Source organism: Halomonas sp. MS1 (assembly GCF_024182575.1).
Classification (GTDB): Bacteria; Pseudomonadota; Gammaproteobacteria; order Pseudomonadales; family Halomonadaceae; genus Vreelandella.
The window spans coordinates 3909395-4024737 of the sequence record NZ_CP098926.1 but is presented as its reverse complement, the minus strand read 5'-3'; the positions used below and the strand labels follow the sequence as shown (position 1 = coordinate 4024737).

Annotated in this window: 94 protein-coding genes, 1 tRNA gene, 1 other RNA gene and 1 pseudogene (2 of these 97 running past the window's edge); 66 read left to right on the top strand and 31 right to left on the bottom strand. The window is 50.9% G+C overall.

All coding sequences use genetic code 11. The features are described from left to right. Nucleotides 1-8, bottom strand: partial view of an AmpG family muropeptide MFS transporter gene (locus NF683_RS18625; protein ID WP_253920691.1) — the 5' end (the start) only. 1363 nt of this gene lie to the left of the window's left edge; only the first 8 of its 1371 coding nucleotides appear in the window; the start codon lies at nucleotides 6-8; its stop codon lies off the left edge, out of view. Nucleotides 9-126: 118 nt separating this feature from the next. On the opposite strand from NF683_RS18625, the gene NF683_RS18620 reads away from it, so the two are divergent. From NF683_RS18620 to NF683_RS18600, 6 genes are all read left to right on the top strand, one after another. Further along, nucleotides 127-645 (top strand): FKBP-type peptidyl-prolyl cis-trans isomerase, encoded by a 519-nt coding sequence (locus tag NF683_RS18620; protein ID WP_193059629.1) that lies wholly within the window; start codon nucleotides 127-129, stop codon nucleotides 643-645. Between the two features lie 242 nt (nucleotides 646-887). Beyond that, complete coding sequence (gene ccoM, locus NF683_RS21330; RefSeq protein WP_267900570.1) at nucleotides 888-1013, top strand: cytochrome c oxidase subunit CcoM; 126 nt, start codon at nucleotides 888-890, stop codon at nucleotides 1011-1013. A 182-nt stretch (nucleotides 1014-1195) separates the two neighbouring features. Further along, entirely contained in the window at nucleotides 1196-1708 is a 513-nt protein-coding gene (locus NF683_RS18615; protein ID WP_253920690.1) for a hypothetical protein, read from the top strand. Nucleotides 1709-1806: 98 nt separating this feature from the next. After that, nucleotides 1807-2862: a GGDEF domain-containing protein gene (locus tag NF683_RS18610; RefSeq protein WP_253920689.1), complete on the top strand. Its 1056-nt coding sequence runs from the start codon at nucleotides 1807-1809 to the stop codon at nucleotides 2860-2862. A gap of 277 nt (nucleotides 2863-3139) precedes the next feature. Next, nucleotides 3140-3307, top strand: coding sequence for a hypothetical protein (locus NF683_RS18605; protein ID WP_253920688.1), 168 nt, complete (start codon nucleotides 3140-3142; stop codon nucleotides 3305-3307). Nucleotides 3308-3357: 50 nt separating this feature from the next. Beyond that, entirely contained in the window at nucleotides 3358-4581 is a 1224-nt protein-coding gene (locus tag NF683_RS18600; RefSeq protein ID WP_253920687.1) for a PqqD family peptide modification chaperone, read from the top strand. Nucleotides 4582-4674: 93 nt separating this feature from the next. Here the strand turns inward: NF683_RS18600 and NF683_RS18595 are convergent, their stop codons facing one another. Then, nucleotides 4675-6405, bottom strand: coding sequence for a proline--tRNA ligase (locus NF683_RS18595; RefSeq protein ID WP_253920686.1), 1731 nt, complete (start codon nucleotides 6403-6405; stop codon nucleotides 4675-4677). Nucleotides 6406-6648: 243 nt separating this feature from the next. Between NF683_RS18595 and NF683_RS18590 the strand changes: the two genes are divergently transcribed. Next, entirely contained in the window at nucleotides 6649-7083 is a 435-nt protein-coding gene (locus tag NF683_RS18590; protein WP_089038545.1) for a hypothetical protein, read from the top strand. Nucleotides 7084-7169: 86 nt separating this feature from the next. Here the strand turns inward: NF683_RS18590 and NF683_RS18585 are convergent, their stop codons facing one another. Then, entirely contained in the window at nucleotides 7170-8381 is a 1212-nt protein-coding gene (locus NF683_RS18585; protein WP_253920685.1) for a benzoate/H(+) symporter BenE family transporter, read from the bottom strand. 151 nt (nucleotides 8382-8532) lie between these two features. Here NF683_RS18585 and NF683_RS18580 point away from each other — a divergent pair, with 151 nt between their 5' ends. Next, on the top strand, nucleotides 8533-9120 hold the full coding sequence (locus NF683_RS18580) for a helix-turn-helix domain-containing protein (RefSeq protein ID WP_089040878.1): 588 nt from the start codon (nucleotides 8533-8535) through the stop codon (nucleotides 9118-9120). Here NF683_RS18580 and nfo read toward each other — a convergent pair. Further along, nucleotides 9090-9950: a deoxyribonuclease IV gene (gene nfo, locus NF683_RS18575; protein ID WP_089038543.1), complete on the bottom strand. Its 861-nt coding sequence runs from the start codon at nucleotides 9948-9950 to the stop codon at nucleotides 9090-9092. The two genes, NF683_RS18580 and nfo, sit on opposite strands and share 31 nt — an antisense overlap. A 36-nt stretch (nucleotides 9951-9986) precedes the next feature. Beyond that, complete coding sequence (locus tag NF683_RS18570; protein ID WP_089038542.1) at nucleotides 9987-10754, bottom strand: glycerophosphodiester phosphodiesterase family protein; 768 nt, start codon at nucleotides 10752-10754, stop codon at nucleotides 9987-9989. Between the two features lie 180 nt (nucleotides 10755-10934). Here NF683_RS18570 and NF683_RS18565 point away from each other — a divergent pair, with 180 nt between their 5' ends. The 4 genes from NF683_RS18565 (at nucleotide 10935) to glpK (ending at nucleotide 16537) form a co-directional block, all read left to right on the top strand. Beyond that, the gene (locus tag NF683_RS18565; protein WP_089038541.1) at nucleotides 10935-11912 is read left to right on the top strand and encodes an NADPH:quinone reductase; all 978 of its coding nucleotides are present in this window, start codon (nucleotides 10935-10937) and stop codon (nucleotides 11910-11912) included. A gap of 241 nt (nucleotides 11913-12153) precedes the next feature. Then, a complete protein-coding gene (locus NF683_RS18560) occupies nucleotides 12154-14004 on the top strand; it encodes an SLC13 family permease (RefSeq protein ID WP_089038540.1) in 1851 nt (616 codons plus the stop codon). A gap of 125 nt (nucleotides 14005-14129) precedes the next feature. Beyond that, on the top strand, nucleotides 14130-14888 hold the full coding sequence (locus NF683_RS18555) for a DeoR/GlpR family transcriptional regulator (protein WP_038484959.1): 759 nt from the start codon (nucleotides 14130-14132) through the stop codon (nucleotides 14886-14888). Between the two features lie 164 nt (nucleotides 14889-15052). Beyond that, on the top strand, nucleotides 15053-16537 hold the full coding sequence (glpK, locus tag NF683_RS18550) for a glycerol kinase GlpK (RefSeq protein ID WP_089038539.1): 1485 nt from the start codon (nucleotides 15053-15055) through the stop codon (nucleotides 16535-16537). Nucleotides 16538-16612: 75 nt separating this feature from the next. On the opposite strand, the gene NF683_RS18545 is transcribed toward glpK, so the two are convergent. From NF683_RS18545 to betI, 11 genes are all read right to left on the bottom strand, one after another. Further along, on the bottom strand, nucleotides 16613-18271 hold the full coding sequence (locus NF683_RS18545; protein ID WP_089038538.1) for a glycerol-3-phosphate dehydrogenase/oxidase: 1659 nt from the start codon (nucleotides 18269-18271) through the stop codon (nucleotides 16613-16615). 169 nt (nucleotides 18272-18440) lie between these two features. Continuing rightward, complete coding sequence (locus tag NF683_RS18540) at nucleotides 18441-20180, bottom strand: ABC transporter substrate-binding protein (RefSeq protein WP_089038537.1); 1740 nt, start codon at nucleotides 20178-20180, stop codon at nucleotides 18441-18443. A gap of 94 nt (nucleotides 20181-20274) precedes the next feature. Further along, nucleotides 20275-20547, bottom strand: a complete 273-nt coding sequence (locus NF683_RS18535) for a DUF2160 domain-containing protein (RefSeq protein WP_038484947.1) — start codon at nucleotides 20545-20547, stop codon at nucleotides 20275-20277. A 15-nt stretch (nucleotides 20548-20562) separates the two neighbouring features. Next, nucleotides 20563-21459, bottom strand: a complete 897-nt coding sequence (locus NF683_RS18530) for a carbohydrate ABC transporter permease (RefSeq protein ID WP_038484944.1) — start codon at nucleotides 21457-21459, stop codon at nucleotides 20563-20565. 1 nt (nucleotide 21460) lies between these two features. Beyond that, nucleotides 21461-22348, bottom strand: a complete 888-nt coding sequence (locus NF683_RS18525; protein ID WP_089038536.1) for a carbohydrate ABC transporter permease — start codon at nucleotides 22346-22348, stop codon at nucleotides 21461-21463. Beyond that, nucleotides 22345-23442: an ABC transporter ATP-binding protein gene (locus NF683_RS18520; protein ID WP_089038535.1), complete on the bottom strand. Its 1098-nt coding sequence runs from the start codon at nucleotides 23440-23442 to the stop codon at nucleotides 22345-22347. Before NF683_RS18520 ends, NF683_RS18525 begins: the two co-directional genes overlap by 4 nt. Continuing rightward, nucleotides 23435-24532, bottom strand: coding sequence for an ABC transporter ATP-binding protein (locus NF683_RS18515; protein ID WP_089038534.1), 1098 nt, complete (start codon nucleotides 24530-24532; stop codon nucleotides 23435-23437). Before NF683_RS18515 ends, NF683_RS18520 begins: the two co-directional genes overlap by 8 nt. Before the next feature lie 444 nt (nucleotides 24533-24976). Continuing rightward, entirely contained in the window at nucleotides 24977-27463 is a 2487-nt protein-coding gene (locus tag NF683_RS18510) for an acyl-CoA dehydrogenase (RefSeq protein ID WP_089038533.1), read from the bottom strand. Nucleotides 27464-27661: 198 nt separating this feature from the next. Next, nucleotides 27662-29338 carry a choline dehydrogenase gene (betA, locus tag NF683_RS18505; RefSeq protein WP_089038532.1) on the bottom strand — a complete coding sequence of 559 codons (1677 nt, stop codon included), beginning with the start codon at nucleotides 29336-29338 and terminating at the stop codon, nucleotides 27662-27664. Nucleotides 29339-29437: 99 nt separating this feature from the next. Further along, the gene (betB, locus tag NF683_RS18500; RefSeq protein ID WP_253920684.1) at nucleotides 29438-30907 is read right to left on the bottom strand and encodes a betaine-aldehyde dehydrogenase; all 1470 of its coding nucleotides are present in this window, start codon (nucleotides 30905-30907) and stop codon (nucleotides 29438-29440) included. A gap of 10 nt (nucleotides 30908-30917) precedes the next feature. Continuing rightward, the gene (betI, locus tag NF683_RS18495) at nucleotides 30918-31541 is read right to left on the bottom strand and encodes a transcriptional regulator BetI (protein WP_193059614.1); all 624 of its coding nucleotides are present in this window, start codon (nucleotides 31539-31541) and stop codon (nucleotides 30918-30920) included. A gap of 191 nt (nucleotides 31542-31732) precedes the next feature. Here betI and NF683_RS18490 point away from each other — a divergent pair, with 191 nt between their 5' ends. From NF683_RS18490 to NF683_RS18420, 15 genes are all read left to right on the top strand, one after another. After that, nucleotides 31733-32665: a choline ABC transporter substrate-binding protein gene (locus NF683_RS18490; RefSeq protein ID WP_253920683.1), complete on the top strand. Its 933-nt coding sequence runs from the start codon at nucleotides 31733-31735 to the stop codon at nucleotides 32663-32665. Nucleotides 32666-32768: 103 nt separating this feature from the next. After that, nucleotides 32769-32845, top strand: a tRNA-Met gene (locus NF683_RS18485). A 55-nt stretch (nucleotides 32846-32900) separates the two neighbouring features. Continuing rightward, an RNA gene (gene ffs / locus NF683_RS18480) (signal recognition particle sRNA small type) lies at nucleotides 32901-32997 on the top strand. 121 nt (nucleotides 32998-33118) lie between these two features. Further along, a complete protein-coding gene (locus tag NF683_RS18475; protein WP_253920682.1) occupies nucleotides 33119-33742 on the top strand; it encodes a TnsA endonuclease N-terminal domain-containing protein in 624 nt (207 codons plus the stop codon). Between the two features lie 8 nt (nucleotides 33743-33750). Next, nucleotides 33751-35649, top strand: a complete 1899-nt coding sequence (locus NF683_RS18470) for an integrase catalytic domain-containing protein (protein ID WP_253920681.1) — start codon at nucleotides 33751-33753, stop codon at nucleotides 35647-35649. After that, nucleotides 35646-36665: a TniB family NTP-binding protein gene (locus NF683_RS18465; RefSeq protein ID WP_253920680.1), complete on the top strand. Its 1020-nt coding sequence runs from the start codon at nucleotides 35646-35648 to the stop codon at nucleotides 36663-36665. The genes NF683_RS18470 and NF683_RS18465 overlap by 4 nt, the downstream gene beginning before the upstream one ends. Nucleotides 36666-36811: 146 nt before the next feature. Beyond that, the gene (locus NF683_RS18460) at nucleotides 36812-37129 is read left to right on the top strand and encodes a helix-turn-helix domain-containing protein (RefSeq protein WP_009095642.1); all 318 of its coding nucleotides are present in this window, start codon (nucleotides 36812-36814) and stop codon (nucleotides 37127-37129) included. 57 nt (nucleotides 37130-37186) lie between these two features. Next, the gene (locus NF683_RS18455) at nucleotides 37187-37786 is read left to right on the top strand and encodes a DUF1819 family protein (protein ID WP_253920679.1); all 600 of its coding nucleotides are present in this window, start codon (nucleotides 37187-37189) and stop codon (nucleotides 37784-37786) included. 299 nt (nucleotides 37787-38085) lie between these two features. Further along, entirely contained in the window at nucleotides 38086-38376 is a 291-nt protein-coding gene (locus NF683_RS18450; RefSeq protein ID WP_253920678.1) for a hypothetical protein, read from the top strand. A 20-nt stretch (nucleotides 38377-38396) separates the two neighbouring features. Beyond that, nucleotides 38397-38621, top strand: a complete 225-nt coding sequence (locus NF683_RS18445) for a hypothetical protein (protein ID WP_253920677.1) — start codon at nucleotides 38397-38399, stop codon at nucleotides 38619-38621. Nucleotides 38622-38683: 62 nt separating this feature from the next. After that, a complete protein-coding gene (locus NF683_RS18440; protein ID WP_253920676.1) occupies nucleotides 38684-38866 on the top strand; it encodes a hypothetical protein in 183 nt (60 codons plus the stop codon). Between the two features lie 58 nt (nucleotides 38867-38924). Continuing rightward, nucleotides 38925-39248: a hypothetical protein gene (locus tag NF683_RS18435; RefSeq protein ID WP_253920675.1), complete on the top strand. Its 324-nt coding sequence runs from the start codon at nucleotides 38925-38927 to the stop codon at nucleotides 39246-39248. Between the two features lie 363 nt (nucleotides 39249-39611). Continuing rightward, nucleotides 39612-42179 carry a complexin/synaphin family protein gene (locus NF683_RS18430; protein ID WP_253920674.1) on the top strand — a complete coding sequence of 856 codons (2568 nt, stop codon included), beginning with the start codon at nucleotides 39612-39614 and terminating at the stop codon, nucleotides 42177-42179. Next, the gene (locus NF683_RS18425) at nucleotides 42124-43596 is read left to right on the top strand and encodes a hypothetical protein (RefSeq protein WP_253920673.1); all 1473 of its coding nucleotides are present in this window, start codon (nucleotides 42124-42126) and stop codon (nucleotides 43594-43596) included. Before NF683_RS18430 ends, NF683_RS18425 begins: the two co-directional genes overlap by 56 nt. A 176-nt stretch (nucleotides 43597-43772) precedes the next feature. Continuing rightward, entirely contained in the window at nucleotides 43773-44126 is a 354-nt protein-coding gene (locus NF683_RS18420) for a hypothetical protein (protein WP_253920672.1), read from the top strand. Nucleotides 44127-44406: 280 nt separating this feature from the next. Here the strand turns inward: NF683_RS18420 and NF683_RS18415 are convergent, their stop codons facing one another. Continuing rightward, the gene (locus tag NF683_RS18415) at nucleotides 44407-46770 is read right to left on the bottom strand and encodes a KAP family P-loop NTPase fold protein (protein ID WP_253920671.1); all 2364 of its coding nucleotides are present in this window, start codon (nucleotides 46768-46770) and stop codon (nucleotides 44407-44409) included. A 316-nt stretch (nucleotides 46771-47086) separates the two neighbouring features. Here NF683_RS18415 and NF683_RS18410 point away from each other — a divergent pair, with 316 nt between their 5' ends. From NF683_RS18410 to NF683_RS18395, 4 genes and pseudogenes are all read left to right on the top strand, one after another. After that, the gene (locus tag NF683_RS18410; protein ID WP_253920670.1) at nucleotides 47087-48121 is read left to right on the top strand and encodes a DUF3800 domain-containing protein; all 1035 of its coding nucleotides are present in this window, start codon (nucleotides 47087-47089) and stop codon (nucleotides 48119-48121) included. Between the two features lie 126 nt (nucleotides 48122-48247). Then, nucleotides 48248-50872 carry an AAA family ATPase gene (locus tag NF683_RS18405; protein WP_253920669.1) on the top strand — a complete coding sequence of 875 codons (2625 nt, stop codon included), beginning with the start codon at nucleotides 48248-48250 and terminating at the stop codon, nucleotides 50870-50872. A gap of 351 nt (nucleotides 50873-51223) precedes the next feature. Then, a pseudogene (locus tag NF683_RS18400) lies at nucleotides 51224-52678 on the top strand (IS1182 family transposase). Nucleotides 52679-53025: 347 nt separating this feature from the next. Further along, nucleotides 53026-53553, top strand: coding sequence for a hypothetical protein (locus NF683_RS18395; protein WP_253920668.1), 528 nt, complete (start codon nucleotides 53026-53028; stop codon nucleotides 53551-53553). A 469-nt stretch (nucleotides 53554-54022) separates the two neighbouring features. On the opposite strand, the gene NF683_RS18390 is transcribed toward NF683_RS18395, so the two are convergent. Then, nucleotides 54023-55084: an IS110 family RNA-guided transposase gene (locus NF683_RS18390; RefSeq protein WP_253920667.1), complete on the bottom strand. Its 1062-nt coding sequence runs from the start codon at nucleotides 55082-55084 to the stop codon at nucleotides 54023-54025. A gap of 274 nt (nucleotides 55085-55358) precedes the next feature. On the opposite strand from NF683_RS18390, the gene NF683_RS18385 reads away from it, so the two are divergent. Beyond that, on the top strand, nucleotides 55359-57461 hold the full coding sequence (locus NF683_RS18385; protein ID WP_253920666.1) for a DUF262 and DUF1524 domain-containing protein: 2103 nt from the start codon (nucleotides 55359-55361) through the stop codon (nucleotides 57459-57461). 515 nt (nucleotides 57462-57976) lie between these two features. Here NF683_RS18385 and NF683_RS18380 read toward each other — a convergent pair. Both NF683_RS18380 and NF683_RS21390 read right to left on the bottom strand, forming a co-directional pair. After that, nucleotides 57977-60145 carry an SEC-C metal-binding domain-containing protein gene (locus NF683_RS18380; RefSeq protein ID WP_253920665.1) on the bottom strand — a complete coding sequence of 723 codons (2169 nt, stop codon included), beginning with the start codon at nucleotides 60143-60145 and terminating at the stop codon, nucleotides 57977-57979. A 141-nt stretch (nucleotides 60146-60286) separates the two neighbouring features. Further along, the gene (locus tag NF683_RS21390) at nucleotides 60287-60592 is read right to left on the bottom strand and encodes an integrase (RefSeq protein WP_342760365.1); all 306 of its coding nucleotides are present in this window, start codon (nucleotides 60590-60592) and stop codon (nucleotides 60287-60289) included. A gap of 279 nt (nucleotides 60593-60871) precedes the next feature. On the opposite strand from NF683_RS21390, the gene NF683_RS18375 reads away from it, so the two are divergent. Genes NF683_RS18375 through cas6f form a run of 4 tightly spaced genes read left to right on the top strand, consistent with a single transcriptional unit; the run spans nucleotide 60872 to nucleotide 65834 of the window. Beyond that, a complete protein-coding gene (locus tag NF683_RS18375; protein ID WP_253920664.1) occupies nucleotides 60872-62110 on the top strand; it encodes a TniQ family protein in 1239 nt (412 codons plus the stop codon). A 4-nt stretch (nucleotides 62111-62114) separates the two neighbouring features. Further along, nucleotides 62115-64169: a type I-F CRISPR-associated protein Csy2 gene (locus NF683_RS18370; protein WP_253920663.1), complete on the top strand. Its 2055-nt coding sequence runs from the start codon at nucleotides 62115-62117 to the stop codon at nucleotides 64167-64169. 13 nt (nucleotides 64170-64182) lie between these two features. Further along, a complete protein-coding gene (gene csy3 / locus NF683_RS18365; RefSeq protein WP_253920662.1) occupies nucleotides 64183-65229 on the top strand; it encodes a type I-F CRISPR-associated protein Csy3 in 1047 nt (348 codons plus the stop codon). Continuing rightward, a complete protein-coding gene (gene cas6f / locus NF683_RS18360) occupies nucleotides 65226-65834 on the top strand; it encodes a type I-F CRISPR-associated endoribonuclease Cas6/Csy4 (RefSeq protein ID WP_253920661.1) in 609 nt (202 codons plus the stop codon). The genes csy3 and cas6f overlap by 4 nt, the downstream gene beginning before the upstream one ends. Before the next feature lie 384 nt (nucleotides 65835-66218). On the opposite strand, the gene NF683_RS18355 is transcribed toward cas6f, so the two are convergent. Together NF683_RS18355 and NF683_RS18350 are read right to left on the bottom strand one after the other, a co-directional pair. Further along, nucleotides 66219-66689 carry an antitoxin Xre/MbcA/ParS toxin-binding domain-containing protein gene (locus NF683_RS18355; protein ID WP_253920660.1) on the bottom strand — a complete coding sequence of 157 codons (471 nt, stop codon included), beginning with the start codon at nucleotides 66687-66689 and terminating at the stop codon, nucleotides 66219-66221. A gap of 815 nt (nucleotides 66690-67504) precedes the next feature. Next, nucleotides 67505-69679 (bottom strand): TonB-dependent receptor, encoded by a 2175-nt coding sequence (locus NF683_RS18350; RefSeq protein ID WP_089038529.1) that lies wholly within the window; start codon nucleotides 69677-69679, stop codon nucleotides 67505-67507. A 254-nt stretch (nucleotides 69680-69933) separates the two neighbouring features. On the opposite strand from NF683_RS18350, the gene NF683_RS18345 reads away from it, so the two are divergent. Both NF683_RS18345 and NF683_RS18340 read left to right on the top strand, forming a co-directional pair. Next, nucleotides 69934-70788, top strand: a complete 855-nt coding sequence (locus tag NF683_RS18345; protein WP_089038528.1) for an iron-siderophore ABC transporter substrate-binding protein — start codon at nucleotides 69934-69936, stop codon at nucleotides 70786-70788. A 478-nt stretch (nucleotides 70789-71266) separates the two neighbouring features. Continuing rightward, nucleotides 71267-71698, top strand: coding sequence for a DUF488 domain-containing protein (locus NF683_RS18340; RefSeq protein WP_089038527.1), 432 nt, complete (start codon nucleotides 71267-71269; stop codon nucleotides 71696-71698). A gap of 83 nt (nucleotides 71699-71781) precedes the next feature. Here the strand turns inward: NF683_RS18340 and NF683_RS18335 are convergent, their stop codons facing one another. From NF683_RS18335 to NF683_RS18310, 6 genes are all read right to left on the bottom strand, one after another. Continuing rightward, nucleotides 71782-72348 carry a YIP1 family protein gene (locus tag NF683_RS18335; protein ID WP_232471486.1) on the bottom strand — a complete coding sequence of 189 codons (567 nt, stop codon included), beginning with the start codon at nucleotides 72346-72348 and terminating at the stop codon, nucleotides 71782-71784. A 208-nt stretch (nucleotides 72349-72556) separates the two neighbouring features. Then, nucleotides 72557-74050: an MFS transporter gene (locus NF683_RS18330; protein ID WP_275050923.1), complete on the bottom strand. Its 1494-nt coding sequence runs from the start codon at nucleotides 74048-74050 to the stop codon at nucleotides 72557-72559. Between the two features lie 57 nt (nucleotides 74051-74107). Continuing rightward, nucleotides 74108-74566, bottom strand: a complete 459-nt coding sequence (locus tag NF683_RS18325; protein WP_231657030.1) for a universal stress protein — start codon at nucleotides 74564-74566, stop codon at nucleotides 74108-74110. Nucleotides 74567-74658: 92 nt separating this feature from the next. Further along, the gene (locus NF683_RS18320; RefSeq protein WP_253920658.1) at nucleotides 74659-76251 is read right to left on the bottom strand and encodes an MFS transporter; all 1593 of its coding nucleotides are present in this window, start codon (nucleotides 76249-76251) and stop codon (nucleotides 74659-74661) included. A 238-nt stretch (nucleotides 76252-76489) separates the two neighbouring features. Then, a complete protein-coding gene (gene narL / locus NF683_RS18315; protein ID WP_253920657.1) occupies nucleotides 76490-77158 on the bottom strand; it encodes a two-component system response regulator NarL in 669 nt (222 codons plus the stop codon). Further along, nucleotides 77158-79056, bottom strand: a complete 1899-nt coding sequence (locus NF683_RS18310; RefSeq protein WP_253920656.1) for a type IV pili methyl-accepting chemotaxis transducer N-terminal domain-containing protein — start codon at nucleotides 79054-79056, stop codon at nucleotides 77158-77160. The genes narL and NF683_RS18310 overlap by 1 nt, the downstream gene beginning before the upstream one ends. A gap of 177 nt (nucleotides 79057-79233) precedes the next feature. Between NF683_RS18310 and NF683_RS18305 the strand changes: the two genes are divergently transcribed. The 3 genes from NF683_RS18305 to NF683_RS18295 all read left to right on the top strand — a co-directional run bounded on the left by NF683_RS18305 (nucleotide 79234) and on the right by NF683_RS18295 (nucleotide 80694). After that, nucleotides 79234-79803: a hypothetical protein gene (locus tag NF683_RS18305; protein ID WP_253920655.1), complete on the top strand. Its 570-nt coding sequence runs from the start codon at nucleotides 79234-79236 to the stop codon at nucleotides 79801-79803. A 70-nt stretch (nucleotides 79804-79873) separates the two neighbouring features. Next, nucleotides 79874-80296, top strand: a complete 423-nt coding sequence (locus NF683_RS18300) for a ribonucleotide reductase subunit alpha (protein ID WP_253920654.1) — start codon at nucleotides 79874-79876, stop codon at nucleotides 80294-80296. An 11-nt stretch (nucleotides 80297-80307) separates the two neighbouring features. After that, nucleotides 80308-80694, top strand: coding sequence for a SirB2 family protein (locus tag NF683_RS18295; RefSeq protein ID WP_253920653.1), 387 nt, complete (start codon nucleotides 80308-80310; stop codon nucleotides 80692-80694). On the opposite strand, the gene NF683_RS18290 is transcribed toward NF683_RS18295, so the two are convergent. After that, nucleotides 80695-81045 carry a DUF488 domain-containing protein gene (locus tag NF683_RS18290; RefSeq protein ID WP_089038519.1) on the bottom strand — a complete coding sequence of 117 codons (351 nt, stop codon included), beginning with the start codon at nucleotides 81043-81045 and terminating at the stop codon, nucleotides 80695-80697. It lies immediately after the preceding gene. 116 nt (nucleotides 81046-81161) lie between these two features. After that, nucleotides 81162-82334 (bottom strand): NO-inducible flavohemoprotein, encoded by a 1173-nt coding sequence (hmpA, locus tag NF683_RS18285; protein ID WP_253920652.1) that lies wholly within the window; start codon nucleotides 82332-82334, stop codon nucleotides 81162-81164. 158 nt (nucleotides 82335-82492) lie between these two features. Here hmpA and NF683_RS18280 point away from each other — a divergent pair, with 158 nt between their 5' ends. After that, nucleotides 82493-83704: an NnrS family protein gene (locus tag NF683_RS18280; RefSeq protein WP_089038517.1), complete on the top strand. Its 1212-nt coding sequence runs from the start codon at nucleotides 82493-82495 to the stop codon at nucleotides 83702-83704. Nucleotides 83705-83710: 6 nt separating this feature from the next. Here NF683_RS18280 and NF683_RS18275 read toward each other — a convergent pair whose 3' ends face one another. Beyond that, nucleotides 83711-84157 (bottom strand): Rrf2 family transcriptional regulator, encoded by a 447-nt coding sequence (locus tag NF683_RS18275; RefSeq protein WP_089038516.1) that lies wholly within the window; start codon nucleotides 84155-84157, stop codon nucleotides 83711-83713. A 311-nt stretch (nucleotides 84158-84468) separates the two neighbouring features. On the opposite strand from NF683_RS18275, the gene NF683_RS18270 reads away from it, so the two are divergent. From NF683_RS18270 to NF683_RS18155, 24 genes are all read left to right on the top strand, one after another. Then, nucleotides 84469-88251, top strand: a complete 3783-nt coding sequence (locus NF683_RS18270; RefSeq protein ID WP_253920651.1) for a nitrate reductase subunit alpha — start codon at nucleotides 84469-84471, stop codon at nucleotides 88249-88251. Beyond that, the gene (narH, locus tag NF683_RS18265) at nucleotides 88248-89810 is read left to right on the top strand and encodes a nitrate reductase subunit beta (protein WP_253920650.1); all 1563 of its coding nucleotides are present in this window, start codon (nucleotides 88248-88250) and stop codon (nucleotides 89808-89810) included. The genes NF683_RS18270 and narH overlap by 4 nt, the downstream gene beginning before the upstream one ends. Next, nucleotides 89803-90615, top strand: a complete 813-nt coding sequence (narJ, locus tag NF683_RS18260; RefSeq protein ID WP_253920649.1) for a nitrate reductase molybdenum cofactor assembly chaperone — start codon at nucleotides 89803-89805, stop codon at nucleotides 90613-90615. The genes narH and narJ overlap by 8 nt, the downstream gene beginning before the upstream one ends. A gap of 13 nt (nucleotides 90616-90628) precedes the next feature. After that, entirely contained in the window at nucleotides 90629-91321 is a 693-nt protein-coding gene (gene narI, locus NF683_RS18255) for a respiratory nitrate reductase subunit gamma (RefSeq protein WP_253920648.1), read from the top strand. A 41-nt stretch (nucleotides 91322-91362) separates the two neighbouring features. Beyond that, complete coding sequence (locus NF683_RS18250; protein WP_253920647.1) at nucleotides 91363-92184, top strand: peptidylprolyl isomerase; 822 nt, start codon at nucleotides 91363-91365, stop codon at nucleotides 92182-92184. A gap of 35 nt (nucleotides 92185-92219) precedes the next feature. Then, nucleotides 92220-92798, top strand: a complete 579-nt coding sequence (gene moaB / locus NF683_RS18245; RefSeq protein ID WP_089038511.1) for a molybdenum cofactor biosynthesis protein B — start codon at nucleotides 92220-92222, stop codon at nucleotides 92796-92798. Further along, nucleotides 92795-94057 (top strand): molybdopterin molybdotransferase MoeA, encoded by a 1263-nt coding sequence (locus NF683_RS18240; RefSeq protein ID WP_253920646.1) that lies wholly within the window; start codon nucleotides 92795-92797, stop codon nucleotides 94055-94057. The genes moaB and NF683_RS18240 overlap by 4 nt, the downstream gene beginning before the upstream one ends. Nucleotides 94058-94109: 52 nt before the next feature. Next, complete coding sequence (locus NF683_RS18235) at nucleotides 94110-94514, top strand: putative zinc-binding protein (RefSeq protein WP_193085196.1); 405 nt, start codon at nucleotides 94110-94112, stop codon at nucleotides 94512-94514. Beyond that, nucleotides 94511-95500 carry a GTP 3',8-cyclase MoaA gene (gene moaA / locus NF683_RS18230; RefSeq protein WP_253920645.1) on the top strand — a complete coding sequence of 330 codons (990 nt, stop codon included), beginning with the start codon at nucleotides 94511-94513 and terminating at the stop codon, nucleotides 95498-95500. The genes NF683_RS18235 and moaA overlap by 4 nt, the downstream gene beginning before the upstream one ends. Before the next feature lie 397 nt (nucleotides 95501-95897). Beyond that, nucleotides 95898-96794 carry a 1,4-dihydroxy-2-naphthoate octaprenyltransferase gene (gene menA, locus NF683_RS18225; RefSeq protein WP_253920644.1) on the top strand — a complete coding sequence of 299 codons (897 nt, stop codon included), beginning with the start codon at nucleotides 95898-95900 and terminating at the stop codon, nucleotides 96792-96794. A 479-nt stretch (nucleotides 96795-97273) separates the two neighbouring features. Next, nucleotides 97274-98506 carry an O-antigen ligase family protein gene (locus NF683_RS18220; protein ID WP_253920643.1) on the top strand — a complete coding sequence of 411 codons (1233 nt, stop codon included), beginning with the start codon at nucleotides 97274-97276 and terminating at the stop codon, nucleotides 98504-98506. Between the two features lie 150 nt (nucleotides 98507-98656). Continuing rightward, entirely contained in the window at nucleotides 98657-99109 is a 453-nt protein-coding gene (locus tag NF683_RS18215) for a low molecular weight protein-tyrosine-phosphatase (RefSeq protein WP_253920642.1), read from the top strand. Between the two features lie 644 nt (nucleotides 99110-99753). Beyond that, entirely contained in the window at nucleotides 99754-100905 is a 1152-nt protein-coding gene (locus NF683_RS18210) for a polysaccharide export protein (protein WP_253920641.1), read from the top strand. A 42-nt stretch (nucleotides 100906-100947) separates the two neighbouring features. Next, complete coding sequence (locus NF683_RS18205) at nucleotides 100948-103206, top strand: polysaccharide biosynthesis tyrosine autokinase (protein WP_253920640.1); 2259 nt, start codon at nucleotides 100948-100950, stop codon at nucleotides 103204-103206. A 6-nt stretch (nucleotides 103207-103212) separates the two neighbouring features. Then, entirely contained in the window at nucleotides 103213-105030 is a 1818-nt protein-coding gene (locus NF683_RS18200) for an ABC transporter ATP-binding protein (protein WP_253920639.1), read from the top strand. Between the two features lie 38 nt (nucleotides 105031-105068). Continuing rightward, nucleotides 105069-106208 (top strand): hypothetical protein, encoded by a 1140-nt coding sequence (locus NF683_RS18195; protein ID WP_193085202.1) that lies wholly within the window; start codon nucleotides 105069-105071, stop codon nucleotides 106206-106208. 73 nt (nucleotides 106209-106281) lie between these two features. Beyond that, nucleotides 106282-108291, top strand: coding sequence for a polysaccharide biosynthesis protein (locus NF683_RS18190; RefSeq protein WP_253920638.1), 2010 nt, complete (start codon nucleotides 106282-106284; stop codon nucleotides 108289-108291). Nucleotide 108292: 1 nt separating this feature from the next. Beyond that, nucleotides 108293-109141 carry a ParB N-terminal domain-containing protein gene (locus NF683_RS18185; RefSeq protein ID WP_253920637.1) on the top strand — a complete coding sequence of 283 codons (849 nt, stop codon included), beginning with the start codon at nucleotides 108293-108295 and terminating at the stop codon, nucleotides 109139-109141. Nucleotides 109142-109331: 190 nt separating this feature from the next. After that, a complete protein-coding gene (locus NF683_RS18180) occupies nucleotides 109332-110525 on the top strand; it encodes a hypothetical protein (protein WP_253920636.1) in 1194 nt (397 codons plus the stop codon). A 53-nt stretch (nucleotides 110526-110578) separates the two neighbouring features. After that, nucleotides 110579-111661, top strand: coding sequence for an NAD-dependent epimerase (locus NF683_RS18175; protein ID WP_193085381.1), 1083 nt, complete (start codon nucleotides 110579-110581; stop codon nucleotides 111659-111661). A gap of 51 nt (nucleotides 111662-111712) precedes the next feature. After that, entirely contained in the window at nucleotides 111713-113095 is a 1383-nt protein-coding gene (locus tag NF683_RS18170) for a UDP-glucose dehydrogenase family protein (RefSeq protein WP_253920635.1), read from the top strand. Between the two features lie 81 nt (nucleotides 113096-113176). Further along, entirely contained in the window at nucleotides 113177-113800 is a 624-nt protein-coding gene (locus NF683_RS18165) for a sugar transferase (RefSeq protein ID WP_089038495.1), read from the top strand. Next, the gene (locus NF683_RS18160; protein WP_253920634.1) at nucleotides 113793-114869 is read left to right on the top strand and encodes an ATP-grasp domain-containing protein; all 1077 of its coding nucleotides are present in this window, start codon (nucleotides 113793-113795) and stop codon (nucleotides 114867-114869) included. The genes NF683_RS18165 and NF683_RS18160 overlap by 8 nt, the downstream gene beginning before the upstream one ends. Beyond that, nucleotides 114862-115343, top strand: the beginning of a protein-coding gene (locus NF683_RS18155; protein WP_253920633.1) for a DegT/DnrJ/EryC1/StrS family aminotransferase. 724 nt of this gene lie beyond the right edge of the window; only the first 482 of its 1206 coding nucleotides appear in the window; the start codon lies at nucleotides 114862-114864; its stop codon lies beyond the right edge, outside the window. The genes NF683_RS18160 and NF683_RS18155 overlap by 8 nt, the downstream gene beginning before the upstream one ends.

The following is a 115343-nucleotide window of genomic DNA, read 5'->3' as shown; positions in this document are numbered from 1 at the left end:
GTGGGCATGTTGGTTAACACTCCAGGAAAGAAAACGTCTGCATCGAGGCCCGCTAAAAACCGCTCAGTGGTAGACTAGGCCTGATATCCATGACAAAGCCGATAGCTTACCGGAGAGGAGTTTTCAATGTCGATTACAGCCCATCAAGTAGTCACTTTACACTACGTGTTAAGCGATGTGCTTAGCGATGGCAGTACCCGCGTGCTAGATGACTCCAACGCACGTGATAAGCCCTTAGAGTACCTCCATGGACACGATAATATTTTGCCCGGTTTAGAGAGTGCTCTGGAAGATAAAGCCGCTGGAGATGAGCTGCGTGTCACGCTTGCGCCTGCTGATGCCTACGGCATCCGTAATGAAGACTTGGTGCAACAGGTGAGTCGTGGGTCGTTTGGCAGCGCAGCGCTTGAACCCGGTAGCCGTTTCCAAACAGAAGGTGAAGCAGGCCCGCAAATTGTCACGGTGGTTAGTGTTGATGGGGACATGGTGACGGTCGATACAAATCATCCGCTGGCAGGCCATACGCTTCGCTATCAAGTCAACGTGCTGGAGGTGCGTGATGCAACCCGTGCAGAGCTGGCGAAAGGCCACCCTCTACCGCCGGGAACCGAACACAGCAAAGTAGAAGATCGAAAAGTGCTTTAGCAGCAAGTTTTAGGGGCTTTAAGTTTTACAGACTTTAAGTTTCATAGGCCTTAAATCTTCGGCGTGCTCAAAATTGACAGTGTATTTTAAAGCTGCAGCGTATTTTGAGTGTTAAAAACTGACCCATATCAAATTCCTGATGGGCCGCAAATAACCCCGCTGAAAAGCTTGACCCAGGTCAGCTTCCTGCCGCGATTAACGCACTAGGATGGTGTCATACATCACGGCAGGAGGGGATCACCATGTATTGGGATGATGCTGTTATTTTCGGTCTAGTTACTGTCGCGTTAATGATTGCTTTTATGATTGGTTGGGTAGGCTTTATTGTGCGCGACCACCTCCGTAAGGATGAACGTAAAAAGCATTAACGCCGTTGTGGTGACCGTCGTCAGGGGAGGGAGCTTGCTTTTAACAGCGAGCTTCCTGTTGCCGGCCCAGTTGGGTCGGCTTTTTTATTAATTAAAACTATGTTTTCGAGTATTCGCATTAATCGTCTGGTAAAGTACCTAGTTGTACAATAAGGCATTGTACCGCAAGGAAGCCATTTGCCATGAATGCTGCTAGTTCAATCGTTGCCATACGCTGTTGCGCTCATCATTATCCCAAAGCTAGTGTTGCCTGTATTCTTCTATTACTTAGCTGGCTATCAGTGCCGGTCTATGCTCAAGCATTAAGCGTCATTAATGGTGAAAAAAACACTGCACTCTCTCTTAATGAATTGCGTCAACAATCTACGATTACCTCGCCAGTGTTTGATCCTTTTCAAGGCCGAGAAGTAGAGATGCATGGACTTGAATTCCGTCGCTTCCTCATTAATCAGTTTGGCGAAGTTCCTCCCGCATTGCACTTTACGACATGGGATGATTACGAAGTGACGTTAGGTGGCTGGGATGATCCTAAGTGGTTAATGGTCACGGCAGAGAGTGGTGAGCCACTGACATTGCGTTCGCGGGGGCCATTGCGGCTGGTTGATCTGGCTTATAATGATCAGCGTGATATCAAGAGCCTGCGTGAATTCAACGACTGGATATGGATGATTCGAAGTATTGAGGCCCGCTGGTGATCATTGAGCCGCCGCCTTCTCCACCTGCTGTGCCACTGCCAGTACCCGCTCCTTTCGCTAGGAAGCGCCGCTATGTAACGTGGTTATCATTGAGCCTCATGAGTTTTATGGCATTGATGGTGGTGATTGTTTATGAGTCGCGCTGGGTATATCCCGAAATACAGGCTTACTTCAGCCAAACAGGTAATTTGACAGGGCAGCAATTGGCTACCAGGTCTCGGGCATATTTACAGCTCGCCCAACAACATTTGTTAGGCGAACAGCCCTTTGACGATGAACAGCGACAAACGGTTAGGCTTAATCTCGATCTTGCCTACGGGCTAATTGATGTCGAGGTATATCGTCAAAGGTACAGCTGTACCCAGCCGAGTTTACAAACCCTCAATTTACTAACAGAGCGCCTTACAGAAACTACCGTGACACCGTTTGATGCCGCAGCTGAACTGTTGGGCCCCATTGATTGTTTAACGAGCATTGAGATGAACCAGCTCGACCTGCGTGGTATGGCAATTAATGAGTTTTCCGAAAGCACCCGGCGATATAATCAGATTCTCACCTATTCGAGCATGGTGATTTTTGCACTAGGGCTGCTGTTTTGGGTAATGCATGAGCGTCAGTTACGGCGTACAGAGCGTGCGACTAAGCAAACCATAGCCTGGATGCAGCACGCGATGCGTGATCCGCTGACGGGGATAGGTAACCGCAGTGCGCTGCATCAGGATGTCGCTACCAAAGAAGGGGCTGCGCTTGCTTTGATCTTGGTCGATATCGACTTCTTTAAGCAGTACAACGATTCACTGGGGCATCCAGAGGGTGATCAACTGTTACGGCGCCTAGCCAGTCTGTTGAAATATGTACTGGGAGCAGAGGCAAAACTGTACCGATTAGGGGGTGATGAGTTTGCCGCAGTATTGCCTTGTGATGATGACGCGTTATTGATTGGTTACTGTGATCAATTAACGTCTGTTTTAGAGCAGGCTGATTTCAAACACCCCGCGCATCCGCACAATGAAAGGGTCACCTTGAGTATTGGGGCAGTGTGCTTTACCGCAGGGGATGCCACCTTTCCAAGTGCCTATAAAGCTGCTGATAAGGCGCTTTACCGAGTAAAGAGCGCAGGCCGTAATGGTTGGCAAATTACTGCAGCTGCATAATGTTTCCACAAAACGCTGAGTGTAGTTAAAAAAAGTAAATAATGGGAAAGTGACGCTCAGCCGGTGGTTTGCTGTGTGCTTCGAGGCTAGGATTGTTTTTAAAACAGTGTTTCATAACCTTTCTAGCGATTAATCCGGAGTGCTGATATGAGCAATGAAGCCGATTCCCTGCTGAATAAACGGCGTTCACGACGTCAAGTGCTAGCAAGTTTAGGCCTTGGTGTCGCTGCACTTTACGTGGCCCCTACGCTGTCCTCCATGGGGCAAGCTGAAGCGCGTGAACATTCCCGTTCACGTTACTCGCGGTCCAGCTATTCGAGGCCCCGTTATTCAAGACATGGCCATTCAAGACCCCATTATTCTAAACCCAGGCATTCACGTCCCCATTATTCACGTCCTTACTACGCTCGGCCACAACGCTCTCGTTGGGATGGAGACGCTGTGATTGAGATTCGCATAAGCCGCTTATTGCCTCGCTGGTAAGGGAGAGGTGCCGTGTCTACCACCTCGATAGCTGTCGATTATGCGCTGGAAAATGTTGGCCCTTGCATACGCTTGATTGATGCAGAGCAGCTACTGCCAGTGATTCATCAAGCCATGCCAGGCTGGCGGCTAATGCCCTGTGAGGCTCAACAGCACGCACCCTCTATTTGTGTTTGGCGTCATCCTAATGGTTACTGGCAGGAAGCGCCGGCCCTGCCGGGAGGCATGTTATTAGATACACCGGCAGGAACCGCATGCAGCGTGATTGCTGATTTAGCGGGGGCTTATCTTCGACATCATCCTGAGCATATTGGGCTTCACTGTGGGGCGGTAGAGGTTAATCAACAGCTAGTAATATTTCCGGATAGTCATCGGGCGGGCAAAAGCACGCTTACGGCGGCGTTCGCCGCGGCAGGTTATCGGGTGTTTGGCGATGATGTGCTGGCACTCAATAGTTGTGGTGAAGGGATAGCGCTGGGCGTTGCACCTAGACTGCGCTTGCCGTTGCCAGAGACCCTTGCGCCGGAGTTTCATCAGTTTGTTGCCACCCACCTAGGGCCTCATGATGATCGCTATGGCTATCTGGCGTTAAATGAGCAGCAGTTGGCATCGCATGGGATGCGTTGTCCGCTAGGCGCCGTACTGCTTATTGAGCGCGATGAATCGCTCAGTGAGCCAAAGCTGGTTCGTCTGCAGCCGGGAGATGGGTTATGGCAGTTGTTGCAGCAGAATTTCGCTGAGCATGAGTCGGATCAAACCTTGATTGAGCGTTTTTTGCCACTCTTAAAAGATTTACCGTGTTTTTTAATGCGTTACCGAGATGCTTACGAAGCGGCAACGTGGCTAGCAACTGAGATAAATAGCGATGGGTTTCTTGACGGTGCTGTGGCGACGAGTACGTGTCGTCGTCAAACTGAGTCGGAGGCGTTCAAACAGCGCCAGGTGCTGGCAGCAAACGACACGCGCAGGTGGCAAATCAGCCCGGTGGCTCACGAGTTTCCACTGGGTGAAGAGCTGTTCGTCATTGCTAAAGAGGGCGGCGAAATCCATCGTTTGAATGTGACGAGTAGAGCTGTGTGGGCACTGCTGCAGCATGAGGCTCTATGCCAAGATGAAATTATTGATACCTTGATGGCTTTTTTTGTTGGCGCTAGCAGGCAAAGTATCAAGCGAGATATCTGCCAGTTATTGGGCCAATTAGTCAGCTTGGGATTAGTGCAGCCTGTCGCCGATTAGCGCTGGCACTGGCGAGGCAACCTAACTGATGATGCCTGCCAGTGTCTCTTTTATTGGCCACGATGCAGTTCTAGTCGTGGCCGTTATAAACGGTTATGCGCTGATCAGTCCTGCTTTTTCGCGTAGAAAATCAACAATTGTGTCAGCCGGAACCATGGTCGCTTCGCTGTCTCGGCGGCCTTTGTATTCCAGTTCGCCGTTATCCAAACCACGATCACCAATCACTAAACGGTGAGGCACACCCATAAGCTCCAGGTCTGCAAACTTGACGCCGGGACGCGTGTCGCGGTCATCAAGCAACACGTCTAAGCCAGCCGCTGTTAGCGCTTGATAGAGACGTTCGGACTCTTCGCGCACACGTTGTGATTTGTGGGCATTCATCGGCACCAGCGCTACTTGGAACGGAGCAATAGCGTTTGGCCAGATAATGCCTGAATCATCGTGGTTTTGCTCAATGGCGGCAGCGACCACGCGGGTAACACCGATGCCATAGCAGCCCATCCACGGATGGCTGGTTTTGCCGTTGTCGCCCAGCACCGTCGCGTTCATTGCTTCGGAGTACTTTTGTCCAAGCTGGAAGACGTGGCCTACTTCAATACCACGTTTGATAGACAGCGTGCCTTTGCCGTCCGGCGAAGGGTCACCTTCGACAACGTTACGTAGATCGGCAACTTGGGGCAGCGCCACGTCACGCTCCCAGTTAATGCCGAAGTAGTGCTTGCCATCGATGTTTGCGCCCGCACCAAAGTCACTCATAAGCGCCACGCTGTGATCAATAATGATCGGCATGTTTAGGCCAACTGGGCCAAGTGAGCCTGGGCCAGCGCCAACCACGGCGCGGATTTCTTCTTCGTTCGCCATGGTGAGCGGAGTGGCTACCTGGGGCAGGTTTTCAGCTTTGACTTCATTAAGCTCATGATCACCACGGATTAGCAGGGCAATCAAACCACCTTCAGCGGCATGCACCATCAGTGTCTTGATGGTTTTCTCAATCGGCAGGCCATGCTGCTCTACCAGGGCGGCAATTGTCTTAGCGTTGGGCGTATCGACCAGATGCATCTCTTCGCTGGGGGCTGCACGCTCGGCGTTGCTGCCTAGCGGCGCGGGCAGAGCCTCAGCTTTTTCCATATTAGCGGCGTAATCGGAGGCGTTGGAGAACACGATATCATCTTCGCCGGATTCTGCTAGCACGTGGAATTCGTGAGAACCCGTGCCGCCAATCGAGCCGTTATCAGCAATCACAGGGCGGAAATCGAGACCCAGGCGGGTGAAGATGCGTGTATAGGCATCATACATCGTCTGGTAAGTCTCTTTGAGGGAGGCTTCGTCCAGGTGGAAGGAGTAAGCATCCTTCATAATGAATTCCCGAGAACGCATCACCCCAAAGCGCGGGCGAATCTCGTCACGGAACTTAGTTTGGATTTGGTAAAAATTAACCGGCAGTTGCTTGTAGCTGGCAATCTCTTTGCGCACCAAATCAGTAATGACTTCCTCATGGGTCGGGCCTACGCAGTAGTCACGCTCGTGGCGATCTTTCAGGCGTAGTAGCTCCGGGCCGTACTGCTCCCAACGGCCAGACTCTTGCCATAGGTCAGCAGGTTGCACGGCGGGCATTAATACTTCCTGAGCGCCGGCACGGTTCATCTCTTCGCGGACAATGGCTTCAACCTTACGCAGCGTGCGTAGGCCAAGCGGCAGCCACGTATAGAGGCCAGAGGTAAGACGACGGATCATACCGGCGCGCAGCATTAACTGGTGGCTGATGACTTCAGCGTCGGCCGGGGTTTCTTTTAATGTCGCAATCAATAATTGGCTGGCGCGCATGGGCGTGAGCATTCCTTGTTGGTAGGGGTGATGCTTAATCGTTTAGTAATGTAGCGCTTAAACTAGCGCTGAATGCGGCATTGTACGGCTAAGCGAGTAAGGCGGCAAAACCCTACGTTAACAGCTTGGCGTGTGCTGGTAAGCAAATGTGTTAAACTTGCCCGGTTTTGTGGCTCGATAGCAGTGGGCAAACAAGCGCATCTTCTCCAGCTATCGGTACGTTAGGACTTTGAGGGAACCTTCATGCAGCAAGCAGTACGCCGTTGGTTAACGGGGGCCATTGTTGGTGTCTCCATTGTAACGTTAAGTGGTTGTGGAACGCTTTTTCATCCTGAGCGTAAAGGGCAAATGAGCGGTAATGTTGACCCAGTGGTGGCGATCGCTAACGGTGTCGGCTTACTGTTTTTTATTGTGCCGGGCGTTATCGCTTATGCCGTGGATTTCTCTAATGGCACTATCTACTTACCAAGTGCGAGCAGTGCGTCGGTAGATATTCACCACTTAGACGACGCTATGGACGTAGCTTCGCTGGAAAAGCTGCTGTCAGATAAAGCGGGACAGCCGGTTAGCTTGGAAAACGAATTGTTGATGATGGAAGAAGTGGCCAGCCTGGATGAAGCGTTAGCCATGGTGCGGATGTCGGGCGTACTGGATGAAGAACGCCTCGCGACGATGTAATGCGTAATGGCCTCATATGTAGAGTCAGATAGCGCTGAACAGAAATAATAAAATGCCCCCAGTAGTGAACGCTCTGGGGGCATTTTTTATCGTATACTTGGAGCCTTTGTCAGCTTTAGTACCACCAAGCCCGCCACAAGCCCCCAGAATGCACCGCCGATACCTAACAACGTGATGCCAGAGCCGGTTAGTAAAAAGGTAACAATGGCGGCATCTCGTTGCCCGCTATTTTCAAATGCATTCGCTAACCCACCGCTTAATGTGCCAAGTAACGCTATACCAGCCAGCGACATAACTAGGACACCGGGAAGCGCATTGAAGATACCGGTAACTGTGCCGCCAAAGATGCCCATCGCGATATAGAACACGCCCGCTGCAACGCCTGCGGTATAGCGTTTAAGAGGATTCGTATGGGCATCAGGCCCTATGCATACCGCGGCGCTAATGGCCGCCATGTTGAATGCATAGCCACCAAAAGGGGCAAGTAACAGCGTTGCAGCCCCTGTCCAACTAATGAGCGGCGAACTGTTTGGCTGATAGCCTGCTGCCCGTAGCACGGCTACGCCAGGTAAATTTTGAGTCGCCATGGTAATGACAAACAGGGGGATGCCAATGCTGATCAGCGTTGTCAACGAAAAGGCAGGCGCAGTGAAAACCGGTACGGTAGGTGCTAGCGGAATGCTGTGTACGTTAAGTTGACCCTGCCAAAGGGCAATAGCAATGCCGATTAACAGCACGCCAGGCACTGCGAGCGTTGGCCATAGGCGCCGACCTGCTACCCAAGCGGCCAACATGGCCAGTGGTAGCAGCCATTGGCTTTCCATAACGTTAAACAACTCTAGGCCAAAGCGCAGCAGAATACCTGCCAGTAGAGCCGAGGCGATTGCGCTGGGAATGTAGCGCATCAAGCGCTCGAATAAACCTGTTACGCCGCAGAGCGTAATGAGCAGCGCGGAGAAGAGGAAGGCACCGATCGCTTCATCAAGTGGAATGCCAGGAAGATTCGTCGCCAAAAACGCCGCGCCTGGCGTTGACCACGCAGTCAATAAAGGCATCCGGTAGCGCAGCGATAGTCCTATCGAGGTAATGCCCATGCCAATGCCCAATGCCCACAGCCAAGAGCTGATTTGCGCAGTGCTGGCGCCCGCCGCGGCTGCCGCCTGGAAAATGATGGCCGCTGAGCTTGTATAACCAATAGTGACCGCAACGAAACCTGCAGTGACGGCCGAGAGGCTAATGTCTCGCCAGAAAGGAGTTCTATGGCTTCCAGCGGGCTGTAGAGTTGGTGGCGCCTCCATAGTGTTACCTCGTTTACGTTGGGTGGCGTGCGCTATAGCGCACAATGCTGCCAGACTATCACTGTGCGTTATAGCGCACAATATTGGCATCGCCGGTGTTCATCGCTGACCGGATAGGTAAACTACGACACTAAATTCTATGGAGAGCCGCATAGTGAGTGATCCTCATACCATTGCCGAGCACATTGCGGGAACCGTTAAAAAGCTACGTAAAGAGCGTGGTTGGAGCCTGGATCGCGCGGCGGGTGAAACGGGTGTGAGTAAAGCCATGTTGGGACAGATAGAGCGTGGTGAGTCTAGCCCTACCATCTCAACGCTTTGGAAGATCGCGAGTGGTTTTCGGGTGTCGTTTTCAACCCTGTTTGATGGTGACAAGCCTGCGTTAGGCGAACTACACAGAGATGGCTGGGAGTCCGTTTGGGGCGATGATAGCGCCGGGATGCAAGCGCGGCTGCTTTTCCCTTACGACCCGCTGCTGGGTTTTGAAATGTTTATGATTGAGCTAGCACCAGGGGCGATCAGTGAGTCGTCTCCCCACGCCAGCGGTGTGGTAGAACACATCGTCGTTGTCGAGGGCGAGATGGAGCTACGCATTGACGAGCGTTGGCAAACGCTACGAGTGGGCGAGGGGCTGCGCTTTTTTGCTGACCGACCCCACGCCATGCGTAACAGCGCTACAACGCGGCTACGTTTTCACGATGTGATTCACTATTTGCCAGGCGCTGCTTCAGGCACTTGAGCACGTAACCAGTTGAGTTCGTCAGCCCAAATGCCGGGTTCGACGGTTTCCAGAATCATCGGTATGTCATGAATGCGTTCGTCTTGCATGATCGTTGTGAACGCGTCCAGGCCGATATTGCCTTTCCCCAGGCTGTGGTGGCGGTCTACACGGCTGGCGAAGGCACTCTTGGCATCGTTTAAATGCATACCGCGTAAATACTCAAAGCCGACCACCTTGCCTAGCTCATCCAACGTTGCTTGGGTGGCCTCGGCGGTACGTAGGTCATACCCAGCGGCGAAGGCATGGCAGGTATCAATACAAACGCCAACACGGGTTTTATCATCGACGTGGGCAATGATTTCCGCTAAATGCTCGAAGCGCCAGCCAAGGTTGGTGCCTTGCCCGGCGGTGTTTTCAATCACTGCCGTAACACCTTGTGAGGCTAGCAATGCTTCGTTGATGGAGTCTGCAATGCGTTTCAGGCAGTCGGCTTCGCTGATTTTGTTCAGGTGACTGCCAGGGTGGAAGTTCAATAACGTGAGACCTAGTTGCTCACAGCGCTGCATTTCGTCTAAAAACGCAGCGCGTGATTTTTCAAGCCCAGCGGTTTCCGGATGGCCTAGGTTAATCAGGTAGCTGTCGTGGGGTAAAATTTGTTCTGGGCCAAACCCGTGGGTTTGGCAGGCTTGTTTAAACGCCGCAATGGCCTCGTCGGTCAGCGGTTTACCTTTCCACTGCCGCTGGTTTTTGGTGAACAGAGCAAAGCCATTTGCGCCAATTTCTACCGCACGGAACACTGCTTGATCCGCGCCACCTGCGGCGCTTACGTGGGCACCAAGATAGTGCATAGTCTTCCTTAGGTAGAGTAGTGAGTATTGACGAATTTAACCGTGTCGACGTCGATTATTCAAATAGCGTTGAAATGCTTCAGGCTCATCAGTAATCGCGCTGGCTACTCCCCAGCCCCAGCGGCTTTCAAAAGCGCTGGGGTCGTTGGCGGTATAGCATAAAATTTCATAGCCATCTCGGCGCATGGCAGCAGCCTGTGTGTGTTTTAAGCGTGGCCAATGAGGGTGAATGCTAAAGGCGTCGATGGCTTGACACTGGTCACGCCAAGTTGGAGGTGTGCTGCCAAACAGTACGCCCAGCGCGAGGGCTTCTTTGGGTGCAAAGTGGCGGCATCGAGCTAACGCTCGGGCATCAAACGAGGACACAATCAGCCGTTCGGCGGGCAGTGTTGCTAATACGATTGGTAATACGGTATCCACCAAGGCGATGGGGTCACGGCCTTTGTTTACCTTGATCTCTAAATTCACCCCCATATTGAGTTCGTTCAATAGCGCCAGCATGGCCTCTAGACTGGCCATCTTTTCACCTGCAAACTCATCGCCAAACCAACTGCCGACGTCAAGCTGTTGCGCACGCTGCCACGTCAGGTTAGCGAGGTTGCCACGGCTATCGGAGCAGCGGCTAATATCGCCATCATGCCAGATGACAGGGGTACCATCGCCCAATAGTTGAACGTCTAATTCCACCCAAGTAATGCCCGCTTGATGAGCGGCACGCACTGCCGTTAGGGTGTTTTCAGGTGCGGCGGCTGAGTATCCGCGATGGGCTATAAGCGTAGGCAAACAGATTGCTGGGTGCGTCATAGTCTGTCCGTTTTAGAGTAATCGATAAGCATTGTTATCAACATTTTTCAGATAGTCTAGCATGGGTGCATGACAGCAATATGTCCTGTATGGCTGGCTAATCGCTTGATTTGAGGCGCACAACGCGGTTGGATAGCCTGCTAATGTGTGTCCAGTAATTAACAATGGGAGTTTGCCCAGATGTCTAAACGTATTCAGTTTTCAAAAACGGGCGATTCAGATGTATTGGAGTGGGTCGACACAGCGCCTAAGGCACCCGGCAGCGGTGAAGTGCGTATTGCTAATAAAGCGGTGGGCCTGAATTTTATTGATATCTACTTTCGTACCGGGCTCTATCCTGCGCCATCTATGCCTTCTGGATTAGGCACCGAAGGTGCAGGGATTGTCGACGCTGTGGGTGAAGGTGTTACCCATCTAAAAGAGGGTGACCGGGTAGCGTATGCACAAGGGCCATTGGGTGCCTATGCAGAGATGCATACCTTGCCAGCGGCCAAGGTGATTAAGCTGCCGGACTTTATTGATTTTGAAACCGCTGCGGCCAGTATGCTGAAAGGGTTAACCGTGCAGTATCTGCTGCGGCAAACTTATGAGCTAAAGGGCGGTGAGACCATTCTTTTTCATGCCGCTGCTGGAGGCGTTGGCTCGATTGCCTGCCAGTGGGCCAAGGCGCTTGGTGTTAAGCTGATTGGGACGGTTAGCTCAAAAGAGAAAGCAGACTTGGCGATGGCCAACGGTGCATGGGCAACGATCAACTACAGCGAAGAGAATGTGGTAGAGCGGGTGCGTGAGCTAACCAATGGCGAAATGTGCGATGTGGTTTATGACTCCGTAGGAAAAGATACCTGGGAAATGTCGTTAGACTGTCTAAAGCCTCGTTCGCTAATGGTCAGCTTTGGTAATGCGTCTGGTCCCGTAGACGGGGTGAATATAGGTATTCTGAACCAAAAAGGCGCGCTCTTTGTAACCCGCCCAAGTTTGAACGGCTATGCTGACACCCGTGAACGCTTTGAAATGATGTGCGATGACTTTTTTGGCATGATCAAAAGCGGCAAACTTCGTATTGACGTAGCAAATCGCTACCCGCTTCAGGACGCAGGAAAGGCTCAAGATGCCCTGCAAAGCCGTCAAACAACTGGCTCGACCGTGCTACTTCCTTAACTCACCTGACTAAACGACCACGCTTTACAGCCACTTTTTGCAACATGGAGTGAGCTGCGTGGCTTAGTCGTTCTTTAATCACTTTTTATGAATGCCTGGCCACGCCAGGCATTTTATTGCTCCAACGTTCTTTTGTTGCTCTGCGCTGCTAGGGCTATACGGCCGTATAGTCATCATCTACTGTGTTGCTAGTGAGTTGGCGCCTCAGCCGAGCGTACCCACACAAGGAGAGGGACACCGCATGACAATGGAAAGCATTGGGCTTGCGCCTAGCACGTTGGTTTTTATCATTTTGGGATTAACGCTTGCCGCTTTTATGTGGGGGCGATTTCGCTATGATCTCGTTGCGCTTGCGGCGTTGCTCGGCTCGGTAATGCTTGGGCTTGTGCCCACCGATGAAGCTTTTAAAGGCTTTGGGCATCCGGCGGTGATTACGGTGGCCGCGGTATTGGTCATTAGCCGAGGGTTTGAGCGCTCGGGTGTTGTCGATATTATCGCCAATCAAGTGCTCAAAGTAGGTGAACGGCTTCTACTGCAGTTGCTGGTATTAGTGGGTACGGTCGTGGTGCTTTCTGGGGTGATGAATAACGTAGGGGCACTGGCGTTACTGTTGCCCGTTGCCATGCGGCTTGCTCGAGAGCACAACACATCCCCGTCGCTGTTATTAATGCCGTTGGCGTTTGGTTCATTGCTGGGAGGCTTAACCACGCTGATTGGCACGCCACCTAACATTATTATTGCCACATACCGGGGTAATATCACCGGTGAAAACTTCGGCATGTTCAGCTTTACCCCGGTGGGGGTTGCTGTTGCGTTAGTCGGCCTGGCGTTTATTGTGCTTGTGGGCTGGCGCTTAACGCCTAAGCGCAGTGGGCAGGCTTCAACCGAAGAAATGTTTGATACTGCTAATTATTTGGTTGAGCTAAAGGTTTCAGAAGAGTCAAAGGCTAATGGTCTGACACTCCAGCAACTACATGATGAGCTAGAGGAGGCTATTCCGGTTCTTGCTGTGGTACGAGAAGATAATCGCCGCGCCGGGTACTCATTTCACGGGGTGCTTCGGGAAGGGGATATTTTGCTGCTGGAAGCAGGGCCTGATGAACTTAAGCTGCTGGAAGACAAAGTAGGGCTGAGCGCGATTGCGGAATCCGAAAAAGATGAGAAAGACAGTGATGAGACTGATAGTGAAAATGCAGATTCACAGCCCTCGGATGAGCGCCAGCCTGTCAATACGGAAGGTCTGCAGCTGATTGAAGCGGTGGTGCGTAACGATTCGATGATGGTCAATCGGAGCGTACGCCAGCTGCGGTTAAACCAGCAGTTCGGGCTGCATTTAGTGGCGGTGGCCCGCGATGGAGGGCGTTTAAAGCAGCGTCTTCGGGACATTCGTTTTCAAACCGGTGATGTACTGCTGTTACAAGGAAGTGAAAACGAAATCGCCGATAGCTTAGCGACCCTTGGGTGTTTGCCGCTGGCTAACCGTGAGCTTCACTTAGGGCAACCGCGAAAGTTGGCGCTGTCGATCGGTATTTTTGCCCTCGCCATTATGGCGATGCTGTTTGATTTGCTTCCTGCGGCTGTTGCTATGAGTAGCGCGGCGTTGATATCACTGCTGATAGGAGTGCTGCCGCTGAGAGAAGGTTATCAAGCCATTGATGGGCCCGTTATTGTTCTCCTGGCGGCCATGCTGCCGGTTGGTGAGGCGCTTGAAACGAGCGGTGGCGCTGAAATTATTGCTGATGCGCTACTACGATTTGGCGTTGAGTGGCCCATCACTGTTTCATTAGCAGGGCTATTTATTCTCTCGATGTTACTTTCCAACGTGGTCAATAACGCCGCAGCCGCGTTGTTGATGGCGCCTATTGCCGCCAGTCTTGCGAGTGGTTTTGATGCATCACTCGATCCCTTTCTAATGGTGGTCGCTGTCAGCGCCTCATGCGCCTTTCTAACCCCGATAGGCCACCAGTCCAATACGCTAGTGTTAGGCCCGGGTGGTTACCAGTTCGGTGATTATTGGAAGCTAGGCCTTCCACTTTCGTTAGTGGTGATGGTGGTCGCTATTCCTGCCATTTTATGGGTCTGGCCGCTCTAATCGAGCAGGTACTTGGCGAAAAATGAGAGCTTAATGTTCGTATTATTAAATTTCGAAAATTTGCTACTCTATAGCTCATAGAGAACAGCTCTTAAACACTAATAAATAACGAATAGGCCGAGCTTATGAACCAACAGTTTCGCCAAGATGCTATCGTCGAGCTAGTACGCCAGCATGGCTATATGAGCATTGAGCAACTGACCGATCACTTTGCAGTGACGCCACAAACCATTCGGCGTGATTTAAATACGCTAGCAAACGAAGGGCGGGTTCGTCGTGTGCATGGCGGTGTAGGAATAGAGTCGAGCACTGTTAACACCGCCTACAGCACGCGTAAAACGCTACATTTAGAAGAGAAAGAGCGGATTGCTCACTGCCTGGCGCAGCAAATTCCTCATCACTCCTCACTGTTTATTAATATCGGTACCAGTAACGAGGTGATCGCCCAGGCGCTGCTTGAACACCAGGGTTTAGAAATCATTACCAATAATCTGAACGTGGCCGCCATTCTTCAGCACAAAGAGGACTTCACGGTGATTATTGCTGGCGGGCAAGTTCGCTCTCGCGATGGCGGTATTATCGGCGAAGCCACTATCGATTTTATCAATCAATTTAAAGTGGATTACGGGATCATCGGGATCAGCGGTATTGATGAGGATGGCTCGCTTCTTGAATTTGATTACCAGGAAGTACGCGTTGCTCAAGCGATTATTGCCAATTCGCGACGCATTTATCTCGCCGCAGATTACTCAAAATTTCATCGTAATCCGGTGGTGCGCCAAGGGAATATTTCCCAGCTCGATGCTCTGTTCACTGATCGGAAGCCTCCTGAGTCGATTCTGCAGCTGTTATCGCAGCACGGTGTTGCGTTGCATATCGCTTAAGCATGATGCGTAAGCTAAGGCGGAGCACGGCCCTCGACGCGTTTAAGAGTGAAGGAGAGTAGTTTCATACTTGAGCATTTGGGGCGGCTAGAGTAGCCTTGGATGATAATAAAGCGAAACAAAACACACAAAACCGAAAGAACCTACAACAAAGTGAACGTGATATGTCCTCCTTTATTCTCGCCATCGATCAAGGTACGACCAGCTCGCGCGCCATTTTATTTGACCGCCAAGGCCAAATAGAGGCGGTTGCCCAACAGGAATTTCCTCAGCACTTCCCTCAAGATGGGTGGATAGAGCATGATCCCGAAAATATATGGGAGACTGTCCTCGCCACCTGTCGTGAGGTATTAGAAAAGGCGAATATTTCGCCAGAGCAGATTGATGGAATTGGCATTACTAACCAACGTGAAACCACGGTGGTGTGGGATAGAGAGACGGGTAAGCCGCTCTATAATGCGATTGTCTGGCAGGATCGGCGTACCTCTGAACTTTGTCAAACACTCCGTGACCAAGGGCATACAGAGGCAGTACAAGCGAAAACAGGCCTCTTAATAGATCCCTATTTCTCTGCCACCAAGCTCGCCTGGATACTCGATAATGTAGCAGGAGCCCGCGAGCGTGCGCAGCGCGGTGAGCTACTCTTTGGCACTATCGATACCTTTTTGATTTGGCGATTAACGAATGGCAAGCAACACGTCACTGATGCCACCAACGCATCGCGAACAGCCATTTTTAATATCCATAATCAAACATGGGACGATGAGCTGTTAGCGTTGTTTGACGTTCCTGCCAACATGCTGCCCGAGGTAAAAGATTCCAGCGATGATTTTGGCACCACTGACGCAGATTGGTTAGGGGCGGCTATCCCTATTGCGGGTGTAGCAGGGGATCAGCAGGCTGCGCTAGTAGGTCAAGCGTGCTTTCAGCCAGGAATGGGTAAAAGCACCTATGGCACCGGGTGTTTTATGATCGTTAACACCGGGGATACACCCTCGGTATCACGAAATCGTCTGCTAACCACCATTGGTTACCGAATTAATGGCAAGCCGACCTATGCGATGGAGGGCAGTATTTTCGTTGCTGGGGCGACTGTGCAGTGGCTACGCGATGGGTTGAACCTGTTTGCGGATGCGTCAGAGACAGAAGCGCTTGCTAAAGAAACCCGCAGCGGACATAGCGTTTACTTGGTGCCGGCCTTTACTGGCTTGGGTGCGCCCCATTGGGACCCTAAAGCGCGAGGGGCAATTTTTGGCCTCACTCGGGATACCGGTATTGCCGAAATCGTTGCGGCGGGGCTCCAGGCGGTGTGTTACCAGACCCGTGATCTTCAGCACTGTATGAACGACGATATGGAAGCCACGCCTGGTAACCTACGTGTCGATGGTGGCATGGTGAAAAACAGCTGGGTGATGCAGTTTTTAGCCGATATGCTCGATGTCCAGGTGGATAGACCGACTATTCTTGAAACGACAGCGCTTGGAGCTGCTTATTTGGCAGGCTTGCGTTTGGGTTGGTATGACACGCTTGAAGAAATTGAGCAACTCTGGCGTTGCGAAAAGAGCTTTACACCTAAAATGCCAGAATCGACTCGGGAGGCGTTGTACCAGGGTTGGCTAGATGCCGTGAATCGCGTGCGTTGTAATTAACAACCGTTATTGGCTACTTCAATAGGCAAAAGCCGCTATCGATGATAGCGGCTTTTTAATGTTGTTGATGGTTAATCAGTGAGTGTTCTGTGGCTCTGCTTGTGCAACGAAAGGCTGTGAGGTGTCACGATTTTCAGCAAAGTAGGTAGCAAAGCGTTCTTCCGCTTGGTCTCCGAAGAGGACACGACAAGCTTCTTTCAGCCCCTTAGAGTGGCGCAGCTGTTCATGGTGAACAACCAGTGACACTTTGGCTCTTCGGCGCAGGAAGTCCTCCAACTGCGTAATCATTTCGTGGTCTCGGGCATGCTCTAGTTCGCAGCGAATATATTCGGTACCTTCAATGAGAATATCGGCTTCCGCAGGATCCTGACGGATTTTCTCTAGCATTTGCATGGCCTGTTCTGCATAACGCCGCCACAGCCGGGAAGAGAGCGGCTCGGTCGACGTTGGTGCAGTCATCGCATCTAGATTCATCCGTTTAGCTTGGTCCATAAACTGCTGTTTGACAGGCTCTGGTGGCTCACCGTACCAGCGATAGTTGATATCGCTGAGATTGACACCTAGGCGGACCACTTCTTCTGCGATTTCATCACCTACATTCAAGCAGTCGGTTAATTTACCCCCAAAAATACTAATGTGGGCGCTATCCGCATTGGTATCGATGACATGTTTACGCGACAGCTGGAGAAAATCGCGATCGCCGTCACCCTGGTCTGCTTTGATAGCCAGGGGCCGAACACCGCAGCGTGTTGAAATAATATCGTCTTGGGTAAGCGGCTTTTCTAACGTTAGGCGCTTATTGATATTTTCCAATACAAACTCAATATCTTCAGCGGTGACATCCACCTCTGGATGTTCCATATGCGTATCAGTCGTGCCGATGCAGGTGCGATTCCCCATGGGAATGACAAAAAACAGTCGTCCATCGTCGGCAAAAAACGCCAGTACCCGTTTCGTTTCCGTCAATTGCGGAACGATCAGATGAATGCCTTTTGAGTAAAGATGTTGATGGGTGGTTTTCTCGCCGGTAAGTGCGTTGTGCTGGTCTACCCAGGGGCCAGCCGCATTAATTAATACTTTGGAACGGATATTGAATGTGCTGCCATCCATGACATTGCGCGCTTTCGTTACCCAGTGCTGGCCTTCACGTTCAGCACCAAGCGACTCAACATAATTGGCTGCAATTGCCCCATAGTTAAGCGAATGGCGAACAAAGTTAAATACAAATCGGGCATCATTATCGTGTAAGTAGGCATCTGAGTATTCAAACCCACCGACTGAGCCTTCGATATCAATAATGGGTTCTTCTTGCTTAATGTTCTTGGGAGACAATAAGCGGGGCAGCTTAGTAAACCCGTTTCCCATTAGCCAGTAGAGCCAGGTGCCTGCCCACAAATACCAGGGTGAATGGCGGAAACCTTTACTGATGGTAGTCAGAAAGCGAATTTCCTGAACGGTAGAAGGGTAACTTTTAATCAAGTGATTACGGCTTTTGCACAGTTTGCGTACTAATGCGAAATCCTTGCTTTCCATATACTTAATGCCTCCCCAAACTAAGTTGGAGGAGTGCATACTGGTGCTTCCCGCAAAATCACCGCGGTCTATTAAGGCGACTTTAGCGCCTTTGCCTGCAAGCGCGGCTGCCGTTGCTGCGCCGTTAATGCCGCCACCGATGATTAGTGCGTCAAAGTCGTCAGTGTGCAATTTCTCGATATTCCGGTTACGCAGTTTCATAGCGGTTCCAATTAACAAAGAAAAAGCCCCGTGTTTAGGTAGCGGTTTCAACATGACAACAAAGCAATAAGCCTATGTAGACCAGCGAGCCCTGCTGTTATTTGCTCGCCGCTGATGAAACCTAGTTTTTGAGCCTTAATAGGGCGGGCCGAAGCCCGCCCCAACTGGATTAGCGGGTACCCGCTTCCATCCAGGCTTCCATCATTTCATCGTAAGGAACGGTCGTTCCTTGCGGCATTTCATCATCAAGCTTTTGCTTAGGAGAGCCTTCTTGATCCAGCCAGTATTGCGGGTCGCGCTCTTCGTTAAGCGCAGGGGCGTAGCTATCGAAGACGTTCGCGCGAGCTAAGCGGTACATGGTGTTATCCATATCTGCCGCCAGCTTATCCAAGCCCTCTTGAGGGGTAACTTCGCCACTCATTACCGGTGCTAGGTTTTGCCACCATAGCGGAGCCATACGCGGATAATCAGGTACGTTGGTGCCCGTAGGCGTCCAGTTGGATTCGTTGGGGCTGCGGTAGAACTCAACCAAACCACCAAGCTTAGGTGCCATTTCGGTCATCTGTTCAGAGAAAATGTCAGATTCACGAATCGGCGTTAGACCAGCTATCAGTTTTTCAAGAGAGGTCGTTTTGGCTACCGTGAACTGGGCAAATAGCCAAGCAGCGGTTCGACGGTCTTCGGGTGTGGAGTCAAAGAACGTCCATGCACCTACATCCTGATAACCCACTTTCATGCCTTCTTCCCAGTAAGGGCCGGTAGGGGAAGGTGCCATGCGCCAAAGTGGGTTGCCTTCATCGTCGGTCACAGCCACGGCAGGATCGGTCATGTCTGCTGTGAAGGCGGTGTACCAGAAAATTTGCTGAGCAATATGACCTTGAGCAGGCACAGGACCCGCTTCACCAAAGGTCATGCCCTGTGCTTCAGGCGGTGCGAAGTCACGTAGCCAATCAACGGCTTTTTGCATGGCAAAGACAGACGCTGGCGAGTTGGTCGCACCGCCACGACTAACGCTGGCACCTACCGGCTGACTATCTTCGTTAACGCGAATGCCCCAGTCATCGACTGGATTACCTGATGGTACGCCCGGGCTACCCATACCGGCCATTGAGAGCCAGGAGTCGTGGAAGCGCCAGCCAAGCGACGGGTCACGACGGCCGTAGTCCATGTGGCCATAGACGGTAGTGCCGTCGATTTCACCAACATGTTTGGTAAAGAACTCGGCAATATCTTGATAAGCCGTCCAGTTGGTGGGCACGCCTAGGTCGTAGCCGTAAATCTCACGGAACTGCTCCTGTAGGTCTTCGCGCTGGAACCAGTCATAACGGAACCAGTAAAGGTTGGCGAACTGCTGAGTGGGTAGTTGGTATAGGCTGCCATCGGGGCCAGTGCCGTACTGCAAGCCAATGAAGTCGTCTAGGTCCAGCGTTGGAAGTGTGTAGTCAGCCCATTCGTTTTCCATCGCCTCGGTGAGGTTGATGGTGGTGCCGTAACGAATGTGCGTGCCGATAGCGTCGGTGTCATTAACAAAACCGTCGTAGATGCTGTTACCTGACTGCATCTGATTTTGCATCGTATCAACGACGTCGCCTTCGCCGATAATATTGTGAGTAAGGTTGATACCGGTTAACTCACTGAATGCTTCTGCCAGCACTTCACTTTCATAGACGTGAGTGGTCAAGCCTTCTGCGACAGTTTGAATATCCATACCGCGGAAAGGCTCAGCTGCTTTTGCAAACCAAAGCAGTTCTTCGATTTGCTCTTCACGACTCAAGGTAGAGTTTTGGAAGTGTTCGTCGACCAAGCGCTCCGCGATTGCCCGCGCGTCGTGATCGTCGGCCATCAGTGTCCCCGATGCGAGCATGAGGCTGGCGGCGAGGGTAGTAAGTTTGAACTTGTTGTTGCGCATGTTGACCTCGTTTTGTTGTGCTCTTCCCTGATCTCTTGAGCGTCCTTGATACTGCCGTACTTAACGCCAGGGTTTTCCTGGAATTGCTGATTGGCTAACCCCAGCGCATTAACACCAGCAGCCATACCGCTGAAAGTGCTAGTGCAATCCAAATTGAAAGCGACGTGAACCCAATGAAGCCCAAGTGAATAAACGCGGCAGACAGCAAGCCGATAAACAGCCGATCACCGCGGGTGGTGCTAATGGGTAAAAATCCCTTTCTTTCAATGCTTGGCGAGCGTAGTTCCCAGATCGTCATGCCAGCGAGCATGGCCGCAATGGAAGAAAAGAAAATAGCCGTCGGTAAAGTCCATACCATCCAGGACATAAGGTTTCCTCCTACTCAGGTGCGGCCCAGGGCAAAGCCCTTGGCGATATGGTTGCGTACGAAGTAAACCACCAGAATGCCGGGAACAATGGTCAACATACCGGCGGCCGCGAGGGTGCCCCAGTCGATACCTGATGCCGTCGAGGTCCTGGTCATGATCATGCCGATTGGCTGAGCGTCTGTAGACGTCAGTGTGCGTGCCAGCAGCAGTTCAACCCACGAAAACATGAATAGGAAGAAAAGCACCACGCCAATGCCAGAACTGATCATGGGAATGAAGATCTTGATGAAGAACTTGGGAAAGCTGTAGCCGTCGATATAGGCGGTTTCGTCGATTTCCTTAGGCACGCTGCTCATAAAGCCTTCCAGAATCCAGATGGCCAGCGGAATATTGAATAGGCAGTGAGCTAGCGCTACGGCGATGTGCGTATCGAATAAGCCGACCGAGTAATAAAGCTGGAAGTAGGGCAGCAAAAATACTGCGGGTGGCGCCATCAAGTTGGTTAATAGCCAGAAGAACAGGTGCTTATCACCGATGAACTTGTAACGGCTGAAGGCATAGGCGGCCGGAAGTGCCACTAACATGGTGATGACCATATTCATCACCACATACATGATGGAGTTGACGTACCCCATGTACCAGCTTGGGTTAGTGAAGATGCCGATGTAGTTGTCAAAGGTCAGATTCTGTGGCCACAGCGTCATCGACCCGAGGATCTCGCTGTTAGTCTGCAGCGACATATTGAGCAGCCAATAAAGGGGCAGTATCAGCAGCACGATATAGGTGCCAAGCAGAAGCCGCTTTCTCAGCCGAGAGCGTGAGTGGCGCTTGCGTCGCTCAGCTGCTGGCACCTTACTGAAAATAGTGTTGTATTTTTCACCCTGCTGGGTGTTTTCAAGTTGGTAAGACATCTTACACGCCTCCCTGTGAATTCTTGTCTTTCTGCAGATGCATGATGGTGGTATAGAACACCCAGCTGACTAGCAGAATGACGAGGAAGTAGATGATCGAGAAGGCGGCAGAAGGCCCCAGATCTTGCTGGCCGATAGCCATGGTGGCAAGCGATTGGGTTAGGAATGTAGTTGAACTGCCAGGTCCTCCGCCGGTTAACACAAAGGGCTCGGCGTAGATCATGAAGGAGTGCATGAAGCGCAGCAGTACGGCGATAACCAGAACGTTAGTTAGCTTCGGTAGCTGAATATAGCGAAACACTGCCCACTTAGAAGCACGGTCAATTCTTGCCGCTTGATAGTAGGCTTCAGGAATAGAGCGCAGCCCGCTATAGCAGAGCATTGCGACAAGCGGTGTCCAGTGCCAAACATCCATTAAAATAATGGTCGCCCAGGCGTCACCGGCATTACGGGTAATATTGTAATTAATACCCAGCTCGCGCAGCCCCCAGCCCATTAACCCAATATCGCCACGGGTAAAGATCTGCCAGATACTGCCAACGACGTTCCAAGGAATTAGCAGGGGCAGGGTAATCAGAATTAGTACGGCGGACGCCTGCCAGCCCTGTTTTGGCATAATCAGCGCTATTCCTATTCCCAGTGGGATCTGAATAGCCAGAATAATCAATGAAAACAGTATCTGCCGACCAAATGCAGCTTGCAGCTCCGAGTCGTTGAGCATAGTGCGAAACCACTCGGTGCCGGTAAAGAAGCTAGCGTTGGGGCCTAGCACGTCCTGTACCGAGTAGTTGACCACTGTCATCAAGGGGATAATGGCGGAAAACGCCACGAGCACTAACATTGGTAGAACTAATAGCCAAGCGCGGTTGTTATAGACTTTATTATTCATGAGGTAACCTCCACCCGGTATTCGTCCACAAACAGCCCTAACTGATCGTGGTCGAAGGTGAGATAAATATCGTCTCCGAATTCAGGGTGACCTTCCGGCAAGCGTGCCTTGAACGCCTGACCACCCAACTCAAAGGTAACAATTGAGTAGGTGCCTAGATCTTGCACCTGCCGTTTACGAGCGGGCAGGGCACCTTCACGTTTGCTGGCATGCACGGTTACAAACTCGGGGCGAATGCCGATTTTTATATTCGAACTTTTGGTATTGGCAATGGCGTCAACAAACGCCTGCGGTAAGGGGAGCGGTATATCAGCAAAGATGACTTCCCCCGCATGGTGGCGTACATCCAGAATGTTCATGCCGGGACTGCCAATGAAATAGCCAACAAAGGTATGCGCGGGGGTTTCAAAGAGCTCTTGAGGAGTGCCGAACTGAACCACCTGACCTTCATACATCACAGCGATTTTGTCGGCAAAAGTTGCCGCTTCCAGCTGGTCATGGGTGACGTAAATCATGGTGATATTGAAGCGCTGGTGAATCTCCTTCAGCTTGCGGCGTAATTTCCACTTGAGCTGTGGGTCGATAACCGTTAACGGCTCATCAAACAGAATTGCCGAGACATCATCGCGCACTAAGCCGCGCCCCATTGAAACCTTCTGCTTCTCGTCGGCGGTCAGCCCTTTGGCTTTACGCTTTAGCAGTGGGGTTAACTCCAGAATCTCGGCGACTTCCTCTACCTTTGGCGTGATGCGATGGCCTGGAATGTTGATGTTACGCAATGGAAAGGCGAGGTTATCAAACACCGTCATGGTGTCGTAGATCACCGGGAACTGAAAAACCTGAGCGATGTTACGTTCCTCAGGCGGCAACTCGTTAACTCGCTGGCCATCAAACAGCACATCCCCTTCAGAAGGTTCGAGCAGTCCGGAAATAATGTTCAGCAGGGTAGATTTGCCACACCCCGATGGCCCCAGCAGGGCATAAGCGCCGCCTTGGTGCCAGATATGTTCCATCTGGCGAATCGCGTAATCTTCAGGTGATTTCGGGTTAGCGCTATAAGTATGCGCGAGAGCCTTTAGTATGATCTCAGCCATGCTGATTCACTCCCCGTGTTTCCGGCGTATGAACAATAGAACCCTGCTGATCGAAGACAAACAGCTTGTGGGTAGGGAAGTAGATCTTTATGCGCTGATTGACTTTAGGGGTATGAATACCAAGCAAATGGAGTACTAAAGAAAATAAGTTGTGCCGCACGTGGAGGAAAGTTTCCGAACCGCTGATTTCAGCCACTTCAACTTCAACTTCAAGCTCTAGATCATCTGCTGCATTCGGCTGTAGGCTGACGTGAGAGGCACGGACTCCAAATCGGTATGCTCCCGCGGGTAGGTTGCGTAGCGCCACATCGCAGGGGAAATGGATATCCTGGTCGAAGGTGATTTCATTGGCAGTAAGATGCCCAGGCACAATATTGATCGGCGGTTCTGAAAACATCTCAGCGCTTAGGATGCCGTTAGGCTCGCGATAAATTTGCTCGGTTGGGCCATATTGCAGCAGCTTGCCTTCATGCAATACGGCAGTGTTACCGCCTAACGCTAGCGCTTCGTTGGGCTCGGTGGTGGCATAAACGGCAATGCAGTTTCGCGCCTTGAATAGCCCGCGAAGTTCATCGCGCAACGCTTCACGCAGTTTGTAGTCAAGATTGACCAGCGGTTCATCAAACAGGATCAGGTCCGCATCCTTAACCAAAGCGCGGCCCATGGCGGTACGCTGCTGTTGCCCACCAGAAAGCTCAAGCGGCAAGCGGTCCAGCAAGTGGTCAATCCCCAGCATGGCGGCAGTTTCGCGCACACGCTTGTCGATTTCCTGCTTGGATGCCTTAGCCAGTTTAAGTGGTGACGCGATATTGTCGTAAACGTTAAGGCTTGGGTAATTGATGAATTGCTGATACACCATGGAGACATTGCGCTTGCGGACGGATACGCCCGTGACATCCTTGCCATCCATGTAGATTCGCCCCCGGGTAGGTTGCTCCAAACCCGCCATTAATCGCATGAGCGTTGTTTTACCTGCCAGGGTTCGCCCTAGCAGCACATTGAAAGAACCCGGCTCCAGCTCGAGGTTCACCCCACTGATATGGGATTCACCACCGACGATGTGGTCGATATTTTGCAGATGTAAGGACATGCCGATCTCGCTAACGTCATTGTTATAGATAAATGTTATTGGTAGAGGTCTTGCGTTGATCGCTATTGATGAAAGTGAAGCAATACACGCTTATTCGAGATGTTAGCCTTGGCTGTTTGCACGTTATTGTCAGCCAACCATCAAGCGGACTTCCATTCACTTTATTTTCAATAACGAAAGGCTAGTTGATCATTTGCGAACTTGCAACGACTTTTGTAGCGGTTTGTATTCGCTTTTAGGCGTATATCGTCGCTTCTCCAGCGGTGGAGAGTACTGCATAACGGTTGCTTTGGTGAGAAATTGGCATAAAAACGAGGCGTTTAGAGAAGGAAAGCAGCCGCTGAGTGAGATAAGCGAATGTTCGTTTGTTTCGTTTTTGAAAATATACGTAAAAAAACCGGCCTGGAGAGGCCGGTTAGGATCGCTAGTTAAAGCGAGAAAGGACTACTTAACGCTGGTTTCTGCTTGCTGCGGCGTGGCCACAGGCGCTGCATTGTGATTAATCAACGTCGATTTATCATTAGCAAACGCGTCATAGGCGAAATCATCAACCGTCAGCATCTCGAGTACCTCTGCCTCGAAAGTGCGCATAAACTGTGCGTCGTCTTCTGTGATAATCCCTTTGTCCAGTGCGGCTTCAATGCGTGCTTCAGGATGTAGTGCCGTTTGTGGCAGCTCACCTTTGGCATAGGCTTTGTTCACCGTGCGGTAGAGGGTTTCGGCACGGTCATAATCCACCAGCAGCGCGTTGTAGCGCGCAAGCGGGTTAGACTCTGCGCCATCATCTTTATCCCATGTATTGGAAAGTAGCTTGCTACGCAGGGCGCTATGTGTGGATACGCGCTGTGCGATATCGCGAGCCAAGTCGTCATGCGGTTTATTCCAACGGCGGCCGGTCGGCATTATGATAACTTTCAGTGCCTTGCCTAACGCGCGGTTCGGTAGGTTATCGAAAATTTCAACGAACGCCTGTTCGGCACGGTTCAGTAAGAACCGCAAGCTATAGTGTAGCAGCGCTTCTTCACCCTCGACTTGGTCACCGGTGTGCCACTGTTTCAGTACCATGGAAGCTAGATACAGATTGGACAGAACATCACCCAAGCGTGCTGACAGCATTTCGCGCTTCTTGAGTTCAGAGCCAAGGCTGGCCATGGCGGCGTCGGCACATAGGCCAAAGCCTGCTGAAATGCGTGCAATATCCTGGGCGTAAGTAGCCGCAGGGCCACTAAAGGGGACATTTGCTTTGCCCAAGCCAAACCCAAGCGTAAAGGCACGGGCAGCATTGCCGAAAATTAGCCCTGCGTGGCCAAAGAAGGCTTTGTCGAAGGCTTTAACGTCGTTGGCATCTTTAGCGGCTAGCTCGTCCAGTACATAGGGATGGCAGCGAATCGCACCTTGACCAAAGATCATCAGGTTGCGGGTCATAATGTTGGCGCCTTCCACGGTGATTGCCACCGGGTTAGCACTGTAGCCAATGCCTAGGTAGTTGCGTGGACCAAGGGTAACGGCTTTACCGCCGTGAACATCCATTGCGTCACTAAGCAGCACGCGCTGGAACTCGGTCAATTGGCTCTTCAAGATGGCTGAAGGAACAGCGGGTTTTTCGCCATGGTCGATCAGGTTGGCGGTCTGGTAAACCGTAGCAGCAGAGATGTAAGCCAGCGAGGCCATGCGTGCTAACGGCTCCTGTACGCCTTCCATTTCAGCGACGGGTACGTTGAACTGACGACGTACGCGGGTAAAACCACCGCTCCAGCCTAGCGCGTAGCGGGCGGTGCCGGTCGCACCAGAAGGTAAGGTAATGCAGCGACCAATCGAGAGGCACTCGACCAGCATGCGCCAGCCTTGGCCGATCATGTCTGGGCCGCCAATAATGGTATCCAGCGGCACAAATACGTCGTTACCTTTAATCGGGCCGTTCATAAACGGGCTGCCGATAGGGTGGTGACGGCGACCGATATCCATGCCCTGAGTATCCCGGGGAACGAGTGCAAGGGTAATACCGCGGTCTTCTTCGTCACCGAGCAATTTTTCTGGATCGAAAAGACGGAAGGCTAGGCCTACCACGGTGGCGATGGGAGCCAGGGTAATCCAGCGTTTTTCGAAGTTAAGGCGTAAGCCAAGCACTTCTTCGCCATTGATAACTTGCTTACAGACAACGCCTGTATCCGGTAGCGACGTGGCATCAGAGCCAGCACGCGGGCCGGTTAGGCCGAAGCAGGGGATTTCGCGGCCATCAGCAAGGCGCGGCAAGTAGTGATCTTTCTGTTGTTGAGTGCCGTATTTAAGCAGCAGTTCGCCTGGGCCAAGTGAGTTCGGTACGCCAACGGTGACCATCAGCGTCTCATTAGCGGAGAGCTTCTGCAGCACCATGGACTGTGCCTTAGCTGAGAATCCGAGGCCGCCGTACTCCTTCGGAATAATCATGCCGAAGAAGCCTTCTTTCTTTAGATAATCCCACAGTTGTTGGGGGAGGTCAGCGCGTTCTTGGGCGATATCCCAGGCGTTACACATGCCAGCTGCTTTCGAACACTGATTATCCAGAAACGCTTGTTCTGCCTCGCTCAGGCCGTTGTCTTTATAGTTAAGTAACGACTCCCATTGAGGTTTGCCAGAGAAGAGCTCGCCATCCCAGGAGACGCTGCCCGCTTCTAATGCCGTGCGCTCCGTATCGGACACTTTCGGCGCTACCTTTTTGAAGGTGGCGAAAATGCGCGGCGTCAGCCACTTGCTGCGTAATACGGGTAGACCAGCAATTGCAACGGCGGCGGCCGCAATCAATAGCAGCGTGCCAATAACGCTTGCGCCAAGCACTAAGCCTACTAAGCCCAGTACGCCAAGCAGGGCGAGTGCTGGCGTAGCGCCTGCTTCGCGGCGCATCACCACGAGCAAGCCTGCAACGGCAAGCACAATGAGTAGTAAGGTGAGCATGGATGTTTCTCCGTGGGTGGTTAATTGTGGACGTATTTAAACGTATGTTTGAATATTGTCAGAGTCACCTATATCAGTGCAAGCATTTCACTCTTATACATTCGCTATAGTCTCTTTACTGTAGCGTAAATAGGCCATAAAAAAACGCCATGGCGAGTGGCCATGGCGTTTAGCGTGTTGCATGCAGGTGTGAGTGCGCTACGAAGCCTGTTTCGCGGGTGCGCCGTGAGCGACGTAATAATCCACCTTGGAACGTGGCAAAGGTTCACGTCCACGGATGCGGTCAGCAATTTTCTCCGCCAGCATAATAGTAGGCGCGTTTAGGTTGCCGGTAGGGATCACCGGGAACAGCGAGGCATCGACGACGCGCAGGCCTTCGAGCCCATGTACGCGGCCTTGGCTATCGGTCACTGCCATCTCGCCTTCGCCCATGCGGCAACTGCCACACGGGTGATAAGCCGTTTCAGCGTGTTGCTTGACGAAGTTATCGAGTTCTTCATCACTTTGTACGCTAGGGCCAGGTGAAATTTCACGGCCGCGGTACTTATCAAACGCTGGTTGCGCGATGATGTCGCGGGTTAAGCGAATCGCATCGCGGAACTCTTGCCAATCTTTCTCTTTGGCCATGTAGTTAAACAAGATGCTGGGTGCCGCGTGTGGGTCTTTCGAGGTTAAGCGAATTCGTCCACGGCTTTCCGAGCGCATCGAGCCAACGTGGGCCTGGAAGCCATGTGCCTGGACGGCGCTTTTACCGTTGTAACTGATCGCGATGGGCAGGAAGTGGTACTGCAGGTTTGGCCACTCTTCCTCATCATTGCTACGAATAAAACCGCAGGATTCAAACTGGTTGCTGGCGCCAACGCCAGTACCTTTAAATAACCACTCGGCACCAATTTTTGGCTGGTTGTACCATTTCAGCGCTGGATACAGCGAAATAGGCTCTTTGCATTCGTACTGAATGTACATCTCAAGGTGGTCCTGGAGATTTTCGCCTACGCCGGGTAGCTCATGGACGACTGAAATGCCTAATTCCCGAAGCCATTCGGGGTTGCCTACGCCAGAGCGCTGAAGAATCTGTGGTGAGGCAATGGCACCGCCACACAGCAGCACTTCCCGGCGAGCGCGGGCCTTGTGTGGCTGACCTTTCTGCTCGTAACGCACGCCAACGGCACGTTTGCCATCAAATTCAATCACATCGGTGACTGCGTGGGTTTCAATGGTCAGGTTACTGCGCTGCTTGGCAGTGTCCAGGTAGCCGCGTGCAGTCGATGCACGGCGTCCCTTGGGCGTGACGAAACGGTCCATCGGGCCAAAGCCCTCTTGCTGGTAGCCGTTAACGTCCTCGGTTTCTGGATAGCCCGCTTGTTTCCCTGCTTCGATAAACGTGCGGTAAAGCGGATTATTGCCAGCTTTCGGCGTGGTCACGCTGACCGGGCCGTCGCCGCCGTGGTAATCATTAGGGCCAATATCGCGGGTTTCGCACTTTTTGAAATAGGGCAGGCAACTGAGGTAATCCCACTCTTCCAAGCCGGGTTGCTTGGCCCAGTTATCGTAATCCAAGGCGTTGCCGCGGATATAGCACATGCCATTGATCAGTGAAGAGCCGCCCAGGCCTTTGCCTCGGCCACACTCCATACGGCGGCCATCCATATACGGTTCGGGATCGGTTTCAAATGCCCAGTTGTAGCGTTTGCCTTGTAGCGGGTAGGCCAGTGCGGCAGGCATTTGGGTGCGAAAATCGAAACGGTAATCGGGGCCGCCTGCTTCAAGCAGCAAAACGCTGACGTCACTGTCTTCGGTGAGGCGGGTAGCCAGTACATTGCCGGCCGAGCCTGCACCGATAATGATGTAATCAAATTCGCGTGATTGAGACATGCTTTTACCTTGGAGGAGCCGAATGATGGGTAATGAGCCGGTAGGCATAAAAGAGATACTTCTCTTCGATATACCTACCGAGAGCGTCCATTACTTCGATTAGAACACCGACTCAAACGGCCCCATCTCGATCTGTACGGACTTGGTCTGGGTGTAGTGATTGAGCGTCTCGACGCCGTTCTCACGGCCAATGCCCGACTCTTTGTAACCACCTACCGGCATCTCAGAAGGAGACTCGCCCCAGGTGTTGATCCAGCAAATGCCGGCTTCCAACTGGTGAATAACTCGGTGAGCACGGTTTAAGCTTTCGCTAAACACACCCGCCGCTAGACCGTATTTGGTGTCATTAGCGCGACGAATAACGTCATCTTCGTCTTCAAAGGCGAGTACGGACATTACTGGGCCAAAAATCTCTTCTCTTACGATACGCATATCGTCAGTGCAATCGGTGAAGATGGTGGGCGCAGCCCAAGCCCCCTTCGCCCAATCACCGCTATTCCACGCATCGCCGCCTGCCAATACTCGCGCGCCTTGCTCTTTACCCAGGGCAATATAGGAAAGCACTTTTTGCTGATGCTCAAAGCTTACTAGCGGGCCGAAGTTAACGCTGGGGTCCATCGGGTCGCCCGCTTTGATACGCTGAACACGTTCAGCCAGCTTCGCCTCAAAGGCGTCTTTGACGCTGCGCTCCACGAACACGCGAGTGCCGTTAGTGCAAATCTGGCCGCTGGAGTAGAAGTTGGCCATCATGGCGGCATCGGCGGCACGATCTAAATCAGCATCGCCAAACACGATCAGCGGAGATTTACCGCCTAGTTCCATGGTGACGTCTTTCAGCGTAGAGCCACCAGCAGCGGCCATCACTTTTTTGCCCGTGCCGACTTCGCCAGTAAACGATACCTTGGCGATACCAGGGTGCTCCGTCAGCATCGCGCCAACGCGGCCATCGCCTTGAACGACATTGAAAACACCGTTAGGCAGGCCTGCCTCAGTGAAAATTTCAGCCAGTTTGATAGCGGTTAGCGGTGTTACTTCACTAGGCTTAAATACAATGGCGTTGCCCGCTGCCAACGCCGGTGCGGCTTTCCAGCAGGCGATTTGAATGGGGTAGTTCCAGGCGCCAATGGCACCAATGACGCCGAGTGGCTCGCGACGGGTATACACAAAGGAGCTATCACGCAGCGGAATCTGGCTGCCTTCGATAGCGGGGGCAAGGCCAGCGTAGTACTCCAGGGCATCGGCACCCGTCATAATATCGACACTGGCGGTTTCACTAATAGGCTTGCCGGTATTTTGAGTTTCCAACTCGGCAAGCTCATCGTTTCGTTCTCTTAACAGTGCAACAGCGCGCAGCAGAACACGTGAGCGCTCCATGCCCGTCATCGAAGCCCATTGACGCTGCCCGCGTTGGGCGGCTTCTACAGCGCTATCAACATCAGCTTGGCTTGCCTGACCAATCGTGGCAAGGAGGCTGCCATCGTAGGGGTTTGAAACGGTAAATGTCTCGCCTGAAGTGGCGTCTACCGGACGACCATCAATATAAAGTGGCTGAATATCTTGAGCGGCCATGTTGGTCTCCTTACTGTGTATCTGCAGTGGATGCACGTTGTTGGCATCCATGATGAATAAGCAATTGGTCGAGATAGGTGTGCGCAAGATGTCGCGCTTCAGCGGCATCGAGCCCTTCTGGGGTAAGTGCACCACGCAGCCATAGACCATCAATCATCGCAGCCAACCCGCGGGCGGCATTGCGAGCGTCTGCGCGGGGCATGACGCGCTGGAATTGATGACATAAATTGGCGTACAAACGGCGGTCGTTAACATTCTGTAGCCGCTGAAGCACGGGCTTATGCATGCTGCTAGCCCAAAAGGCGAGCCATGTTTTGGCGGCAGGGCCGGTCACCTGGGTGCGATCAAAGTTACCTTCGATGATGGCGCCAATATGAGCTCGGGGGGAGTCGTCTTCTAACGCACGGCGGCGTGCTGCAACGGCGTCACTAAGATCGGTCAAGATCTGCCGCATCGTTGCTTCCAGCAGGCCATCCTTGCCGCCAAAGTAGTGACTAATAATGCCCGCCGAAACGCCAGCATGACGGGCAATTCGCATGACGGTTGCTTCTGCTAAACCAACTTCGTCAATGGCCGCCATGGTAGCCTTAATTAACTGCTGGCGGCGTATCGGTTCCATTCCCACCTTAGGCACAGCTATCTCCTACTGACGTTGAATGCCCATTGGCTCCTGTCCTTGAAAACCAGGAGTAGGCATGATTACCTGGGTATGATGACATTTTTTTATTGAACGTTCAATCAATAAAAGCCTGCGTTGTTTTCTCGTCTCTACGACTGTTGCGTATAGGGCGTGTTCATATAAAACCGATAATGGGGAAGATCAACATGAAACGGACATACACACGAAGCCTAAGTACATTACTGCTGACTGCCTGTTTACCGGCAGCTGCCTATGCTAATGAGTGTAGTAGTGTTCGCTTTGCAGAAGTGGGTTGGACTGATATTACAGCAACGACAGCATTGGCTAGTGAAGTACTGGAAGCACTTGGTTATGAAACGCGTGTCGATACTGTCTCGGTGCCGATTGCTTATGCGGGCATGAGTAATAATGATTTTGACGTCTTTTTAGGTAACTGGATGCCATCGATGGCATCTATCAGCGACCCCTATGTGGAGCGTGGCGAGGTTGAGCGCTTAGCGGTCAACCTTGAGGGAGCTAAGTACACCCTGGCAGTGCCCCAATATGTCTATGATGCGGGCGTGACCTCCGTTAATGATCTGGCAGAGCATGCTGATCAGTTTGAGCAGCGTTTACACGGCATTGAAGCTGGCAATGATGGTAACGAGCTGATTGAGCAAATGATTGATGATAGCGCCTATGGGCTAGGTGATTGGCAAGTCATCGATTCGAGCGAGGCGGGTATGCTGGCTGAGCTTCGCGCGAGGGTACCCAATGAAAAATGGATGGTGTTTTTGGGTTGGGAACCGCATCCAATGAATACTAATTTTGATATGGCGTATTTATCTGATGCTGGCGACTATTTTGGCCCTAACCTGGGGGGCGCAACCGTACATACCAATACTCGTGCGGGGTTTGTTGAAGCGTGCCCTAATGTCGGTGAATTGCTAAAAAATATGACATTCACCCTGGAAATGGAAAACCAACTGATGAGTGCCATTATGGACGATGGGGTAGACCCGCGAGAGGCAGCACGCAGTTACCTCAATGAAAACGATGATGTGCTAGCAGCATGGCTCGAAGGGGTGACTACTCGAGCTGGCGAAGAAGCACTGCCAGCAGTCCAAGCAGCTTTATAAGCACACTATTCACTTAACAGGGTAGTTGAATGAAAGGCAGGTCGTTTTTGGCTTGCCTTTCATAGTTAAGATAGGCATAATCTGCACCCGTTGATGAGGGAAAGGCTACGTAGCTCAGCTGGTTAGAGCACATCACTCATAATGATGGGGTCCCCTGTTCAAATCAGGGCGTAGCCACCACATCAGCATTAGTACACTCACTTAGAAATATCAGAGTGTACCGTTATGGTGGCCCCTTAGGTCCTCCCGCAACGCTAAACTGCAAACCCCGCCAGGCCCGGAAGGGAGCAACGGTAGTGGTGGCTGCGTGTGCCGGGATGTGGCTTTTGGGGCCGCCTCCATTTCTGTCGTTTCCGGTCTGTTTTGACATAAATTCCGGTTAAAATGACATAATTTGCGGTTTCTCGTGACATAACCTATTTTTGTAGTAAACCTACGAAATGGGGTGCTGTCATGTACAGGCGTAAGCTCCGTCATTCCCGTGTCAAGAACCTCTACAAATTTGCTAGCTTCAAAACTGCTACTACTCACACTGTAGAGTCTTCCCTTGAGTTTGATGCCTGCTACCACTTTGAATACTCTCCTCACGTTAAATCTTTCATTGCCCAACCTATGGGTTTCACTTACTCGATTCATGGGAAAACTAACCCCTATACTCCTGATTTTAAGATAATAAATAATAATCAAAAAATAGCTTTTATTGAGGTCAAGCCCCATAGTAAAACCCTCCATCCAGAATTTTTTCAAAAATTCCAGGCAAAAAAAGAAGCAGCCTGTCAGTTAGGTTTCGAGCTGAGCTTAGTCACTGAGCTTCAAATCAGAAAGTATCCAGTCTTGAATAATTTTAAGCTGCTACATCGTTACGCTGGTTTTCAAAGCCATTGCGAGTTGTATGATAGTGTTTATGGCCTTGTGAAAAGTCACTCTCCCATTTTCTTGCATGAAATTTGTGCTCTATATGACATTAGTTTACGTCCTAGAGTTATTCGCTCACTGGTTTCGTTAATAGCCTCTGGGAAATTAAAGGCCAATATATTGGAAAAGCAAATTGGTAATGATTTGCTTCTTTGGGCATGAGGTGATTTATGTTGGAAGATCCTTTTTTTGATGAGTCTTTAGCAGGCATAGATTTTTCGCAAGCAGCGAGTATAAAAAGCCGTGATGAAATTAAAGATGTGGCATTCATAACAATAGATGATCTTGATGAGGAGTGCGCCGATAAAGCTTTGTTCAAGTATAAAGTAATAAAGTTGGTCAATAAAAGGCTTAACGGAGGCTGGACGAAGAAGAACGTAGAGCCAATTATCTATGAATTATATAATGAAGGTGTTATAGATAAAAAGCCTGGGTGGCAAAGTGTAGCCAGATGGAATGCAAAGTATCGTGTCGATAAAAATTTGCTTTACTTGGTTGATAGAAGAGCTATAAAAAATAATTTTTGTGATTTTAATTCTTTTTCAAAAGACACTTTCTTTTGGGATGCAATCGAAAAGAAATATCTTACACGAGTGAGGGGTTCTGTTGCGACCACTTATCAGTTTTATAAGGATTTAATATTAGTCCATAATAATGAAAATCCAGATAATAAGTTTGTAGCTGTTGGGCGAAGCGCCTTTTACGATAGAGTTAAAAAGCTTCCACCTTATATTTGTGACTTGAAGCGTTATGGCAAACGATATGCGGATAAAAAATATCGATTGATCAATAGTTTCACAAAATCTACTAGGGTGATGGAGCGTGTTGAAATCGATCATACCGCTCTTGATTTGATCTTGCTTGATGATAACTTGAATGTCCCTATTGGAAGGCCATTTATAACTGCCTTGGTTGATACATTTAGTAAATGTATTGTAGGTTTTTATTTAAGCTTTAGAGGGCCGAGCTATAATTCTGTAAGGTGTGCAGTATTAAATGCGTGCTTGGATAAAAAAGACTTGTTGGAAAAGTATCCAGACATCGAAAAAGATTGGCCATGTCAAGGACGTATTGAAACACTTGTTGTTGATAACGGCGCAGAGTTTTGGTCGAAAGATCTTGAGAGATTTTCTGCCTCAATAGGAATGAGCGTTGAGTACAATCCAGTTGGAAAACCATGGAAGAAACCTTTAGTTGAGAGAATATTCAACACTTACAATACAGAATTTATTCATCAGATACCGGGAAAAACTTTCTCAAGTGCAAAAGATTTAGAAGGTTATGAGCCTGAGAAAGATGCGCTATTACCATTTTCCAGGTTTTTACATCTGCTTCATATATGGGTTGTAGATATTTATAATCAGCAGCCAAATAAACGTAGAACCAATATACCTGCTTTATCGTGGCAAATTGGGTGTCAAGACTTTCCACCGGTTGTTTACCAAGGGGCTGAAAAACAAAGATTCAAAATCGAAAGTTTTCCCACCGTCTATCGCGATTTACGACCAATTGGGATAGAGGTAGATCATATAAGCTATAGCAACGAAATGCTGGTAGAGTTCAGAAAAAATCACCCGCCGCCCCCTGGTCAGAAAAAGCACAAGCTTTGTGTTAAGCGAGATCCGTCTGATGTTTCTTTTGTGTATGTGTTCTTACCTGAACTGGAGAAGTATATCAAGGTTAATGCTATCAGTCAGGAATTCCAGTTAGAGGGCGTCTCTATTTTCCAGCACCAAGTTATGAGAAGGTTGTTGAATAACCATATAGAAATTAATACCGATCATAATGGGCTTGCCCTTGCAAATATGAAGCTAAGCGAGAGAATGGATGATATAAGAGAAAATGCTTTAGCTAAGAAGAGGAGTAGCCTAAAAGGAATGAAAAGCGTTGCTGCTTTCATTGGCGTCGATAGTGAGAGTGATGCAACTTTTGAAAGTGTACACCGTGACTTGAAAAATAGAGATAATGCTATGTTTTATTCTCTAGAAGACAGCTCAAAAGATTCAAAAAACTTTGAGCATGTCGATGATTGGCATAATATTGCCGATGATTTGGAGCCATACTCATGAATATGTTGATAAATAATGAAAAGCTAGAACAGCAAATTTATTTCAAGAATTGTTATATTAATCATCCATCTGTCGCAAGAGCCATTAACTCTCTAGAAATTCTGAAGGATAGCCATGCATTAGGAGGTGAACAACAGTGTATGTTGATAATTGGAGATCCAGGTTCAGGTAAGAGTAGATTGGTTCAAGAGTTCCAATCTAAATATCCAGATTATATTGAAAATGACACCGTTATCAAACCTGTGCTTGTTTCAAGAATCCCAAGCAAGCCCCATGTAGAAAATATGTTGATTCAACTAATGATAGATTTAGGTCAGTTTGGGGCTGATACAAGGCGAGAGAGGCGACGTGAAGCGGGTCTTGCTGAAGCGTTAGTTAAGATGCTCAAAAAGTGCAAAACTGAAATAATAATAATTAATGAGTTTCAGGAATTGATAGAATTTAAATCCGTTGAAGAACGGCAAAGAATAGCTAATATTTTGAAGTTGGTAAATGAAAAAGCAAATATTCCTATAGTGCTTGTTGGTATGCCTTGGGCAGCTGAAATATCAAATGAACCTCAGTGGGCTTCACGTTTAATGTGCGCAGTAGAATTGCCTTATTTTAAATTTTTAAAGTTAGAAGATAGAGTTGAGTTTACTCGTTTCATTAAAGGGTTAGCCTGTAAGATGGGTTTTGAAAAACCTCCCAGTCTTCATAGTGACGAAATTTTGTTTCCTCTGTTTTCTATTACACGAGGCGAGACAAGAAAAATTAAAAAGATTTTAGAAGCCGCTCTTTGTTTGGCATTGTCTAAAAATGAGAATACTGTTTGTAAACAGAGTTTTGTAGAGGTGTGCGATAAAATTTTTGTAGGTATAGACAATGCATTTAAACTTAAACTAGAAGATGTTCCGATTAGTGAAGTTTCGAAATACTCTTCATATAACCGTTATTCAACTGTGGAATCTGAAACATTTGTTGCGACACAGTTCACTCGTAAAATCTCAACGCGTGAATTATTTTCGAAAAATTAAACAATTATTCAGATGTCTCATTTCGGCAAATAACAATATGGGCGCTTCTAAAACAACACTATTGCATTTCTGCTAAGAATCTCTTAGCATATTTTTGTGTCATCTTGCGCTAGCCTAGCGGCTTTCCAAGTAGCGATGGTGTTTTCATGGACAGTCCGCTTCCAGATCGCTTGAGAGCCGCCAGGCAAGCAGCGGGTATGACACAAAGGCAGTTGGGTGAATACCTCGGCATGGAGCCGAATCTGGCGAGTGCGCGTATGACGCAGTATGAAAAGGGGCAGCATGCGCCCAATTTCCAGTTGCTGAAGAGGCTTTCAGAGGCACTAGAGGTGCCCATTCCCTATTTTTTCTGCGAAGACGATACCGTGGCAGAATTGATCCTTGAGTTAGATAAACTCGACCCTGCAGAACGCCAACGCTTGTTGGAACAGCTTAAAAAGGGCAGTGCGCCTAGCGAAAGCTGATCTCGTTACTGATCAGCCGCCTGCAACTTCAACGTAATTGACCTTGATGAGCGCCTTTTGACTTCTTTCAGCTACAACTCTGATCTGATTGGCGGTGGACTGATGGTGCGCGAAAGCCGTGCCGTAGCTGAGTTGCTGCTCTCTGATGCGGATGAAGGGCAGTGGCACCAGGCAATCATCATTGATAACCGCCTCCAGAAGAACCGTCCCGCCACTGCTAAACGTGCAGGGCAAGCGATTCGCAAGCGCTTAGAGAAGCTGGAGCCACCGTTTTGGCGAGCGCTTCGCGATGGCGACGACCAGCTCGCCACACAGGTGTCTTTCTGTGCGGCTATGGCGCGTAATTTGTTATTGGTGGAATTTCTCGAAAGTGTCGTCGCCGATGCGTTCTTAACCCAGGCGGAGTCGCTTCAGGCCTACCAGTGGGATGAGTTTTTAGCAGAGCGTGCACACCGCGATGAAGCAATAGCAGGGTGGGCGGAAAGCTCCAGACGTAAAATGGGGCAGGTGGTGTATCGTATGTTGGCGGAAGTCAGCATATTGGCGTCCAGTCGCTCGCGCAAGTTACAGCCCTTGATGCTGCGGCCAGAAGTAAAAAGCTTGCTTGAAACCTACCAGCACGAACGACTACAAACATGTTGTCGTCGGCTGCGCTAATGTTCATTTTGCCTTCTTAACCTCGTTCTTTTCTTAAAAACCGTGCTCACGTCAAAACACGACTAAGTAGACCTTGCAACGCAGGTGGCAAGCTGCATTGTCTTATCAAAAATCAGCCTTTTGCATTAAAAATGCCTTGCATCAAGGATGCTAGACACAGGGACGCATCCGCATCTCACAGAGTGATCACTACCCATCCCCATCGGTTTTAACCACCACGAGGATGAACAGCTCCGGGCACGGTTGAACTAAGTGGCCGAAAAAATCACGCGGCCCAATTTTTTAGCAGGCCAGGTGTTGTGCTTACCATTTACCTAAGCGACAAAGGCATGCCAGGGGTTTACCGCATCGAAATGCAGGTAACGGCGGGTAGCGGCAAGCTGGCCATGCCAGGGCTTTGGAACTCTACTGCTGCCAAAGAGAAGGTCAAAATGGCTTTTGATTACTTCAAGGCCAACGCCAGCCGTACCAGCGGTGCCCGTAAGGTGCTAGAGCACGACTTCCACCTTCATGTGGTCGACTACAAAATAGCGGTGTGCTGCGATATCTTTCGCTCGCCAGCTTGGTTGCGTTCTCTTCAGGGCTGGTAGGTAAACCTACACAGAGCCAAATGGTGGTGTTAGGCGATATGAGCCTGGGAGGGAGCTTAAAACCCGTCGAAAGCCTAGAGGAGTGCCTACAGGTTGCTTTTGATGTCGGTGGTAACCGCGTCACCCTGCCCATGAGCAGCGCTTTGGATATACCTACCCTCCCCGGAGAGCTATTCACTGAGTTTCAGACCAGCTTCTATGCCGAACCGATCGACGCGGTGGTCAAAGCGCTTGGTGTGGATTAAGGTTAATGAGTCTACCGTGATACTGTTTTCATAGTCTGGCACGCATTGCAGGAGGCGTTTAAATGAAAAAATCTAATGAGTTGGGTGATGTAAAAGCAAACGGCAGTCCTCTGCAGCGGCTTAAGGGCTCGGTCGGCAAATATGAGCTGCCGTTTGAGTCTGTGGGCGCTGACGACTGGGAAGCCATGCAGGTGGAAGAGCGTTCTCCTATCACTCACTTAAGTAATGAGAAGGAGCCAAGATAGGCCCGCATTGCACATTCTATGTCAGTGAGCACATTGTCGGTAGGCGAGGAGCAGGGCGATGAAAGTGACTGAAAAAGTCGAAGTCGAAGCCGTCACTGATGTGGTGTGCGATGTATGCCTAACTACAACACGTGTAGCAGGTGAAAATTTTGAGTACGCCACGCTTAAGGCACATTGGGGCTATGGCTCGCAACACGACGGCGAACGCTATGAAGTTCACCTGTGCGAAAGCTGTTTTTTCAGCACGTTGGCTTACTTCAAACAAGAACGCCGTGTGCAAAATTTGTTCAGCTCAGACAGCGATAGAGATGAGGCCTTCAATACTGATGATCGTCTGGGGCTAGTGGCGACGGATGACTATTTCCGTGATAAGGGTGCATAAATCTTGATAAGTGGTTACGCCACCCTTTTGGACTGACTAGTGAGGGCTGCTATAGACAGATTTCGGCCCTAAGTGGTCATACCGAGAAATGCAGCAGGCGCGCGAGTTTGGACATGAAGCCTAATTAAAATTAAATCAGCGAGTTTTGGCGTATTTAATGGACTGTAATTGTCGGATAAACGTGCCAGTACGTTTGCCCGATCATAAGATGAGTAATCTAATACCTGTCCGTGTGTATAAGAAAATCAAGAGAAAGGTGTAATGCAGCACGCCTATACAAAAACTCACCTTGCCCCCTGTTGTCCGGCGTCTTGAGTTCGGATCACCTGTAGGCATTCCTAAACGTGGCAGAGGGGAGTCGAGATGGAAGATTTTGAGGACAACTATAATTCGGCGGTAGAAGCAGGTCAGAGTAACCTCAAAGCAAAAAAACTACTAAACAATTGGTGCTACCACGCAGAATTCGTAAGGTCCTCTGGCAGGGGAATGGTTGAAGCTGCGACCGGCCTGCCTATTGGCCACATGGGTGTCCAGTGCAAATTCTCCCAGAAGAACTCGATGCAATGTTGGTTGCTGGAGGATGCAGCCTACGATTTCTACCAAAACAACTGTAAGGGTTGTTCAAAAAGGCTTCCTGTTGGACTCCCCAATATCTTGGAATTCGTTTCGCCTCGAGAAGAAGCCGCTGAGAAGCGAAGAAAGGCACGAGAGGAAGAAGAAATCAGGAAAAAGCAGGAACAGGCTAAGAGGCTAGAAGAAAGAGAAGAGCTTCGAAGCCACCTTTCTTTGGAAGAAACCTTTGTGCTCGATTTGATCGATGAGCTCGATCAGGAAGTCATCGAAAAGAACGATCCACGGTTAGAGCAATTGGCAAACCTTGCTCCTGAGGCATTCACCAGGCAGGTGATCAATCATCTTCTACCCGCAGTGCTGCACGAACTCTTGCCGTATTCTATGCCTGCCGCGAAAGCTTTACTTCGGACCCCATTGGAACCGGATGAAAAGCTATCGGTGGCAGTACGTTTGGTTTGTAACTACGAGAAATCGTCTGCGGCTGTCGGAGAAGTTTTGACGGGAGCAGAAAGGCTTAACCAAGGCGACCTTGAAAAAGTTCTGCGCCGCTTCGTGTCGATGGCTTTAGGTCCTCCGCCCGGGTTACATTTCGAAGCGAGTGAGCCAGTTCGGCTAGATGCTGCGCCAATTCGCTCGCTCTTCCAGAAAAGGCAGGCTGACGTTTGTGAAATCGTAGATAAACTGATCAGTGACACAAACCCTTCGAGAATTGGTGCGGCGGTTGAAATTCTCCTCGCAACGGATGATGACGAACTGCTTGAAAGGCACTCCAGAAGCATCTTCGCTAAGCTAATGCGTCGGCGTAACCTTCTTCCAGGAGAGCGGAGAGATAGCAGAGTGCTCTATTATCTTCGAGAAGCGGCCTCAAAGTGCCTCGAACATCTTCCCGAGGAAACGGATAAAATCATTCAATCGTTCCTTGCAGACAACGACGATATGGGGAGAGAAGAGGCTTATAGAACTTATAGATCGGTACTTAAACACCGATATGGGGAAGCGGCCACAATCGGAACATCCGAAAGGATTGCTTTTAAGAGATTGCTTTGGGCTGCTGTGGAGAGCCCAGAGAACGGCATGCATGTTGCTGGACAATTCTTCAGGCACTCTTGGGACGAGTTTGCAGAGCTCGCGGTAGAGCATTTTGATGATCTCATCGGTGCTGCTGCTACTCTCAGCGAGAGGTATGAGGCAGTTGGGGAAAAGCATTCCTTAGAGTTACCTGACAATGCGCTCTCCCAAATGGAGAGAACGAATAAACGCGCCGCTATTGATGGTTTGCAAGGTGCACTTATCGAGTGGGCTATCATTGGTGCAAAATTCAAAGGGCGCGAAGGGATTGAAGAGTTCTTAGATCTTTACCGGAAATTGCCCGAAGACCAAACGCAAATGCGCGGAAACATGATCGCTCATGTTTCGAAACTATTGACGGGTGTCGAAAGCCTAACGCTAGTCCTTTCCGACTGGTATGGAGCCCTTATGGACGAGAGCGCCTTAGTGCGTGCCAGCGCGGTTATGGCATGGGAGGATGTGCCATACGACTTGGTGAAAAATTTTCCTGACCTGTTCTTCGAGGCATTTTCCGTCCTGCTAACAGATCCATATGTCATCGTTCACCGTTCTGCCGTTCATTCTTTACGGCGCAGATCATTTCCTGAAGCAAAACGGGGCCTAATCAAACGCGGTCTCTGGAATTTGATTGTTTACTACTCTAATGAAAACAAGCAGGAGGACTTTGTCGTTGACTGCATAGACGCCTTTTCCTTTCTTTGCCTTTCGTCTGAAGAGCGCAAAGGAAAATTTGGTCAACATCTTTCGGCTATCCTTCTAACCTTGGAGGGAAGCGCACTGTACCGTGCCGTTGACCGTTTGCACTACGGATTTGCGGAAGTTCCTGGCTTTGCCAAAGTGGCGTTGAAGGCAATTCAAGATGACTATACCCGATCTATTTCCACAGACGATTGCGCATCCGCGATCTTGAGAGCCCCGCACCAAGAGCTTCAAAATTGTTTAAATGAAATCCAAATGGCATTTAAAGGACTAAAGCCATATAGGCCTGAGGGCTTTGTCGAGGCTCTTCTCTACGCAGCTGCCTTAACAAAGGCGGGAGACCACGCAACTTCGGGGGCTTATTTTAAAGAATTGCTGGCTTATATTCCCGAAGAAGACCGAAACGAACTGTGGCGACTTGAAACCGCTTTGGTCGCGGTGGCTTCTGACATCGAACACTCAATAGAAAGTGGAGAGGCATTCTCTGAGCTTATCGAGCATTGGAGAAGTCTTCTATCCGACCTGGAGAAAGAGAATGAGGAACGAGCCAAACTTCGAGATTTTCCACCAGGCTTTTTCTTCGAGGATTGAAGTTGCAGCAGCTCTCTTAGACTCTCTACAACCGCCTAAAAATAACGTGGAGTATCTGAAAGAGGCCTGTTCGGCACTAGAGGGTATTATCTCAGAGATCAGCCGGGGCGATACAGAAGATCAGTATCGTGCTTACCTTACCGCAACGGAAATATTCTTGACGTTGGCAGAGTGGAAGCACGCTATCCGAAACGCCGAGCCTGATGCTCAGAGGTTCTTGGGGTCGGCAAAGATTAAGGCTTCGGAGGTAGATAGAAGTTCGAGCTTTGCAGCCGACGAACGTTTGTCCGCGTTTCTGGATCAGGTTGCAAGTCTTGAAAGTATCGACGGATTGGCTGCCTTGCAGGAACAGTTGAAACGGTGGAACTTACCGCTTCTCTTGTTTGCAGACCTACCGGCTCAAAGCTATCGTGGTCTGAGGGTTGCAGTCTCAGAGCACGCCTTAGAAGAGCCGGAGAAGCTCGATACTACCGTGGCCTTCCTGAAATTTGATATTGATGGAGAACCGGCCAAACAATGGAACTATCTCAAGCCTGGGACGGCTTACGACCTGACTATTGAAGTGCGAGTTTCAAATTGGCCAAAAGGTGCGAGTTTTCTATCGTTGACACCGGTGACAGTTGATTCCCGCGAACGAAACTGGTTGCCAACGTTCATATTCGAGAAACCCGATGGGGTCGGCCCCCTCGTTCTTACGGGGACTGGGCGTGCCGTGTTGGAGGTGGCCCACTCGTTCGGCTCAAGACCATACGAATTCCTGTACGCGGCCGAGTTCGACGACACGAGTGCTTGTCGAGACGTTGCTATTGTCGGGCATCGCCGTTTGCTCTTGGAAGGAACTGATATCGATTCAAATCCATTGACTGGATTTTCACATGTTGATCGGCACCTTCTAAGGATTCGCGACAGATTGAGGACCTTCCCTGGCTTGCTTCCGGGTGATGCTGCCAACACGATGATAGTTCTTTGTGGGTTAGGAAACATAGCTGCACAAGCTCTAAAAAATGGCTTGTTCGAAGCTAGTACCTCAGAGAAAAAGTTCCAAGAAAAAGTTACTGAGATGCTCCAAAATCGGAGCGATATTGGGGGGCATCTGCAAGGACATCCCGAAGCGGCAGGGGGGATCACTGACCTTGCATTTCGAGACATCCCTATCGAGTTAAAGGTCGAAAACAGTAAGGTCATTTTTCCGAAAGACTGCGAGAGATTTTTCAATCAGACAGCTGCTTACGCGATAGGATTGGGGAAGCGTATTGCAGTTCTGTCCGTGCTTGAAGCCTCGCATAAAACTTCACCGGTTGGCGTCATAGAAGACGATATAGATGTCTTTCCACACCAAACTGGCCAGTCCTCGATTTTTATTATCGTAGTTGTTGTCCGGGGCGGATTTCCTAAACCTAGTTCTTATTCGAGGTGAAGTCGCTAGTTCGGTGTGCATGCGGCCCTTGCGCACAAGCACCAGAAGAATCGACTTATATGGTTCGTTGAATCAATCAAATAACCAGTACAGTCACAGTGACGGCTAATGCATTGCGGCTGCGGCTTCATTCTATAGCCGCGCATGCTGTTGACGTTAATATGAGGGAAAAAGCATTGTTTGAGGAAATCCAAAAGCTCTCGAAAGAGCACAGTAATAACTTCCCTGCTTTAGCTGTGGTTGTCTTCAATACGTCGCATGCTCACATCATTGAAGCGCTAAGAGTACAATCTTATGTTGATGCGTTAGATGAAATAACAGGGGAACAAATTGCAGTGTTTTGGGCGGCGCTGCCGGAGGGTAGAGTAAAGCTTCCATCCTTTCCACCCGGCACTAACGGAATGATGCTACCCGTATATGAGGAATCATCAAGCAATAAAAGCCTTTACAGCTTTTTTGATATCGACGTCGGTCATCAATGCCTCCAATTAACAGGTGCATCATCAATAGAGTGTAGCAATTCGCTATAAATGATACATATTTAAGTGACTATCCCTTGCCACGTTGGTACCTGGGTTTTGGCTTTGATAAGCTGCCCATTAATCGCATAGAGATGGATTCGTTGGATCTCTGTAGATAGTTCTCTTGATGATCGCAGAAGTCAGTTTATTTAAGGCACGGCTCGGATAACTAAGATAACTAATATGGTCACTGTTGCATATTTTTTGCCATTCTCTCGGCCAAGGTAGTCGCTGACTTTTTGTAGAAACAAAATAGCACTGGCAGTTTACCATTTTGGGATATTTAGAGTCATAAGTTAAATTCGAGTGGGCCGGGCTTTCTAAGCCCGAGCCATACCTCCAGGGAGCCATTTAGCGTTCGTAGCGCCTCTGCGTGCTCAGGGTGTTCGGTCGGATCAATAGTCTCGCATCTGGCCTTAGCTATATCGATACCGACAAAATCATCAATCGTCTCTCTGCTGAATCTGTTATGCGGCGTGGTGACTCGGTCACCCCATGAGTGGCTTGTGCCTCGGCTCATCATGCGTGTAGCCATGAATGCGAAATCTTCGTCATTTTTGATCGCTTGTGACATCCATATTCTAGGTTCTTCTAGTGATCCCGAATATTCCTTCCACCGATAAAGTAAAAACACGAGATCCGCTTTGGTTTTCAGCGTACTGCCATCCGCAGCAAGGTTTCTGATCAACCGCAACCATTCAACTTTCATCGCCTCAACATCTTTCAGTTCAAGAGACGGATCAAAGGCGCTCGTCCTGTCCTCTGATTGATCTTTGGGATCATCGAGATGAATCAAAATCCCTGCGACAGATAATGCTTGAGTCTGGTGTAGCGCTCTGAAGGCGAGCTCTCCTCGTAGTTCCTGAGGTATTTTCTTCAAGAACCAGCTAGTGGCTCGCCATGCAGACACCCAAGGCGAATTAAACAGGCCTGCTTCGCCCGTCCCTGCCAGTTTTTCAGCAATTCGGAACATACCCGGTAGGATCACACTGGCGTTTTCAACTGGAAGCCGCTCGACAGACTCGTCGAGTCTAGCGGCGAGCCCAGCCAAGAGGTCTTCAGCTTCTATACCAGCGATGGCTTTATTAAGTTCTTCATTCGATGTTGTAGCATCGAGGAACTCGACGAAACGACGTTCTGATATTTCGCAAACAGCAGTCTGGAGTTCGAAATACCTTGGGAAGTAGCGCGGTGAACAAACCCGTTTTTCGGCCAGCCATATGGGGCGTGAGCCATCCCCGTAATTGGCTCCTCCATAGGCCCAGCCGATAGTAGGGAAGATGTCTTTGAGCACGTCTTTTATGATAGCGCGACGCCTCCCCGATACGATGTCGAGAAGCCTCTCTGCCACCATCTTTTCCGATTCTCGTCGTCCATCCCCCTGGAATCGCCTTTCTTGAAGAAGCACGTCCCTCTCTCGAAATAGAATTGCATACAAATCCGGCTCGAAAACTCGGAGTGCTTCCAGTACCAGGAAGTCGACTAAATTTACCTCAAGTATATCACCAGACACATGCAGCGGCAGGTGCACAGCAATCGAAGAAATTAGTCGACGAGCATCGCGCAAATTACACACTAGAGGTTGGATACATCCGGCGAAAGCATTGCCCCAACGCTTATGCGAGAATCCGTTTGCCTCTGTTGCGTAATGTCCCGCTAGCTCTGAAAGCTCTTCCCCGAAGATACGGTGTACCGTCGTTACCGGGACTGCTGGTAGGTCGAAGTTTGTCTGCACAATCTTCTCGAGAAAGGCGCGACCATCACCATCAGCGACCGGAGCGAGTGCCTGTTCTACAATGTTAGGCTGAAACAGCAATACAAATACTATATTGGGCAAATTGGCATTTGCCTTCACCTGTCTCAGGAGCATACGAATCTGCTCAGGCTCGAGCCGGTCTATATCATCGACGAAAACGATAAGCGGATGATCAAGCTCGCGAAGACGAACTTCCAGTGATTCACGTATCTTGCCGAGTGGGTCACTACTGCGGTCACGCCCGAAACTTGAAACCAATTGCCCCGCCCAAAACGCTACTACTGAGAGGGTGGCAAGAGCTCCCGCAATCAATGCTACTGTCGGGAGGTCGAAGCCTACGGCCGAGGCGAAGGCAATCAAGGAGGCGTTCGTAAGCATCGCAGAGATAATACTGCTCGAGCCACTGGCCTTCTTTAGCGGTGTGCTGCTCCCGGTAAGGATGGTGCCGTATTGTCGTAGCGCTTCAGCACGGGCGATAGCGGCCCTCGAATATTCGCTGCCTAGGCTATCTGCTATCTGGCCGAATAAGGCGCGTGCAATGGAGTCGCTGTCGCCCCATTGCCAGGGATTGAAGTCAAGCCAATCCGCGCCATCGTTTCTGGAGTCAAGTTTCTCGGTGATAAGATTCTTTAGGGATGATTTGCCGAAACCCCATCCACCTCGGATTGCGAACACCCTACCTTCGCGTAGGTTGAGTTCTGAAAGCACTCCGGCTATGCGGTTGGCAAAATCTTCCCTTCTCAGTCGATCCTGGGTCGCAGCTCGAATAGGCGCTTCTGCTCCAATTCCGCTATCTGTTCTTGTAACCTCTACGGCATTCGTACTGTCCTTCTGGGCACGACTGGCCCGCCACAAAGAAATGCGCGCGAACAAATTGGCCACCGGGCTATAGCTCATAGACTTCCACCTTTACCATTAAAGCGGCTAGTTCCCGGCTTCCAAGATAAAGAAGAGGGATCGAAACAGGCATCAATTATATTTCCGAGTTCCAGCCGTGAGCTGGCTGTCGAATGCCCTACGCGATTTTCATGGACTTCCTGGAACACATTCCCATTTCTTTGCCTCGTCAGACAGTTAGCTTAACTCTATCAGCATGGTTAGAGGTCGGCCAACAGAGGACACACAACATATTGCTGAAGAATAGATTGCTTCGTGCTTTTACCGTACTGTGTTACCTGAATTGTTTCCTCCAGGAGCACGATGGGATTTGCATATGGAATGCTTTCGAATCGATGAAAGCGGTTACACCGGCTTCGACCTGCTTAACCCTGAGCAACCGTTCCAAGGGGCGGGAGCCATCGCTATCGACGATGACCAGGCAAGAGACTTGATTCGGGAGCACTTTCCCAAGCTGCAGGCGAACGAGCTAAAGTATCGGGCATTAGCACGGCGCGAATCTAACCACCCGCGCCTGTTGGGACTTCAGCGTGACCTACTAACACATCATAAGTGCGTAACCTACGTCTGCAACAAGCGCTATCTTCTGCTACTGATGTTCCTCGACTACGCGGTCGAGCCGTTTTACTACAAGCGAGGAATTAATGTCTATGCAGATGGGAATAACTACTCGCTCGCATCACTCCTGTACATGACAGGGCCAACGTTCCTAGGTGAGGGCGCTCTTGACCGTCTACTAGCTTGTTTCCAACGTGCGATGAAGGAGAAAAGCTCGGAGGCTTTTACCGATCTAGTGGAAGCCGCTCGTGCCTCATACTGGCAGGAGCTGCCTGAAGCACTAGCGCCCTTGGCTCAGTTTGAAGCGCCGGAATGCCTTCAAGCGATCGCTACACCAGGCGTGACTACAGACGCCGCCCTCGTTGTTCTACAGTCGCTTATAAGCCAGATGGAAGTCATCGCAGATGGGCCCTATTGGGTCGAGCATGATCAGTCCAAGAACCTGCTTACCTATCACGACTTACTTCAGAGCTTCATTCACCATGAGGATGCGATTACGTTTCGCCAGTCGAAAATTGCGAGCATCACCTTTCCCCTCAAGCTCCAGTCGGTGACACAGGTCAACTCTAAGAGTAGTCCTGGGGTGCAACTGGCAGACGTAATGATCGGCGCGGCCATAGAGGCAGCAAATACGCTAACAGGAAAACGCGGAGGGGGGCTGGATACCGAGAAGGTTTTTGGCCCTCTATGCAGACCATCAGTTGATACACATGCTGCCTTCGATCAATTTCGAAGAACAGAAACGCTTCCGCCAGGGGACTCAAGCGGCTCAGGTTATCGACTATTTTGCTAAAAACTTTTAAAAGCCATAACGACTGATAGCTGATAGAAGTAACACTCGACCGCACGCAAATGAGCGAGAGGTCAATCAACACCGCTATGGACGCACCCTAAAGCGTCTTTCTATCTAGAGGGTTGCATGGCAAGCATTCATTCAGAGTACCAACGCTTCCTTTCACACTTGGCGCAGCGAGAGGTGCATGATGACGTTCGCCGGCTCGCGCACTTGGTGCTCAATCATTTGCAGCCACTGGCGGAGGTCGGTGCCGCGCGTCGCGGACGGTCAACGCGCCTTTCACCGCTGGCCGTGGCACATCTGGCGCAGATGCCTGTCGTATACGCTGAGGGTGCTCATGGCCAGGAATCCGGGCCATCCCTCGGGCGCCTGCACCTGCTCGAAGTGGGACCATTTAGGGGGTTCATGCGGCAGGAGACATTCGACCTCAGCCATGATATCACCCTGATCTACGGTGCAAACGGTACAGGGAAGAGTAGCTTCTGCGAAGCGCTGGAAGTGGCTATGCTAGGTTCAATCAGCGAAGCGCAGGTTAAAAGAGTGGATCAGCGAACCTACTGCAACAACGCTCGCCTGCGCCGCCATGTCGTTCCAGTACTGTCAGCGAGGGGAGCCGACGAAGTTGAGGTCGTGCAGCCAGACGAATCCGAGTATCGCTTCTGCTTCATCGAAAAGAACCGCCTCGACGACTTTGCTCGCATCGCCGCACGTACCCCGGGTGATCAGCGACAGCTTATCGCAACCTTGTTCGGCGTAGATCAGTTCAGTGAATTCGTGCGGGGCTTCAATCCGTCGCTAGATCAGAACCTGATGCTTGTCGGAGCTCAGGCGTCTCAACTGACAGTAAGCCGCCTACAGTTGGCGAACTCGGAACAGACGATCAATGCCTATCCGCAAAAAATCGCTGGGGTTGAGAACTTAGAGCGTGCTCTAGCGCAGCGTATGTCGCCGGGTGCAACGTACCAAGCTTGCGTTGACTGGCTGCTCGGCACCCCACAGCAACAAGGACGACTGCCGTATGTGCAAGCCCAGCTCGATGCCGTCCCACCCGCCATCCACGAGGTGACCCAGTCCCAGTTGCAGGCACTGCTGGCAGAGGCCTACCGCCTTAATGATTTATGGCAGGAGTCGTCCGGACAGCTCGCGAGCCGCGCCGGCGAAGTGTCGTATGCCAAGCTCTACGAAGCGGTGCTGGCCTTAGCCGATGGGGCAACTGCTTGTCCTGCCTGCGGAACAGGATTGGCTGCTGTGGCGCAAGACCCTTTTGCCAAAGCCCGAACAGGTCTGGAGCAACTTGCACAACTGGCCGCTCTTCAACAGCACGAAGCCAGCCTTCGGACACAGCTGAACGAGGCAGTGAGAGTGCTTTGGGACGAGATGCGTCGCGTAGTTAGGGTTGCTGCGAACGTATGTCCTGCAGACCTTCATACGGCTGGTCTTCCAGAGCTGCCTGCCTCGGCTACGGGCAACTGGCTTGGCGTTTGGGTTGATGGTAATCAGCTCGCTTGGAACGCTCTGCTGCGGATCGCTTATATCATCGAAGACATTGATGCGCAGGCTCGCGAAGTGCATAGCCAGCGCAGCACGCTGGCCCAGGAGCGGGACAGATTGGATCAGCATCGGCTTGAGGTTGAGCGGCTGCGAACGATGCGCACGACGGCGGATCAGGAACTAGCTGCTGCCCGCCAGACAGTAAACCAGTTCGATGAGGTGAATCGTGAGCTAATACAGGCCGTTGCGGCAGAAGTGTCGGTAGTTGAGCACCATCAACGGATCAAGGCGGCCTACGACAGTTTTTTGCCAGAGATCCAGAGCTACCTAGCCGCGTTGCCAGGCCTGCTGCTTCAAGGCCTGGGGGAGGAGGCCTGCAATTTGTACAACTCATTCAATCGCGGTGATCCTCCTAGCAGCCTGTTGCATTCGTTGTGGCTGCCAGTGGCTGAAAACGGCAAGATTGAAGTTGAATTCGCAGGCGAACCGGGTGTGAGGTATGACGCACTGATTGTCTTCAGCGAAGGACACATTAAGTGCCTAGGCCTGGCGATTCTGCTGGCCAAGAATCTCGCGCAGGGTTGTCCCGTGGTTATCTTTGATGACGTAGTCAATGCGATCGACGACGAACACCGCGATGGAATTTGGCGTACTTTCTTTGAAGACGGCCTGCTAGAAGGCAAGCAGGTTATACTGACTTCCCACGCTGAGGAGTTCCTGCATCGTATCCAGCAAGAACTGGGTGCGCGGCGCGCGGCGCTAATCAAGCGCTACAAGTTCTTGCCTCATTATGGCGAGCATGAGCTCCGCATCGACAGCGATCCACCCGTTAAGAATTACGTTCTTCTTGCTCAGCAGGCATTAGCCGGCGGCGAAAAACGCGAGGCACTGCGACAGGCGCGGCCCGCGTTGGAGAGTCTCACCGACCGCATATGGACTTGGCTGGGTCGGCGAGCCGATGGCCGCATTGAGCTCAAGCTTGGAGGGCCGCGCTCGCCATGGGAGCTGAATAACAAATGCGGCAAACTCCGGTCGGCTGTTGGCCGTATTGCTGCTCAGTATGTCGGCGCTCAAGATATTGTTACCGCACTAGAACGCTTGCTAGGCGTCGGTGCCGGAAGCATCGAATGGGGTTACCTTAATAGCGGTGTTCACGACTCTCAGCGCGATCATGAGTTCGATCATGCCACTACACGAACAATTGTCGAGTCTGTCACTGCATTAGATGCAGCGCTGGAGGTGCTATTAAAACGCTGAACGAATGGCCTCTATAAAGCTCAGGTGAGATGTGATTCTATTCCCTGTCATTCGAGAACTGAATCTCCCCGGGGTTCGTAGACTCCTTCAGGCCTTATTATGGCTACATCGCGCTATGTAATTGAGTTGCTTAGCGGCATCATCAAAAGCCGTCACATCAAGTCCAAGGAAGAGCTGGATGCTGAAGATTTTCAACATCTCTAGATCGCCAAAGGGTGTTTAAACTCTGCTCCAGTTTGGCACCTACTATCACAGATATTAATGAGCGTTGCTTCACCGTCCGTTTTGGCTGAGGCTGTGTGAAAACGTGATGGTCGCTATACTTTGACGAGGTTCGCTGAGGAAATAGTGATGAAGCGATTCGTGGTAGGCGAGGCTCGAAATCAAAGTACGTTATTCCCTGCGCTTTTGGACGACTTCATCGCAGACGATAACTCTGTCCGTACCATAGAGGCGTTCATAGAAGGTCTCGATCTCAGAGGGCTTGGTTCCAAGGGCGTCGATCTGCATGCAACAGGTAGGCCCGCCTATCATCCCGCTGTACTCCTGAAGCTCTATATCTACGGCTACCTTAACCGCATCCAGTCAAGTCGCCGCCTAGAGCGCGATACGCAGCGCAATGCCGAGCTGATGTGGCTGACAGAGCGCCTGACACCGGATTTTAAGACGATTGCAGACTTCAGAAGGGACAATGGGGATGCCATCCGCCGTGTGTGTCGAGAGTTCATCGTGCTTTGCCGGCGACTGGGGCTGTTCTCCCAAGCCATCGTAGCCATCGATGGCAGCAAGTTCAAAGCCGTCAACAACCGCAATCGCAATTTCACAGTGACCAAGATGAAGCGTCGCCTTGAGCAGATCGAAGAAAGCTTCAGCCGGTATCTTGGTCAGCTAGATACAGCCGACCGCGCGGAGCCTGCTCTGGCCGAGGCTAAGACGGAACACCTGAAGGAAAAAATCATAAAGCTAGGGGAAGAAACGACACGATTACAATCAGTTGAGGAACAGCGGCTACAATGTCCGGATCAGCAAGTATCTTTGACGGATCCAGATGCCAGGGCGATGGCCGCCAGTGGCAGAGGCACCGGGACAGTAGGCTACAACGTGCAGACAGCTGTTGATAGCCAGCACCATCTGATTTTGGCCCATGAGGTGACCAACGTCGGGCATGATCGGGGACAGCTCTTCAATATGTCGAAGCAAGCTCGTGAAGCCACTAGCATCAAGGAGCTGAAGGTCGTGGCTGACAGAGGCTACTTTAAAGGCGAGAAAATTCTCGACTGCCATAAGGAAGGGATAACTACCTATCTCCCCAAGCCGATGACATCTCCAAACCAGGCAAAGGGCTTTTTCCCAAGAGCCGCATTCCGGTACTTGCCTGAAAGTAATGAATATTCCTGTCCCGCTGGGCAGAGGCTTACGTGGCGCTTCGAAACGATAGAGAAAGGGATGAAGCTGCATGCTTACTGGAGCTCAGCATGTGCAAGCTGCTCCATCAGAGAGAAATGCACGACGGGCAAGCAGAGGCGAATCAAGCGTTGGGAGCATGAAAATGTGCTTGAAGCCGCGCAGTCACGTCTCGACTGGAATCCAGAGATGATGCGCCTGAGGCGACAGACGGTGGAGCATCCATTCGGCACGCTGAAGGCTTGAATGGGGGCGACACACTTCACGACAAAGCGGTTCAGAAATGTGAGCACGGAAATGAGTCTTCATGTGTTGGCGTACGACCTGAAGCGCGTCATAAAGATCTTGGGAGTTAATGAGGGCTGCGAGGGCGTAACAGCCCTTTTTTTCTCTGCCTTCTAGGGCCGTGGTCACGAATGTAGTTGGTTTCTGATGATTCTATAATTGTCACATCTCACAACAGCAGCGGTCGGCGATTATCGTAGCAATGGCTCAGGAGGGGCCAACGGGCAGCTGAAGGGTACTATTTTTGAGTCAGACCATATTTTTTCAGTTTCCACACGGCCAGGACTCAAAGCGGCCCTCCCGGCAAAGGCGGCATGCGTGTTTATTGGTGTTATATCGCAGCATCAATGGGGATTTTATAAAAATCAAAGGTTTGATGTGGCGGTATAAGAACATTGAGCGTGCACGCTCGTTCAAGTGGGAAAACGCGCGTGCTACCTAATACCTGTAAGGCATAGGAAACCATGGAAGAACTCAAGAGCCTCGATGAGCTAACCGAAATGGACGAAAAGCACCGTCTCATGGGTGCGGTTTGTGGTGGTGTTCCTAGCCTGGAAAAGATGCACGATTTCTTATCGCAAGAGCGTCTAAATCGCCAGGTCCCTGAGGAGATTAAAGGGCAGTTCAATGTCGCAAAAAATATGGCGCTTTATAGCTACTATTTCTATGCGCTGGCTCCGGAAGTGCATTTGAAAATCTATACCCTGATCGAGTACGCCCTCAAGCTCAAAGTGAAGCCTGAAAAGCATATGATGCTAGGCAAACTTCTCCGGGTCGCGCTTACTAATGGTTGGGTTTCTGACGCCGGATTTCGTCACATTGAGAACCCGTCACCAGACAACGAATGGTGTAAAGCGATGCTCAAGGGTATTCCCGATCTAAGAAACTCCCAAGCTCACGGCTCATCAATGTTGGCGGGCGACTGTCTGCACCACATCACAGTCTGTGCTGACTTCATTAATCAGCTCTTTCCTCAGGAGGAGTGCACGTAACACCTATGAGCCTTCTGTCTGTCAATAGGCCGTAGTATTTTTATTGGCCGCGTAAGCGGTCAATATCAAGTCCCTGAGCCAGTGATCCTACTTCATCTGTCATCGTTGGCTGTGAGTGGCTTACAGCAAACACCTATTGAGGCTCTCTTAACGTGGTGGTTTACCACTGCAAAACCGGGTTGCTCCTTGCAGGTTGGTCTGGGGCACTAGACATTCATCGGTTAACCAGCATCTGTCCTATTCAAAAAGCGGGTTACTCTACAGTCCCAGTTAGTTTCAGGTTCAGCGCCGGTGTAAGCCCACTCGCTCAGGGTGTTGATGCACGCCAGCAGGATGGATAATCAAAGCGACGGGCTTCGAGTTGGGTGTAGAAGTCGGGTTTCAGATCTCAAGATCAGTCAGCAGACACCCTGTTTCAGCACACTCCATGATGATCCAGTTAGACGTTGATCATCATCCTGCTGCGTGACTAACTCGTTAAAAAGCGTTGTTCATCAAATACCTTTTCGTTCTTTAACATGAAATAGGCTGCACGCCCCAACTTGTGGGCCAGGGCCGATAAGGCTTTGGCTTTACCCATGCGTTTCTGGAAGCGTTGCAACAGCTTTTGTGCACCTGGATTACCGCGTAGATAAAGCACCGCAGCCTCAGAAAAAGCCCACTTTAGATGGGCATTACCAATCTTGTTGCCCTGGGTGCCATAGGTCTTACCGGCCGATTCGGCTTTGCACTTGATCAGTCGGGAATAGGAGGCAAGCTTCTGAACAGATTCAAAACGTCGAATATCACCCACTTCAGATAGAGTGGTGAGGGCCAGAATACGGCCAACGCCGGGAATGGTTGTTAATAAGTGGTAGTAGGTAGGCTGATGCTTTTTAGCCTGCTTTTCCAATAGCCATTCCACCTGGCTTAGTTCCCGGTGGTAGCACTCTAAAACGGCCATATCTAGATCGATATTGCGCTGAACAAACGGGTCATCAAAGGTTCTGCCCAATTGTTCTCTGGCACTGGCATTTTTTAAATTGACCTTGTTGGGTGGCAGGTTGTACTGACTCGTTGTGTTGGCAACATGAGCTTTGAGATCAGCGCCGTGGCGAGCGAGCCCAGTTCGGCGGCGAAGCAGGTCACGGGTAGCTCGCATGTTGCGTGGGTAGACATAAGCGAGGGGGAAGTTGCCACCGCGAATAAGCGCGGCAATTTTGTAAGAATCCACGCGATCATTCTTGGTTTTACCACCATGAATGGCCTTCATATAAAGGGCATGACCGAGAATGAAAGCAATGCCGTGGTCTTCACAGAAATCAGCGACCCAGTACCAGCAGTGCATGCATTCGACGCCGATCACTAGATCATCCAGGTAGGTGTCGATTAGCCGAAGTAGAGGTTCTGGGCTAGCGGGAATCTCTTTATGCAACAGGGTTTCTCCCTGTTGATTGAGGATACAGACATAAAGGCCATAAAGGCCATAAAGGCTTCTGGCATGTAGATCAATGACACAGTAGTGACGATGAGTGCTATTGTAAAAGTTCATTGAGTCTTCTCCTGCTAGGTTTGGTCGCCTTTTCAGCTTAGCCAAACGGGCTGAGCTGGGGGAGAAGGCTCAATGAGTATCAAACCGCGTAAGGCGGACGCCCCCGACGGGCCGCCGCGTCGCTCTGCGTTATGCATGAATAAAAGAACTTAGCGTGCCGAAAGATGATAGCTAAGCATTGAACACCTGGCCCAGATCTACTAGGCCAGGGTGTCAAGCCGGAGAAACGGCTGCCGTTGAGAGCCCAAACGAATAGATGTAGAGGTTGCCAAGCATGCAGGCTAGAGACGTATTTCTTACCCAGCTACTTCAGGGACCCAAGCAGTTCCTGATTCCAATATTCCAGCGCAAATATAGTTGGCAGGAGCCGCATTGCCAGCAGCTATTTCAAGATATCCTTCGTTCTGGAAAGTACCCGCGTGTCGAGAGCCACTTCACAGGCTCTTTGGTGCTGATACCCAACCATCAGACCATGGCGAGTATTCCCCAGTGGCAGGTGATCGACGGGCAGCAGCGCCTCACCACTGTTACTCTCCTCATGGCCGCCCTGGCCAAGCGTGCCGCTGATCTTGGTGTCGAGCAGGTCGGGATGACGCCGCTCAAGGCAATCCATGGGTATTTTCTTACCAATGAGTATGGTCAAGGTGAAGCTGCCTATAAGTTGCTGCTTACGAAGGGAGACTGTGAAGCTCTTTGTGCCGTGATAGAAGGGAAGCCCCCGAAGAGTACTCACAGCAAAAATATTGCAGAAAACTTTCAGCTGTTCTGTGAATGGCTAGTTGATATCGAAACAGTTGAACGGGTTTTCCAGGGTTTTCAGAAGATCAAGGTTGTAGAGGTCGTTCTTCAACAGGGACAAGATGATCCGCAGGCAATTTTCGAGAGTTTGAACTCGACAGGTGTGGATCTAAGCCAGGCTGATTTGATCCGCAACTATGTTCTGATGCGCCAGCAGTACGAGGCGCAGACTAGGCTGTATCTCGAATACTGGTACCCAATGGAGCAGCTTTTTGGAAGCGATCGAAGCTACCGCTTCGATCGCTTCATTCAAGACTTCCTGACGCTGGAAACTGGAAGTAGCACCTTGCTTCGCTCTCAGGATGTCTACAGCACTTTCAAGATTTGGTTCTCCGATCGGCTTGAAGACCAGGACGCCGAGGTGTCGCTGAAACGGTTGCTGAAACTGGCGCGCGCTCATGCTGCCTTTATGTTCGGGGAAGAGCAAGACAAGTCGCTGCTAGAGGCCTTCAAGCGTCTTCGCTCGCTATCTGAAGTTGTGTCACCAACCATCATGCGCTTGTACGATGCCTACTCTCCGGGAAGCGGAGAGAGCTCGTTAAAGAAAGCAGAGTTTCTCCAGGCCGTTGACTGCTTGGAAAGCTACCTGCTGAGGCGTCAGGTATGCGGGATGCAGACCCGGTCTCTCGGTAATATTTTCGCCAACTTGGCACAGCAAATTGAGATGGAGAAACCGTTTGAAACCTTTAAGGTAGCACTGGCCAGGTTTAAGCGAAATAGTCGCTTCCCGTTGGATTCAGAGTTCGAGTATGCCTTGAAGAATCATGAGCTGTATGGGCTTCGCATACTCAAGTTCTTGCTATCTAATATTGAGAACAGAGGCAGCAAGGAGAAGATCGCTACGAGCAGCTTCTCGATCGAGCACATCATGCCCCAAAATGAAAATCTTCGTGCCGAGTGGCGGAAGATGCTGGGTAATAGCTGGAAGGAAGTTCAGCATCAGTGGGTTCACCGGCTGGGCAACCTGACGCTTACGGGATACAACCCGGAGTACAGTGACAGAAGTTTTGAAGATAAAAAGTCTATCGACAATGGCTTCAATGACAGCCCGCTTCGCCTTAATCGTTATGTGAAGGAGCAGGTCGAATGGAGCGAGCTTCAAATTCAGGAGCGTGGTGAGAAGCTCGCTGCAAAGGCGATCAATATCTGGTCTGCACTAGATGTAGATAGCAAGCTGGTTGCCGAGTATGAGCTAAGGGACCGTCAGGCACGTTCAACTCAGTGTGACATCGAGAGCGTGCTTGGGAAGCGTAACGTGAAGCTTTATGACGCTTTGCAAGAGGCAGTATTGGCAATGGGAGACGATATCACGCCCATTGTCAGCAAGAAGAACGTGACGTTTTACACTCTAAGCGGCTTTCTTCAGGTAGTTCCTAGGTCTGGTTATCTGGGGCTTATTATGGCGGTAGAGCAGGAAGAGCTCGACCCGGAGCTGGCACAAGAAGTCGATCCTACACACCAGTGGAATTATATCCGGCATGGCAACTTGAGTGGCGTCTACAGTTGGGTTGCTAATGGAGAGCATATCCAAGAGGTGCTGCCGATCATCCAGCAGGCCTACGAACAGGCACTGTCTTGAGGGGTAACACAAGCTGCCAGCCACGCTCGCCCAGGAAGTTCGCAAGCAGGTGCAGCACTATTTGCAGGCTGCGCAACCAAGCTAAGGAAAAGGCCCTGGAGGCCTTCTTCAACGACCCCGAGAATGGCCTGTTCAGGGGCCCTGGTTGCCGCCCCTCGCTGACTCGCATCAGTGGACTGGAACCGAGTCGCGTCGGTGAAATCCGCGGCAGAGGGATGATTTGCTCGTAAGCTTCGGAATCCACTACAAGGATTAAGGGGATAGGCATGGCGTACTGGTGGGTCAATCACAAGAAAACCTATCGGCAAGAGGTCGAGGGCGGGTACATGTGTCACCCAAAGCGGCCAGTCACAACAGGCTGAAACCGGCCTACATATGCCGATCACGCGTAGACTATTTTCGCTTAATGGAGCGAGCACAAGATACAAGCGACCATGAACAAATTCGCTTATTGCCCCCCATGCGTTCAACAGCCGCTTTCTGAGGACTTCAGAACGCAGCTAGATAGCGTCGCATTACGAAAGGCAGCATTTTTTGAACTTTTTCCCACTGCCGCAGGGGCATGGTTTGTTACGCCCTACCTTCGATCCAGTCGAGCGTGGCCTTGAGCCGACATCGTTCAGTCTGGTCGCTTGGCCCATTCCCTGCGTCAACACGTCCATTTCGTCACTCTGTTGCCATGGAAAATCCAAGTTGATCCCGAAACGCAGAGCTTGGTCATTCGGATGAAGGCACACGCCAAACCAAGTTCTCGCTCGCTCGGTGTACTTTCGGGCGTGACAGTGCTTTTGCAGGCTCGGTCCTGCAACTTCAATCGGGTCGTTGCTGCAGTGGATGGTCAAGCCTGTATCGCCTTGGCCAAAGCCTAAAGTGAAATTGTGGCTCTTACCGTCCACTACCGCCATTTGGGTTAACTGATCAATAGCCTTGCTAGCAGCAATGACGGTGTCCTCGCCAAGCGTCAGTAGAGTAAAACCGAGATCAATGGTGGCGGGCTCTGGTGAGGCCTCAATTGCCTTTATCATGTGACCCAATGCCGTTGTGTCAAACCTTGTAAGTATGCCGTCAGGCGTACCCTTACCAGGAATGCCCTCTCGCCGGACAAGCATCGCTAAGTCCAAGTCTGCCGAAATATCGTCGTCCAGTAGCACCATCGTATGCTCATCATTCAGCCACAGGTTCTGCTTGAGGTGGTACGAGAGGATCGTTAGTTCGTGTGAGGCCGTCAACTTCTCGGTATATCCCGTCCTGCGGTCGATATAGCTGAGGAGTTGGAGCGGCGAGTCCAGTATTTCTGTCATCGCATCGAGCGCGAAAACATCCAGAACGAATGGCAGAGAGATAGTCTCGGTCGATGTACATTTTAAGAACTGCCGTGCCTGGAAGCTAAGCGCAGGATAGTGATCGGCAATTAGACACATAACGTATATACGCTTGAGCTTGTCCGGCAGCGTCACAGCATTACCAGTCGCATCCCGGAACGCACACTTACCCTCTTCCAGCAGTTGGGCACAGAGGTATGCCTGATAACTTGAGTCTTGAATGCTCTTCTTAAAGTCATCCTGGATTTGGAAGCCATTGCCGCGTCGGGCCTCCAGCGTCAGACGCTTTGACTTTGCTTGCAGAACCAGAGCGCGATCGCCGAACAGCACCAGGACATCAATCTCTCCACGTTTGTTGCCATCTGATCCGAATATGTCAATGTTGGAGAGAACGTTGCCCTCCCCAAAGACCAGTGTTAATCGCTCGACGGCAAATTGTTCAGTGAAGAGACCGCGGTGCTTCATCGCGGTGCTGACATAAGCCTTATCTGCGCCCATCCAATAGAACGGAGCTTCATACAACGCTTCGACTAAGCTGTATATATGGAAGAGGGCGTACCCGCCATCAGGCATGGGTACTAGAGGACAGGCGTTTATGATGTTGAAATCGTGCAGCCCAGTGAATTGCTCGTTGCACGCGTTCGCCGGTGCTGCGAAAGCCATTAAGACATGCCCCACGACAGTCGGGTTCATCCGCGCGCAGTCAGCAACTTCCTGGACTGTAAACGCAAAGCTTGGCAGTAACGTCCAATCTTTCGGGGCGACCTTGCTCATCGATTGTAACGTCTCGACCGCCTTTTCGTCCTGCAGCCGCGAGATCGCATAAACGACGTCGCGAGCCTGCTGGATCGAGAATTTTTTGTTCGCTATGAGCCAACCGTCATCGCGCCCATATTTGCCCGGCGAGAAATCGCGGTACTGGAAGCTGTAGGCAGATTCACCCCCGTAAAAAATGGGCTCTCGCAGAACAGCACCGCTGGTGAATGGGTTGAAATCTTTGTCGGTGATTTTAGCCGGATCAATGTCAGCCCAGAACGCATCCGACATTGTGAGATGAATTTCTTCGAGCAACGCCTCTGTCGTATTGATGTAGACGTCGAGTGTCTTCGGCGTGGGCAAGGTGTAGTCGATGTCTCGCTTGAACAACAGGCCGATGAGGGTCGATGTCTCAGTCCGGATTAACCGATTCTTAGAGAAGAGTTGCCGCATGTCTTCAGCCTTCATCTCACCCGAATACCGGATCATGTTGTCCCGAAAGCAGAGATAAGCGATGGCATGCACGTACCCCGGCGAGACACACAGATCTGCCAATTCATTAAAGATTTCTTGTTCCGGCCGCATTAGCTTGGCCACCTTCTTCATGACTTTCGCTCCCTGATATTGCGCATCGCAAGCTGATCGCACTTCAGTTTGCAGTGATAGGGGACAGTAGACAACAGTCGGGCAGAGTGGCTGCTATTGGTTGGGTAACGACGGCCCGAAATAGGCCGTCGTTCAGCCTCATCAAATTTCAGTCTGTTCTGCCATTTCCAACACGCCATCTACCTCTATCCCTAGATACCTGACAGTGCTTTCCAGCTTCGTGTGACCCAGGAGCAGTTGCACTGCCCTTAGGTTTTTCGTGCGAAGGTAGATCAACGAAGCTTTGTTTTTCGTGCGAAGGTAGATCAACGAAGCTTTTCTACGACGCATCGTATGCGTGCCATACATTGACGCATCTAGACCTATTTCGGTGAACCAGGTTTTCACAATACGGGCATATTGGCGCCTTGAAAGATACTTTGCTCTATTGATTCGGCTGACAAACAAGAAATCTTTGCTCCGGAGCTGAGCCTGCTATATCCAGTCGATAATAGCGATGCGAGTTTGCTCGGTAATTTCGAACTGGACAGGTCGATGAGTCTTTTTTGCTGTATCACAATGGCTCGTGGAGATATGCAAGTACCATGGGCTATATCCCGTACTCGTAAATTGATGAGATTGCATCCCCGTAATTTGCTACATAAGCCAATATTTTTTAGTAAAATTTATGCTTTATGGTGGATAGCTGCTATAAATTTGATAAGGATATCTTAGCAGGTGGTTGCCATGAAGTTACTTGTCCGCCCAACGCCTTTCATGAATGAGTCACTTGAAAGCTACATGCTCCGTCTATCGCAAGAGAATTTCTTCGAATACTATCAGCAGCTTAGTCGAGCGATAAAAGATTGGCTGCAGCTGCATGACCATGAAGCAGCAGGGGCGTTTCCAGAGGAGTTGAGCCGTTTAAATGTCTATCATGCGGCGCAGAGTAGCAGTCGACGGGTTCGGGCGCTCAAGCTCGTGGAGTCGTTGACCGATAATGAGCAGTTGCCCCTTTTACATCTAGCAGTAATGCACTCAAGCGAGAAATTTTGTTCTCGCTACGCTAGCGTTTTTTATGCAGGTAGCCACGTACCCCGAGCATTAGTTCGCCAAAAGGGGATACCTGTTTGCCCGGATTGCCTCACTGAAGCCAACTACATTCGGCAGGAATGGCATTGGATGCCCTATGAAGCATGCATTAATCATGGCAAAAAGATGCTGCATGAGTGCCCAAAATGCGAAGAGAAATTAAATTATACCCATTCTGAATGCTTGCATACTTGTCGCTGTGGATTCGATCTTCGTAACGCTGACTCGGAGCCAGCAGACGAATGGCAGCTTATCGCCAGCCGCCTGGTAGTGGATGAACATTCGCCTTCAAGGCATCCTCTACTGGGCATCCACTCAGTCAGTTTGCGCCTAGCGTGTCTGCTGTGGCACCAGCTATACATACATAAAATGTTAGACGCTAGTGATCAGGTATCCACTCTTACGATTGAGCAAGCTATCGAGTATTTCACGCATTGGCCTGAAGTTTTTACAGAGGAACTAGAAGAACAAGCTGCGCTCTCAGGCGATAAGTTGATATGTGATTATAATAAAACCTCATTTCGTGATGTTTTTGGCAACATTGTCGGTATCTCGCGTCTTCTCTTGAAGGCTTATCCAGAAAGCGATTTCGTCTTGACGCCATTAGAGAATTTTTTAGTACGATTGGTTGATCAGAATCCGAAAACACGTGTGCCAAACGCTGCAGATCTGCTTATCAGTATGCCGGAAGCCGCGATCTTGCTTGGCACGTCGTATGAGCAAGCGTACCGACTTTATGAAGAAGGGTATCTTAAATGCGCGGTTAGCTTGAAATCACATGAAAAGCTAGTGAATGGTATAGGGGGGTTTTACTTAAGGGAAATCATGGAGTTGAGTCAATCACGAATGCCGATTGAGACAGGCGCTTACAATAACTATTTACCCGCGTGGTAACGTCATGTCTTTGAATACATTGTTGGAGCTCGATGAGCCAAGCCGCTCAGAAGCAATTCGTAAAGCTTTCGCTCCCTACACGCCGCTGCTAGAGGTTTCTGAAGATGTTAACGCTGCTATTCTGGTGCTGCTTAACTTATCGCATAAGCGTCAGTACGCTCCCGATTTGTTGAATAAAAAAAGAGCAACTGAAACACTCAAAAATTGGCAGCATATGGAAAGTTGTGCGCAAGAAGTGCAGTGGGTTCACTCACACAACCTAAAGCATCCTGATACACGTGTTGCACATCAGAGATTATTAGTAAAAGCTGAGAAGCCCTCGGACAGTGTTGTTTCTTCATATAATAGCGTAAGTCGTTTGGGCTGGTCACACAACTCAGCAGCTGTGAATAAAGCAAAGCTTTTTGGAACTAATTTTATATTCAAGGGTGTAGTTTACTGTCTGGCCACTATTGTTTCAGATAATGAAAAGAAATGGCGGAAAGAATTCCTTAATCTTGGCATGTCTGATGGTCAATGGACTTACCTTCAGTCGCTTTTTGATAATTATTTCAATGAAAATTTATCACCCTCTTATGTGGATAGGCATTCAGTACAAGTTACCTTTATTTATCAAGGAAAGGATGTCAGTATTACACCTGTCACATCACATTCATTACTGTCCGACATTCAAATTTCTCGCCGCAATAAAGCTGGGAGTTTTTCAACAATAAAACATTGGCATCCCTCAAGTGTTGGAGATTTAGCATCATCACTTGGAGGCAATATATCCGCTCTTAATTATCCACCTCGCTTGATATCTAATAGTTGCTATAAAAGTGGGAGATTTTCTGAAAGCGTGTGTGTAGACTTTCATCACAGCTCTTTGAGAAGTCAATCGTTCATCTTGGCATGTAACGGTATTATTGAAAGTAAAAGCTTATTGGTAGCTAAGGAAAGGCGAGATGTTAGACGTAATGGCATTAAATTTCTGAGGCAGTCTTTATCTGAATGGCTATCCCCGGTTAGCTATTGGAGAAATATAGGAGGAGAAGTATCAGGTCGTGAGAGCAATACAGCATGCCTTTTGATTTCTGCTCTTGACGAGGATGTACCTGGAATTCTACCTGAGGTTAATAAAGAATTGCATAGTATTTTGGTAAGGTATCCCCAAACACAAAGTTTTGCTTACCACCCAGATTTATTAATTCCTTTTAAGTCTCAGCTTAAGTCCTTGTTGATTGGGATGAAAATAAAAGAAGATGAAGCCATGGCTGAAGAGCCATATCATTACCTTCACTTAAAAAACCTACATGTATTCGATGCACAGGCGCTATCTTGTCCCTATCTAGTGGGCTTGCCTTCACTGCTAGCAGTATGGGGAACCGTCTATAACTACCAGCTACGTTTACGAAAACTCCTTAAACGGAACATTGTCTTTGAAGGAGTTGCCTGGTTTTTGCGGCAGTATGAGCTTTCTTCGGGTGTCAAGATACCTACTTCTTATCTGCCACCAACGAAGCCAGGTGAGGCTCCCAAGCGGCCAGGTCTTATTGATATGCGCTTTTGCGATTTACGCATGGATTTAGTTATTCGTTATCGACTAGAGGATGGAGACGATACCTCGCTGGGAAATGACGAATTGCCTATGTTGCAGTCTGCGTTCCCCGGAAGGTTCGCTGGGGGTACTATGCAGCCCCCGCCACTTCATGAAGAGTTGCAGTGGTGCCAACTACATGGAGATGAGCACAGTTTATTGGCAGCCATATCGCTCCTGCCGGACGAAGGTCGTTGGGTTGTCGACTCAGAAAAACAGGTGCAAAGCATCGATAGCTTGGTGGCATGGTTGTCCAAGCATCCCAATCATTTACCTGCTATGAGTGGCTATCAGTTACTTGAAGAACCTTGCTATCGGCCTGGTTCACACAGGGAACTCCATGCTTATGCTGAGCCTTTGGTAGGTCTAACAGAGACGTTGTCACCGGCAAGCGTCAGGCTCAATGGTAAAGCGCACTTTCTGCAGAATGCTTTTTGGAGGTTGAAAAGACAGAACTTGACTATGCTGATGAAAAAAGCATAGGCAGATCAAAATTATGAATCCGTTCAGGCATCTTAGCTATGAGCGCTCTCTCAATCCGGGCAAGGCGGTTTTTTATTACCGGACAGATTCGAGCGAATTTGAGCCGTTGCAAGCGGATGTGACGCGGTTTCGTGGACCCAAGGCAACGTTTAGCGATGGCTATATGGCATCCGGGACTGCGCGTGCTAAAGAAACGAGCGATTTGGGTTTTTCTAATCCTATAATGCTCGAAACGTGTTATGTACCACCGCTAGTCGATACGGTGTATTGTCGTTTTTCTTTACGCATCATTGCAAACAGTCTAGAACCAAACATCTGTGATAATGCAGAAGCGACAAAATTATTAAAAGATTTCTCTGATACGTATAGAAACTTGGGCGGATACCAAGAGCTAGCAACTCGATATGCTAAAAATGTTCTTTCAGCTGAATGGCTTTGGAGAAATAAAGTTGCAAGAGGGATAGCTGTGGAGGTTTCTACGTCTAATTTAAAAAACTATTGTGTTAAAGATGCACAGTATAAAGAGTGGGGGTCTTCTTGGGAGGGAGATGATCTTAAATCATTAGAAGGGCTTGCGACTGAGATTGAAGAGTCACTTTCTTACTCACAAAAATTTCTTTTTGCTGATGTAACGGCCAAAATAAAAACAGAATTCTGCCAAGAAATTTTCCCCAGTCAATTATTTGTTGATAAAGATGATAGAGGCAACGGAAGTGCGGCTAAGCAGTTTATGAAAAGTACAATGAGTGATGGTCGTCAAGCAGTTGGCTTTGGTGCTTATAAAGTCGGAGCAGCAATTCAGAAAATTGATGACTGGTGGCTAGATGAAGGTGCTGAATACCCTTTGAGGGTGAGTGAATACGGTGCAGATCGTAGTCGGGTTTTAGCTATGCGTGAACCAGTTACGAAGAAAGATTTTTACTCGCTGTTAAATGAAATTGTAAGTATCACGGAGGAAATGATTGAAACCAGGCAGGCTAGCTCTAATGCACACTACGTGATGTCAGTGCTAGTGAAGGGTGGTATGTTTCAAAAAGGAATAAAAAAAGGTGAAAAATGAGATACTTTTCTTACATTAAATATCTAATGCCTTCATCCAATCACGCATTTTTAGCAGGGAGGTGTATTGCTTGCTTACATGGGTTTATAAGCGGCTCTAAAATAACGAGTTCCGGCATTGGTATTTCTTTTCCATCATGGGCTACGGATACAGTAGGGGATTCAATCGCTTTTGTGAGTAAAGATATTAACACTTTGTCTTATTTATCATCAGCGCGCTATTTTAAGAATATGGAGGACGAAGGATTTATTGACGTTAGTGATATTAAAATGGTTCCAGCCATATCAGAGGAAGTGAGGTTTATTAGAAACCAGCATGTTGCTAAATCTTTTCCAGGCGAAATTAAGAGGCGGCTTATCCGCAGCAAAAACCGGGCTGAAAGACGTGGCGAGATGTTCATGCCTAGCAGTGTCGTATCAGATCGCTTCGTTGATCACTGCCACGTAATTCCTATTGATAGCCGATCGTCAGGCCAACGCTTCCCGCTGTATGTCCAGCTTGAAGCACTTGGTGAAGAAAGCAAGTGTGATAGCTACAATAGCTACGGATTGGCTACACAAAACACACACTCTGGTTCTGTGCCAAACCTTAAGCAGATTACCTAAATATTGTCAGAAAATATATTATGATATTTATCAATGACCTGCCTGAATTACGCCAAAAAAGGTATTTTTAGTATTTTGTACTTATCTCATTGATGTCTATATTTAAACTGCTAGCTAGGTCTAGTGAACCGCCGAATAGGCAGCTGAAAAAAACGGTAATAATCACTGAATGGCTAACCATTCGTGAACCGCCGCATAGGCAGCTGATATTAGGACTGGAAGCCAGCAACGGTAATGATACACACCGCCGCAAGGCAGTATTGGTTCTCAAACCTCCAAGACTTCTTGGAGGGTATTTTCGTGTTGTGGCCAGGTGAAGGCTATTGTTGAAGATAAGCTGCTGTGCTCTTAAAACACCTGCAGTGCAGTAATGAATACCCATCTTCACGCCACGCCGCCGCACTCCAAAGCAAGCAGTAGACGCCGGACCTGTTTTGCCTCGATATCAGTGCCACAGAGCATGATAGGTGCCTGTCCTCCCAGCGCTTCGTTCGAACTAGACATCCAGTCGATCACGGCCAGCTTATCCTCGAATACCTCCATCGTGAGGTGACTTACGGTCGCAACCCTATCAAGACGTTCTGATGCCACGGAGTCCAGATTTTTCCCTTCACGTCTGCGGCGGTGAACCGCCGAGACGGACATATTTAACAATGCCTTAATCTGCTTATCCTGTAGCTGAAAGGTCTCTCGCACTGTTAGGAATAACGTTGGTGAGAGGCCCTCCTGGATACTTTTTAAACGCTCAGACTCTTTACGCATCGCTTGAGTTGCAACAAAACGCCAGAACTCTGCTGCCCATATTTCACGCTTATTATTCCTAGCTTTATGAGGCGAGATGGGTGATTCTGGCATAAGTCGCCTCGTCAAGTAGTGGTTATGAAGCTTCACATGAAGCGGAGTTAGATAACAGCATGAAGCGATGGTTTCTGGTTGAAGTGTAGTCTGTATCCCATGGTTGGTTATGCACGTGAACTATGTTTTTTGGCATCGGCACTGGATGGGGCTATGTCGAAATTTGAAGAGAATATATACATGGCATCGTGGCCAGATCAACCATATAACCAGTTCTTCTTTTGAGCGTTTATAGCTGAATTCAACGTAAGCCGTAAGGTGTCCATTTTAGCGGGATGCTTAGCAGTTTTGATCATGTGCTGCGGCCAAGAGCTGTTTATCAGAATGCTTTTTTATGACGTTATTTTGTTACCATAGCAAACGATCGTTTTACTTTATGTCATTTAAAAGTGGAAAACTTATGTCATTTTGCGGTGGAATTCTTGGTGTAAGTGACTGTTTTTTAGTTTTGGTTATGTCAAATTGAAGTGGAAACGACAATTTCTAGTGCCGTTTCCGGCCTGTTTTGGCATAAATTCCGATCAAAATGACATGATTTGCGGTCTCTCGTGACATAACCTGATTTTGTAGTAAACCTACTCAATGAGGTGTTGTCATGTACAGGCGCAAACTCCGTCACTCCCGTGTCAAGAACCTCTACAAATTTGCTAGCTTCAAAACTGCCTCTGCTCATACTGTAGAGTCTTCCCTAGAGTTAGATGCCTGCTACCACCTTGAATACTCCCCTCAAGTTAAGTCTTTTATTGCCCCGCCGCAAACAGTGAGGGCGCTTGATAGGAAGCACCCTCATGGTAACGGTAATGAGGATGCTTTTTTTAAAACTCGACGGTCGCCGAAAGCTTGAAGGTGCGCGGTTCGCCTTGAATCAAATAATTCGCAAAGGACGTCGAAGCACCTGACCAGTAATTTTCGTCGGTAATGTTGTCGATACCTGCGCGCCAGATCCAGTCAGCGCCACCGACCGGTGTGGTGTAGCGCAGGCCAAGATCGAGGCGTGTCCAGGAATCCAGTTTCAAGTCGTTGGCCACATCAGCGTACTGCGAGCCCGTGTGCAGGATACGCCCAGTGGCAGTGAGACGCTCAATGAAGGGGGTATCCCACTCGCCACCGAACACAAAGCGATACTCTGGAACGCCCGTGGCGACATTACCTTCATTGCCATCCTGTGTTTTGGTAAGTTCGGCATCTATCCAGGTCGCACTGCTGAACAGGCGCACTCCTGTCATCGGCTCACCGTATAGGCTTAGTTCCAAGCCGCGATTACGCTGCTCGTTATCCAGGCTGCCTACGCCATCGACGACCGCTGCAGAGGGCAGCTCGATCTGGAACAGGCTAATGCCACCGCCTAGGTGGCCGTAGTCGAACTTAGCGCCTACCTCGTGTTGCTCGGCATGGGCAATACCCAAGTGCTGACCAAAGTTCACCGCTGTGGTATCGGTGACCGTGCCGCCATTCTGCAATGCTTCGACGTAGTTGGCGTAAAGAGAGATATTGTCAGTGGTCTTGAACACCGCGCCGACGGCGGGTGTCACCCGACGATCGGCATAGCGATTGCTGCTACCGTCGTTAGGGCGTTCGTCGATCTCAAGTTCCTGATAACGTGCGCCCAGTGTCAGTAAAAGCCGGTCATCAATGAATCCAAGCGTATCGCTCAGCGTGCCCCCTTGGGAGCGCGTGCGCGTCACACTACCGCCCACGAAAGGCGTGCCATCTGGGCGAGATAAATCGACAGGATCGTAGATGTTGGTCGTGCCAGCCGCGAGGAAGTTCCAGTCGGTGTCGAACTTGCGATAGGCGCTAGAGTAGCCGAAGGTGATGTCATGGCTGACCGGGCCGGTCAGCACGTAGCCACGGAGCCCCACCTGGCTGGCAATGTTGTCAATGTGGTTATCGGTTTCGAAGTCATTGACCCTGGCGTTACCCGCGTCATTGGTAAGGCGCGGAGTCGCCGACACAATGCCTTCGAGCGTGCGGTTACCCCCCAAGGCCGCGAAAGCGGTCCAGGTGTTGGTGAGGTCATATTCGCCCCTGACCATGCCGAAGTTAGTTTCTAGCTCAGTCCCACCGAAAGAGGGGGTGTAGTTCAACGATGAATCCGGCGCAGCGGGTATCTGAGTTGCCGCGCCGGTATTAACGCTTGAGCGGCCACTATCAAGGGTGAGTTTTTGATGGCCGACATCGAACAGTATTCGGCCTTGATCGCCACGGTAGTCGAGCCCAACGACGACGGAGGTATCGCGCTGAGCTTCGCCATCAATGGCGGTGTCACCACGGCCGCGCACGGCACTTATCCGTGCCCCCCATTGCTGCTGATCACCATACCGCTGGCTAGCATCGACGCCCACTTCGCCATAGCCATCGGAGCGGTAACCACTGGATAGATTGAGCATCGGGTCATCACCGGCATGCTTGGGCTCGATGTTGATGGTGCCACCGATTCCGCCGCTCCCGCCGACAGGTATGCCCGACGTAAAGGCGCTGGCGCCTTTGAAGACTTCGACGCGCTCAGCAAGGTCGCTGTTGATGATTTGTCGTGGCAGCACGCCGTATAGACCGCCGTAAGCCACGTCGTCACCGGCCAAGTTAAAGCCGCGTACCTTGTACGCTTCGCCATAGATGCCGAAGCCCAGTCCTACCGATATCGAGGCATCGTTCTGAAGCGTATTGCCCAGTGTCTGGGATTGCTGGTTCTCCATCAGCTCACTGGTATAGCTGATGACGTTGAAAGGCACGTCCATCGCGTCCTTTTCACCGATCAACCCTACGCGGCCACCCGCCGCGATTTGGCCTCCGGCGAAGGCTGGCGGTGGTGTATCTCCGTAGGTAGGCATGGAGCCCGTGACGGTGACGGTATCCAAGGACTGATTGGCAGTGCTCGTCTGCGCCCAGGCGCTCGCAGGCGTGATACCCATTGCGATCAGTGTTAGCGCGCGCAGCAGCTGAGCTTTGCGGCGCTTAGCCGCTGTGTTGAAAGTGTTCCCAAGAGACATAGTGTCGATCCGATCATTTTTACAGCAGCGCCGAGCCGCCACGTTTTTATGAAACTGATGTAAGAAAGCGGAGGGCTTGGCTGCCGTGCCGTGGTCACCCCTCAAGCATAGGCCTACATGATAAACAAAATGAGATGTATTAGCATCTGCGGGTGATATTTTTTCCGTACCCGCCTTGCAAAAAAAGGGTATTGGCGTCTAAATGTGATGCCTATTTTCTTTCTGACGCTCTCGCTGCTATGTGTTATCGGTCGATGCTCTCTTTCGTGGCCCGCTGCTGTTTATCAGCCGCTTGCTTGTTGCCCTTGTCGAATGCCCACGCACAGTGGGCCACCATCAACTGGACCATTGCCGAAACGCTACTGGCCATTGACGCGCCGCTGAGCGGTACCGCCCAACAAAATGGCTACCATGAGTGGGTAGGGGAGCCAAGGATCCCCGACGGCGTTGAAGATCTTGGTCTGCGATCACAGCCCAACCTCGAGCTCATGGCGCAATCGCCACCGACGCAAACGTTCATTTCGCCGATGTTCGCTGGACTGACGGAGCGTCTGGAGAGAATTGCCCCGGTCACGTCGTTTTCCCCCTATTCACCTGGTACTCATACCTGGCAAGAGATACAAACACTTACCCGTCAGCTAGGTGAGCTAACCGGCCACCGGCTGCAGGCAGCGCAGTTAATCAGCGAAACGCATACGTTGATGAACACGCTTCGCCAACAGCACCCCGATGCGCCACCGTTACTGATGGTACAATTTATGGATGCCCGTCATGTAAGGGTTTTTGGTGATAACAGTCTCTACAACGCTGTGCTTGAACAAATTAATCTGACCAATGCCTGGGACCGGCCCACCAACGCCTGGGGATTTTCACTATCAGCTATCGAAGCACTCTACGATTACCCCGAGGCAACCCTAGTCATTGTTGACCCAGTGCCAACCGGTGTTGAAGACGCATTGGCGAAAAGTGGTTTATGGCAACATTTGCCCAGCGTTAAAAACGCCAATTTATTGCGTTTACCGCCAGCATGGAGTTTTGGAGCGCTGCCTTCCGGGCAACGCTTTGCTCGGGAGTTGGTTGCTGCGCTCGCGTCTCAGCCACGACGTTGACGCACGTCGCTATACGGGCGCTGTTCCTGAGATGGCGCCTGGGGGTGAATAGCCAGTAAAAGTGCTAGCCGACGGCAGGGCATGTACCCCACAAGAGGAAATCGGAAGGAGGTGTTACGTTTGTTCCACTCAGTATCTATACGTATTTGAGTTCTGTCGTGCTAGTTCTAGTGTGCCATAAATTGATTCTGCTACCGTGTGATGATGATACCAGTCTACCTATTGGACTGAGGTTGAGCGCTATACTATCTCACAAGCTCCGTGATCATTTTGAGGGATATCTTAGGGAACTGGCTATCTAGTAGGACATACAAGCTCTATTCCAGTTTCAAAGACTCGTTATGGCTTAATGCTATCTATCGATAAAAGCTATCTACCTAATTTTCTCTTAGTTAATTAATCGAGCATCGCTGCTATGCTGTTATTTATATAAGTTACTCGCTGAAGCCATGAGCACCCTGGCAGAGGTATGTAATCGATGTCATATGAAATAACGCTTAAGCGCATATATGCGCCGATAGAGGATCACGACGGCACTCGCGTGTTGGTTGATCGGTTATACCCTAACGGGCTGTCTTCAAGCTTCCTTGCACTGAATGAATGGTACCCGGAGATAGCTCCTGCATCTCAACTATGCCGTCAGTATCGTCAGCAAAAAATCAGTAAACCACGCTTTCTTGAGCGTTATAGCAGTGAGCTGAAGGCGTGCCCTGATAAGCTACTGCCTTTAATGATATTCGCACGCGCGGGGCGAGTGACCCTGCTCACTGCCGCTCGTCAAATTGACGATTCCCACCTTCCAGTAATCAAAGAGCTGGTGCTATCAGCGCTCGAAGAGGAAGACGCGAGTGATCGTGAATTTTGCTCATCGCCCTGCCTGGCGCACACATTACCCACTTCTCAACGTTAGACCGTTTGCTTCACGCGTCATCATTGGGCTTGATGATGACTGGTTTAGTGCCCCTGTAGGCCAGTGCACCTAATGTTAATCGCTTAATAAGCCCAGATAACCGCAAACAAAATACCCCATCCCAGAGCACTGGCAGCCATAATTGTGTAAGTGGCTGAGATAGTAGCAACATCAACTTCTTGCTGCGTGCAGAGTGCTTGTAAACCGTGGTAAATCAAGCTGCAAGAGATACCCAGCCCGCTGAGTATAATCACGACATTAAAAAATAAGTTGGGTACCAGGAGTGCCAACGACGAGGCAAATAAAGGCAGTGGTGCAAGCCCGGCAAGCAAATAGGCATCTTGATAGCTGATAGATAGCTCTTCAGTTCCATTGACTACAGCGTAGATTACCCACCCGATAACAAAAAAACTCACTATCTCTGCAAGGAAAATAATGGAGGTGATAAAACGCCACTCTCGGTCAGCAAAGCCCACCATAAATGTATCGCCGTAATGGTTGCCCGCATAATAGAGCAGTATTGGCGGCAAGAGCGACATAGGTAAAACTACCCGCCACGCTAGTAAAGGAATGGAGGGGCAGGAAGTCTGTAACTCTTTCCAGCCTTCACGATGGTTGAAGGGTAATTTGAGAAAAGTGAGTGCTCGCACTTCAGGACTCCCTTGGAAGTGTAATTTCAATGATTAGGTGCTCTAAATTAGCGAGTTAGCCATAGTTGAGTATGTGGTAAACAGAGTTGGGAAAATGACTAAAAAAATTAAGTGTGCTGTGTGGCATTTCGGTTAGTTGCTGAACAATAGAGGCACTGTCCGAATCCAATCGACGCGAACAGTACCGTGCTACAGATGACTCTAACGTTTAGTGCTTGGCACTCTGTAAAGCCTGTTCTTCGATGTCTCTATCAACAGAAGAGACGTAGTACTCGTCATCGAAAGCGCCTTCTGGCTCCTTGAGCCACACCAAGCAGATTACCCAACTGATAAAGGCGCCGGTGGCGATGATGTAGAAGAACTGCGATGGAGTGACAAACGTAAAGATGGTTAGGTAAACCACCGCGCCAACATTACCGTAAGCGCCGGCCATACCGGATATCTGCCCAGTGATGCGGCGCTTGATGGAGGGAATGATACCGAAGGTTGCTCCCTCGGCCCCTTGCACGAAAATCGAGGTGCCGATGGTCACCGCAATGGCCAGAACCAGTGGCCAACTCGAATTGAGCAAAGCCATCAGCAAGAACCCAACGCTAATGCCAAACATGTAGCACAGCATTACAAAACGACGGTTGCCCATGCGGTCGGAAACCATACCGCCCATGGGGCGCGCCACCAGATTGACGAACGCGAATGACGCAGCAATCAGGCCAGCGGTAGCGGCATTCAGGCCCCAAGTCTCCTCAAAGAACATGGGCAGCATCGACACCACCGCCAGTTCAGCGCCGAAGTTGGAAAAATAGGTGCTGTTAAGCGCCGCCACACTGTTGAACGAGTACTTATCGTCCTCCGGTACCCCCTTACGCAGGATCGGTAGGTTGACTCTCAAGATCTGGACAATTTGATAGATGACGATCGCGATAATGGCTAGATAAGCGATGACGGCACCCGTAACCGATAAATAGCCCATATACTGAATACGCCAGACCAGAATGGCGAGTACGCCGACCAACGGGATTGTCCAGATGATCAGCTTGATCATATCGCCCCAGGAACTCACTTCCATGGCAGCGGATTTGCGTGGTTTCCGGTGAGCCTGGGCATCCGGGCCATCGGTAATCGCGAACCAGTAGTAAATACCGTAAGCGGCCATCACGATAGCGCTCTGGGCGATGGCCCAGCGCCAGCCATCGGGGCCGCCGTACATGCTCAGGGCGATGGTCGGCAGCGACATGGCCGCGACGGCGGAGCCGAAGTTACCCCAGCCAGCGTAGAAGCCTTCGGCGAAGCCGATGTCCTTGGGCTTGAACCACAACGCCGTCATGTGGATACCGACCACGAAGCTGGCGCCAATCGAGCTCAGTACCAGGCGTGCCACTAGTAGCTGCGTCATGCTGTTACCGAAAGCAAACGCCAGCGCCGGTAGCGACATAGTGACCATGAGCACCGAGAACACCCGTCGCGGGCCGAATCGATCCAGTGCCATACCAACGATGATACGCGCGGGAATCGTTAAGGCGACGTTGCAGATGGCGAACAGCTTGAGATCATCCGTGGTTAGCCAGTCGACGCTCTTGAGCATGCTCGACGCGAGCGGCGCCATGTTGAACCACACGTAAAAGGTAATAAAGAAGGCAATCCAGGTCAGGTGCAAGGCCCGAATTTCGGGGCTGCGAAACTTGAATACAGCGGAAACTTTCATGGTCGTATCGTCCTGTGTTCCTAGGGAGATTTTTACCAAAGGAGGGGTAGGGGCTGCTCAAGGGCTGGGTAGAATCAACAAGGGGCACTCGGCTCGCCGGGCCAGGAACGAGCTGACGCTGCCAAACGTCATGTAGTCGAGTTCATCAACAAAATAAGTCAACGACTTGGCGATGATGCCGCCGTCCGGCTGATGGCTATGGCGGGCAATCACCAGTAGGTCAGGCGAGAGTTTGCGGGTGGCCTGAAGCAGCATCTTGCGTGCGTCACCCTCGGCGAGAAGCTGCTCGGCTTGGAAGCCCTCGCCGATGGCGAATGCCATACCCTCCTGAAGGTGCTGTTTAACCTCATCGTGCTCCTGCTGAAACAGCACCTCGTTGTTATCGGTAGCGTCGAGTGGGTTTTCCACCACGCCGACCAGTATCAGCAGAGGTTGGTTACAGCGGAACATATTGACGACCTGAGCAAGAGCCAGCTTGGCGTTTCGCGAACCGTCATAGGCGATCATGATTTTCATGGTGTCCTCCCGCAGTGGGGTAGGGGGAAAAGACCCGGCGCTTGGCTCCGGGCGTAAAGAAGCAAGCTATATTTAGGAGTTGTTAACCTAGCTCACGGGTTCTTAACGTAGGCACTCTTGCGTAGATAGAACCACCAGTTGATGACCAGGCAGATGGTGTAGAAGACCGCAAAGCCATACATGGCAAGTTCTGGTGTGCCGGCCTGGATTTGCTCGCCCATTACCCGCGGGGCGATGAAGGCGCCATAGGCAGCGACGGCAGAGGTCCAGCCAAGAACCGGGCCTTTCTGCTGCTGGTCGAAAATCACCCCGATGCTGCGGAAGGTAGAGCCGTTGCCGATACCACTGGCGGCGAATAACACGATGAATAGCAGCAGGAATAGCCAGAAGAATTGATTAGGATCGGTGGCGTTATAGGCCTGCATCATCACGTAGCCAGTGGCGACAGAGGCGACCACCATGACCGCAGAGATTATTTGGGTAACGATGGAGCCGCCCACTTTGTCGGAGATCCATCCGCCCAGCGGACGAATCAGAGCGCCTACGAAGGGGCCTATCCAGGCCCAGGTTAAAGCGCTGGGCGCCTCTGGGTTGGCCACGCGAATCAGCGTGCCATCGGCAGTGGCTTCCATCATGTTGCCGAAGATGACGTTGATAGAGAGCGGCAGGGCTGCAGAGAAGCCAATAAAGGAGCCGAAGGTCAGGATATAGAGAATGGTCATTGACCAGGTGTGCTTATTGGAAAATATCGCGAATTGCTTCTGGATATTAGGCTTAATGTCGCCAGGAATCAGGCGCAACAACACCAGGGTTAGAACAATGGTTAGCGGCAAGGCAATCCACATATTAAGCCAGCCAAGAGCCAGCATACCGATGATCGCGGTCACCATGCCGACGCCGTAGAGGCCTAATATTTTGCTGAAAGCCGCCAGCGGCGAACCAGGGTTGGGCGTAATAGTGCGGAGATTGTTCATGCCGAACCAACCGGCGAACGCTAATGGGATCAGGAATACGAGCCAAATAAAGCCAGCATTCTGGATCCAGGTGTCGGTCCCTGCTTCGATCCGACCAATCAACGTACCGCTAGCGCTTTGCAATTCCATTGGCGAACCGGCCATAGCGCCAAAAATGCCGACGGTCATTACCAGTGGGATGACAATCTGCATGGTAGTGACGCCGAAATTACCCAGGCCTGCATTCATGCCCAGGGCGTAACCTTGCTGTTTGCTGGGATAAAAAGTGGAAATGTTGCTCATTGAACAAGCGAAGTTACCGCCACCGATACCGGAAAGTAGCGCCAACGCCTGGAATACCCAAAACGGCGTGCCTGGGTTCATCAAGGCGATACCAGTGCCGGCAGCGGGGATCATCAATAGCGCGGTGGTCAGGAAGATAGTGTTACGCCCGCCAGCGATGCGGATCATGAACGATGCTGGGATGCGCAGTGTGGCACCTGCTAGACCGGCAAGCGCCGTCAGTGAAAATAGCTGGTTAACCGTGAACGAAAAACCCAGGTTCTGCATCTGGGTGGTAATCATTCCCCACATCATCCAGACAGCGAATCCCATCAGCAGGCTGGGAATGGATATCCATAGGTTGCGGTTGGCGATGTGCTTGCCTTCCTGTTCCCAGAATTGGGCGTCTTCGACATTCCACTTTTCAATGTCGGCATTTCTCTTGCTCATGGCGATTTCCCCTTGGCATCAAACCTATCTGCATCTAGCAGTTAGCAAGCAAGATACGCTGGGGGAAGAAATTGGGAAATAGGTGAAAATAACATGAAAAACAGCGACATACCTATTGAGAGGTAGTCGCTGAAAAGCCTGGGTTGATTGATTTTAAAGAGAAAAAATCGACAGGGGGTAAAGGCGGGTCAGAGCAAAAGTACTCTGGGAGTCTTTGGAGGTAACCACACAGAACCGACTAGTGATCGATACCTTCCTGGACTGCCCAGACGGCGGCTTCGACACGTGAGCGTAGGTTGAGCTTTTTGAGTAGGTGCTTGACGTGAACCTTGACCGTGCCTTCGGTAATATCCAGCTTGCGCGCGATGAGTTTGTTGGAGAGCCCGCCAGCCAGCTGTTGCAGAATTTCGCGTTCACGCTGGGTTAGGCTATGAATATCGGGAGTGGTGGGCGCATTGCGCTGATTACGCAGCGCTTCAGCGAGTAGGGCGGTCAGGCTTTCGCTGATGACCATGCGGCCCAAAGCAGCCTGACGCAGCTGGCGAACCATGTCTTCAGGCTCCATATCCTTAAGCAGGTAACCGTCGGCACCGTTGCGCAGTGCCGCGACCACATCATCCTCATGGTCGGAAACAGTGAACATCACCACACGGCCGCTATAGTTGGCTTCCCGTAGGCGGCGCAAGGCTTCTAAGCCATTAACGCCCGGCATGTTTAAATCCAGTAAAACCAAGTCAGGCTCCAGTTTGAGAGCCAGTGCAACGCCCTCTTCAGGGTCGCCCGTCTCGCCAACCAGTTCAAGATCGTCCTCTAGTTCAAGCAGCTGTATCACGCCACGCCGCAGTAGTGGGTGGTCATCAATAATCATCAGGCTGGCGGGTGTATCGTTGGCGGTGGTCAGCGTCATTAAGAAGTCCCTGTACCTAAGTGAGAGTCTGAGGCAGCCGTTACAGGCTGCTGCTGAATTAAGCGAGCGGTCAACGGGGTGAAGACTATCTCAATGCTGGCCCCTCCTGCGGGGCGATTGGCGATACTCAGCTCCCCGTTCAGGGTAGTAGTTCGGTCGCGTATGATCACCAAACCGTAGTGCATGGGTGGCGAGCTATCGTCTTCCAGGCCTATGCCATCATCTTCAATACGCACTAGCAGTCGAGCATCGGCAAAGCGCACAGTGACCCCAGCCCAGTGGGCTTGGGCGTGCTTGTGAGTATTGGCCAGCGCCTCGCGAATGATCTGCAGCACGTGAATTTCTTCATTGGGATTAAGTAGGTAAGGCGGCACATCGTAGTCAAGCTCGACCGTTATCTCCATGCGCTGGCTAAACTCTTCGATGGTTTGGCGTAAGGCAAATTGCAGCCCTGGCCCCTCTAGTTTGAGCCGGAAGGTAGTAAGCAGTTCACGCAGTTGACGATAGGCACTGTTTAAACCGGTACGCAGCTCGTCGAATACCGCAGACTGCATCTCTCGAGAGGCGTCTTTTTGCTGCATACGTTCGAGTCGCGCAACCTGCATCTTTAGATAAGAGAGCGATTGGGCTAGCGAGTCGTGAAGTTCGCGGGCAATGATGGTCCGCTCGTTGATCAGCGTGACGTGCTGCTGCTCCTCGATACGCCGTTGCAGGTACACCGCCGTGGCCAGCTGGTCGGCTAACATGGTGAGCAACCGACGGGTGCTATCGTTGAGCCGCTCCTGGTGATACCACACTTCCAGGGTGCCAAGCAGCGTGTCGCCTACGCTAATCGGTAGCAGTAAACATTGGGACTGGTTATTGGACAGCACCTCCAAGGGGCGAGGATCAATCAGGCAGGCGTGGCACTCCTGGTCACGGCAATACTCTGGCCGGGTACGTGAGTGGGTTTCCAAAACCGGCATTTCCCGTTGGTCGAAAGGATCGTTTAGGGAAAGCCGAATCGGCCCGATATCCAGCAGCTTTTCCAGTTCGCGCAGCATAGGTGCTGCGCTAGAGCAAAGGTCGTTACCGCCGCCATACAGCGAACGGCTAGCATCATGCATTACTCGCAGCGCCTGATTGCTGCGCTCAAGTTCCTGTTTCTTGCGCGATACCTTGTCTTCTAATGCGGCGTAGCTGGTGGCCAGCTCGGCAGACATCTTATTAAAGGTGTGGCCCAGCAAAGCCAGCTCATCACTGCCGCGTAGCTCTGAACGTGGCTTGAAATTACGCTGCGCCGCCTCGCGGGCAAGCACCATCAGCTGGCGCAGCGGCACTACCAGATTATGGCGAACATCGTAAAGGGCTATCGAAACCACGATAGCGATCAGTACCAGAAAAAGCAGTTGCATCATCCCCAGTAGCCGCACCTTAGCTTCGGTGCTCTGCTCCAGATAGGTCACTAGCACTTCAATGTCACTGACCATCTCAACGATCATCATCTCTAGCGTAGCGAGGTCTAGCGCCGTGGCAGCGGCCGGAGCCTCAAGTGCTGGGCGAAGCGAGTGCTGCCAGTAGTTCTGAAGTTTTTCCAGTTGGCGGCGGCGCTCATGACGATCGTCAATGGGGATCGTTTGTTGTAGCGTTGTGCCATGCAAACGTTGATCGAAGCTCGAAATCAGTCCTTCGAGCTGTTCTGCGCTTGTCTCCTCTGGAGCATACTCCAGGCGTTGCAAGGCTCCCATAATCTGATAGGCATTCATGCGTAATGAGCCAGCGACATTAATCGCGGCCGCATCGCCACGACTGCTGTTAGACATTGCCATGGTCAGGGTGATACTGATGAGTGCCATCCCGCTAATGGCAAGTAGGGACGCAATGATGCGAGCAACCAGGGAGCGCTGAAGTAATTTCATGGCATTTCCGATAGCGCGGAAGAGGTAAGGGAGTGTGGCACTGTCTGCATTTCGATACGAGGGCTATTCCTTTGGGGTTAGCCAGTCTACCTCCGATGCCTTTTTGACCTACGCCCAGTATTTACCGACAATTCTGGCACGTCTTCCGATGTCTTTATACCCTCGCTGGGAAACGCCATGCCATCACCCGTGCCGCCTCCCACGTTGGAGACATCCATACAGCCAGTAAATGGTTATCAGTTGCTGGTAGCCATGCTGCTAATGCCGTTGGCAAGCGCTTTAGCGGTGGCTAGCTGGACACTTTATGGCCTGCTCGCAAAGCAGCCTGTCTATGTGTTGGTACCGTTGATGAGTGGTGTGTCATTGGCGTGGCCAGCCTGGTATATCGCCAAACGGGGCGACACCTGCCGCGTGATGCAGTGGCTATTATTGGGGCTAGCATTGGCGCTGGGCGGATTTGGAATGGCTAGCCAGCCGTGGGAGTTTTTGTTGGTGGGGGCTGGGCTTGGGCTGGGAGGGGCGGTGATTGCCACCGGCATCGCCCACGCCCAAGGCTGGATGCCTGGCCGCTGGGTGTGTCTTTGTGTCGTCCTTTTTCTGGTGTTAGCGGCAGGCGTCGGGCTTTCCCTGCGAATAGCACCTCTGGTCGTCCAAGCCTATGGTTGGCGGGCGGCGCCACTTAGCCTGCTGATCCCTCTGTTTATGGTAATGCTGCTGCTGTGGCTTTTCGTAGCGTCACCCGAGTGATGCCGCCTATTAGTCTGACTTGTTCATTCTTGCCGACTGATTCTTAACTACTAGCGATAAGGCTTATTTTATGACCACCGATTTTATGACCACCGATTTTATGACCATAGCGACGTTTGCCGATTTACTGCAGGAAGCACGTAAACAGCCTAAGCCCCAGCGCCTGCTGTTTGTGTTCGTGCGCGCAGAGCTGCCCGATTTCCCTGATGCTGAACAGCGTCGTCGCTTCGAACAGGGGGAAGGGGGGGTGTTGGTGCCGGTAGTCTGCGTAGATAAATCGACGGAGGAACTGACCAGTATGGCGGCATTGGTCGAGGAGTCACGCCGTACCGAGATCGAATGGGATCTAGTCTTCACTGCTGCTATGGACGACCCAAAAGATGATGCCGAGGTTGAACGCCAGCTTCAGCGTATGATGGAGTCGCTGCAAATGGGTAATATCACCGCCTATCTTGCCTTCGATCATCACGGCAATGCGGTTAACGTCGGCTAGGGAAGGTTACCATGGAGCACTACTTCCTTATCAAACACCTGCACATGACGGCCGCTGCGCTGAGCATCACGCTCTTCGTAGTGCGCGCTTGGTGGTCGGTGCAGGAAAGTCCGCGACTCAACGCCCGTTGGGTCAAGGTATTGCCTCATCTTATTGATACGGTTCTGTTGGGACTGGGGGTGACTTTGATGGTATCGCTTTCCGTATGGCCCTGGCAGCTTCCCTGGCTTGGCGCCAAGCTATTAGCACTGCTGGCCTATATCGGTATTGGTACCATTGCAATTAAACGTGGAGCCACGCCAGCGGTGCGAGCCCTAGCCGCGGTAGCGGCAGTGGCTATCTTTGCCTATATGGTGGGGGCCGCTATTCACCACAGCCCGCTTTCCTGGTTGGGCTGATTATTTCAGCATTCTTAAGTATTGGCGAAGTACTTCGGCATTGTTGTGGCGCTCCTCCTTGGAGGCGAACACAAGAGTGACTCGCTCTTTCCTGGCACGTTGTGCAAGGTCACGAAGCGTCTCGCGACAGGACGTTAATTCTTTGAGATAGCGTCGACGGAAGTCATTCCAATCGAGTGAACCATTATGAAACGCTTTGCGAAGCTCGCTGCTCGGTGCAATTTCCTTACGCCACTCATTAATTTTAGCATCCTCCTTGGACACCCCACGTGGCCAGATACCATCGACGAGAACACGATAACCATCCTTGTTGTGTGGTGAGTCGTAGGCACGCTTTAATTCGATTTCCATAGCCACCTCCGTATTACTTTGGCCTCTGTTTAAGCCTAGTAAAGTTGAGCAGGGGTTCATAGGACCCCTTGCCTTTAATAGGTAGCCAAGAACTAGGTGGCCCTTACCGGCCATTATTAAGCTGCGTCGAGTGGGCGTGAGGGGCCAAAGTGCTCAAAGTGTCGGCGATCTTCGTCAACCCCCAGTTCGGACAAAGCGCTGTTAATCGCTGTCATAAATCCTTGAGGGCCGACGAAATAGCAGCGTGCCTTAAGATCAGGCAGGTAGTGAGCTAATAAGCTACGGTCGATACGACCAATATGTTCGGCTTCATTGCCGCGCTCATGAATGCGGACAGCCTTAAGGCGTTGAGGATACTCGCTCTTCAGTGCGTCTAATTCACCTTTAAAGGCCTGATGTTCGGCATCCAGGGCAGCGTGTAGATAGATGACTTGCCGCCCAAGGGACAAGGCATGTCTTGCCATGGGGAGCAGGGGCGTTTGACCAACGCCGCCGCTGGCAAGCAACAGAGGCTCGTCACCTTCAATCAGCGTGAGGTCGCCTGCTGGCGGTAACAGTTCTAAGGTATCGCCTGGTTGTAAGGCATCGTGGAAGTGGCGGCTGACCTGGCCCTGTTCTTCGCGTTTGATCGAGATCCGGTAGCTCCGGCCATTCGGTGTGTCCGAAAGGCTGTAATGCCGATAGACCAGTTCGCCGTTAATGGTCAAACGTACGCCGATATACTGGCCTGGCTCATGGTCAGCCACACGACCACCATCCTCGGGTTCAAGGATAAAAGAGCGAATTAAAGCGCTTTCCTGCTGGGTACTGGCAATCTTGAAATAGCGTGTGCCACGCCATCCGCCAGGGCGCTGTTCAAACTCTCGATAGCGCTGATCTTCCAGGTCGATCAACAGGGCGGCAAGTTCGTTATATAGAGCGCCCCACGCATCGGCAATTTCCGGGGTGACAGCTTCACCCAGCACTTCGCCAATCGCCGCCAGTAGGCATTCACCGACAATAGGGTACTGTTCGGGAAGAATGCCTAGAGAGACGTGTTTGCTGACCACAACATCCAGAGTTGCGCGCGCCTGAGCTGGATTGCCACGTAGTTGAACATAGGCCAACACGGCGTTGGCCAGTGCGCGGGGCTGACCACCGCTTTGCTGGTGTACCTCATTAAAGAGGGGCTTAACCTCTGGATAGCGGGTGAACATCAGTGGATAGAAGCGTTGGGTAATCGCATTCAGGTGTTCGGCCACGATGGGGGCTGTCGCGTTAATCAGCTTTTCCTGCTCATGTGTTAGCACTGTTACTACCTCGATACTTTAAGATGTATTGGAAATGCATCTTAAATCCGCAGACCTTTAAATGCTAGCCATAAGATGTATTTTTGATACATGTCATGGTCTTTGTTGGTGGCTAGGCGCACACTCATATTTCCAAGTAAATTAGTCGGGATTACGCCATGCCAACGACCACCTCATCCCAGCCTGCTTCTAAGCTTGAGCATTTACCCTTAATGCGCTTGGCTTTTAGGCCTTTCTTTCTGCTGGCCGCGCTGTTTAGTGTGGCGTCCCTTTTGGTGTGGTTGGCCTTCTGGCACGGCACTATTTTGCTGCGACCTTATGGCGGTTTGGTGTTCTGGCATCAGCATGAAATGTTGTTTGGCTTTGCCGCGGCGGTGGTAGCGGGATTTTTACTAACCGCTGTGCGTAACTGGACAGGGTTGCCGAGTTTAAACGGCGGGCCGCTGCTGGGTCTGGTGGTGCTATGGCTATTGGGTAGGGGGCTGATGGCTTTCCCCATGGGGCTGCCGGAGTGGCTGCTGCTGGCGGTTGACCTAGCGTTTCTGCCAATTGTCGCTATGGTTATGGCGCGTCTAGTTATCACCGCAAAGCGTTGGCGCAACTTGATCTTTGTACCTGTGCTGTTGCTGTTTGCCACGGCTAATCTGGCGATGCACTTAGGAGTCATGCAGGGTGATGCCGAGCTGATCCGCCAAGCCGCCTACTTAGCCGTACTGTTAATCACACTGATGATGACCGTAGTGGGTGGGCGCGTAATTGCCATGTTTACCGCCAATCGTTTAGGACGCACCAAACCTGAACCTATTGCTTTACTCGAAGGAGTGACGCTGGTGAGTACGGCTGGCGTCGTCGTGCTGCAGCTGGTCACCATGTTGGGAGTTGCCATTCCTGCTGTTTTAATGGGGGGAGTGATGCTCTTAGCGGCGTTGGCCAACACTGTTCGCATGGCGCGTTGGGGTGGGCTGCATAGCTGGCGTGAACCTTTACTTTGGGGGCTGCACGGCAGCTACGCCTGCATTCCACTAGGGCTTATTATGTGGGTCTTGGCACTCATGGGGCTGATGCGCGTTGAACTTGCCGTGCACGCCCTGACCATTGGCGGCATGGGCACCATGATGCTTGCCATGATGGCCAGGGTTTCGCTAGGCCATACGGGGCGTCCCATACGCACATTGCCTGGTATTGGTGTGGCGCTGGGCTTAATGCTAATAGCCGCCTTAGTGCGCTCACCCGTTTTGGCGTTATTTCCCCAGATTACCCACTGGACCTATACGCTGAGCATCATCTTCTGGTGCTTAGCCTACGCAATATTTCTCGCGCACTACACTTGGCCGCTGATGCAGGCGCGAGTCGATGGGCAGGATGGCTAGGGAGTGCTATGCGCTGACGGTAGGAATGCGCATAAGTTGCGCCAGTTGAGATTGTTGGCTGCCCAGCAGGTCGGCCAATGTGTAGTGGTCGAGTACACTTAGAAATGCTGAAAGTGCATCATTAAGAATCGGTTGAAGGCGACATGCCGGCGTAATGATGCATGCATTATCGCTATGAAAGCACTCCACTAACGCCATGTCATGCTCCATCTCGCGTACTAGCTCGCCTAACCCAATGGTTGCGGGGTCCCGTGTTAGCAGTAAGCCGCCATTCTTGCCACGAATAGCGGTAACGTAGTTCTTTTGACTTAGCTCTTGAACGATTTTCATCAAATGATTGCGTGAGATATTAAAGGTCTCGGCAATCTCGTGAATGGTAGAGCGCTCCTCTCCCTTGGTAGCAAGAAAGATTAATACGCGTATCGAATAATCAGTGAATCGGGTGAGGTGCATGGAGTGTGCTTTGCTCCGAGAGTAATCCAGCTATAAAAAGCATGTTGTATGAATGTTAAGTGAGTTGCAATGTAAACGTAGTTGAAGGCCTGCGAGCATATTCCGCTTCGCTACAGCAAGCATTCAAGCACGGTTTAATTTCAACAGCGCCAACCGTCTATTCCTTTACGTTGGCCGCTCTATCACCTTAGAGGTAGATAGGGTGTATATGGAGGTAATCACGCAGTAATTCGCTTGTCGATCACGCAGAATCCACTCCATGGAGCCCGCCTGGCGGGTACGCAAATTTCCGAGGAGCCTGGAGATCGACCATGAGTCACTTCATAGATCGGCTGAATTTCTTCCGCAAGTCCCGTGAGCCTTTTGCCAACGAACACGGTGAGCTACGCAGCGAATCCCGCCAGTGGGAAGATAGTTATCGTGCCCGCTGGCAGCACGACAAAGTGGTACGCAGCACCCATGGGGTGAACTGCACCGGCTCTTGTAGCTGGAAGATCTACGTTAAGAACGGTTTAGTTACCTGGGAAACCCAGCAGACAGATTACCCTCGTACCCGGCCCGACCTGCCTAATCATGAACCGCGTGGCTGCCCGCGTGGCGCCAGTTACTCCTGGTATCTGTACAGCGCCAATCGCCTCAAATACCCGTTGATTCGTAAGCCGTTGCTGGCGCTATGGCGTGAAGCGCTGAAGGCTAACCCAGACCCGGTCGACGCCTGGGCGTCGATTGTTGAAGACCCTGCCAAGACTAAACAGTACAAGCGTGCCCGCGGCATGGGCGGCTTCGTTCGCGGTAACTGGGATGAGCTCAACGAGCTGGTCGCTGCCTCTAACGTTTACACCGCTAAGCAGTACGGCCCTGATCGTATCCTTGGCTTTTCGCCGATTCCTGCCATGTCGATGGTCAGCTACGCCGCGGGTAGCCGCTACCTGTCGCTGATTGGCGGCGTCTGCATGAGCTTCTACGATTGGTACTGTGACTTGCCGCCGGCCTCGCCAATGACCTGGGGTGAGCAGACCGACGTACCTGAATCCGCTGACTGGTACAACTCCGGCTATATTATTGCCTGGGGCTCTAACGTGCCTCAAACGCGTACCCCGGATGCCCACTTCTTTACCGAAGCGCGCTACAAGGGTACCAAGACGGTTTCGATCACTCCGGATTATGCCGAAGTTTCCAAACTGACCGACGAGTGGCTGTCCGCCAAGCAGGGCACCGATGCCGCTCTGGCGATGGCTATGGGCCACGTCATTCTCAAAGAGTTTCACCTCGATAACCCTAGTGCTTACTTCACGGACTATGTGCGCCGCTATACCGACATGCCGTTCCTGGTGGAACTGGAAGCGCGTGAAGATGGCAGCTTCGCACCGGGTCGCCAACTGCGAGCCAGTGATTTTGATGCTGCCCTGGGCCAGGAAAACAATCCCGAGTGGAAAACCGTCGCCTGGGACGAAACCCGCGACCAGTTGGTGGTGCCGCGCGGTTCCATCGGTTTCCGCTGGGGCGAAACCGGTGATGAAGTGGGCAAGTGGAATCTGGAGTCGCTGGACGCCGCAGGCACCGAGATCAAGCCGTTGCTCAGTTTGGTCAACCACCACGATAGCGTCGCGCGCGTTGCGTTTCCTTACTTTGGTGGTATCGAACACGAACACTTTGAGCACGTAAAAGGAGCCGGTGTTGGCGCCGCCGATGACCTACTGTTCCACAATTTGCCCGCCAAACGCTTAAAGAGAGCCGATGGCAGCGAAATGCTGGCGGTCACCGTTTTTGATCTGATGTGTGCCAACTACGGTATCGACCGTGGCTTTGTTGGCGACGGCGAAGATGATGGCGCGACCTCGTTTGATCAGATTCGCCCCTATACCCCCGCGTGGCAGGAGAAAATCACCGGTGTCCCTGCAGAGCAGTGCACCCGCATTGCCCGTGAATTTGCCGATAATGCCAATAAAACCAACGGCCGTAGCATGATCATCGTTGGTGCCGGTATGAACCACTGGTACCACATGGACATGAACTACCGCGGCCTGATTAACATGCTGGTCATGTGTGGTTGTATCGGTCAGAGCGGTGGCGGCTGGGCCCACTACGTTGGTCAGGAAAAACTGCGTCCGCAGACTGGCTGGACGCCTTTGGCCTTTGGCCTCGACTGGCAGCGCCCGCCGCGCCATATGAACTCTACTTCCTTCTTCTATAGTCACTCCTCCCAGTGGCGCTACGAGAAGCTCGAGATTAAAGAAATTCTTTCGCCGTTGGCCAAGGCCGAGGATTACCCCGGTAGCCTGATTGACTTTAACGTGCGTGCTGAGCGCATGGGCTGGCTGCCGTCAGCACCACAACTGGACACTAACCCGCTACGCCTAGCGAAAAAAGCCGAAGCCGCGAGTATGTCGACAGCCGATTATGCGGTTCAGCAGCTCAAGAGCGGTGAACTGCGCTTTGCCGCGGAAGACCCGGATGCGCCAGAGAACTTCCCACGCAATATGTTCATCTGGCGCTCCAACCTGCTGGGTAGCTCCGGTAAGGGCCATGAGTACATGCTCAAGTACCTGCTGGGTACTCGCCACGGTATTCAGGGTAAAGATCTGGGCGACTTCGGCGGCCAGAAGCCCGAAGAAGTGGTATGGCGTGACGAGGCGCCGGAAGGCAAGCTCGACCTGCTGGTGACGCTGGATTTCCGTATGTCCACCACCTGCCTTTACTCGGATATCGTGCTGCCTACAGCGACCTGGTATGAGAAGGACGACCTTAACACTTCTGACATGCACCCCTTTATTCACCCCTTGACGGCCGCCACCGACCCTGCCTGGGAATCGCGTAGCGACTGGGATATTTACAAGGGTATTGCCAAGGCGTTTTCCAAAGTGTGTGTAGGCCACCTGGGCGAAGAGACCGACCTGGTCACGCTGCCGATGCAGCACGACTCGCCAGGAGAATTAGCCCAGCCGGCGGTGATGGATTGGAAGAAGGGCGAATGCGCGCCGATTCCCGGCAAGACCATGCCGTCGCTGATTGAGGTCAAACGCAACTATCCCGAAACCTATGAGCGCTTCACCTCCGTAGGGCCGTTGCTGGAAAGCATCGGTAACGGCGGCAAGGGCATCGGTTGGAATACCGATGCGGAAGTCGAGCTGCTGGGCAAACTCAACCATCGCAAGCTGGATGGCCCGCATAAAGGGCGCCCGTTGATCGACAGCGCTATCGATGCCGCCGAGATGATTCTGACCCTGGCACCGGAAACCAACGGCGCCGTGGCAGTAAAAGCGTGGGATGCACTCTCCAAGATTACCGGACGCGACCATACCCACCTGGCGAGGCCCAAGCAGGAGGAGAAGATCCGCTTCCGCGATGTCGTCGCCCAGCCACGCAAGATTATCTCCAGCCCGACCTGGTCTGGCCTCGAGGATGAGCATGTCTCCTATAACGCCGGTTACACCAACGTTCACGAGCTGATTCCCTGGCGCACCGTGAGTGGTCGTCAGCAGTTCTATCAGGATCATGCCTGGATGCGCGCGTTCGGCGAAAGCCTGCTGGTCTATCGTCCGCCCATCGATACCAAGGCGGCCAAAGGCTTCCAGCTTCCCGCCGACAACGGCTTCAAGAGCAAGGCGCTGAACTTCCTCACGCCGCACCAGAAGTGGGGCATCCACTCCACTTACTCGGACAACCTGCTGATGTTGACGCTTAACCGAGGCGGCCCGGTAGTGTGGCTCTCCGAGGCGGACGCGGCTGAGATCGATATCGAGGACAACGACTGGATCGAGGTCTACAACGCCAACGGCTCGATTGCCGCGCGGGCAGTGGTCAGCCAGCGGGTCAAAGCGGGCATGGTGATGATGTACCACGCTCAGGAGCGCAACGTGAACGTCCCTGGCTCTGAGGTCACCGGTACGCGGGGCGGTATTCACAACTCGGTCACCCGGGTCTGCCCCAAGCCAACCCATATGATCGGCGGCTACGCGCAGCTCTCTTACAGTTTTAATTATTACGGCACCGTCGGCTCAAACCGCGATGAGTTCGTGTTAGTGCGCAAGATGAAGCACGTTGACTGGCTGGATGGTGAAGGCAATGACAGCGTTCAGGAGGCCGTGAAATGAAAATTCGTTCCCAGGTAGGCATGGTTCTCAACCTTGATAAGTGTATTGGTTGCCACACCTGTTCGGTGACCTGCAAAAATGTCTGGACCAGTCGCGAAGGTATGGAGTACGCCTGGTTCAACAATGTCGAGACCAAGCCCGGTATCGGCTATCCCAAAGAGTGGGAGAACCAGGCCAAGTGGAAGGGCGGCTGGATGCGCCGTAACGACGGTCGGATTGAACCGCGTATTGGTGGCAAATGGCGGGTGCTGGCGAATATCTTCGCCAACCCCGACCTGCCTGAAATGGATGACTACTATGAGCCGTTCACTTTCGACTACCAACACTTGCATACCGCCAAGATCGGCGAGCACCAGCCGGTGGCGCGTCCGCGCTCGCTGATTTCCGGTCAGCGTATGAAAAAGATCGAATGGGGCCCCAACTGGGAAGAGATTCTCGGCACCGAGTTCGCCAAGCGGCGCAAAGACGCCAACTTCGACAAGGTGCAGGCAGATATTTACGGCCAGTTCGAAAACACCTTCATGATGTATCTGCCGCGCCTGTGTGAGCACTGCTTGAACCCCACCTGTGTAGCGTCTTGCCCCAGTGGAGCGATCTACAAGCGGGAAGAGGACGGCATCGTTCTAATCGACCAGGACAAGTGCCGTGGCTGGCGGATGTGTATCTCCGGCTGCCCCTACAAGAAGATCTACTACAACTGGAAAAGCGGTAAGTCCGAGAAGTGTATTTTCTGCTACCCGCGTATCGAGGCCGGTCAGCCGACCATCTGCTCCGAGACCTGTGTGGGCCGCATTCGCTATCTCGGCGTGCTGCTGTATGACGCTGACCGTATCGAGGAAGTGGCAAGCTCCCCTGACGAGCGTGACCTCTACCACCGCCAGTGCGAGATTTTCCTAGATCCTAACGATCCGGAAGTGATTGCCCAGGCCAAGCGGGATGGCATCCAGGATAACGTCATCAAAGCCGCCCAGGCCTCTCCGGTCTACAAGATGGCTATCGACTGGGGATTGGCGCTGCCGCTGCACCCGGAATACCGCACGCTGCCGATGGTGTGGTACGTACCGCCGCTGTCGCCGATTCAATCCGCCGCTGAGGCGGGGCATGTCGAGTTCGATGGCATCCTGCCCAAGATTGAATCGCTGCGTATCCCGGTGAAGTACCTGGCTAACCTGTTGACTGCTGGTGAAGAGGAGCCCGTGGTGTTGGCACTCAAGCGCTTAATGGCGATGCGGGTCTATATGCGCGGCAAGCACGTAGAGGGTTCACCCAACGCCGACGTGCTCGATGCCGTGGGTCTGAGCGTCGCTCAGGTAGAGGAGATGTACCGCTACCTAGCCATTGCCAACTATGAGGATCGTTTTGTGATCCCTACCAGCCATCGGGAAATGGCCACCGAAGCCTTCCCGGAACGGGGCGGATGCGGCTTTACCTTTGGTGATGGTTGCCATGGTGAGAGCCAGCCCAACCTGTTCAATGGCCGTAAGCAGACCAGCGTGTTGGTGAAGCCGGTAGAGGTCTTCGACCCGCAGCCACAACTTGAGGAGTCTCGTCATGACTGAAGCCGCTACCCAACCGCCGATCCCGATAGAGCCGTCGTTCGAGCCGCTACAGGGTATGCGTAGCCTACGCGTACTGGCCCGCCTGCTCGATTACCCGACCCAGGAACTACAGGATGCCAGCGGCGAGCTCATCGAAATTCTCAATGCCGAGCGCCGCCTGGGGGCTGCTCTCAAATCGTCGCTAATGGCGTGGTGTCAGCGTCTCCAAGAGGGCGACCTGCTTGAGCTGCAGGCCGAGTACGTCGCCATGTTCGATAAGGGGCGGGCTACGTCGCTGCTGCTATTCGAGCACGTTCACGGTGAATCACGTGACCGTGGTCAGGCCATGGTGGATCTTATGGCCGAGTACAGCGCGGCCGGTTTTGAGCTAGATGCCCGTGAACTGCCCGATCATCTACCGGTATTTCTTGAATACCTTTCAATGTGCGACGAAGCCGAAATTGGTCGCTGGCTGGGCGAAATACGCCATATCTTGGCGTTGCTGACGGCACGGCTGGAGGAGCGGGGAGCGGATCACGCCCTGGTGCCGCTGTCACTATTGGCATTAATCGGCGCCGAGGGAGATGTCGAGGAGCATCGGCCCCAGGTCAAAAAAGAAGCGCCGGACAACACCCCCGAAGCACTAGACGCCGTATGGGAAGAAGAAGCGGTGCGTTTCTCAGCAACCTCAGATGAGGATTGCGCATTGCAGTCTGCTGAAGGTCGCCGCTTGGCTGAGCGCAAACACACCGTTCAGAGCCAGCCGGTACGCATTATGCCTGCTCCGTCTTTAAATGCCTCTTCCGCTCCTTCCGCCGATCGTTAATAGGAGAATCATCATGTATGACGCGATTGCGCATTACTTAACCCATCTGATCTACGGTTACTACCCCTATCTCGCTGGCACGGTGTTTCTGCTTGGCAGCCTGCTCCGTTTTGATCATGGTCAGTACACCTGGAAGACCGGTTCTAGCCAGATGCTCTCTTCAAAGAACATGCGCCTGGGCAGCAACCTGTTTCATATCGGGATTATCGTGATTTTCTTCGGTCACTTGGTGGGCATGCTCACGCCGCACTGGGTTTATGAGCCGTTTCTGCACGCCGGTACTAAACAGCTAGTGGCTATCGTGGTGGGCGGTATTGCCGGTGCCATGTGCGTGGTGGGCGGCGCCATGTTGCTCTATCGTCGTCTGGCCAACCCGCGCGTAAAGGCGTCGTCGAGCATGATGGATACCTTGATCCTGGGCTTGATCGTCTTACAAGCGTGCCTGGGTATGGTGACCATCATCTTCTCGTTGGGCCATATGGACGGCGAGATGATGCTGACACTCTCCAGCTGGGCGCAGTCGATTGTGTTCTTCAGCGGCGGTGCGGCGGATTACATGCAGGAAGTGTCGTGGATCTACAAACTGCATATCTTTATCGGCCTGACCATCATCCTGCTGTTCCCGTTTTCGCGGTTGGTGCATGTGTGGAGCGCGCCGTTTGGTTATGTGACCCGGCGTTATCAGCTTGTACGTCGGCGCAGTTAAAAAACTAGATTGTGCTCGGCCAGGCCTAGAGGAGAAATAATATGCAGATGATTGATATTGAACAGCTACCTGGGGGCGTTGCTGCGCCTCCGGTACGCGTCGGCGACACCCCTATCGATGAAGCAACGATTGCGTTGGAGATGCAGTATCACCCCGCTGAAACGGCGGGAGAGGCCCAGCTTCAGGCCGCCCGTGCGTTGGTGGTCAGAGAGCTGCTTCGCCAGCGTGCTAGCGTCCTGGGCCTACTATCGACACAGGACGTTAGCGAGGCACAGGAAGATGCGGCGATTGCTGCTTTGCTCGAACAGGAGCTTGAGGTGCCCGAACCGGGGGAAGCAGATTGCCAGCGCTTTTTTGACACCCACCGTGAGCGCTTTAGCGAACCAGTGCAGTTACGCGTTCGGCATATCCTGCTCGCGGCCGCACCCGATGACTCCCAGGGGCGCGACGACGCTTACCAGCTTGGCGAAAAGCTACTCGAACAGCTTAATCAGATACCCGAACGGTTTGCCGAATTTGCTCAACACCACTCCGCGTGCCCTTCAAAAGAGCTGGATGGTGATTTGGGTTGGCTAGTGTCGGGGCAAACCGTTCCAGAGTTGGACCGCGCTTTGCAGCACCTGCCCCCAGGCCTCCATGAGCGCCCCTTGGCGTCTCGCTATGGCTGGCACGTGGTCAGTATTGACGAACGAAAAGAAGGTAGGGCGTTACCTTTCGATCAAGTGATTGACCGGGTGCGCCATAGCCTACGGGAGCAGGCAACTCGGCGCGCGCTGCGTCACTATTTGCTGATGTTAGAGAGCGAAATAGGCGTCGAAGGGATTGTGCTGGATGACGATGCTGGCGGCAGCTTGATGCAATAGCTTGCTGCAATAGAAACGCTAATAGGAGAGGCTTGATGTCCCATGTTCCCGTAGATGCACTTTTCACTCCGCTTGGCATCGCGGTGTTAACCGTTTCCGATACGCGTGGATTCGATGAGGATGGCAGTGGTGACTTACTCGCCGCGCATCTTATTGAAAGCGGCCATAACCTAATGGAGCGGCGCATCGTGCCTGATGATATTTATCAGGTTCGTGCTGTGGTTTCGGAGTGGATTGCGCGTAACGAAATTCACACGATCCTGGTGAATGGCGGTACGGGCTTCACTGCTCGCGATACCACACCTGAGGCGTTAGTTCCTCTTTTTGACAAAGCAATTGAGGGGTATGGCGAGCTGTTTCGCTACTACTCTCTGCAAACGATTGGCACGTCGACTATTCAATCTCGGGCGGTGGCGGGGGTTGCCAACCAGACGCTGTTGTTTGCGATGCCCGGTTCGCCCAAAGCATGCGAATTGGCGTGGGAAAAAATCATCTCATTGCAGTTGGACTCCCGCACGCGGCCCTGCAACTTTGTCGCAATGGTGTTGCCTTCTGCGCCTGCTTGTAGTGGACGTCAAGTAGAAACGACCTCTCATGTTTCGGAGCGCTTATGAACTGTCAATGCGCAGAAATAGTCACGCCCGGCTTGTTAAATTTATTTGATGCACGCCAACGAGTTATCGACGCAGCCACGCCGATTAATGGCGTAGAAAATGTCTCCCTTGAACAGTCGGCGGGGCGAGTGCTGGCAGAAATGGTAGTGGCACCTCTCGATATGCCGGGCGTGGACAATAGCGCTATGGATGGTTACGCGCTGTGTCTGGCTGATTACCAAGCGGCACCTCGCGGTGCCGGCCTACCTATTCTCCAGCGCGTGCCGGCTGGCGCAGGTGTCATGCTGCTACCGAAAGGGGGCTGCGCGCGTATTTTCACCGGCGCGCCGGTACCCATAGGGGCTGATATTGTGGTGCCTCAAGAGCGGGTAACCCTTGATAAGCGCGGGCATATACACCTCGAGGGTAGCTTGGTGCTAGGCGCTAATATTCGCCGTCAAGGCGAGGAAACCCGCATGGGAACCCCGCTACTCGCTGCGGGTAAGTTTCTTGACGCAGCGTCGATTGCGCTTCTGGCAAGCCACGGGATCAATATCGTTGCCGTCAAGCGGCGCCTGCGGGTGGCACTGCTCTCAACCGGCGATGAGCTGATTGCCCCAGGCACGGTGCGATCTCCGGGACAGGTATACGACAGCAATCGCGCCATGCTTAACGTTCTGCTCGCACAAGCGCAGTGCGATGTAGTGGATCTAGGTGTCATCGCTGATTCGCCGCAGTCATTGCACCAGGCCTTTGAGCACGCACAAACCATTGCAGATGTGGTGATATGCACCGGTGGCGTTTCGGTAGGCGAGGAGGATCACGTTCGTCCGGTGATCGAGCAGCGCGGTGGGCTACATTTTCATGGTGTTGCGATGAAACCCGGAAAGCCTTTTGCATTCGGTTATCTAGGCGCGGAGCCTTCCACTTGCACGCCGTTAATGGCGCTGCCGGGTAACCCTGTGGCCTCCTTGGTGGGCTGGCAACTGCTGGCGCTGCCGTTTATTCATGCTATGCAGGGTCGACACTTAGCTTCGTTACAGTGTTTTCCAGTAGCAGCGGGCTTCTCTCAGCGTGGCCCCAAAGGGCGCTGCGAGCTATTACGGGTCGTGTTGGATTGGTCACAGGGGAGTCCCGTGGCGCAGTTAGCCGGTGGGCAGGGCTCGCATATGCTTGGTGCGGCTAGCCAAGCTGATGGTTATTTAATGATTAACCCCGAAATCGATGTGGCAGAAGGGGAGGCGTATCACTACTACCCCATCAATCAGTTCGCCGCTTGAATCACTTTTTTAGTCGTGACCACTGACCTCGTTAGCTTTTATAGGAGAGGGTATGTCTTCACATCACAAACCCCGCGCACTGATTTATGCTTGTTCCGGCTGCTCTGATGTTGCGCAACTAGCCAATAGTGTTGCCCTGCGACTTGACCATGCAGGAGAGGCAGAAATGTCGTGCATTGCCGGTGTCGGTGGTGGTGTGCCTGGCCTAGTGCGCATTGCCCGTTCCGGGCGGCCTATCGTAGCCATTGATGGGTGCCAGATGCACTGTGCCAGCCACTGTCTCGCCAACGCGGATGTGATACCCACAGAGCACGTAAAGCTATATGAAAACGGCCTGCGCAAGCGGCGGGGTCAGTTTTATGATGAGCAAACAATCATCGAAGTGACCGCTGAGGTAAAAGGACTCATTGCTCGGCTGCCCGTTAATGCCAGTTCCCAAGGGGAGCCCGTAGAATGAGTGCGCTAGTCGATGGATTTGGCCGTACGGTGCGTTACCTGCGTATATCGGTAACGGATCGTTGTGACTTTCGCTGTGTGTATTGCATGGCTGAGGAGATGACCTTCCTGCCTCGAGCCCAATTGCTAACCCTTGAGGAAATAGCCACTCTTTCGCAGGCATTCGTCGAGCTGGGCGTGGAAAAAATCCGTCTAACTGGCGGTGAGCCGCTGGTACGCCAGGGCGTGCTAACGCTAGTGCAAAAACTCGCTGAATTGGAGGGCCTGCGCGAACTGGCGATGACCACCAATGGCTCAGGGCTGGTCAAACATGCCGATGCTTTGCGTCAAGGCGGGCTACATCGGCTCAATATTAGCCTTGACTCGCTCAAGCCCGAGCGCTTTAAAGCATTAACCCGAACAGGTGACTTAAACCAAGTGATCGCGGGTATCCGTGCCGCACGTCGCGCTGGTTTTCAGTCGATTAAGCTCAACGCCGTATTGCTTAAGGGGCGTAATGACGACGAAATTATCGACTTGGTAAACTTTGCCCGGGATGAACAAGTCGATATCAGCTTTATCGAGGAAATGCCGCTGGGCGCAATCAGCGAGCATAACCGTGGTGAAACCTTTCTTTCCACTGATGCGGTTCGTGAGACCATAGAAAACCACTATCAACTCTTACCCACCACCGAGACCACCCTAGGGCCATCCCGTTATTATCGTATGGCGGATAGCCAGTCGCGGATTGGCTTTATCTCTCCCCATAGCCACAATTTCTGTGCTGCCTGTAATCGTGTTCGAGTGACGGCGGAAGGGCGGCTACTCCTCTGCTTGGGTAATGAGCACTCGGTAGATTTACGCGCCGTAATGCGACGTTATCCGGGGGAGATCCAGCGCCTAAAAGCAGCCATTGTGGGGGCGATGACGAAAAAGCCTGAGCGGCACCACTTTACGACCGATGGTGAGGTTCAGGTTTTGCGATTTATGAATGCAACTGGCGGTTAGTACAGCGTTGCCGAAAGCAGTTTTCACTTCAAACTGTATCTGCTTGATAGAGTCTAAGAAGGGATCTAAGTATATTTTTAATATGAGGAGCTTCGGTAAAGAGGATTTTAAGATAGCCTCTGTGTCGATCCTCCTTGAGTTGGCATAAATTTCCTCTTGATTTCATCCGTTTTGGCAGTGGTTCTGTGAAAGGATGCTTTGTCGTGTCCCGTCGTTAACTCTGTCTTCTTCGCATAAAAAATTGCCACCAATTTGTCTTTAATGGCGAGCCTTTGTATGCGTTAACATTTATCCTAACGGTAAGCGAAGCAGTACCTTTGTTAAATTAATCGACTAGGACGGGGTTAGAATCGCTGCTATGCCCCAGGAATGATCAATAACCCAAAGAAGACAATTAATGACGCGTACTAAGCCATTTCAAGGTGAGTTTTCCAGCAACAAACTGGCCATCTGGATTCAAGCACTTCGCCCGCGTACTTTGCCTGCAGCGGTAGGCCCCATTTTGTTAGGACAGGCGTTAGTCCTACCAAGCCATTTCTCCTGGCTCACCGCGTGCTTGTGCTTGGTTAGTGCATTAGCGCTACAGCTTGCGGTTAATTTGGCCAATGATCTTTTTGATGGGCTTTCGGGCGTTGATCAGCACGATCGTTTAGGGCCAGTACGTGCACTCCAGTCTGGCTTGTTAGGAGTTAGTGAGCTGCGGGTAGGACTGCTGCTAATGTTAGGCATTGCCTTGGTAACGGGTATATGGCTAGCCCTCTTTGGGCATTGGTTATTGTGGGTGTTTGGTGGGCTAGCGCTGCTTGGTGTGCTGGGTTACAGCGGTGGAAGAAGGCCCTATGCCAACCTGGGATTAGGAGAAGTGGCAGTCTGGCTGTTTTTTGGCCCAGTGGCCGTGTTAGGTAGCCTGCTGGCCCAACAAAGCCCAGTAAACGAAAGAGCCATCATCAGCGCATTGTTAATGGGGCTACCCGTGGCTGCCATTTTGGTCGTTAATAATCTTCGTGACCGCTTTACTGATGCGCGGGCTGGTAAGCGAACACTAGCAGTGCGGCTCGGACCACGGGCCACTCGATGGCTATTTAGCTTCTTAACGCTCGGCCCTTGGATGGTATCCCTGCCTTTCACAACAGAAGTTTGGCGCTGGGGGGTATGGAGCTGCCTGGGCTTGATAGGCGTAGGATTAAATGTAGTGTTTTGGCAGCGAGATGGGGCGGCACTCAATCCAGTACTGGGAAAGACAGCGCTCTACTCTTTAGCGATAGCCGTCTGGTTGATTCTACGTTTTGCGTAAGCAACAACACATGCGGATCAATAATGGCTGCTGTTCTCTTTTCTTTTAGTGCGTTTTATTCACTGTAATGAGGAGGTAAAGGGGAGAGGAAGCCGTTGGTAGCAAGTTCCCGTGAGCATTGTCGCGCTTGGGTTCTTGTTGCCTGCAGATAATTGGCTTTTTAATCGTGTGCGGCTGATGTTGTTAAGCTTTATTGGTTAATGTGCCGGCTGATTGTTATCAAGCTATCGTCAGCTTGTTTTACTATCGATAAGGTTAAGCTGATCAATGGTGTTCTTTTAATTGGGAAGTCCCTCTACAATCAATGTCGGTGACTAGATTTTACGCGTAATTTATTGAGTGATTTTGATAGATCCAAATTTCCAGCAATACTGTGCAAGTAAATAATACAGACTGTGTGCGCGTATTTAAAAGGCTATCGGGCTTGCGTAAACAAGCTAGAGATTGCTTCCCGGTGACACTGACAAGGCAGATGCTTTATGCAGGCTATCGCAATCACCACATTCCCTCTGTTGGTGCCTTTAGGCTATTGGCTAGGGCTGGTGGTTACTCTTATAGGGGGAAGCCTTGCTTGGAGAAAAACACCAAATTGGCGCTGTATAGAGCGTACGAGTGGGCGTGATGATCACCTTTTATTAGTGTTGATCGTCGGGCTGGGCGTGGTCGAGATTGTCATTGGCGTATGGCATGACAGCTTGAAACAGGCGCTTCCATTGGCGGGAGCCGCTTGGCTAGCTGCGCTGGTTGTGTTGATGATTGGCGCCGTTAAACCACCGCCAGCAGGATGGTGGGCGGGGCTGGCGATAAGTGGGTTAGGAGCGGGTGGATGGGCTGCGTGGCAAAAATTTGGGGTTGGATTGACGCGCGCAACAGGGCACCCGCCGTTACACTCCATTTTCTTCGGTAATTTTGCGTTATTGAGTGCGCTGCTATGTCTGGCTGGTTTGAGCTGGGCCTGGCATCAGAGAACGTCACGTTTTTGTTGGTTGTTACTGTTACTGGGGGGCGCAGCAGGAGGCGTCATAGCATCGGCACTTTCAGGTACGCGAGGTGGTTGGTTAGCCCTGCCATTAGCGATAGGGGTGTTTTACTACAGTTATGCTCATCAGTGGCGAGCAGCATGGCGTTGGTTGGGTATCTGTTGTGTCGTGGCAGTGCTGGTGGTGGCGTACGTCATCCCGCAAAGCGGAGTGGAAAGGCGGGTGAATAAGGCGGTAGCTGATGTGCACCACTATATTGAGGGAACGGATGTTGGCTCTGTGGGAGCGCGTCTGGAAATGTATCGCGGTGCCTTGTGGTTAATAGGTGAGCATCCGTTCATGGGCTACGGACATGAAGGCTATCAGCCCGCAATGCAAAGGCTAGAAGCTGAAGGGGTTCTAAGCCCGAAATTAGGCAATTACTGGCATGCGCACAATGATTTACTGGATGCCTGGGTGAGGCGAGGACTGTTTGGCATGTTAGTGGTGCTGGGGCTTTACCTTGTGCCTTTGTGGCATTTCCTCCCAGGTTTGCGCAGTGAAAATCCAGTGCATAAATCTTTTTCTGTTGCTGGAGTACTGTTGACAGTCGCCTTTATAAGCTTTGGTTTGAGCTACTCTTTTTTCGCGTACCCTGCAGGTATAGCCGTATACGCTAGCTGGCTGATTTTCCTATGGGTTCAGATTCCAGAGGCACTTCTGCAGAAGAGTCGCTATGGATACGCTAATTAATGCACTGGCTGCAACAATAGTGATATCCCATGGCTTTGATGACTATCACCTTTGTATCGAATGCGGGGTCGGCTTGTTATCGGGTGCATGCATTAAGCACGATATTTGAAGACTAGACGCTCCGCTTCTTGTTAAGGAAATAAGTAGCTTATGTTCAAGCATATTTTGGTGGTTTGTACGGGTAATATCTGCCGCAGCCCTGTCGCTGAAGCAATTCTCAGACAGCAACTCCCCAACTATCAAATCAGCTCTGCTGGCTTAGGTGCCTTACAAGGGGAACCAGTATCATTGTTTGCACGACAATTGGCAGAATCGGATGGCCTGGATGTCACTCACCACCGAGCACGCCAGTTGACGACGATAATGATTCAGCAAGCCGATCTCATTTTGGTCATGACGGAAGGCCAGCGTCGTGCTCTAGGGAAGCAAACACCGCAGGCCTTGGGGAAAACGCTGTTACTTGGTCGTTGGCTGAATGACGGTGAAGGGCAAGATATCCCTGATCCTTATAGAAAGACGCTAGATGTCTTTGAGTATGTACATACGCTATTAAAAGACGCGAGCCTTTTGTGGTCAGAAAAGCTTCCAAAAACGCTACGTTGATACCGGTCATGTTGAGTAGGGTCCCCTGATAAGTAGGGCCCTCTAGGCTTCGACGGGTGGCCTTCTAGATTTCTCCCTCTGAGTCCCTTTCTCTCTTTCGCTGAGTTTTCACTGATGCTGTGTGCAGCTATGAAAAGCCAGATTGATTTCTAATTAAGAATTTACGCACGTAAAGACCCAATCTAAGTTAACGCTATGTTGTAACGTTTATGTTACATGAAAGATTGGCTTTCAGAGAACATCAGCTGCCTTCATATAAGTATTGTAAAAATCTAATGACAATACTGTTAATATATTATTCATTTTTTTAATATATTGATTTTTAAAGATAATTATTTTAAATAATGCCAGTTCTCCTTTTCTGCCTGCCCCGGCAACCTAGAAATTTTGCTGTTTTTACTACCACAGATGTACGCCTTCCTGCTCGAAAAAGTAGTAGTTATTTCACCCTTCGGTAGTTATGTAAATAAAGTTATTATTTTTGTATTCTTATGTAACATTAAAAATAATTACCAAGTAGGTAGCTCTGTCTCATGGCGATAGCGAATTGACGTCGCCTGGGCTGTGTTCAATAAGGCTCTGGGAAATGTCTGACCAAAATCCCCGGGCGGTAGCGTGGCTAGACAAAAGCAAAGGGAGCAACCATGAATAATTTCAATGAAGTAGAAAGAGTGGAATCTAGAAGAAGCCCAATTCGACTAGCCCACTATCTCGTCTTGATCGTGCTGCTGGGAGCCCTTAGTGGCTGCGCTATGGCTCCTGGTGGCCATATTGATCAGGACAATCTTGAGCAATCACTAGATGGGCGAGTGGACGTGGAGCAGATCACCCCAGATTTAGTGAATGCGATGTTTGAAAGAGATGTTTCTTCTCGGGTTCCATCGCCCGCATTGAATCCAGTGGTGCCGGGGTATGAGTACCGGGTGGGGCCTGGCGATATTTTAAGTGTGATTGTCTATGACCATCCGGAACTGACTATTCCCGCAGGTTCTGAGCGCTCCGCAGCAGAAACCGGTAATCGGATACGGCCCAATGGCACCATGTTTTATCCATACGTGGGGCGTGTAAGGGTTGAGGGAATGACGCTTGATGAAGTGCGTAACCTTATTACTCGGCGTCTAGCCAATGTGATCAATGAGCCGCAAGTGGAAGTTGGCATCGCGGCGTTTAACTCCCAGAAAGTCTATATCAGTGGTGCTGTCGAAAACCCTGGCACATTACCACTGACCATCGTACCGATGACAATCCTGGATGCCATCAGCGCAGTAGGCGGGGCGCGGGAAAATGCCGACTGGCGAAACGTAACGTTGAGCCGTAATGGTAGCGAAGAGCTCATCTCACTTTATGCAATGATGCGTCAGGGGGATATGACGCAGAATCGTTTGCTGCGTGATGGTGACTTGCTGCATGTCCCTACTATGGAGAACCAGAACGTAGTGGTGATGGGGCAGGTAGTACGTCCCGGTACAATCGCTATTGGCAATGAACGGATCACCTTAACGGATGCATTAGGCAGGGCTGGTGGTGTGAATGAGAGCCGGGCTGAGCCTTCAGGAATTTTTGTAGTACGAGGTAACTCGCCAGGTAGTGAAAAGTTCGCCACTGTTTATCAGTTAGATATCAGGGATGCTACACGGCTATTGCTTGGAACTCGCTTTCCTCTCCAGCCTCAGGATGTGGTGTACGTGACATCAGCACCACTGGCTCGTTGGAACTCGGTCATTTCTCTGCTGCTGCCATCAGTTAGTCTGCCGGGCAATGTTGTAACGGTAGCCAATGATGCCAGCGAGCTTTAAGTGGCTATTTTGAATAGCATTTCTGAATAGCGAGGCATGACCATGAACTACTTTCCTCATCCACCTTCATCATCAGCTGGCCCCCAGGAGAGTGATGACCTTAATCTGCGCAAGCTGGTCGACACACTCTCTGACCATCGCTGGTTTATCGTAACGATAACGGGGCTTTTTCTCCTGGCAGGATATTTTTATGCCAGTTCTCAGTCACGTATCTACCAGGCTGACGCGTTGGTTCAGATAGAGAGCCGAGGGGCGAACTTGGCGTTTATGGAGTCATTGGGTGAGCAACAGCCAGGTAATCCTACCGCCGCAGAACTCGAAATATTGCGATCACGTATGGTGTTGGGAGAAACAGCTGATCGGCAAGACTTGGCGATTAAGGTTGAACCGCGTCGATTGCCGGTCATTGGAGACTTTCTTGTCAATCATGGGGTTAGTCAGGATTTAATCGAAAGCCTAACCCCGGCCTTTATGCGCGAATGGTTAGGAATGGGAGAAGAGAGTCGCTGGCAAAATCCTTATGTGTGGGCCAACGAGTCTGTGCGTGTCTCACGCTTTTCTGTGCCCGATGAACATGTCGGAAGCGAGCACCTACTGCGCATAAAGGAAGAGGGTAACTTTGAGTTATGGCTAGAAGATGAGCGAGTGCTTATCGGTAACGTTGGGGAAACCGTTCAAGATGAGGGGGTAGGTTATCGTCTTTTTATTAGCCAGGCAGTTGCCCATCCTGGTGCTGAATTCAGCTTGACGCGTATGTCTTCTCTGAATGCGATAAAAGACCTTGAAAGTCGTTTTGAGGTAATGCCGAGAGGTATTGAATCAGGTGTCTATGAACTTATGCTTAGTGGCGCGGATCGCAGTAAGATCCAGCCGACACTTGACACCCTAACAGGGGTTTTTCTAACTCAGAATGTGCAGCGTCATTCAGAAGAAGCAGAGAAACAAATCGCCTTTCTTGGCGAGCAAATTCCCCAAGTTAGGGATCAGCTATCTAATGCGGAGGGCATGCTCAATGACTATCGGGCGCAGCGTGACTCAGTCGACTTAACATTCGAGACGCAAAATCTTCTCACCCGTGTGGTAGATGTAGAAAATCAACTCAGTGAGTTGGCTATGAGGGAGGCCGACTTAGCTGAGCGGTACCGCCCCTCGCATCCCAACTATCAAACCTTGTTAAGGCAGCGCTCTCAACTCGTAGAGGAGCGTGACCGTCTCAATGCCCAGGTCAATGAATTGCCTGAAACCCAACAAGAAGTGCTTCGCCTGACTCGGGACAGTCAGGTCAATCAGCAAGTGTATGTTCAACTGCTCAATCAACTTCAAGAGATGCGTTTGGTTAAAGCCGGTACGGTGGGTAACGTACGCATCCTTGATGCCGCTATTCTAAATCCGGGCACTATCGCACCGCGCATTCCATTGATAACGGCTGTCAGTGCACTGATAGGCGCATTGTTAGCCACGATGCTGGTGGTGGTGCGGTTGTTATTGAGTCGCGCGATTAAGTCACCCGAGCAACTGGAAGAGCTGGGGTTGCCTGTCTATGCAACGCTGCCAGACTCTGGCGGGCAAACAGGGCTTACCGAGCGAATTCGTCCGCGCCATTCTAAAAAGGTTCAGGAAGTTTTCCGAGGCTTGCTGGCGATTAAAAAACCCGCCGAAATTGCGGTGGAAGCGTTGCGTGGTCTGCGAACTAGCCTCTATTTTGCGATGCTCGAATCGGACAATAACCGCTTGATGATTACCGGTGCGAGCCCAGGGGTTGGCAAGAGCTTTATCGCCGCTAATTTAGCCGCTGTGTGCGCTCAGGCGGGGCAAAGAGTGCTACTGATTGATGCCGATATGCGTCGTGGACATCTGCATCATGCGTTTCACAGCAAGGGTGTTAAAGGCCTTTCAGAGTTGCTAGCGCGGCGAATTGATGCAGAAGAAGCTGTTCGCCATAGTGACTTAGAAGGATTGGATTATGTTGCCCGGGGCAGTGTGCCGCCTAATCCATCGGAGTTGTTAATGCAGCAAAGCTTCCACGAGTTCCTGGAAGCCATGAGCCAGTGCTACGACTTAGTGATCATCGATACACCACCGATACTGGCGGTAACCGATGCAACGGTAGTGGGTAAGCTGGCGGGAACCAGTTTGATGGTAGTCCGCTTCGACAGTCACCCTCCTGGAGAAATTAAGGCTGCTAAGCGCCGCCTGGAGAGCGCTGGTGTGAATATTAAAGGTGCAATCCTAAACGGTGTTAAGAAAACGACCAATAGCCGTCATGGCTACTATGGCAGTTACCTCTATGCTTACCGGTGATCCAAGATGCTGAAGCAATTGCGCGAACTCTACTCGTTATTGACGCAGCAACAGCGGCGCCAACTATTGAGGCTCCAAGTGCTGATTATCGGTATGGCGTTGGCACAAATTGCAGGTGTTATCGCTATTGGGCCGTTTATGGCGGTCGTGGGTGATATGAGTAAGCTCCAGGGTGATGGTTGGCTTGCTATAGCATATAGCGTTACCGGTATGCAAAGTCCCAAGGCTTTCTTAAGTTTATTGGGTGCCATGGTGCTCGGCGTTCTGTTGATGGCGGCCCTGCTGTCTATCTATACGTCGTGGCGGCTGGCGCTTTACAGCGCCCGTGTGGGGGCAGAACTGTCAAGTCGCCTCTACCGCTATTACCTGCACCAGCCTTGGTTGTTTCATTCCAACCAGAATACTAGTGCTCTGACCACTAAGGTTTCTGCGGAAGTCCAGCGTGTGTCTCTCAAGATCATCAATCCTGTTATGGAGCTTAATGCTAAGTTGATCATGCTTTCACTGATGACCTTAGCCATTTTTCTCTACAACCCTTTGGTGGCGATAATTGGTGTGGTGGTCTTTTTTGGGACTTATTTACTGCTTTACCAAACGGTTCGGCGTTTTTTAATCATTAACGGAAGACGAATTTCTAAAGCTCAATCCAAGCGTTTTAAATTGATGAGTGAAGGATTCGGGGGCATTAAAGATCTGCTATTACTGCATCGCCAGGCAAGTTTTACCACACGCTTTGATGATGCCTGCAATTCTATCGCGCGTGGTGAAGGAGTGACGCAGGGGTTAAGTGAAGCCCCACGTTATGCCATTGAACTGGTAGCTTTTGGTTCGGTTATTGTGTTGGTGCTTTATCTGCTTAACCTATATGAGGGTAATCTTGGGGCAATTTTGCCAGCACTCTCTATCTATGCGTTGGCAGGCTTTAAAATGCTGCCTGGTTTTCAAAAGATATACACCTCACTTACAAAAATTCGCGGCAACTTAGCCGCTTATAACGCCATTCGTGATGACTTGATCGCTAGTCGTGATGAGACGAAAAACGGCGATATCGCCATTAGTGAAACTCAGTCATCCGCTCCGATAACGCCCTGGGTGCCTCAGCGAGAGATAAAAATCCAGGATGTGGTCTTCGACTATCCAGGAACGCGGGCCTTGGCGCTTGATCGGCTCACGCTAACGATCCCCGTCAACCAGATGGTGGGGCTAGTGGGAACCTCTGGTAGTGGCAAGAGCACTGCGGTGGATTTATTACTCGGCTTGATTGAGCCCCAGCAAGGTCAAGTACTGATTGATGGTGTTCCCTTAACGCATGGGAATTTACGCCAATGGCAGGCGGGGGTGGGGTTTGTGCCTCAGCAGATATTTTTGTCCGATGCCAGCATTCTCGAAAACGTCGCGTTTGCTATCGAGCGCAAGGATATTGATGTTGAGAGAGTTAAGGAATCGCTGCGTATGGCGCAGCTGGATGATCTGCTTGATAGATTCCCGGAGGGGCTTGAAACACGCATAGGCGAGCGCGGTGTTCAGATATCTGGTGGGCAGCGCCAACGCCTGGGAATCGCGCGCGCCCTTTATCAGCAAGCTAGAGTGCTGGTGTTTGACGAGGCGACGAGTGCGCTGGATGGCATTACCGAGCGCCGTGTAATGGAAGACATCCAGCGATTTTCCGGCCAGATGACCGTCATCATGATTGCCCATCGTCTAGCGACCGTTAAGGGGTGCGACATCATTTATATGCTTGAGAATGGGCAGGTAATTGATGCTGGCACTTACGACGACTTGGCCAGCCGTAACCATACTTTCCAGATGATGGCGAATCTCTAGCCAGGCGTCTCTTCCAAGATAGACAAAAGGGTACCGCCATGAACTTAATCGGCGCACTACTACTATTTTTGGGTCTTTCATTAAGTAGCCTTTATTTGTTCCCTAGTGGTGGACCGCAGTTGACTGATGTTGTCTTGATAGGTTTCGTCGGCGTGATGTTGGTGATGTCCCTGGGCGACAAACATCTGAAAGTTTCCCCTTTTGCCATATGTTGGGGAATGATGGTGCTGTGGGTGTTGATGGTTTGCCTTAGCTGGACGCTGGTCTTAGGAACGACCAGCTTTTTTAGACCCGTTCTGTTTTTCCTGTTTAATTTTCTCGTGGGCATGGCGTTATTACGTTTTCTTAGCGTATATGGCGAACGTGCCACAGGGATTATCCGTAATGGCGTAGCAATCGCGCTGCTGATCGCAGGTAGTCAGGTGTTATTGCAGTTAGCCATGGGAGTTAACCGCACAACGGGAAGTTTCAATAACCCTAACCAGCTCGCTTATTTCTCATTATGCGGCGTGGTGGTGTTATTGATGCTTGATGATTTTCATCCGCGGATGAGACTCTTGGGATTGGCTGGTCTAGCTTCCGGCGTGTTGGGGGTTCTCGCTGCGTCATCGCTAGCAGCAATGGGAGGAGGTGTCTTAGTCCTGATCGGCTGGGCCTTGGCGAATGCTCGTCAAATTAAGCATTTTGCGCGTTTGCTACTGTTACTTCCGTTGCTACTGTTGGGTGTTTTGTTCGCCAATATCAGCTCGGATGGACAAGTGTTGCGTAACATAGAGGCGCGCATGGATAGGGCGCCAAGTAAAATAGATAGCGTCTACGAAGAACGCAAATTTGACCGACTAACGAACTTCCCTGAATACGCCATTTTAGGTGCGGGGGAGGCTGAACGTCAGCGTTTTGCTCCCTACGATGGGCTTGAAATTCACTCCTCTTTCGTCAATATGTTATTTGCCTACGGGCTGCCAGGCCTAGGGCTTTTCCTATTGACGATCGTTATCGCGCTACGACGAGCGCCGCTGTATGTCTGGGCGGGTGTGGCCGGACCGTTGATCTATTCGACTACCCATAATGGCCTTCGCGCGACGCTATTTTGGTTGGTGCTAGTGTTGTGTTGGCACCTTTACCGACAAGGGGCATTAGCCGCTTCGCATCATCGGCTGATGCCTGACGTGCACTGAAATAACACCATTGCCACTCATGTGGCCAGATAACTCGCACGTAACGCCAGCAAAGAATAATAACGGGGGAATCATGGATAGCTTAATGAAATCGTTGTCGGTGACACCCCGCTGGATAAAACGCAGAGTCCTTGTCTTGCTGGATGGTGTGATTGTAGCGGGTAGTTTACAGCTGGCAACGGTGATTCACGTGGAAAATTTGCAGCCACTAAGAGATGGCTCCCTGTGGATGACGATTGGCCTGTTAGTGCCAACAAGTCTGTTGCTTTTCCATTGGCTCGGGCTATATCGAATAGTGATTCGTTATATGAGCCATGTCACTGTACCGACCGTCGCTATGGTCGTCGTGACGTCAGCGCTGTTAGTGGTGCCAGTCAGTTATATGGTTGAACACTCTGTCGGGCTATCCGTTATCGTCATTTATACGCTCCTCCTATTATTAGGTATTGGTAGCCTGCGTTTTTTTATCCGTGAACTGTATCGCTATAGCCAGCGTCGTCAACGCAAGCCAGTAGTGATCTATGGGGCAGGAGCCGCTGGCTGCGAATTGGTCGATGCGCTTCGCCATGGTGGTGAGTATGAGCCGGTGGCTTTCGTAGATGACTGGCGTGGGCTAGAAGGTGCCATGGTCGAAGGGCTGAGGGTACACCAACCGGTTGCGTTAGCCGCCTTGGTGCAAGAGCATCAGGCTGCCATGGTGCTGCTGGCAATTCCTAGTGCTCCGCGTTGGCGACGCCGTGAGATATTACACTGGCTTTCGGGCCTGTCGGTTCCTCTAAAAACAATTCCTGGTAGCGCTGATGTGATTGCCGGGAGAGCAAAAATTAGCGAGCTTCATGACGTGGCGCTAGAGGACTTATTGGGGAGAGAGGCTGTACCCGCCTTCCCTGAGTTGCTGCAGGCCAATATTCGCGATAAGGCGGTTATGGTCACCGGCGCTGGAGGGTCAATTGGTAGTGAGCTATGCCGCCAGATCCTTGCTCAGAATCCCATACGCCTGTTACTGGTCGACAACTGCGAATTTGCCCTATACGCCATTGAGCAGGAGTTAAGGCAGGTAATAGAAACGACCCATTCACGTTGTGAATTAAAACCACTGCTTATTTCGGTTCAGCATGCGGGTAGCCTCAAAGCAGTATTTGAAAGCTTTCAGGTGCATACCGTCTACCATGCAGCCGCTTACAAGCATGTGCCGATGGTTGAGTTTAATCTTGTCCAGGGGGTCAGTAACAACGTCTTTGGCACCTTAAACCTGGCTCAGGCGGCAATGACCGCCGGTGTCGAAACCTTCGTGGTTATTTCCACCGATAAGGCAGTTCGCCCCACCAATGCGATGGGGGCTTCCAAGCGATTGACTGAACTTATTTGCCAAGCTTTCGCTCATGCGCAGTCAAATACACGTTTTTGCATGGTGCGTTTTGGAAATGTGTTGGGATCAAGTGGCTCTGTTGTACCGTTGTTTCGAAAACAGATTGAGCAGGGCGGCCCTATCAAAGTTACCCACCCGGAAATCACCCGTTATTTCATGACAATTCCCGAAGCCGCTCAGCTGGTTATCCAGGCTGGCGCCATGGGCGAAGGTGGTGAGGTATTTGTTCTCGACATGGGTGAACCGGTCCGTATTCTGGATTTGGCAATGAATATGGTTAGGCTTTCAGGGCTTGAAGTGAGAGATGCCGAACACCCTGAAGGTGATATTGAGATTGTTTATTCCGGTTTGCGCCCAGGAGAAAAGTTATACGAAGAGCTGTTAATCGGCGATGACGTCAGGCGGACTCGTCACGACCGCATAATGACCTCAAAAGAGCGCTTCTGGGAATGGCCAAGGCTTGAAAACTTTTTAAAAGAATTGGAACAGGCTTTTATCGAGACCGACCATTTGCGTATCCGTCAACTTTTACAGTTGGCCCCATTAGATTATCACCCCTTAGGCGACATAGCGGACTTAGTATGGGCAGCGCGTCAAGCTTCGCCCCTCGAGCCACAGGGCCAACGCTTAACTACGAATCCATTCTTAACGTCTATGAACCGACTCGATCCAGTTCTTAACCAAGCGCTTAATCCCGCCACCAAGGAAAGCTAAAATGCTGATCGACTCATTGTCTATCAAAGTGTGGATGCTCCGAAAGGTCGAGAGTGCGGGATTACACATTCAGTCGATGAAACATGTTCGGCCAGTGGATGCCCGTAGGCATCTGAGTAATCCACTTGAGTTAAATTATCTTTATCCTGGTAGAGAGCTGCTCCTTGAGGCGCCTATGGAGTGGGGGTTTGGCTTGTTCAATCTCAGTGGTCATCGGCGCTTCCTAAATGATGTGATGCAGGAAGCATTTGATAATCCTGGCAGGGAGCGCGACTTGCTCCGTGACGCCCTGCGTGTTTTCTATGCTGACTGGCAGCCAGCCAATGCAGCCGAATTTCTGGGAGTTTCTTTTGGTCAAGCGAGTGAACTAGTCGATGCACCACCGTGGCAGGCTTATTCGCCATGGGATGCCCACAATGCAGTAGAAAAAAGCGTCAAACGCCAGCGAACTGAATTGCGTGAAAATACCCGAATATTAGGCAAACGCCTGGACATTAGTGCGGGTTGGAAGTTCTGTGGGCCCGTCAGCGAAGATAAGCTTGAAGTTGAGGTTGAGCGTTTGGCTCGGGTACTGGAATCGATTCGCCGTCAGGGGATCTGTCGCCATGACGGCACTGATGGAGATATCCGGGCGTGCGTTTTGACCCACTCAGATGGGCGCTGGCGCTGGATGGTACATGGTGGCCAGCATCGTTACGCGGTGATCAGTGCGTTAGGGGCGCCGCGGGCTATTATTCGGGTGGAGCGTTTTATTCGGCGTGAAGACGTCGCCCTTTGGCCTACAGTGACCTTGGGGCTATTTAGCCAAGAAATAGCCCTTAAAATATTCGATAACTACTTTGCCGATTAATATATAAAAAATACCTTTTTAATAAAGTCGCTCTGATTAAGGTGTTTTTTATCTCTTACATAGTTTTTTCGTTAATCTCTCTCAGTGATTTTGATTTAAATTATTTTATAAGTCTTTTGTAAGAGAGTTTATAACGTCTCTTGTTAGCTTTTTAGGACACTCCCTTTAGTTTTGAAGGAGAAAGGCTACGATGAATAAACAATATAATATTGAGGAAAATGAGTGGTTAACTGGCGTTGCCGTTTTTCTAATTAGGGAGCGTGGGCTGGCATATTTAGATGTCTTACGTAGCCTGCTTGATCGCTACGGTTTCAATATTTTGTGCGAACTACCCATCCATGAAGATCAGCGGCAAACGTTGGCAAAGTGGATTGATAGTAGTGAACAGGAGCCTGTGGATTGGCCTGGTAATGGCGGCCTGCCAGCTTATTTTTTGGTGGTGCACGATGTGCATCCTGTGATGGAACAACCTTCTTCAAGGGAGACTCCTGGACGAACCGATAATGTACGGCTGCTTACTGTAGAAACAGTGCTAACTCAAAAGGTCAACGATGGGCGCAGTGGCCAAGAACACGTCAGTCCACTGTATTTGTCTTGTAGCACCACTCAGACACTTGAATACCTAAAGAAAATAGTTCCACAGCAAATCGGTAAAATACGTGCGACAGCGCAGCGCTATAACATTGAGTTTCGCACCCCTTATCCAGTGCTAGCCGACGTGAGTAAGCAGGTATGTCGAGCCAAAGTAGAGCTGGTGGATTTTCACGGCACTGAAGCAATTTGCAAAACCTTTCGCCCGGGGCGCGAGCGGTATTTAGAGCGTGAAGTAAAAGCCCGTGAGCTAGGCGCTTCATTACCTGAAGTATCGCGATTGCTAGAGGTGGGGCCTCATTACCTGGTGTTTGAGCGCTATTCCAATCGTATGGAGCGTATCCTTTCTCCCCGTGCACCGTTCTCACCACATGGGTTACTACCTCTCTGGACAATTGAGCGCGTCAGAGCGGTTATCTTGCATTATCGACGTCTTGGCTACGAGTGTATTGATCTCAATCCGCAAGACCTGATTTATGATCCTTGCCAAGGCCTCAAAATTATCGATTTCGAATTTCTTCAGCCTGGCACCGACGAGATAGAAAGTTTGAAGGGCAATTATGCTTGGTATGACGTGCCCTCACGTTTCAAGGGGGATTTGCCAATTTCGGCTCATCAAGGCTCCTATCATGAGCGCTGGTTCCCCTATACCGGGCTACCCCGAACCCTATGTTTGAACAAGCTTCCGCGACCGGTACTTACCATGGTGCGCTCGGCGGCACTAGTGCCTTTAACGTTAGACGGTTTAAGGCGAGTGAGTTGGCAACATATTCAGCGCCTGGTGCGTAACTGATCTATTTCCCTTCCTTCCTCTTGCTCACGGTTGTCTCGTCATGGAGTCACTGTATGAAGATTCTAGTAACCGGCCATGCTGGATTCATTGGCTTTCACACTGCTAAACGTCTGCTAGAGCGGGGGGATAGTGTCGTCGGGTTTGATAACGTTAATGACTATTACGACCCTGCTATAAAAGAAGCGCGTCTCAAAATACTTGAACAGACGGCAGCTGAGACAGGAAATAACTACCTCTCAATTCGTGCCAACTTAGCTAACCAGCAAGCGGTGGCAACGTGCTTTGAAGAGCACTGCTTTGATCGCGTTATTCATCTTGCTGCCCAAGCTGGCGTGCGCTACTCACTGGAAAATCCGCTTAGTTATGTGGAAAGTAACTTAATTGGCTTTACCAATATATTAGAAGCGTGTCGCTACGCTAAGGTTGCGCACCTGACTTACGCCAGCACCAGCAGCGTTTACGGTGCCAATACGCTAATGCCATTTTCCGAGCACAAGGGCGCCAATCATCCGTTGCAATTTTATGCGGCCACCAAGAAAGCTAACGAAATGATGGCTCATAGCTATAGTCACCTGTTTGGACTGCCGACGACTGGCCTACGGTTTTTTACTGTCTATGGGCCGTGGGGTCGCCCAGACATGGCACTTTTTAAATTTACTAAGCACATTCTAGCTGATGAGCCTATTCAGGTTTTTAATTATGGCCACCATACACGCGACTTTACTTATGTGGATGACATTGTAGAAGGCATTATTCGCGCCAGTGACGACATCGCAACCCCGGCTCAAGAGTGGAATAGCGATAGCCCCGATCCTGCTACCAGTAATGCACCGTTTCGCCTCTTTAACATAGGTAATAATGATCCGGTAACGATCAGTGTTTATATCGAAGCCATTGAAAAGGCGCTAGGTAAAAAAGCCATCAAAGAAATGCTGCCTCTACAGCCGGGAGATGCGCTAGATACGTATGCCGACTCAGGTGAGTTAGAAAGAAGGGTGGGATATAAACCCTCTACACCAATCTTTAAGGGCATTGAAAACTTCATTGCTTGGTATCGCGACTATTACTCATTAAAAAAATATTCACCTACTGCCTCCTCTGATGCTGCAAACGAAGTGTCTGGCTTAATTAAGTGATACGAACTCCTTACTTCTCCCTTAGTACACCCAACCCTAGCAGGAACTCCAATGAACGTTACAGTTTTCGGAACGGGTTATGTTGGCCTGGTTCAAGGTGCAATTTTGTCTGAAGTCGGTCATCACGTTGTTTGCGTAGATGTGGATGCTCATAAGGTTGAACAGCTTAAGATGGGTATCACGCCTATCTATGAACCTGGTTTGGAGTCGATAGTAAAAGAGAATCACGCTGCTGGAAGGCTCGATTTTACTACCGATGCGGTTGCCGCGATTAAACATGGACAGGTTCAATTTGTCGCCGTGGGAACGCCTCCCGATGAAGATGGAAGTGCGGATCTAACCTATGTGCTCAACGTGGCGACGACTATCGCTGAACACATGGAGCGCGACCAAGTTATCGTTAACAAATCCACTGTGCCAGTAGGTAGCGCCGACAAAGTTCGTGTCGTGATGGAAGATGTATTGAAAAGGCGTGGTCGAAGCGATATCAGCTTTGATGTGGTGTCGAATCCTGAGTTTCTAAAGGAAGGTAGTGCCGTCGTAGACTGCCAAAAGCCAGATCGAATTATTATTGGTACCAGTTGCGATGCAACAATAGAGGTTATGCGAGAATTATATGCGCCTTTCAATCGCAATCACGACAAAGTTATCGTGATGGATGTAAAAAGCGCTGAGTTAACAAAGTATGCCGCTAACTGCATGTTAGCAACCAAGATTAGTTTTATGAACGAAATGGCAAACTTAGCCGAGTTACTGGGAGCCGATATTGAAGCCGTGCGTAAGGGAATCGGTTCGGATCCACGCATTGGCTACCACTTTATTTACCCTGGTGTAGGCTACGGGGGTTCCTGTTTTCCCAAAGACCTACAGGCGCTTATTCACACTGCAAATAGTATCGACTTTGACGCCAAACTGCTCAAAGCGGTGGAATTACGTAATAAAGAGCAAAAAACCACGCTTTTCCAGAAAATAAATCAGCACTTCAATGCACAGTTAAAGGGTAAAACCTTTGCTATTTGGGGGCTTTCCTTCAAGCCCAATACAGACGATATGCGTGATGCGCCCAGCCGAGTGCTTATGGAGTCTCTATGGGCGGCAGGTGCAAAGGTGCAGGCTTATGACCCGGAAGCTATGGAAGAAGCGCAGCGAATCTATGGAAATCGTGAGCATTTAACCCTTTGTGGAACCAAAGAAGCCGCGTTAAAAAATAGTGATGCGTTAATTATCATTACCGAGTGGCAAAACTTCCGAGCGCCTGATTTTGAGCTTATCAAAGCTCAGTTATCGGAACCGACTATCTTTGATGGTCGCAATCTTTATGAGCCACATAGAATGGCAGATAAAGGGTTTAACTACTACTCGGTAGGTAGAGCCAAACCAACGCTGTCAATAACAGCTCCACCTGAGCTGCATGTAGTCACTGCCAGTCATTAAAGTCGATATCTAATATGGATGTTTTTGGTCATTTAGTTATTGTGGCTGGCTTTATGTTGTATTTTTAATGGTAGGTGGCTCATGTTAAAGCGCCAAGTTGATATTATCATTTCAGTGATAGGGTTAGTGTTGCTATCACCTCTGCTAGTTGTTATAGCGCTGCTTATTCGCTATAAGCTAGGTACGCCAGTTCTCTTCCGTCAGTATCGCCCAGGGCTAAACGGTAAGCCATTTGAAATCGTCAAGTTTCGCTCTATGCGAGATGCCTATGATGAGCAAGGCCGAAAATTATCAGAAAAAGAGCGGCTGACTTCTTTTGGCCGGCGTCTGCGTGCTACCAGTCTGGATGAGTTACCCGAACTATGGAATGTACTGAAAGGAGATATGAGCTTGGTCGGCCCCAGGCCTTTATTAATGGAATATTTGCCTTATTACAGCGCCCACCAATTTCGTCGGCATGAAGCTCGCCCCGGTGTGACAGGTTGGGCACAAGTAAATGGTCGTAATGGTATCTCTTGGGAAAAAAAGTTTGATTACGACATTTGGTATGTAGATAACCAGACACTGCTTTTGGATATCAAAATACTACTATTGACAGTGAAAAAAGTTTTTTTCCGCGAAGGTATCAGTTACTCGGGTGATGTAGCGATGCCAAACTTTAAAGCATCAAAGTTGAAAAACGACAAAGGTGGGCAAAATGGCTAAAAAAATAAATATCCTTGTCACTGGCGTCGGTGGGCCAACGCCACGCAGCTTTGTCAGGTCTGTCCTTGACTCTGGAGCTGATAGTTATCGTTTTATTGGTGTTGATGCTAACCCATTAGCGATAGGCCTTTATGATAAATCTTCATATGATCATACCTATTTGGTGCCAAGAGCTGATGATGAACGTTACTGGTTAGAAATATCAAAAATAATTGATCATCACCAGATTCAATTTGCGGTTGTGTTGCCTGAAGTTGAAGTAGTGGCATGGTCGAAGCGGAAAGACCTTGAAGGTTTGCCTTGTAAAGCATTTATTTCTTCAAGCCAGCCGACCGAGGCACTGATCGATAAGAAAAAACTGCATGAAATACTGGCGGATAAGCCTTATATACCCCGTTACTGCACGTTTTCAAACGGCTTGAAAAGCCTTGATTTTACGCTTGATTATCCTTTTTGGGTACGTGGTACTGTTGGATCAAGTGGGTTGGGTTCTTTAAAAGTCACAAGTGAGAAAGAACTCGATGAATGGATGCAAATAAACCCTCTCATTGAAGAATTTATCGCATCCGAGTTTTTACCGGGAAGAAACCTTGCGTGTAAGGTTATTTATATGGACGGTAAGATTTTACGCTCTTCTTGTGCCGAGAGAGTAACTTATATCATGTCTAAGGTTGCGCCTTCTGGAATAACTGGCAACACTGCGTTTGGTCGTATGATTAATGATATTCAGCTTGTGAATATTTCTGATGATGCGATTAGTTCATTTTTTAATCACTATCAATCGAAAGCGAATGGCATATTTACCGTAGATTTCAAAGAGGATGCGCAGGGGAATCCAATGATCACCGAAATAAATGTTAGGTTTGTTGCTTTTATTTCGTCTTTGGCTCAAGCAGGCGCTAATCTCCCTCTAGACTATCTTGAGATGAATCTTAATCCAGACAACTTCTCACACGTATACAAACATTATGAGTTTCCAAAAGGCACCATATTTTTAAGAGATGTGGATGAAAAGCCAGTTGTCATGAATGAAAAAGATCTATTAGATATGGATCCCCGCCATGCTTAACGGACCATTTTCTCCTTGGCCTTCCTTTACTCTAGAAGAGGCCCAGGCTGTTCAGGACGTACTGCTTTCCAACAGAGTGAACTATTGGACAGGCAAGGAGTGCGTTGAATTCGAAAAGGAGTTTGCTCAATTTGCCGAGACTAAGCATGCCATAGCGTTAGCAAATGGGACTAACGCGCTAGACTTAGCTCTTAAAGGGCTGGGTATTGGCGAAAAAGAGCATGAAGAGGTGATTGTTACCTCTCGAACGTTCGTGGCTTCTGCATCATGCATTGCCAATGCCGGGGCTGTGCCAATCTTTGCTGATGTTGATCGCGACTCTCAAAATATCACTGCCGCCACGGTCGCTGAAAAAATTACCCCGCGCACTCGCGCTATTGTTGCCGTGCATCTAGCAGGATGGCCCTGCGAAATGCAGGAGCTCATGGCGTTGGCAGAGCAATATGGGCTTTATGTCATCGAAGATTGCGCTCA

Bases quoted from the DNA above. Each gene is read 5' to 3' on its own strand.
- NF683_RS18620 (WP_193059629.1), top strand. From the start codon at position 127: ATGTCGATTACAGCCCATCAAGTAGTCACTTTACACTACGTGTTAAGC.
- ccoM (WP_267900570.1), top strand. From the start codon at position 888: ATGTATTGGGATGATGCTGTTATTTTCGGTCTAGTTACTGTCGCGTTA.
- NF683_RS18615 (WP_253920690.1), top strand. From the start codon at position 1,196: ATGAATGCTGCTAGTTCAATCGTTGCCATACGCTGTTGCGCTCATCAT.
- NF683_RS18610 (WP_253920689.1), top strand. From the start codon at position 1,807: ATGAGTTTTATGGCATTGATGGTGGTGATTGTTTATGAGTCGCGCTGG.
- NF683_RS18595 (WP_253920686.1), bottom strand. From the start codon at position 6,405: ATGCGCGCCAGCCAATTATTGATTGCGACATTAAAAGAAACCCCGGCC.
- NF683_RS18590 (WP_089038545.1), top strand. From the start codon at position 6,649: ATGCAGCAAGCAGTACGCCGTTGGTTAACGGGGGCCATTGTTGGTGTC.
- NF683_RS18585 (WP_253920685.1), bottom strand. From the start codon at position 8,381: ATGGAGGCGCCACCAACTCTACAGCCCGCTGGAAGCCATAGAACTCCT.
- nfo (WP_089038543.1), bottom strand. From the start codon at position 9,950: ATGCACTATCTTGGTGCCCACGTAAGCGCCGCAGGTGGCGCGGATCAA.
- NF683_RS18570 (WP_089038542.1), bottom strand. From the start codon at position 10,754: ATGACGCACCCAGCAATCTGTTTGCCTACGCTTATAGCCCATCGCGGA.
- NF683_RS18565 (WP_089038541.1), top strand. From the start codon at position 10,935: ATGTCTAAACGTATTCAGTTTTCAAAAACGGGCGATTCAGATGTATTG.
- NF683_RS18560 (WP_089038540.1), top strand. From the start codon at position 12,154: ATGACAATGGAAAGCATTGGGCTTGCGCCTAGCACGTTGGTTTTTATC.
- NF683_RS18555 (WP_038484959.1), top strand. From the start codon at position 14,130: ATGAACCAACAGTTTCGCCAAGATGCTATCGTCGAGCTAGTACGCCAG.
- glpK (WP_089038539.1), top strand. From the start codon at position 15,053: ATGTCCTCCTTTATTCTCGCCATCGATCAAGGTACGACCAGCTCGCGC.
- NF683_RS18545 (WP_089038538.1), bottom strand. From the start codon at position 18,271: ATGAAACTGCGTAACCGGAATATCGAGAAATTGCACACTGACGACTTT.
- NF683_RS18540 (WP_089038537.1), bottom strand. From the start codon at position 20,180: ATGCGCAACAACAAGTTCAAACTTACTACCCTCGCCGCCAGCCTCATG.
- NF683_RS18535 (WP_038484947.1), bottom strand. From the start codon at position 20,547: ATGTCCTGGATGGTATGGACTTTACCGACGGCTATTTTCTTTTCTTCC.
- NF683_RS18530 (WP_038484944.1), bottom strand. From the start codon at position 21,459: ATGTCTTACCAACTTGAAAACACCCAGCAGGGTGAAAAATACAACACT.
- NF683_RS18525 (WP_089038536.1), bottom strand. From the start codon at position 22,348: ATGAATAATAAAGTCTATAACAACCGCGCTTGGCTATTAGTTCTACCA.
- NF683_RS18520 (WP_089038535.1), bottom strand. From the start codon at position 23,442: ATGGCTGAGATCATACTAAAGGCTCTCGCGCATACTTATAGCGCTAAC.
- NF683_RS18515 (WP_089038534.1), bottom strand. From the start codon at position 24,532: ATGTCCTTACATCTGCAAAATATCGACCACATCGTCGGTGGTGAATCC.
- NF683_RS18510 (WP_089038533.1), bottom strand. From the start codon at position 27,463: ATGCTCACCTTACTACTCATTGTGCTTGCCGTTGCAGGCTTGCTCGTG.
- betA (WP_089038532.1), bottom strand. From the start codon at position 29,338: ATGTCTCAATCACGCGAATTTGATTACATCATTATCGGTGCAGGCTCG.
- betB (WP_253920684.1), bottom strand. From the start codon at position 30,907: ATGGCCGCTCAAGATATTCAGCCACTTTATATTGATGGTCGTCCGGTA.
- NF683_RS18490 (WP_253920683.1), top strand. From the start codon at position 31,733: ATGAAACGGACATACACACGAAGCCTAAGTACATTACTGCTGACTGCC.
- NF683_RS18475 (WP_253920682.1), top strand. From the start codon at position 33,119: ATGTACAGGCGTAAGCTCCGTCATTCCCGTGTCAAGAACCTCTACAAA.
- NF683_RS18470 (WP_253920681.1), top strand. From the start codon at position 33,751: ATGTTGGAAGATCCTTTTTTTGATGAGTCTTTAGCAGGCATAGATTTT.
- NF683_RS18465 (WP_253920680.1), top strand. From the start codon at position 35,646: ATGAATATGTTGATAAATAATGAAAAGCTAGAACAGCAAATTTATTTC.
- NF683_RS18460 (WP_009095642.1), top strand. From the start codon at position 36,812: ATGGACAGTCCGCTTCCAGATCGCTTGAGAGCCGCCAGGCAAGCAGCG.
- NF683_RS18445 (WP_253920677.1), top strand. From the start codon at position 38,397: ATGGTGGTGTTAGGCGATATGAGCCTGGGAGGGAGCTTAAAACCCGTC.
- NF683_RS18440 (WP_253920676.1), top strand. From the start codon at position 38,684: ATGAAAAAATCTAATGAGTTGGGTGATGTAAAAGCAAACGGCAGTCCT.
- NF683_RS18435 (WP_253920675.1), top strand. From the start codon at position 38,925: ATGAAAGTGACTGAAAAAGTCGAAGTCGAAGCCGTCACTGATGTGGTG.
- NF683_RS18430 (WP_253920674.1), top strand. From the start codon at position 39,612: ATGGAAGATTTTGAGGACAACTATAATTCGGCGGTAGAAGCAGGTCAG.
- NF683_RS18425 (WP_253920673.1), top strand. From the start codon at position 42,124: ATGAGGAACGAGCCAAACTTCGAGATTTTCCACCAGGCTTTTTCTTCG.
- NF683_RS18415 (WP_253920671.1), bottom strand. From the start codon at position 46,770: ATGAGCTATAGCCCGGTGGCCAATTTGTTCGCGCGCATTTCTTTGTGG.
- NF683_RS18410 (WP_253920670.1), top strand. From the start codon at position 47,087: ATGGAATGCTTTCGAATCGATGAAAGCGGTTACACCGGCTTCGACCTG.
- NF683_RS18405 (WP_253920669.1), top strand. From the start codon at position 48,248: ATGGCAAGCATTCATTCAGAGTACCAACGCTTCCTTTCACACTTGGCG.
- NF683_RS18395 (WP_253920668.1), top strand. From the start codon at position 53,026: ATGGAAGAACTCAAGAGCCTCGATGAGCTAACCGAAATGGACGAAAAG.
- NF683_RS18390 (WP_253920667.1), bottom strand. From the start codon at position 55,084: ATGAACTTTTACAATAGCACTCATCGTCACTACTGTGTCATTGATCTA.
- NF683_RS18385 (WP_253920666.1), top strand. From the start codon at position 55,359: ATGCAGGCTAGAGACGTATTTCTTACCCAGCTACTTCAGGGACCCAAG.
- NF683_RS18380 (WP_253920665.1), bottom strand. From the start codon at position 60,145: ATGAAGAAGGTGGCCAAGCTAATGCGGCCGGAACAAGAAATCTTTAAT.
- NF683_RS18375 (WP_253920664.1), top strand. From the start codon at position 60,872: ATGAAGTTACTTGTCCGCCCAACGCCTTTCATGAATGAGTCACTTGAA.
- NF683_RS18370 (WP_253920663.1), top strand. From the start codon at position 62,115: ATGTCTTTGAATACATTGTTGGAGCTCGATGAGCCAAGCCGCTCAGAA.
- csy3 (WP_253920662.1), top strand. From the start codon at position 64,183: ATGAATCCGTTCAGGCATCTTAGCTATGAGCGCTCTCTCAATCCGGGC.
- cas6f (WP_253920661.1), top strand. From the start codon at position 65,226: ATGAGATACTTTTCTTACATTAAATATCTAATGCCTTCATCCAATCAC.
- NF683_RS18355 (WP_253920660.1), bottom strand. From the start codon at position 66,689: ATGCCAGAATCACCCATCTCGCCTCATAAAGCTAGGAATAATAAGCGT.
- NF683_RS18350 (WP_089038529.1), bottom strand. From the start codon at position 69,679: ATGTCTCTTGGGAACACTTTCAACACAGCGGCTAAGCGCCGCAAAGCT.
- NF683_RS18345 (WP_089038528.1), top strand. From the start codon at position 69,934: ATGCTCTCTTTCGTGGCCCGCTGCTGTTTATCAGCCGCTTGCTTGTTG.
- NF683_RS18340 (WP_089038527.1), top strand. From the start codon at position 71,267: ATGTCATATGAAATAACGCTTAAGCGCATATATGCGCCGATAGAGGAT.
- NF683_RS18330 (WP_275050923.1), bottom strand. From the start codon at position 74,050: ATGAAAGTTTCCGCTGTATTCAAGTTTCGCAGCCCCGAAATTCGGGCC.
- NF683_RS18325 (WP_231657030.1), bottom strand. From the start codon at position 74,566: ATGAAAATCATGATCGCCTATGACGGTTCGCGAAACGCCAAGCTGGCT.
- NF683_RS18320 (WP_253920658.1), bottom strand. From the start codon at position 76,251: ATGAGCAAGAGAAATGCCGACATTGAAAAGTGGAATGTCGAAGACGCC.
- narL (WP_253920657.1), bottom strand. From the start codon at position 77,158: ATGACGCTGACCACCGCCAACGATACACCCGCCAGCCTGATGATTATT.
- NF683_RS18310 (WP_253920656.1), bottom strand. From the start codon at position 79,056: ATGAAATTACTTCAGCGCTCCCTGGTTGCTCGCATCATTGCGTCCCTA.
- NF683_RS18305 (WP_253920655.1), top strand. From the start codon at position 79,234: ATGCCATCACCCGTGCCGCCTCCCACGTTGGAGACATCCATACAGCCA.
- NF683_RS18300 (WP_253920654.1), top strand. From the start codon at position 79,874: ATGACCACCGATTTTATGACCACCGATTTTATGACCATAGCGACGTTT.
- NF683_RS18295 (WP_253920653.1), top strand. From the start codon at position 80,308: ATGGAGCACTACTTCCTTATCAAACACCTGCACATGACGGCCGCTGCG.
- NF683_RS18290 (WP_089038519.1), bottom strand. From the start codon at position 81,045: ATGGAAATCGAATTAAAGCGTGCCTACGACTCACCACACAACAAGGAT.
- NF683_RS18280 (WP_089038517.1), top strand. From the start codon at position 82,493: ATGCCAACGACCACCTCATCCCAGCCTGCTTCTAAGCTTGAGCATTTA.
- NF683_RS18275 (WP_089038516.1), bottom strand. From the start codon at position 84,157: ATGCACCTCACCCGATTCACTGATTATTCGATACGCGTATTAATCTTT.
- NF683_RS18270 (WP_253920651.1), top strand. From the start codon at position 84,469: ATGAGTCACTTCATAGATCGGCTGAATTTCTTCCGCAAGTCCCGTGAG.
- narH (WP_253920650.1), top strand. From the start codon at position 88,248: ATGAAAATTCGTTCCCAGGTAGGCATGGTTCTCAACCTTGATAAGTGT.
- narJ (WP_253920649.1), top strand. From the start codon at position 89,803: ATGACTGAAGCCGCTACCCAACCGCCGATCCCGATAGAGCCGTCGTTC.
- narI (WP_253920648.1), top strand. From the start codon at position 90,629: ATGTATGACGCGATTGCGCATTACTTAACCCATCTGATCTACGGTTAC.
- NF683_RS18250 (WP_253920647.1), top strand. From the start codon at position 91,363: ATGCAGATGATTGATATTGAACAGCTACCTGGGGGCGTTGCTGCGCCT.
- moaB (WP_089038511.1), top strand. From the start codon at position 92,220: ATGTCCCATGTTCCCGTAGATGCACTTTTCACTCCGCTTGGCATCGCG.
- NF683_RS18240 (WP_253920646.1), top strand. From the start codon at position 92,795: ATGAACTGTCAATGCGCAGAAATAGTCACGCCCGGCTTGTTAAATTTA.
- NF683_RS18235 (WP_193085196.1), top strand. From the start codon at position 94,110: ATGTCTTCACATCACAAACCCCGCGCACTGATTTATGCTTGTTCCGGC.
- moaA (WP_253920645.1), top strand. From the start codon at position 94,511: ATGAGTGCGCTAGTCGATGGATTTGGCCGTACGGTGCGTTACCTGCGT.
- menA (WP_253920644.1), top strand. From the start codon at position 95,898: ATGACGCGTACTAAGCCATTTCAAGGTGAGTTTTCCAGCAACAAACTG.
- NF683_RS18220 (WP_253920643.1), top strand. From the start codon at position 97,274: ATGCAGGCTATCGCAATCACCACATTCCCTCTGTTGGTGCCTTTAGGC.
- NF683_RS18215 (WP_253920642.1), top strand. From the start codon at position 98,657: ATGTTCAAGCATATTTTGGTGGTTTGTACGGGTAATATCTGCCGCAGC.
- NF683_RS18210 (WP_253920641.1), top strand. From the start codon at position 99,754: ATGAATAATTTCAATGAAGTAGAAAGAGTGGAATCTAGAAGAAGCCCA.
- NF683_RS18205 (WP_253920640.1), top strand. From the start codon at position 100,948: ATGAACTACTTTCCTCATCCACCTTCATCATCAGCTGGCCCCCAGGAG.
- NF683_RS18200 (WP_253920639.1), top strand. From the start codon at position 103,213: ATGCTGAAGCAATTGCGCGAACTCTACTCGTTATTGACGCAGCAACAG.
- NF683_RS18195 (WP_193085202.1), top strand. From the start codon at position 105,069: ATGAACTTAATCGGCGCACTACTACTATTTTTGGGTCTTTCATTAAGT.
- NF683_RS18190 (WP_253920638.1), top strand. From the start codon at position 106,282: ATGGATAGCTTAATGAAATCGTTGTCGGTGACACCCCGCTGGATAAAA.
- NF683_RS18185 (WP_253920637.1), top strand. From the start codon at position 108,293: ATGCTGATCGACTCATTGTCTATCAAAGTGTGGATGCTCCGAAAGGTC.
- NF683_RS18180 (WP_253920636.1), top strand. From the start codon at position 109,332: ATGAATAAACAATATAATATTGAGGAAAATGAGTGGTTAACTGGCGTT.
- NF683_RS18175 (WP_193085381.1), top strand. From the start codon at position 110,579: ATGAAGATTCTAGTAACCGGCCATGCTGGATTCATTGGCTTTCACACT.
- NF683_RS18170 (WP_253920635.1), top strand. From the start codon at position 111,713: ATGAACGTTACAGTTTTCGGAACGGGTTATGTTGGCCTGGTTCAAGGT.
- NF683_RS18165 (WP_089038495.1), top strand. From the start codon at position 113,177: ATGTTAAAGCGCCAAGTTGATATTATCATTTCAGTGATAGGGTTAGTG.
- NF683_RS18160 (WP_253920634.1), top strand. From the start codon at position 113,793: ATGGCTAAAAAAATAAATATCCTTGTCACTGGCGTCGGTGGGCCAACG.